Consider the following 115,343-nt stretch of genomic DNA (forward strand, 5'->3'; position numbering starts at 1 on the left):
AGGTGAATAAATGAGATAGAATGATAATAATTGGAAATTATTAAGCTAAGGAGATGCAATTTGTTTACTTTGTATAATTCACGGGATTTTAGCCAAAGCGCCAGATTAGAAGACTTCGAAAAAATAATTTCACCTAAAGAAGGTATTAGGTTAGCAAGGATATATTATGAACTTGATGATGATAAAAATCAGCGCTCAACTATATTTGGCCTGCCACAGAGAAAATGGAATGTAAACCGATATTCTTCTGGTGCGTATGAAAGGCCCTCTATTGGTAGATGTAATCGCATTTATGATGAGATACAACACAAATTAAGCGTGGGCTGGATAATAGCGATAGATTATGATGAGCATTGGTCCTGGGACAGAAATCCTTTTTATTTTGATCAGGACGGGGAGTTAGTTTATGAACCATTTATGCCTGATGTATTCGACAGTATCTTCGCAGAGAGAGTAAGGAGAGCTTATCAGGAAACCCTCGACAGGGGACTGGGAAGAAAAACCAGACCCACTCAAAAGATTGAGTATGGCGCACCAGGTTATCTTGAACCCACACTAAAACCTCTTGCCGTAGTACCAAGGCATTCATGTCCGGTTGAAGAGGATAAACCGTCTCGCGAACCTGTAGATGCAGGATTTTGTGTACTGCCCTATGAGGCCACACCGTCATCTTTCGAATCCAGCTTTTTTATTAATCCTCCGGATGGTACACGTGAGTTATATCACAAGCTCAATCCAGATATAAAAAAACAACCGGGTTCAATTCTGCTTGTCGTTGATCCTGAAAAGCAAGATCAGCAACAGATTGAAATATTGCAAAAAGCGCGTGATCGAATTGATAACGCGCTTGCACCATTAACACTGCCAGAAGCCCGTGTGTTACACAAAAATAGAGCTTCCGTGGATATTTTTTCTTCACAATTATACAGCGATGCTTTAGGACAAAGCGGGGATATCTTAGGTTACATAAAAGATACCGGTGGGGGGTATTATGAAGAAATAAATAAAACACTCAATGAAATACAGTCGCTTTATAAGAAAACATATAGTAGTAATTCTGGTCGTATTTCTGGAGAGGAGTTTTTTGGTCAACGAGAACGACTATTTAAAAAATTAGACGGTATTTTGAATAAATTCTCAAAAGAACGGCTAAATTTAAAACAATATGAAGATATAAAGCAGGCATTAGGTTTATCAACCAAATCGATTATGCATAAGTGGGATCAAACAGGAGTAAAGGATATTGAGGGATATGCAAGCTACATAGAAAAGTCAGCCAAACTGATAAAAATAATGAGAACAACAGGCTATGTAGGTGTTGGTCTTGATTTTGCGAGTTATACAACTAACGTTTATGAAGCTTGCGCAAAAGGACGTGAAAGCGAATGTAGAAAAGCAGCGATAACGGAGTACAGCAAATTCGGCTTCAAACAAACTGCAAGTTTTGCTGGCGGAGCTGCCGGGGGAATTATGGGGAGAGCCGCGTGTACATGGGTTCTGGGATTGATTACATCAGAAGCAGGAGGTATTGGCGCAAGTGTATGTTTGGTAAGTGGCATTGCTTCAAGTATTGCAGGAGGTAAATTTTTGGAAAAAATGGGTGAGAAACTAGGTGATAGGTTTGGTGGATTAGTGAATGACGATATTGATAATCCAGAACTTAAACTGTATGACCCAGATTCATTTAATGAAGCAGCAGGTATTCTAATATATGAAAAGATTTTTAACAGATAATCTAGATGTCATTAATATGAGCCTTGGCATAATGCTGGTTATTATAACTTTGATTTTAATACTTATTTCTTATGTGATAAATGATGAGAAGTATAAAAAAATAGTAATATTATACGAGGAGGAGTTTGGTCGTCTTCCTATCACTGCAAGTTTGGCGAGAACAGCAAGCTTAATTGGTACTCCCGGTATCTACTTTGCAAAAATAGATTTCATTATGTCTAGTCTGATTTTTCCCTATAACAGGGTTTTTAATAATGATATGAGTATTGAAGCATATCATTTTATTCGTTCCTTACCCAAAGAATTAACCACCGGGTTTAAAGTTGAAGCGGCGTTCTGGTTTGTTGAGTTTATTGTTCTGGCTTTTTTGGTGATCCTTTATTATTTTTTCTGAAAAATCGAATGTTAATAGGGACTCCAATAAACTAGAGTCCCTTTTTTATTTTTATTTTTATTTTTATTTTTATTTTTATTTTTATTTCAATGTCCCATATTCCTGATCAACAATCTCACCATAATTAGCGGCAGGTAATAACCCCACTAAAAAACAATTGAGTCACGTTAGGAGTTGGTGCGCAATCTAAGAGATCAGCTTCCTAAACTGTTAGTCGTCATAAGTAGTAGCGCCTTAAACCCAGATGGGCACCGCTGGTTAGATGTTGCCGCTACCCGGCAACAAATCGCCCACCAAACGCCAATTTCGTGAAGCATCTTCCATTCCCTTAGGCTTATGCCATAAACAACCTCATTCACCTCCCGCAATGTTGTGTTTTTGCACGGTGAGGGTAAGAGGCACTCCTTCATATACTTTTCCCGTCAGTTCCCGAAAAGGCAGCGAGTCAGAATAAAACGGCCCTGAGCTGTACCAAAACTGCCACACACTAACCTCTCATTCTGATCACCCTACAGGTGCTGTACAGAATGAACTGGCGAAAGCCAAGATTCAGGAGTGCAACAATGAGTTCATTAAGTCAGGCGGCGAGCAGCGCGGAAAAACGCACTAACGCTCGCTACTGGATAGTGGTGATGCTGTTTATCGTCACATCCTTCAACTACGGCGATCGCGCCACCTTATCCATCGCCGGCTCGGAGATGGCCAAAGATATTGGTCTGGATGCGGTAGGGATGGGGTATGTATTCTCCGCTTTTTCATGGGCCTATGTTATCGGTCAGATCCCCGGCGGCTGGCTGCTCGACCGCTTCGGTTCAAAACGTGTTTACTTCTGGTCCATTTTTATCTGGTCCATGTTTACCCTGCTGCAGGGCTTCGTCGATATCTTCAGCGGCTTCGGCATTATCGTTGCGCTGTTTACCCTGCGCTTCCTCGTAGGGTTAGCCGAAGCGCCATCCTTCCCTGGCAACAGTCGTATTGTGGCGGCGTGGTTCCCGGCGCAGGAAAGGGGCACGGCGGTCGCTATTTTTAACTCGGCGCAGTACTTTGCCACCGTGATCTTCGCGCCAATCATGGGCTGGTTGACCCACGAAGTGGGCTGGTCGCATGTGTTCTTCTTTATGGGCGGTCTCGGGATTGTTATCAGCTTTATCTGGCTGAAGGTGATTCATGAACCGAACCAGCATCCGGGCGTAAACCAAAAAGAGCTGGACTACATTGCCGAAGGCGGAGCGCTGATCAATATGGATCAGGCGGCAGCCAAAGCCAAAGTGCCGTTCAGCGTGAAGTGGGGGCAGATCAAGCAACTGCTGGGCTCACGAATGATGATCGGTATTTATATCGGCCAATACTGCATAAATGCACTGACCTACTTCTTTATCACCTGGTTCCCGGTTTATCTGGTACAGGCACGCGGTATGTCGATTTTGAAAGCCGGTTTTGTTGCCTCTGTCCCGGCCATTTGCGGATTCGCAGGCGGCGTGCTCGGCGGCATTATTTCCGACTGGCTGATGCGCCGTACCGGTTCGCTGAATATCGCCCGTAAAACGCCAATCGTACTGGGTATGCTGTTGTCGATGGTGATGGTGTTCTGTAACTACGTCAACGTAGAGTGGATGATCATCGGCTTTATGGCGCTGGCCTTCTTCGGCAAAGGTATCGGTGCGTTGGGATGGGCGGTGATGGCCGATACTGCGCCAAAAGAGATCAGCGGTTTGAGCGGCGGTCTGTTCAATATGTTTGGCAACATCTCCGGTATCGTTACGCCAATTGCTATCGGCTACATCGTAGGTACTACAGGCTCGTTTAACGGTGCGTTGATTTACGTCGGGGTGCATGCGCTGATTGCTGTAGTGAGCTATCTGGTGTTGGTGGGTGATATTAAACGTATCGAACTGAAACCTGTCGCAGGGCAATGATGATGACAACACAATCGAGTCCTATTATTACCGATATGAAGGTCATTCCGGTGGCCGGTCATGACAGCATGCTGCTCAATATTGGCGGGGCGCATAACGCATACTTTACCCGCAATATCGTCGTGCTCACCGATAACGCCGGAAATACCGGCGTCGGTGAAGCGCCGGGCGGCGAAGTGATTTATCAGACGCTGGTGGACGCGATTCCACAAGTGTTGGGCCAGGAAGTCGCGCGCCTGAATAAGGTGGTTCAGCAGGTGCATAAAGGCAACCAGGCCGCTGATTTTGACACCTTTGGTAAAGGTGCCTGGACCTTTGAACTGCGGGTAAATGCGGTGGCCGCGCTGGAAGCCGCACTGCTCGACCTGCTGGGCAAGGCGCTGAACGTACCGGTCTGCGAACTGTTAGGGCCAGGCAAGCAGCGCGATGCGGTCACCGTGCTCGGCTATCTGTTCTACGTGGGAGATCGCAGCAAAACCGATCTGCCGTATCTGGACAGCACGCCGGGTAACCATGAGTGGTATCACCTGCGTCACCAGCAGGCGATGAACAGTGAGGCGGTGGTGCGTCTGGCTCAGGCTTCGCAGGATCGCTACGGCTTTAAAGATTTCAAACTCAAAGGCGGTGTGCTGCCTGGCGAGCAGGAAATCGACACCGCTCGCGCGTTGAAACAATGTTTCCCGGATGCGCGTATTACGGTCGACCCTAACGGTGCCTGGCTGCTGGATGAAGCTATCTCCTTGTGTAAAGGGCTGAACGATGTTCTGACCTACGCCGAAGATCCGTGCGGCGCAGAACAGGGTTTTTCTGGTCGCGAAGTGATGGCCGAGTTCCGCCGTGCAACCGGTCTGCCGGTAGCAACGAATATGATAGCTACCAACTGGCGTGAGATGGGCCATGCGGTGATGCTCAACTCGGTAGATATTCCACTGGCCGATCCGCACTTCTGGACCCTTTCCGGTGCGGTACGCGTGGCACAGTTATGCGATGACTGGGGACTGACCTGGGGCTGCCACTCTAACAATCATTTTGATATTTCCCTGGCGATGTTCACCCACGTCGGTGCCGCTGCGCCGGGCAACCCAACGGCGATCGACACCCACTGGATCTGGCAGGAGGGCGATTGCCGCCTGACCAAAAATCCGCTGGAGATTAAACACGGAAAAATTGCGGTACCCGACGCGCCCGGCCTGGGCGTGGAACTGGACTGGGATCAGGTACAGAAAGCGCATGAAGCCTATAAGGCGCTGCCCGGCGGCGCGCGTAATGACGCAGGCCCGATGCAGTATCTGATCCCTGGATGGACTTTTGACCGTAAACGTCCCGTTTTCGGCCGCCACTAATTTTGAATAAGGACTTAATTATGAGCGCACAATTTACTACCCCAGTCGTAACCGCGATGCAGGTGATCCCGGTTGCGGGCCATGACAGCATGCTGATGAATCTGAGCGGCGCACATGCCCCGTTCTTCACGCGTAATATTGTGATTATCAAAGATAACTCCGGTCATACCGGCGTGGGTGAGATTCCCGGCGGCGAAAAAATTCGTCAGACCCTGGAAGATGCCATTCCGCTGGTGGTGGGCAAAACGTTAGGTGAATACAAAAACGTACTGAATGCGGTCCGCAATACCTTTGCCGATCGTGATGCCGGTGGCCGTGGTTTGCAGACCTTCGATTTACGTACCACTATTCATGTGGTTACCGGGATCGAAGCGGCCATGTTGGATCTGCTGGGTCAGCATCTGGGCGTTAACGTCGCATCTCTGCTGGGCGACGGTCAACAGCGTAGCGAAGTTGAAATGCTGGGTTATCTGTTCTTCGTCGGTGACCGTAACGCGACGCCGCTGCCGTATCAGAGCCAGCCGGATGAGAAATGCGACTGGTATCGCCTGCGTCATGAAGAGGCGATGACCCCGGATGCAGTGGTGCGCCTGGCGGAAGCCGCATATGAGAAATATGGTTTCAACGATTTCAAACTGAAAGGCGGGGTGTTGGCCGGGGAAGAAGAAGCGGAATCTATTGTGGCGCTGGCGAAACGCTTTCCACAGGCACGCGTCACGCTCGATCCCAATGGTGCGTGGTCGCTGAATGAAGCGATTAAAATTGGTAAGTACCTGAAAGGATCGCTGGCTTATGCGGAAGATCCGTGCGGCGCCGAGCAGGGGTTCTCAGGCCGTGAAGTCATGGCGGAATTCCGTCGTGCTACCGGCCTGCCGACCGCCACCAACATGATTGCCACCGACTGGCGTCAGATGGGACATACGCTGTCGTTGCAGTCCGTGGATATCCCGCTGGCGGATCCGCACTTCTGGACTATGCAGGGTTCTGTCCGCGTTGCGCAGATGTGTCATGAGTTTGGGCTGACCTGGGGCTCGCACTCTAACAACCACTTTGATATTTCGCTGGCGATGTTTACTCATGTTGCGGCGGCGGCGCCGGGCAAAATTACCGCTATCGATACCCACTGGATTTGGCAGGAAGGCAATCAACGCCTGACCAAAGAGCCGTTTGAAATCAAAGGTGGCATGGTGCAGGTACCGGCGAAGCCGGGTCTGGGCGTGGAGCTGGATATGGATCAGGTTATGAAAGCTCATGAGCTGTATCAGCAACATGGACTGGGAGCGCGCGATGATGCCATGGGAATGCAGTATCTGATCCCGAACTGGACGTTTGATAATAAGCGTCCGTGCATGGTACGCTAAGCGAACTGGGACCGCTCCCACAAAGGGGCGGTTTTTCTCCTGGTGTATGCTTAACACAGTCAACATGCGTAAGGATGCTTTATGAAAATAGTAATCGCACCGGATTCCTATAAGGAAAGTTTGAGTGCGCTTGAAGTGGCAACGGCTATTGAGCTGGGATTTCGTGAGATCTGGCCTGAGGCGAATTACGTGAAGATCCCGGTCGCGGATGGCGGTGAGGGAACGGTCGAAGCGATGGTTGCCGCAACGCAAGGCCACCTTGTGCATGTTGATGTTACCGGCCCTCTGGGTAAAACGATTCAGGCATTTTATGGTTTATCCGGGGATGAGCGTTCGGCGTTTATCGAAATGGCGGCCGCCAGCGGACTGGAGCAGGTTCCCGCAGGTTTACGCGATCCGCTGAAAACGACCTCCTGGGGAACCGGGGAGCTAATCCGTCATGCGCTGGACGCGGGCGTTGAACATATCATTATCGGCATTGGCGGCAGCGCCACCAATGATGGCGGTGCCGGGATGGTGCAAGCGCTGGGAGCAAAATTACTGGATGCGCAAAATAACGATATTGCTCATGGCGGGACTGGCCTTGAATCACTCGCCCGGATTGATATTTCTCAGCTAGACCCGCGTCTTGCCGCGTGCCGTATTGAAGTGGCCTGCGATGTGACTAATCCGTTGACCGGTGAAGAGGGGGCCTCTGCGGTCTTCGGTCCGCAAAAGGGGGCGACGCCGGAGATGATTCTTCGTCTTGATCGGGCGCTCACGCATTATGCGCAACTCATTGCCCGCGATCTGGACGTCAACGTGCTGGAATTGGCGGGTGGTGGCGCGGCTGGCGGTATGGGGGCGGCACTGTATGCGTTTTGCGGTGCGCAGTTACGCTGCGGTATTGAGGTCGTGACGGATGCGTTACACCTCGACGACTGCGTTGCGGATGCGGATTTAGTGGTCACGGGTGAAGGACGTATCGACAGCCAGACCATTCACGGTAAGGTTCCGGTTGGCGTGGCGAAGGTGGCAAAGCGTTACAACAAACCGGTTATTGGCATTGCCGGCAGCCTGACGGCTGATGTCGGTGTTGTACATGAGCATGGGCTGGATGCGGTTTTTAGCGTTATCTATACCGTTTGCACACTGGATGAGGCGCTGAAGAACGCGAGTGAGAACGTGCGAATGACGGCGCGAAACGTGGCCGCGACCCTGAAAGCGGGTCAGCAATTACGTTGAATGATGTGGCATGAAAGCCGGATAAGACGCGTGAGCGTCGTCATCCGGCAATCAGATCTTTACCCTAACAACTTCTTCGCTTCGCGCGCAACGTTATCCATTTCATCCAGAAGCTCTAAAAACTCAGGCTCCAGCTCTTCTTCTTTGCTCCCGCTACGTAATTGCTGCTCAATCAGCTGACACAGGTTTTTCATGCGGGGAACGCCGCTATAACCGCAACTGCCATGCAGTTTATGGATCATATCCACCAGTCCTTCAGGGTTTTCACCGACCAGCTGTTCTTCAATTTTGTTACGCACTTCGGGCAGAAAATCGAGCAGCATTTGCAGCATATCCCGCGCCAGATCGTTTTTACCGGCGGCTTGCCTTAACGCCAGTTGCCAGTCGAGTGTGGTATTCGGATTGACGACCGGTTCAACAGCGAGCGCCCTCAGCGATGTGCTCGCGCCGGGTTTGTAGCGTAACAGCAGATTATGCAGCTTATCTTCTTCGATAGGCTTCGCCAGGTAATCATTCATCCCGGCGCTGAGCAGCTTCTCTTTTTGCCCGGCCATGGCATGCGCGGTGACCGCAATGACCGGCGTCTGTTGTTGATGAGGAAGCTGGTGGATCAGTTCGCAGGCGCGAATACCGTCCATGTCTGGCATCTGAATATCCATCAGGATGAGATCAAACTGCATCTGTTTGGCGCGATCTACAGCCTGATGTCCGCTGTCGCAGAGCACGACGTGCTGCACTTTATCTTCCAGCAGTGCGCCAATCAGCTTGAGGTTCGCCGGGTTGTCGTCCACCGCCATGACGGTCATCGCAATTTTGCTCTCGTCTAACAGTAGCGGAGCCGCGCTGTGGTTCAGTTGACAATACTCTGTCAACGCTGGCAGTAAGCGGGTTGAGGTAAGAGGTTTCAACAGGCACGCCGCCGCGCCGCCCTGCTTTAATTTCTCGGCGTTGATCTGCGCATGGCAAGGCAGAGCCAGTAACAAAAAGTCGGTCATCGCCGCTGCGCTTGCCAGCCGCTCATGCTGCATGGTGAGCGGTTCGCGTAAAGTGACCGGTATGCCAAGCAGCAGAATATCGTAGTGATCCTTCGGCAGCCCGGAGAATGAAGGGCTGTAAATCACTTCCAGCGGTGTTTCACTCAAGATATCTAACGTGCATTGCGCGGCAGTGGCGTTAGGTTCAACGTAGGCCAGCCGCTTTCCGGCCAGACAGTGCGTGGTTGAGCGATCCACGAGAACGTTAGGGTTGAGATCGAGGCTGATATGGAACCAGAACGTGGAGCCCCGGTTCGGCTGGCTGTGGAAGGAGATATCTCCGCCCATTTCATTGACCAGCTTTTGCGTAATGACCAGACCCAGTCCGGTCCCGCCGTGGCGGCGGGAAATACTGGCATCGGCCTGGCGGAAGGCCTGGAACAGGCGTGACTGATCGCGCTCAGGGATGCCAATTCCGGTATCGCGGATTTGCACTTCAATTTGCACTTTCGTGTTACTGAGGGCGCGTTTCTCGACCAGAATGTCGATATTGCCGCCTTCGGTAAATTTGATGGCATTGCCAACCAGATTAGTGATTACCTGCTGTAAGCGCAGCGGGTCCCCGATGACGTTGTCCGGCACGTCATTCTTAATATTTAGCGTCAGTTCAAGCCCTTTATCATGGGATGAGTGCGCTAACAGCGTGACGACGTCATCCAGCGTGCTACGCAGCGGGAATGGGATGCTTTCCAGAATCAGTTTGCCCGCCTCAAGTTTGGAGAAGTCGAGCACATCATTGATGATGGCCAACAGATTGTTGGCCGAGCGTTCAATCGTATTCAGGTGATCGCGCTGCGTCGTGTTGAGCTCGGTTTTAAGCGTCAGGCGGGTGAAGCCAATCACGCCATTCAGCGGCGTACGCAGCTCATGCGACATGTTAGCCAGAAACTCAGACTTAATACGCGCCGCTTCCTGGGCGCGTTTCTTCGCCAGATCCAGTTCGACGTTCTGGATTTCCATCTGCTCCAACGTTTCGCGCAGGTCAGAGGTGGCCTGGTCGATGTTGTGCTGCATCTCTTCATGGTAGGCCGCAAGTGACATCGCCATCGAGTTGATGCCATTTTTGAGCATATCCAGCTCGCCCAACATGAAACCTTCGACGCGGCTGTCGAGCTGTCCTCTACGTATTCGGTCAACGGTATTTACCATATTGCGAATCGGGCCAGTCACGTCGCGCATCAGACGCCAGCCAAAAATTAACGCAATACCGATACAAAACAGCATCATTACGCTGGAGATAAAGATCTCTTTATACTGCTGCAATCTTACTGACTTAAGGTCCAGTTCAAGCGCCACATACCCCAGCATATTTTCCGTATTTTTGGCGTCGCTGACGGCAGATTCATCCGGCGAATAGCTTTCCGATATAATTGGCGTTCGCAGGATCATAATATCCCCGAGCCGGGTGACGCTCAGCTTTCGGGGAAATGGTGAACCGGTTGCCAGCTGCATTTCAGACGGATCGAGATGAAAATTGGATGTGACAAACAGCCGATTATTCTCGTCATAGACAGAAATTGCCCGCACGATATCGGAATGGCGACGATGCAGCACGCTGATAAGTTGGCCGATGGATTCTCTGTTTTGCAGATTCATGCCATATTCGCTGGAGACCGCGAGTGGCTCAATGATGCTGGCGCCAGCATCTTCCAGTTGACGCTGCAAGTCGTTATAGCGATGCACAACAAAAAAGATACTGAGCAGCAAACCAATCAGGACGGTCGGTGCCAGGATCAGAATCATCATGCGTGCGCGCAGGCTGTAGTTGGTCATGGAGTTCCGTTATGGGACAATTAGGGTCACACTGTTAAATAGAGAAATATCTCGTCGATGGCGCAATTCTACTCTGCAAAACGACGCGTGACGACGCGTCAGATCATAACCGTTACCGTCAATGACCTTGATCCTTTCGGCCAGGGCGTTGCTCGCCATAACGGAAAGGCGTTGTTTATACCGGAATTGCTACCTCAGGAAAGCGCCGAGGTGGTGATTACCGAAGATAAAAAACAGTTCGCCCGCGCGCAAGTAAAACGACGTTTAAACGACAGTCCGCAGCGTGAAGTGCCACGTTGCCCGCATTTTGGCGTGTGCGGCGGCTGCCAGCAGCAGCATGCCAGCATCTTGTTGCAGCAGCGTAGCAAAAGCGCGGCGTTGTCGCGTTTAATGAAATGTGAAGTGTCGGATGTTATAGCTGATACCCCGTGGGGCTATCGTCGTCGCGCCAGGTTGAGCCTGAACTATCGGCCAAAAGAACAAAAATTGCAGATGGGGTTTCGCAAATCCGCATCCAGCGACATTATCGATGTCAAACAATGCCCTATTTTGGTGCCCCAGCTTGAAGCGCTCTTGCCCCACATCCGGGCGTGTCTGGAAAGTCTGCAAGGGTTACGCCATCTTGGTCATGTCGAGCTGGTGCAGGCGGGGAGCGGAACCCTGATGATTTTGCGCCACACGGCGCCATTAAGTGTTCAGGACAAAGAAAAACTGGAATGCTTTTCGCATTCTCAGGGGCTGTCTTTGTTTCTGGCCCCGCAAAGCGAGATACTGGAATCAATATCAGAAGAGTCGCCCTGGTATGACTCAAATGGACTACGGTTAACCTTCAGCCCGCGTGATTTTATTCAGGTCAATGAAGGGGTAAACCAACAAATGGTGGCCCGTGCGCTCGAATGGCTTGATGTGCAACCTGAAGATCGCGTACTCGATCTGTTCTGTGGAATGGGTAATTTTACCCTGCCGCTGGCAACCCGGGCTGCAAACGTGGTGGGGGTGGAAGGGGTACCGGCGCTGGTGGAAAAAGGCCGGGAAAACGCGCTGAATAACGGATTACACAATGTGACATTCTTTCATGAAAACCTTGAGGAAGATGTTACCCGGCAGCCGTGGGCGAAAAACGGATTCGACAAAGTATTGCTCGATCCTGCGCGTGCGGGGGCTGCAGGTGTGATGCAACATATTATAAAATTAGAACCTATACGCGTTGTTTATGTATCCTGTAACCCGGCAACGCTGGCTCGTGACAGCGACGCTTTGCTCAACGCGGGATATGTCATACGGCGACTGGCGATGCTCGATATGTTCCCGCACACTGGACACCTGGAATCAATGGTCCTGTTTGAGCGTATGTAATAAATTTTGTACCCATTGGATTTCGGGTGGTAATGCAGCGTGAAAGACGAAAGACAATGGGTATGGCTTGTCGACTTCGACAGGCCAGGCCCCTTAAGGAGAGGACAATGGTTGCGGTAAGAAGTGCACATATAAATAAAGCTGGTGAGTTTGATCCAAAGAAATGGATCGCGAGTCTGGGGATCTCCAGCCAGCAGTCGTGTGAACGCTTAGCCGAAACCTGGGCGTACTGCCAGCAGCAGACACAGGGGCATCCGGATGCGGAACTGCTGCTGTGGCGTGGCGTAGAGATGGTAGAAATACTCTCCATGTTGAGCATGGATATCGACACGCTGCGCGCAGCAATGCTGTTCCCTCTGGCAGATGCCAACGTGGTCAGTGAAGACATCCTGCGCGAGAGCGTGGGCAAATCCATTGTTCATCTTATCCACGGCGTGCGGGATATGGCGGCAATACGCCAGCTTAAGGCCACTCATACCGATTCAGTCTCATCCGAACAGGTCGATAACGTTCGCCGCATGCTGCTGGCTATGGTGGATGATTTCCGCTGTGTGGTCATCAAGCTGGCGGAGCGGATTGCACATCTGCGTGAAGTGAAGGACGCTCCAGAAGATGAACGCGTTCTGGCGGCAAAAGAGTGCACCAATATCTATGCGCCGCTGGCCAACCGTTTGGGTATCGGGCAATTAAAATGGGAACTGGAAGATTACTGCTTCCGTTACCTGCACCCGGCTGAATACAAACGTATTGCCAAGCTGCTGCACGAACGTCGCATCGATCGCGAGCATTACATTGATGAGTTCGTCGGTCATTTGCGCTCAGAGATGAAAACGGAAGGCGTCAAAGCCGAAGTGTACGGACGTCCGAAACACATCTACAGCATCTGGCGCAAAATGCAGAAAAAGCAGCTGGCCTTCGATGAACTTTTCGACGTGCGCGCGGTGCGTATCGTGGCGGAGCGTTTACAGGACTGCTATGCCGCGCTCGGGATAGTGCATACTCACTATCGCCATCTGCCGGATGAGTTCGATGACTATGTCGCTAACCCGAAACCCAACGGCTATCAGTCAATTCATACGGTTGTGCTGGGACCGGGCGGCAAAACCATTGAAATTCAGATCCGTACGAAACAGATGCACGAAGATGCCGAACTGGGCGTTGCGGCACACTGGAAGTACAAAGAGGGCACCGCTTCAGGCGTAGCGCGCTCTGGTCATGAAGATCGTATTGCATGGCTGCGTAAGCTGATCGCCTGGCAGGAAGAGATGGCGGACTCTGGTGAAATGCTGGATGAAGTCCGTAGCCAGGTCTTTGATGACCGAGTGTACGTCTTTACGCCAAAAGGCGACGTTGTGGACTTACCTGCGGGCTCCACACCGCTCGATTTTGCTTATCATATTCACAGTGATGTGGGGCATCGTTGCATTGGCGCGAAAATTGGCGGGCGCATCGTACCGTTTACCTACCAGCTGCAGATGGGCGATCAAATTGAAATTATCACCCAGAAACAGCCTAACCCAAGCCGCGACTGGCTGAACCCTAACCTCGGTTACGTAACCACCAGTCGGGGGCGTTCGAAGATCCACGCCTGGTTCCGTAAACAGGACCGCGACAAAAACATCCTTGCTGGCCGCCAGATCCTCGACGATGAGCTGGCGCATTTAGGCATTAGCCTGAAAGAAGCGGAAAAGCACCTGCTGCCGCGCTACAGCTTCAATGAGCTGGATGAGCTGCTGGCGGCGATTGGTGGGGGGGACATTCGCCTCAACCAGATGGTGAACTTCCTGCAGGCGCAGTTTAATAAGCCAAGCGCAGCCGAACAGGATGCCGCCGCGCTGAAACAGCTTCAGCAGAAAACGCAGGCGCCGCAGAGTCGCCGTAAAGACGACGGTCGCGTGGTGGTGGAAGGGGTGGGTAACCTGATGCACCACATCGCGCGCTGCTGCCAGCCGATTCCAGGCGATGAAATTGTCGGGTTTATCACTCAGGGCCGCGGTATTTCCGTGCACCGGGCGGATTGCGAACAGTTGACCGAGCTGCGCTCCCATGCGCCGGAACGTATTGTTGATGCGGTTTGGGGCGAAAGCTACTCGGCAGGATATTCGCTGGTGGTTCGCGTCCAGGCTAACGATCGCAGCGGCTTATTACGTGATATCACCACGATTCTTGCCAACGAGAAGGTGAACGTGCTGGGGGTTGCCAGCCGGAGTGATACCAAACAGCAGCTGGCTACCATCGATATGACCATCGAAATCTATAACCTGCAGGTGCTCGGGCGCGTGCTTGGCAAGCTGAACCAGGTGCCGGATGTGATCGACGCACGTCGTCTGCACGGTAATTAATTATTTTATAGGCCAGATAAGTTTGCATGCCTGGTGAGGCGCGTTAGCGTTGCCATCAGGCATTGCCATGTTGCCGGATATCGGCTGTCGTCTTATCTGGCCTCGCGTATTGAAATTTCAGGATATTCCAATGAATCAAATCGACCGACTGCTCGGTATTATGCAGCGCCTGCGCGACCCGGAAAACGGTTGTCCCTGGGACAAAGAGCAGACATTCGCCACTATTGCCCCTTACACCCTCGAAGAAACCTATGAAGTGCTGGACGCAATTGCGCGGGAAGACTTCGACGACCTGCGTGGAGAGCTGGGTGACTTGCTGTTCCAGGTGGTGTTTTACGCCCAGATGGCGCAGGAAGAAGGACGTTTCGATTTCAATGATATTTGCGCCGCCATCAGCGATAAGCTTGAGCGTCGCCACCCACATGTTTTTGCTGATGTTTCTGCCAGTAACAGCACTGAGGTGTTGACCCGCTGGGAGCAAATCAAAAGCGAAGAACGCGCCCAGAAGGCGCAGCATTCCGCGCTCGACGATATTCCCCGAAGTTTACCGGCGTTAATGCGCGCCCAAAAAATCCAGAAACGCTGCTCTAATGTTGGCTTTGACTGGAAAACATTAGGACCGGTTGTCGACAAGGTTTACGAAGAGATTGATGAAGTCATGTTTGAGGCGAAGCAGGCTGTTGTCGACCAGGCTAAACTGGAGGAGGAAATGGGCGACCTGCTGTTTGCGACGGTCAATATGGCTCGGCATTTAGGCACTAAAGCTGAGATCGCATTGCAAAAAGCGAACGAGAAATTTGAGCGCCGTTTTCGTGAGGTTGAGCGAATTGTAGCGGCTCGGGGTCTGGAAATGACTGGTGTTGATCTGGAAACTATGGAAGAAGTCTGGCAACAGGTAAAACGGCAGGAAATTGATCTCTAAGGGATTTCGTCGGTCAAGGGCGATTTGTGTGATTTTTTAAATAACAAGCGCTTGATTTACGTCAAAAACATTTACCCCAAAGGGGCTATTTTCTCACTCCCGATGTTTATGTGAGCCTGGTGAAGAGGAGGAATAATGAAAGTTTGTGGCGCTCGTCATGTTCGGGTATACTACTTTCCCGTCTTGGTAATTCCATCGTTTCACCCTAACTTCTCAGGTCCAGCATGACAACGAACTATATTTTTGTGACCGGCGGGGTCGTATCCTCTCTGGGTAAAGGCATTGCCGCAGCCTCCCTGGCAGCCATTCTTGAGGCTCGTGGCCTCAACGTGACCATGATGAAACTGGATCCGTATATCAACGTCGATCCAGGTACTATGAGTCCAATCCAACACGGGGAAGTGTTCGTTACTGAAGACGGCGCTGAAACCGACCTGGACCTGGGTCACTATGAGCGTTTCATTCGTACCAAAATGACTCGCCGCAATAACTTCACTACCGGTCGAATTTACTCCGATGTCCTGCGCAAAGAGCGCCGTGGCGACTATCTGGGTGCAACCGTACAGGTTATCCCGCACATCACCAACGCGATTAAAGAGCGTGTCCTTGCCGGTGGCGAAGGTCATGACGTCGTTCTGGTTGAAATCGGCGGTACGGTCGGTGATATCGAATCCCTGCCATTCCTGGAAGCGATTCGCCAATTAGCGGTAGATATCGGTCGTGAACACGCGCTGTTCATGCACCTGACTCTGGTTCCTTACCTGGCCGCTGCCGGTGAAGTCAAAACTAAACCGACTCAGCACTCGGTAAAAGAGTTGCTGTCTATCGGTATCCAGCCTGACATTCTGATCTGTCGTTCCGATCGCGCGGTTCCGGCCAACGAACGTGCAAAAATTGCATTGTTCTGTAACGTGCCAGAAAAAGCCGTTATTTCAATGAAAGATGTCGATTCCATCTATAAAATTCCAGGCCTGTTGAAATCCCAGGGCCTTGACGATTATATTTGTAAACGATTCAGCTTGAACTGTCCGGAAGCTAATCTGTCAGAATGGGAACAGGTTATCTACGAAGAAGCGAATCCGGCAGGCGAAGTGACTATCGGTATGGTCGGCAAGTATATTGAACTGCCGGATGCCTATAAGTCAGTTATCGAAGCATTGAAGCACGGTGGTCTGAAGAATCGTGTCACCGTCAACATTAAGCTGATCGATTCGCAAGATGTCGAAACGCGCGGCGTTGAGATCCTGAAAGGTCTTGATGCAATCCTGATCCCTGGCGGCTTCGGCTACCGTGGTGTTGAAGGTAAGATCGCGACAGCGCGCTTTGCGCGTGAAAACAATGTTCCTTATCTGGGTATTTGCCTGGGTATGCAGGTTGCGTTGATTGAGTTTGCACGTAACGTAGTGGGTATGGATAACGCCAACTCCACGGAATTTGTGCCAGACTGTAAGTACCCGGTGGTGGCCCTGATTACCGAATGGCGCGATGAAGACGGCAACGTTGAAGTCCGTACCGAGAAGAGCGATCTGGGCGGCACAATGCGCCTTGGCGCCCAGCAGTGTCAGTTGAGCGACGATAGCCTGGTTCGTCAGCTGTACGGCGCGCCGACAATTGTTGAACGCCATCGCCACCGTTACGAAGTCAACAATATGCTGTTGAAACAGATTGAAGCTGCGGGTCTGCGTATTGCAGGCCGTTCCGGTGATGATCAGTTGGTCGAGATCATTGAGGTACCGAATCATCCGTGGTTCGTGGCCTGTCAGTTCCACCCGGAATTTACTTCCACGCCACGTGATGGGCACCCGCTGTTTGCCGGCTTTGTGAAAGCCGCCAGTGAACATCAGAAGCGTCAGGCGAAGTAAGAAGTAAAAAAGTTAGAACGGCAATGCACCCATCCGGGTGCATTGTTTGTCTGGAGTTTTAGTTTAACTTGTACTGAGGAAAATCTAATGTCCAAAATCGTTAAAATCATCGGTCGTGAAATCATCGACTCCCGTGGTAACCCGACTGTTGAAGCCGAAGTACACCTGGAAGGTGGTTTCGTTGGTATGGCAGCAGCTCCGTCAGGTGCTTCTACTGGTTCCCGCGAAGCACTGGAACTGCGCGACGGCGACAAATCCCGTTTCATGGGTAAAGGCGTACTGAAAGCTGTTGCAGCTGTTAACGGCCCAATTGCTCAGGCTCTGCTGGGTAAAGATGCTAAAGATCAGGCTGGCATCGACAAGATCATGATCGATCTGGACGGTACTGAAAACAAATCCAACTTCGGTGCAAACGCCATCCTGGCTGTGTCCCTGGCGAACGCCAAAGCAGCAGCTGCTGCTAAAGGCCTGCCGCTGTATGCACACATCGCTGAACTGAACGGTACTCCGGGCAAATACTCCATGCCGGTTCCGATGATGAACATCATCAACGGTGGTGAGCACGCTGACAACAACGTTGACATCCAGGAGTTCATGATTCAGCCGGTTGGCGCTAAAACCCTGAAAGAAGCCGTACGTATGGGTTCTGAAGTGTTCCACAACCTGGCTAAAGTTCTGAAAGCTAAAGGTATGAACACTGCAGTGGGTGACGAAGGCGGCTACGCGCCGAACCTGGGTTCCAACGCTGAAGCTCTGGCTGTAATCGCTGAAGCGGTTAAAGCAGCTGGCTACGAGCTGGGCAAAGACATCACCCTGGCGATGGACTGTGCAGCTTCTGAATTCTACAAAGACGGTAAATACGTTCTGGCTGGCGAAGGCAACAAAGCATTCACCTCCGAAGAATTCACTCACTTCCTGGAAGAACTGACCAAACAGTACCCGATCGTGTCCATCGAAGATGGTCTGGACGAGTCTGACTGGGACGGTTTCGCATACCAGACTAAAGTTCTGGGCGACAAAATCCAGCTGGTTGGTGACGATCTGTTCGTAACCAACACCAAGATCCTGAAAGAAGGCATCGAAAAAGGCATCGTTAACTCCATCCTGATCAAATTCAACCAGATCGGTTCTCTGACCGAAACTCTGGCTGCGATCAAAATGGCGAAAGACGCTGGCTACACCGCTGTCATCTCTCACCGTTCTGGCGAAACTGAAGACGCTACCATCGCTGACCTGGCTGTGGGTACCGCTGCAGGCCAGATCAAAACCGGTTCTATGAGCCGTTCTGACCGCGTTGCTAAGTACAACCAGCTGATTCGTATCGAAGAAGCTCTGGGTGAACAAGCGCCGTACAACGGTCGTAAAGAGATCAAAGGTCAGGCGTAATCCTGTTCTTTAACTCTTAACGTAAAAACCCGCTGCGGCGGGTTTTTTTATGCGTTCAGCGGAACTTGAAGCAGATAAATCTGCTGGCTGTTTTTATCGGCAAGTTTCTGAAGGAAGCAAAATAGCGCATGATTCGTTCGCAGATTAAACTTTTTGCGGATGATGTATTTATGCACATAGAGCGTTTTCTCTGAGATTGACATGTTGTGGGCAATCTCAGATGTCGTTATCCCCTGATAGATAAAGGACATAATACGCCTTTGCTGCCTGGTCAGGACTTTATGTGGACAATGAAGACATAATGTTTTCCCCGGCTGTATTTGCTTTTTTCTTGATTCCCGCCAGGCGGTTAATACTTTCTCTTTGACTGTCGACAGTGAGTCCTGTCGGTGAATAAAAATGATCCGGGCAATGCAAAAGGGCAGATCGGAAGGGGAGTCAATCACCTCATCGGTTAAGCCAATAATAATGCCTGTTGTCCTGTTTTGCAGTTCAGGAAAACACATGAGATGCTCTCCTGGAGCCAGAGAAATAACGACGATATCTGCCTTATCAAAGTTTTGTTGGGAGTAAGATGTTAAAAAAATGATGTTATTGGCGGTTCTTCCAAAGAATATCTCTATAAAAAAATGTTTCAATCCATCGCAATAAAATTCGTAAGGGTCCTGTATAAGTATTTTCATATTTAATATACCAGAAGCCAGCAGAGGCATTTATTAATAATAAGGGTATTTTTTATTAATTAAAATTCATTTGTACCAAAGAGTTAAACGTATTGGGAAGGGGGCAGATACCTGCCAGTAAAAAGGTCGCTGGACACAGGGGACAAAGTGCCAGGATAGAATAATTCATTTGTTGCACCATGATAAATATCCTTTACACAGAAATAGTTCGGTTTACTGATGAGTCATTGTGAATTGCAAAAGGGTCACTTAATTGTAGGTAAAGTTGGCCTGAACGATACCAGAGATCGTCCCCGGCATCACATTACCTTTGGAATAGGTCCGGGCACGTAAATTGTATGTAACGGTACGATCGGCGAGGACTGATTGAGTAATATTTGTATTATTTCCTTTCAGGTAACCGGTGCTGACCTGGATCAGTTCTATCGCAACGTTCGCCGTTCCGGTATTTTTATAGCGTACCGGAAAGTCGGGATCTTCCGTTCCGGTAAACGTCACGACTACGCTGGTGGTTCCCACCGGGCAACTGGCAAGGTTAATGGTAAAATTAACCGGGGTAGATGTTGTACCTGCCACTGCAATATCTGCAGCCGGGATGTCTCCTAAATTAACATTGATATTGCTGCCACTGGCTACGACACACGGGGACGCAATAACTTTCCCGGTAATATTAATATTGGTGGGTTCGGCCCCGGCAATACTGATTGTCGTCCCCAGATACAGTCCTGCCAGCGCCAGATGAATGTACTTTTTATGAATATTCATTTTAATTCTCTCCTTGTATAACTCTGATGGCGAAGTTGCCTACTGATAAGTAATATTGAGCGTCGCAGTGGCGTTAGCGCTGCCTGCGGTCACGTTGTTTTTCGTCTGAAAATAGCGTGCGGTAAAGGCTCCCGGAGGAAATTCCTGCCCGCCTGCTGAGGTTTTCAGCACGATGTTGTTATCCAGCTTCAGGGGCGTATTGCCATACAGCAGTTGGATCCCGATTCCGCTCGCAACTCCTGACATTCCTGCTCCCGATAACGCCAGGATACTGTCATTGGCGGTCTCTGCACTTTGCGTCCCACTTAACGATGCGTTAATGCGGGCGCCCGCATCACAGTTCAGGTCTATCGTGAAGGTCCGATCGCCTTTGGTGGTTCCTGCTCCGGTAAAACTATCCGCTAATACCGGATCCAGGGGAACAGCGATACTCGAGTTATTTATTGCACAGGCCTGGACCGTTACCACCACTGACCCCGCACCTGACCAGATGGGATTTAAATCCCACTGCCCGCTTTGATTATTTAACGAATAGCTTGAGGTTACAGACGGTATTGTCGTTATTGCTCCTGAGGCGACATTGGGCTTTGTTTTCACAAATTGCAGTGATGCTCCCATGGATAAACCCTGCGTGTCCTTGTTAAGTATATGGCAGGTGTAAGTCCGGGTTGAGTTTGAAATATGATCGTCAAACTGCACCGGGCAAAAAGACAATGAGCCTGTATTCAGGGCAAAATTATAACGAACGCCAATTCCGTCGATATTCGTGGGATAGACATCGGTATAACCTGCAACAGGGGCTGAATTAACCTGTAAACGCAAGTACACATCTCTGTCGGCGTCAGGATCCCCAAAGCAACCCAACCCCCATACTTCGCTGCCAATAGATCCAAATTTATCACTGAAAACATTCATGGTGGCGTCATCACGTTGATAATTTAGCGCTCCTGAGAACGTATAATATCCGCCGGAATTAACACAGCTGGCCGCTTCAACAGGGGCAGTAAACGCACTGGTTAACCCAAATACCAAAGTGAATATATAATTCTTCTTTTTCTGTAACATAACGCATACTCTCACCGCTATTTCAGGTGACTATTCTCAGTAACCCATTTAGAGCAGGGTAGTTTTGTTTATCGGTAAGTAAAATTCATTTGTACCAGGGAATTAAACGTACCGGGGAGGGTAGTGTCAGAGACGATCACCCGACCAGCCAGTAAAAAGGTTGCCTTGCGCTGAGCGTCAACGGGGACGCTCATGCTGCTGCCGTTGCCCTGCACCTGCGCCTTGTTCGTGTCCCGGGCCATTTGCACGGCGGCGTTGGCGGCGGTCCCCGTATTGGCATACAACGTGGGATCTTCTGCTGCCGGTTGTCCGTTGAACGTCACGTCCACCGATGTCGTTCCTGCCGGGCATTTGAAAAGCCTTACCTCAAACGATTTCCACGCGGAAGCATTTCCGTCGGCGCGCATTTCATTTAAGCGGAGCTGGCCGAAATTAACGCTCTGGTTTTGCGAGGCGATATCGACTACGCAGGGAGAAGCCACAACATGACCACCGATATTGATCTCCGCAGCATATGCAGGGCATGCCAGACAAAGCGCCGGGAGAACATATTTCATTTGTTGCTGCATGATAAACACCCGTTGAGCAGAGAAGTCAGGTTTACTGATAGGTGAAGGTGACTTGTGAAACAGTCACTATCGTGCCGGGCATAACGTCTGCCGCTGCAGCAATGGCGCGTGCGCCTATCGGGAAGGAGACAGTGCGGTCGGTTGCAACATTACGCTTTAATGTGGTTCCCGGACCTAAAAACTTACCGTTACCGGAACCCAGACTCTCTTTAAGCTGTACGTTAACATTGGTTGCCGTCCCGGTATTGGCATAATCCTCGGGGTTGTTCGCTGCTGGCGTTCCGGAAAAGGCCGCCGTTACCGATGTTGTGCCAAAAGGACAATCTTTTAAGATTAAATAAAAGATTTTGAATGCCGTGACGTTACCTGGCTGTCCCAGGGCGGTGGCCTGAATATTATCACCCAAATTAACATTGAGCTGTGATTGGGTGGTGTCAACGGTACAAGGTGAGGCGACGACTTTGCCGGTAATATTAATATTGACCGGTTCTGCTTCGGCAATATTTACTGCCGCTCCCAGATATAGCCCCGCCAGCGCCAGATGAATGAATCTTTTATGAATATTCATTTAGTCCCCTCCTTTTTATAACTCAGATGGCGGAGCCGTCTACTGATAAGTAATATTGAGCGTCGCTGTGGCGTTAGCGCTGCCCGCGGTCACGTTGTCTTTCGTCTGAAAATAGCGTGCGGTGAAGGTTCCCGGAGGGAATTCCTGACCGCCTGCTGAGGTTTTCAGCACGATGTTGTTATTCAGCTTCAGGGGCGTGCCGTCATAAAGCAGCTGGATCCCGATCCCTTTCGCAACCCCTGACGTTCCGGCCCCTGATAACGCCAGGATACTGTCATTGGAGGTCTCTGCACTTTGTGTCCCGCTTAACGATGCGTTAATGCGGGCACCTGCATCGCAGTTAAGATCTATCGTGAAGGTTCGCTCGCCTTTGGTTGTACCTCTTGCGGTGAACTCACTGCCTAAAGCATCAGGCAACGGTACGGTAATAGTTGAACTGTTTAGCGAACACGCTAACTGAATAACCTGACCTGCGACGATACTTCCCCTGACAACCTCAAGGTCACCGTAGGTTTTTTGAAAATACAATCCGCTATCAATATTTTTTGATGTTATCGGTCCCGTCTTATATAGCTCCACCGTTACGCCCTGACCCAGCCCGGAGCCATCGACAGGGATTGCACCCTGTCCCATTGTTCCTGTCCTGGGTGGGTTATCAAATGTATCTTGCGTGAACGCCGTATAATAGACCTTTATCCCGACGCCGGGGATCCCCGTACTATAGATATGGGGAAAACCGCTAATTGCATCGCGAAACATGGATACTGAAATTAATTCTCCCCCCTGACAACCGAACCATGGGCCAGTAAAGGGCGCAGGTAATTTTATCGTACCGATCTTCTGACCGACGGGAATATCACGTTGTACATAGATTGTACCAATATCTATATTATCCCATGCCATAACCCCCTGTTGTTGTTCGATTCTGCAGGTGGCAAGCGCAGAAAATGAACTGCACATTAGAGAAGCAGCGATCCAGATAATTTTCTGAAATTTCATTTTGCTCATTGGTATACCTCAATACGCAACAGGTATCAGATAAAAATTTAGTTTCTTTGAACGGCTAAGTTATTTACTTAATGACACCGCTGGCTAATGATCTGAATATCGCTATTTTCCGGCTTCGATTTCACCAGGGAATAGTTCACCTGACACTGCTGCTCTGCGCCTTTCCCCCATTTCACACTTAGCGCGCCGCTGTCGGCCAGACCGGTCAGATACACCTGTCCGCCATCGCCAACGATAAACGCCTGGGCGCTTTTCTGCGCGGTATCGCTGACCATCGCGCCAAATGGCACCGGCATTCCACCCTGCAGCAATAGCGTCATCATCACGCGCTGGCCCACGCTGGCGTTAAAGCTGGCCTGCACCACGGCTCCCCGCGTCGGTACCACGTTGCGGGTGGTCTGCGTCAGCTCCACGTTATCGGGCAGCGTCAGCGTATTCAGCTGCACCTGGTTTTTACGGTAGGGCGAGGTATAAGGCACGATGGTATAGCCGCGCCAGTCGGTTTTCACCCCGCTCTGGTTGCTCACGCCAACCCCAGAGGCACCTGGTGCCTGAACCAGCACGATGGTTTCACCCAGCGGTTGGCCGAAGGTGACGCCGCTGGCGTGCGCAACGATGCCGCCCTGTAGACCGTAGTTCAGCCGCTGGCTGTTTTTGTCGTAAGCATATCCTGTGGTGGCTTCAGCATAGGTCCCGCGATAGTCGGCGTTCAGATTACCGCTGTTGCCCGTCCCCTGGCTGCCGTAACCCTGCTGTATACTCCAGCTCAGGTTATTGCCCTCAAGCGTCGTACCATTGAGACCCACGGTGTGATTGGTGCTTCCTTTCTGGCTGCTGCTGACGTTCCACGACGCGTGGGCATTACTCAACCAGCGGCTCAGCGGAATGCTAACGTTCAGTGAGAACACCTGGTCGCGGTCATAGACCTTTTCTTTGCCGGAGCGCCCGCTGCGCGACGTCGAGTTGATGTTATAGCTGTAATTAAGCCCGTAGCTGATGCCGTTCCAGCTATTGTTGTAACCGGCGCTCATCGACCGCAGGGTCCGGCCGCTGTTCCAGTAGTCTTCGTTTATCAGGCTCAGCGACAGCGAACCCGCTCTTTCCCACAAATTCTGGCTCAGCGACAGTTCAGTACGGTTACGCCTGCGCTCGAAAAACGGCGGGGTGCTCCCGCCGCGCCAGGTATCCATGACTTCTGCCAGCGTGTAATAGCCGTCGGTCGAGTAGCGATAACCGGCAATGGCGAAGTTGGTCCCGGTTTCGACAATATTTTTGCTGTAGCGGATCCGCCATGACTGGCCTTTCTCCTTCGGCTGGCTCTGTATCTTCGACCAGCCCTGGGTGACATCCAGCGAAATCGCGCCAATTTCCCCCAGATTTTTACCGACTCCCAGAGCCAGCGACTGATAGTGGTCCGCGAACTGGCCGCCGCCGTAGAGGGTAAAACCCCGGGGCAGACCGTAGATCAGCGTCGCCTGGCTAAACGGCGTCTTTTCCACGCTGCGGTCATACGAACGATACAGGCCGCTGGTCAGCGAATATTTCAGCCGCTGTTCACGCTGGAGCACCGGCAGCGAGGCAAACGGTACGATGAGATTCTGTTCGCTGCCGTTATCTTCTTTAATCGTCACATAGAGATCCCCGCTGCCGCCGGTGGCGTACATGTCGTTGATTTCAAATGCGCCCGGCGCCACATAGCTCTGATAAATAACATACCCGTTCTGGCGGATAATCACCTGCGCATTGGTTCGCGCGATGCCTGTGATCGCCGGTGCATAGCCCTTCATGCTGTCGGGGATCATCTCCTCGTCGGACGCCAGCTGCGCGCCGCGAAAGGGAACGCTGTCGAAGATATCGGACGGGGAGGCGCTGTCTCCCAGCATCAGCTGGCTCTTCAGGACGCGAATATCACGGGACAAATAGGTATAGACGGTGTCCCAGCTGTCGCGACCGTTATTATCCCGCTGAAAAGTCGTGTAATTACGCAGCCGCCAGGGACCGATGTTCATGCCGGGACGCAGGTTGGCGTACTGGGTCGTACTGTCTGTGCCGCGACGATCCCGCGCCAGGGTAGTGGCGCCGTTCACGCTGTAATTAAGCAGCAGGGCGGTGATCCCATCATCCCACTGCGTTTCAGGAACGTAATCGCGTGGATTCATCGCAATGGCGGCCTGCGGAATGCTCAACAGCAGTTGCTGCGCGCTAAAGCGAAACTCAGCGCTGGCCTGCGGGATCGCGTCCAGCCTGGCGCACGGCGCGGCGGCATCGCCCAGATCCGGGAACAGGGCGGTTTTGACTCCCATCGCGCTAAGCTGGCTCACGCTCAGGCATGGCGACAGAAGCGCTTTCCCGTCCGGGCCGGGCTGCATGCTGAACTCCACTTCCCGGGTTTCCTGAAACTGGTTGTTGACAGAGATATCGACCCGGTAAACGCCCGGCGCCTGGCCGTTTTCCTCTTCAAATACGCTAAGATCGGTCTTTTCCTGATGCGGGTTGTCAATTTCCAGCATCAGCGGATTAAAATATTCCCTGGCGTGTGAGGCAAAAGTCGTTAAATTTAATAGTAAAAAGGGTGTCGAAAAAAGATAAATCAGCCTGCGGATATTATTGGTTTGTGGATATTCGCGCAGGTTTTTTGGGCTCCCCATCTGTGTAGTCCTTCCCTGAAGGGTAAATAATTAACGCCGGATTCCTGTGCTGTTATTTATCAGAACGAAGCACGATGAAGCTCGCCGATTCCGCCGTAATCATTAATAATTTTCCAGCTCACGCTATTACCCGCACCGCTGGGTAATTCAAAAATGGCGCTACTCTGCGGCGCAATATACCGGGCATCTTCCAGCTCTTTACCTGCAACGGTAACGCTCTGGAAATTCATATAAAATGAGGTCGGGTTACTCACCTCCAGCCGGTTGCCGCGGCGCTGCCAGGAAAGCTTATGGGTTAACACTTCCGCGGAGCCTGTTAAACCTTCAGGGCGATAGATCAGTTTGATGCGCGTCTTGACCGCGATCTGCAGCAGGTTTTTACCCTGATCTTTTTCTATCGAGGGGATACTCTTAATATTCAGCCAGTACAGCGATTCCCTATCCTGCGGTAGATTCCCGCCCGCCCGCACGACGCGCAAGACATTTTCCTGCCCGCCGTCCAGACGAAATAACGGCGGGGTGATCACAAACGGCGTTTTCTCTGCGCGATTAATTTCGGGCTCGACCCAGCTTTGTACCAGATAAGGTGCATGGTCCGGGTTGCTCACATTAATTGAAGACTCTTTCTTACTCCCATCGTAAATTAAGCGGGTGCCACCCACAATCAGGCCAGCCTGGGCTAACCCGGAGGTTATTATTAGTGCAGTCAGCAAGGTGAGAGGAATAAGTTTCATCATTAGTCATTCATTAAAAGAGTGAGGACGGACCGACAATAATCCATCGGTCCGAATAACAATTTCGTTATGCAGGTATGACGGGCTATTAATTATAAACAATGGTGAAACTTGCCATTGAATTAGCCTTGCCTGCAGTCACCGTTGTCGATGTGGCGATATAGCGCGCAATAAAATCCAGATTATTCACCACGCCGGTACCTGACGTCAGAGGGTATTGTTTGGATGCGTTATACAGCGGAATCGCGGTATTGGCATCGTCGTATAATTGAATCCCCACGCCGCCTGCCACGCCAGTTTCTGCGGTCAGGGCCAGCACGCCAGGACTCCCTGTCACCGGGGAGCCGTCAAACTTCACGGCCGCCTTGGTTGCGCTTACCGGGCAATCCGTGAGCTGCAACGTGAATTTGGTCGGTGCAGCAGTAGAGCCTGCGTTGGTAAAGGCGCTCTTACTGACCTGACCTAATGTCACCGTCAGCGGACTGGCCGGACTATTGGTGACTTTACAGGCGGCATCAATAATCTCGCCGTTAAAATTCACCTCCCCATCAGCTGCCATCGCTGAAACTCCAGCCAGAGACGAAATCAGCGCTCCCAGAGGCAGTAATTTGCTTTTCATGATCTATTCCTTGAGTATATTCAATTTATTAGTATTAATGTATTGCCAGGCAAACGGCAGCTTTTTGAAATTTATCAATAGAATATCGTCCCGTTTCCAGGCTCACAGATCTCTAATGATAATATTAATAAGAATGACAGTTCCCTGCTTTTATATTTAAAACGGGTTTGTCAAACGTTATAATTTGTATGAGATTATTCTTGTACATTTCAAAATATCCGGCAACACTTTTTTGGGTGTAATTTTACACCCTGTGTGTTTTCCGCGATAAAAGGGTTATGCCAGAGGGGTGGTAAGTCTTGGGAAAATAGCGACTGTCAGTTAACAAAACAAGAACATATTATAAGGGTAAACATTTCATCGAAGAGAGTACGTTATTTTTCTTCGTTGATACAATAGGTTAGTACTTTAACGGAAGATGCTCGATTGTCAAAAGGATGCCGTTTTCAATGCTGATATAGCCCCCCTTTTTAAGCTGGGCGAGGATTTTCATAATGCTGCTACGTGAAAGGCTGGTTTTCTGCTGGATATACTGCGCGGCAGAAACATCATGTCTGTATTCCGCTGGTTCACTCATCAACTCCTGTAACTGAACGCGGACAATTTCATAGGCACAGGTGGCCATGAGCCTGGTATTTATCGTATACAGTCGTGAGGTGACTCTGAGGCTATGGCAGGCCAGCAGCCTCCAGAGATTGTGCTCGGTGACGAACTGGTTGACCTTATCGGTACGGGTAATGGCGATCTCAGAGGTACTGTGGGTCTGAATAAACATCCCCGCCTCGGCGTAAAGTGTTCCACTGAGACCCATGATCCCTGGCACATACAGCGTGCCCAGCAGAATTTCACTCGTCTGATGATAGACGTTGCACACGCCGCTTCGTACCAGATAGCAGTACGCAACGCCATTATTATAAAGATATAACCGGGTGTTGGGAGGATACATAGCAAAAGTCGCCAGAGGAGCCAGGCTTTCCAGCAGTTCGGCGGTAGCGGAGAGGATCAGACTGCGATCCGGATGTTCGGTATCCATAACATACTCCTCATGTTGATTGACGCTCACTTAAAATTTGACTCAGAATTATCCGATAGATCTTAATCTTATTTCTTTTTAAATCAATATCTTCAAAGTAATATTTAATCTTGTTTATATAACAAAATAATTCTGATAAGTAATTTATGGTTTTATTACTTATTTCCTTTTACTAAAATGGCTGTAATATCAAATTGGATGATTTTTAAGAAGAATGAATTCAGTACCCATAATAGTATTATGGATATTTATGCAAGTTGTTTATGGGTGTAATTTTACACCCATAAACAACTTTTAAAAATCTAAAACAATTATCATAATTATCGTTTATGTGAGGGGAGTGCGTTAGGGGGATGTTCATAAGCCTATGGAGGGATTTATTTGTGAATAATAAAAAAAGAGCTACCTCAATAAGTTACAGCATCAGACACAAAAAGCCTCTGGCTGATATCAATCAACTGATAAGCATCCTTACACCTTCAGCCAATAAGTTGACGCTCGCCAATAAGCAGTCACTTAACTTTAGAGTGGAAGGGGAACATAAATGTTTTTTACTTCATCACGGTAACATTACGCTTTATCGCCATGCCGACGGTATTGCCTTAAATTCAGAATCAGCTCCCTACATATTTGGCTTAAGTACGCAGTTGCTGGAGCATGATTATTTCTATATCAGAACGAATGAGACTTCTGATATTAGCGTGCTTTCTATTGCCGATGCTAACCGGATTATCGACAGGAGTAACCTGTGGAAAGGCGTAGCCGCGCTATTAATTTATAGTGCGACAAGAATGTTCGATCACTGCACGAAGATCTCGGCATTATCTTCTTATGAGATTATATGCTATCAGCTCTATGAACTGATGGATGAAACAGAAGAAGTGAGAAATAATGTCAGCATTGTTTCTTATATTTTAAGCCGTACCTTTCTGTCACGCAGCAGCATCATGAAGATACTGGCTCAGCTGAAGACTGGAAATTATATCGAGACTGAAAAAGGCCTGCTCAGAGCGATAAACAACATACCTTCAAAATATTAAATCATCACCGCTGGCGACAGCACCTGAAGCCACAGAGGCGCGGCGGCTCCCGTACATGACCTGATGACCGAAATCTGCGATACTTATGCTTTATCCCCCTCACAGAGATGACTATGCAGTACCCGATTAACGAGATGTTCCAGACCCTGCAAGGTGAGGGTTACTTTACCGGCGTCCCCGCCATTTTTATTCGTTTACAGGGATGCCCGGTTGGCTGTGCCTGGTGCGATACCAAACACACCTGGGATAAGCTTGAGGATCGGGAAGTCTCCCTGTACAGCATCCTGGCTAAGACCAAAGAGAGCGATAAATGGGGCGCGGCAAGCAGCGAGGATCTGCTGGCGGTCATTGTGCGTCAGGGCTATACCGCCCGTCACGTGGTGATAACCGGTGGCGAGCCCTGCATTCATGACCTGATGCCGCTGACAGACCTGCTGGAAAAGAACGGCTTTAGCTGCCAGATTGAAACCAGCGGTACCCACGAAGTGCGCTGTACGCCGAATACCTGGGTGACCGTATCGCCGAAGGTGAATATGCGCGGCGGTTATGATGTGCTGTCGCAGGCGCTGGAGCGTGCGAATGAAATCAAACATCCGGTTGGTCGCGTTCGCGATATTGAAGCGCTGGATGAATTGCTGGCTACGTTGAGCGACGACAAACCGCGTATCATCGCCTTACAGCCAATCAGCCAGAAAGAAGATGCCACGCGTTTGTGTATTGATACCTGTATTGCGCGTAACTGGCGTCTGTCGATGCAGACCCATAAATATCTGAATATTGCCTGATGATAATGGGTTTATCGGCCTGCATTGAGTGCTACATGCAGGCCGGACAACCTTATGCGTTAGACCAGCTCTGAATCGAATTAACGTTATCCAGGCCGCCATGCAACACTTCATACGACTTTTTCAGGATCACATCGGTGTGCTGGGTTAAATCACGGAAAATCCCTTTGTTCAGCGCGTCATAGCGTCTGGCGTTGCTTTCTATTGGTGTGAATACATCTTTCACCCGCACCATTTTTTCTATCGCGGTCTCATAGTTCGGATAGAGACCAAGCCCTACCGCCGTATTAATTGCCGCGCCCAGGCTGGCGCAACCGTTAATGGCATTCCGTCTTGCTGGAAGATTGAACACGTCGGCAAAGATTTGCATGAATAGATCGCTGTTTGAACCACCGCCCGTAATGATCACTTGTTTAGCGAAGTGATTCATTTCGTTACACATATTGTCGTAATTGTTTTTCAGCGTCAGCGCAACGCTTTCCAGAATAGAGCGGTAAATCCATGCGTAGTCCATGCTGGAGTCAAAGCCAATCATGATCCCACGCTTGAACGGTTCCCACGGGTTGGTCAGCCAGTCCAGGACGGTCATCAGGCCATTGCAACCGGGTGGTACGCTGGCCGCTTTCTTGTTCAGCAAATCTTCCGGCGACAGATCCTGCGCTTTCGCATCCTGGATTAGTGATTCCCCCAACATGTCCCGCAGCCAACTGACCGTCCACATCCCTTTGCGAATGCCATAGCCTTCGTAGAGCAGCGTTTGCGGAATCGAAGACATAATTGGCCAATAAGCGACGGGATCTTTGGGCAGCGCTTTGCCGTTCATCATCAGGGCGATATAGGTGCCTAATGAGATAACCGCGGTTTCGTCGTCCAGCAATCCTGCGCCCAGGGCCTCTACCGGTTTGTCGCTGGTGGTGCAAACCACCGGTAATCCGGCAGGGAAGCTGGTCGCCTTCGCGGCAGCGTCGGTCAAGTGCCCGATCACGGTTCCCGGCATCTGCACCTCGAACAGCATCCTGCGCGGGATATTGAATTTCTTCACCACCTCCGGGTCGTCGCTCCATGTCCAGGTTTTGTAATCCACCGGCCACTGACCAAAGTAGTTGGCGATATTGTCTTTAAATTCACCGGTTAAGCGATGTGACAAATAACCTGAAAATGAGGTGACGTAAGCCACATCAGGATTGGCGTGCTCATAGGGGCGGGTGACGCGCGCGTCCTGCCAGCTGATCAATGGCGCAGCGGGCGTGCCGTCTGCTTTGAGCAATGCGCGACAGCAGCGAATGGAGCCCAGACCAATCCCGACAATGTCTTTTGGATCTCCCGCGAACTGGCTCATTAAGTCTTTGCCAGCAAAACACAATGAAGCCCATAAATCGTCGTCCGGATGCTCTGCCGTATCGGCGTCGGGAGTAAACATCGGTTGCAGGAGACCTTTTCCTTCACACACCACGTTACCTTCCAGATCGTACATCACTACCTTGGTACTCTGACTTCCGCCATCAATTCCAATGATGTATTTCTTTGACATTGTCATTCTCCTTTAATTTTCCATCTTCACTCGCCGGAGGTTTCTGCGGCCAGTGAGGTTATCTTTTCCGGTGCGGCATTGTTGGTGCGAATTTTGCGAAACAATAAGAATGTGAAGAGGATGACCATGCACAGCGCCGCCAGTCCCATCAGCCACATATTGCGATAGGCTTGTGCCGCCGGGAGCGTATCCTGCCAGTGGCCGACAATCGGATAGACGAACACGTCGGGCAGAAAACCGATCACCGAGCAGATCCCTACGGTGGTTCCCATGATGTAAGAAGGGGTTCTGGCCTCGCCGGGACAAGCCCAGTAAAGCCCGCGCGAGGCGTAGCAGGTGAAGCCCAGCAGCAGAATCAGGCCGATCCCCATAACTACGGACTGCGGATTTGAGTTCGTCACCAGCAGGGCAATCAGCGCAGCGGCGCCGACAATTGAAAGCAGTTGTACCACGCGCGTTGGCGACTTAATTTTGCTGTAGGTGGTGATGATGCCGCCCAGCGGCCCACAGATAGCCCGGAAGATCTTGTTGATGACGATCCCCATGTAGCTCGCCGCGACCAGCGACATGCCGTACATTTCAGTCAGATAGTTGGTGGAGTAGCTGAGAATGGCGTAGATCGTAAAGACGCCAAAAATAACCATGCTGCAATACCAGGTGGTGCTGATACGCAGCACGGCGATGATATCTTTGAGCTGAAACGCCTGCTTATCTTCCTTCGCACCGTGGTTGCGGCTGTTGCCATCGTTCACGAAGAACCAGCACAAAATTCCCAACAGGATGTAAACCACGCTATAAATCAGGATCACGGCCTTCAGGCTGTTGCTGTCGTCCGGTGCGAAGCGAGAAAAGACCCACATGGTAAATACCGCCAGCGACATGACGCCGACGCCGCGCAGGCCTTCCATCCAGCCCATGATTTTCCCTTGTTCACTGTGATCCCCCAGCAGCGAGGCGGCTTTAATTGATACCGACCACAGCATCAGGATTGTCGTGATGGCAAAGGCGACCTGAATACAGAGCATGACCCACAGCGGTGGATAGGTCATCATCAGCAGACCGAGCAAGCCGGTAATTATCATGGCTGAGGTGATCATTTTGCGATGGGAGAATTTATCGGCAATAACGCCGCTGGGCGCATACAGAATAATAGCGGCAACGCCAAAGGTACTCATTATTAATCCAATTTCGGTATTGCTAAATCCCATGAATTTTGCCATGGGAATTTGATAGATATAACGTAAATAGGCTAAATCAAAACTAACGCCACCGCTGAAACTAATAATGGCGAGTGTTATCCAACGGCGATATGAGGATTGTTGCATATCGGACTCTCATTTTATGCAGACAAAAAAAAGAGAAAAGTAAACCGCCCTTTCAGGTGGATTACTTTTCTCAGGTCTCTAGTAATTGCGCTTAGAAATAACATGGAAGTGTGGGTTATAGTGTGAGAATAATCACGCTTCTTGTTTTTAGTCATCAATACAAAATGAACAAAACATCTGTGATTTTGATCACGTTAGATATTTTCTCGTTATGCTAAAAATTCATTCCAGTTACCAGAGATAATGAGAAAGGTGACTTCCCTCTAGCGGGGGAAGTTGCCTTTCTTTTTTTTTGCCTAAAGGAATTTGGAGCCAGCTATGTCAATCGAATCTCTCAATGCATTCTCAATGAATTTTTTCTCCCTGAAAGGGAAAACGGCGATCGTAACGGGTGGCAACAGCGGTCTGGGTCAGGCTTTTGCGATGGCGCTGGCGAAAGCCGGGGCGAATCTGTTTATCCCAAGTTTTGTAAAAGATAACGGTGAAACGAAAGAAATCATTGAGAAACAGGGTGTTGAAGTTGAATTCATGCAGGTGGATCTCACCGAGAAAGGTGCCCCGCAGAAGATTATTGCCGCCTGCTGCGAGCGTTTTGGCACCGTTGATATTCTGGTGAACAACGCCGGAATTTGTAAGCTGAATAAGGTACTGGACTTTGGTCGTGCGGACTGGGATCCGATGATTGACGTCAACCTGACGGCTGCGTTTGAACTGAGCTACGAAGCGGCAAAAATTATGATTCCGCAAAACAGCGGTAAAATTATAAATATCTGTTCTTTGTTCTCTTATCTTGGCGGACAGTGGTCTCCGGCTTATTCAGCGACAAAACATGCGCTTGCCGGTTTTACCAAGGCGTATTGCGATGAACTGGGACAATATAATATTCAGGTTAACGGTATCGCACCGGGATATTATGCAACGGATATTACGCTGGCTACGCGCAGCAATCCGGAAACGAATCAGCGCGTATTGGATCATATCCCGGCTAATCGTTGGGGCGATACCCAGGATTTAATGGGGGCTGCGATATTCCTTGCCAGTCAGGCTTCTAATTATGTTAACGGTCATTTACTGGTCGTCGATGGCGGTTATTTAGTTCGCTAATCTCTACCTATAGTTTCTGTATTATTAATTGTTCTGCTAATTATCAGGAAGGAATAGTTATGCCTTTATCTCGCGAAGCGATTGTTGACCAGTTAAAAGAAATTGTTGGGTCCGAACGCGTAATTACCGATGAAACGGTATTAAAGAAAAACAGTATTGACCGCTTTCGTAAATATGCCGATATTCACGGTATTTATACACTACCCATTCCGGCGGCAGTGGTAAAACTCGGTTCGACAGAGCAGGTTTCCCGCGTTCTGGCGTTTATGAACCAACATAAAATCAATGGGGTTCCGCGTACCGGCGCATCCGCGACGGAAGGGGGGCTGGAAACGGTGGTTAAAGACTCCGTGGTGCTGGACGGGGCTGGGATGAACCAGATCCTGAGCATTGATATTGAAAATATGCAGGCGACCGCTCAATGCGGCGTTCCGCTTGAGATTCTGGAAAATGCATTGCGCGAAAAAGGATATACCACCGGGCATTCGCCGCAGTCTAAGCCGCTGGCGCAGATGGGCGGCCTGGTTGCAACCCGCAGCATCGGGCAGTTCTCCACTCTTTACGGTGCCATTGAAGATATGGTCGTGGGGCTGGAGGCGGTGCTGCCGGACGGCACGGTAACCCGCATCAAGAACGTGCCACGCCGGGCTGCCGGGCCGGACATTCGCCACATCATCATTGGGAACGAAGGCGCGCTGTGCTATATCACTGAAGTGACGGTGAAAATCTTCAAGTTCACGCCGGAAAATAACCTTTTTTACGGCTACATTCTGGACGATATGAATATCGGTTTCGACATCCTGCGTGAAGTGATGGTGGAAGGCTACCGTCCTTCGATTGCACGCCTGTATGACGCCGAGGATGGCACCCAGCACTTCACTCATTTTGCTGACGGGAAATGCGTGTTGATCTTCATGGCTGAGGGCAATCCGCGAATGGCGCAAGCCACTGGCGAGGGCATTGCGGAGATCGTCGCGCGTTATCCACAGTGTAAGCGTGTGGACAGCAAGCTGATTGAGAACTGGTTTAACCATCTGAACTGGGGCCCGGAAAAAGTGGCTGCTGAACGCGTGCAGATCCTGAAAACCGGCAATATGGGCTTTACGACGGAAGTTTCCGGCAGTTGGAGCTGCATCTATCAAATTTACGAAAACGTGATCCATCGTATCCGCACTGAGTTCCCACACGCGGATGACATCACCATGCTGGGCGGTCACTCTTCCCATAGTTATATCAACGGTACCAACATGTACTTTGTGTATGACTACAACGTGGTGGACTGCAAGCCGGAAGAGGAGATTGATAAGTACCACAACCCGCTTAACAAGATTATTTGCGAAGAGACGATCCGTCTTGGCGGCTCAATGGTGCATCACCACGGCATCGGCAAGCATCGTGTTCACTGGAGCAAGTTGGAACATGGCAGCGCGTGGCCGCTGCTGGAAGGTCTGAAACGTCAGTTTGATCCAAACGGCATGATGAACACGGGAACGATCTACCCGATTGAGAAATAAACATCAGCTGGCTTCCTGATCGGGAAGCCACAATTTTACCGGACAGGGGTAGAAATGAACACTTCACCGGTGCGAATGGACGATTTACCGCTTAACGGTTTTCACTGTCGTATTGCCGCCTTGACCTTTGGTGCTCACCTTACCGACGGCTATGTTCTTGGCGTTGTCGGCTATGCCATTATTCAGTTAACACCTGCCATGCAGCTCACACCGTTTATGGCCGGGATGATTGGCGGCTCGGCGCTGCTCGGGTTGTTTCTCGGTAGTCTGGTGTTGGGCTGGATTTCAGACCACATTGGTCGACAGAAGATCTTCACTTTCAGCTTTGTGCTGATCACTATCGCCTCTTTTTTACAGCTTTTCGCCACTTCGCCAGAGCAGCTCATTGTGTTACGTATTCTGATTGGGATTGGGCTGGGAGGCGATTATTCCGTAGGGCACACTCTGTTGGCCGAATTTTCTCCACGACGACATCGGGGAGTGTTACTGGGGGCGTTCAGCGTGGTATGGACCATCGGCTATGTGCTGGCAAGCCTGGCGGGACACTATTTTATTACCGAAAGCCCGGATGCCTGGCGCTGGCTGCTGGCGTCGGCGGCGCTGCCCGCACTATTGATTACCCTGCTACGCTGGGGGACGCCGGAATCTCCCCGCTGGCTGCTGCGCCAGGGGCGTTTCGCCGAAGCCCATGCCATTGTTCACCGCTATCTTGGGCCGCACGTATTGCTCGGCGACGAGGTTTCTGCGGCGTCCGGGAAACATATCAAAACGCTCTTTTCCCCCCTCTACTGGCGGCGAACCGCGTTTAACAGCGTGTTTTTTGTTTGTCTGGTGATCCCGTGGTTTGTTATCTACACCTGGCTGCCCACTATTGCCGGGACCCTCGGCCTGGAGGATGCGCTCACCGCCAGCCTGCTGCTGAATGCGTTGTTAATCGTTGGCGCATTGCTGGGGTTGGTATTGACACATCTGCTGGCGCACCGCCGGTTTCTGCTTGGGAGTTTTTTTCTGTTGGCTGCCACGCTGGTGGTGATGGCTTTTCTGCCATCTGGTAGCTCGTTGACGCTGCTGCTTTTTGTCCTGTTCAGCACCACAATTTCTGCGGTCAGTAATCTGGTAGGGATCCTGCCTGCTGAAAGCTTCCCGACGGATATCCGCTCGCTGGGCGTGGGTTTTGCGACGTCGATGAGCAGGCTGGGCGCGGCAATCAGCACCGGCCTTCTGCCCTGGACGCTGGCGCAATGGGGGATGCAGGTCACGTTGCTGCTGCTGGCTGGCGTGCTCCTCATTGGATTTATGGTGACATGGCTATGGGCACCGGAAACGAAGGCATTGCCGCTGGTGGTGGCCGGAAGTGTGGAGAAAAGACAGGGAGGAGCACATGAACATTCTGTTCGCGTTTAAGGCCGAACCAGACTCCGGCATGTTGGCGGAAAAAGACTGGCTGGCGGCGACGGAAGATACCCGTGGCCCGGACACCGCGCTGCTGCGCTGTTCTCCTAGTGCCGATGAGCAGGCGGCTGCAGCATTACTGCTGGCGCAACGTCGTGAAGGTTGTGATATGACGTTAACCGCGCTAAGCATTAGCGATGAGCGTGCGATTCATTGGTTGCGCTATTTTGCCGCGCTGGGTTTTGATAAGCCGGTGTTGCTGGAAACGACGGCGGATCTGCGCTTTGCGCCGGAATTCATTGCCCGGCAAATAACTGACTGGCAGCGTCATCACGGCGCGGATTTGATTATCACTGGTTGTCAGAGTAGCGAAGGGCAGAACGGGCAAACGCCATTTCTGATGGCTGAAATGTTGGCCTGGCCCTGCTTTACCCAGGTGGAGCGTTTTACGCTGACGCCGCCTTTTGTTGTTGTCGAGCAACGAACGGCGACCGGATTACGCCGCTGCCGGGTGCGGCTTCCGGCGGTGATTGCCGTCAGGCAGTGTGGTGAAGTGGCGCTTCCCGTCCCCGGAATGCGTCAGCGTCTGGCGGCGGCAAAAGCGGAGATTGTGCGCCAGCCAGCCTCTCATGATGTCCCCCCGAACGTGCAATGTCAGAAGCTGGTGCGACCGGCGCAGCGGCGCAGCGCCACGAATATCGACGGCGTGACGGCGCAGGAAAAAGCCCGGATATTGTGGAATGATTATTTGCGCCAGAGGATGCAGCCATGAAGATCGTTGTGATTACGGAATCGGGTGAATGCGCTGCACTGGCAGGCTGGATTGCAGAAAACGCGCTTAACGCAGCAGAACTGGAACGCTGGACTCTCGACCCGATGCCGGACGTGGCGGAGCAGGTGCTGGACGCGCTGGCGGCGCAGTGGTTGCTGACGCCAGCCGACATCCTGATTTTCCCGGCGGGTGCGCTAGGGGATGAGCTTGCGACGCGGCAGGCCTGGCGTCTGCATGGCGGCAGCGTTTGCCAGGTGCAGACGCTGGATGCACAACAGGGGCTGGTGACGAAATCCCACTGGGGGAATGCGCTGACGGCTACGTTGCAAATCACCGCGCGCCCCTGGTGCCTGTCACTGGCACGACAACCGGAAACGAGCGCGTCGGGCAACGTTCTTCCCGTGATGGTGGAACGCCGAATTGCCCCCACCACACCTCCGGGCTGGCTGGATAGCGTAGAAAGCATCGACCGTGTTACAGCTCATCCTTTGTTGCAGGCCGGGCGTGTGCTGGTGGTGGGGCAGGGAAGAGGTGACGCCGATGCCGAAAAAATTACCGCTCTCGGTAAGGTGCTTGGTGCCGAAGTGGGCTACAGCCGTGCACGGGTGATGAATGGCGGCTTTGATGCTGAGCGCGTGATTGGCATCTCAGGTCATCTGCTTGCGCCGGATGTCTGCATTGTGGCGGGAGCGTCCGGCGCGGCGGCGCTAATGGCCGGGGTTCGTCAGAGCCGGTTTGTGGTGGCGATAAACAGTGACGCCAGAGCGCCGGTCTTTTCACAGGCGGATGTCGGCATTGTGGATGACTGGCTGCCGGTGTTGGAGGCGTTGGCAGCTATCACAGAAAATTAATTCAGGGGCAGGCCGGATCAGGTGTTTACACCGCTATCCGGCACCTCGGGTTAATGCAGCTTTTTCGCTAACGTCCAGACGTCGGTGTTGGTAGTTGAAAGCGCCGCCACACCGGCTTTCATCGCATTGCGGGCGTCTTCTTCATCGCAAACCAGACCACCGGCAATCAACGGCTGGCGTATTTTTTCCGTCACCCATCCCAGCACTTTCGGCATACAGCCCGGTAGTATCTCAATACAGTCCGGGTTCGACTGTGCGACCTGCTTATCAATGTTGTGAAAAGAGATAGAGTCGACGATAAACAGGCGATGAATACAGAAAAAGCCCTCCGCCCGCGCGGCTTTCAGCATCGACGCTTTGGTACTGATGATGCCGTCGGCCTCGGTGACCAGCTTCAGAAACTGGATCACCACCTCTTTATTGGACGCGCCCTCCAGCAGATCAACGTGGATAAATGCGTACTTACCGGCAGTTTTAATTTTCTTCACGATATGGCTGATGGTGCAGATATTGCCGTACAAAACAGAGATGAACTGGCATTCGGAATCGATGGCTAATTGCAGACTGGCGTTGTCTTTCACCGCGGCAATGACCGGATTCTGGCGGAGCAGGTGTAACAGGGGCATAAATTATCCTATTAAATTATCCAAATCGGTAAGTGATGCCAAAGCCGGACGCGGGGTAGCGCCACTGTTGCAGCGTTTTTTCATCACACAGCAGTCGACAGGTGCCGCACTCCAGGCAGCCGCGAAAGTTGACCCGTAGCTCACCTTCCGCCGTAAGAGAAAACAGTCCGGCGGGGCAGGATGCGATCAGCCGTTGTGCCGTTTCGCTGTCAACAACGGTCGCAGGAACAATATGTGAAATGTCGGCGGGACGCCAGACGTTACGGGCTACAGACATCGTAAGCTCTTGATGATATCGCCTGCCAGATGACGCAGGCCGTGACGACGAAACTGACGCCAGACAATCTGGCGCAGCGGGGCTACCGGATGATTACCCTGATGCCAGATTTCGCGCGAGACCGACTCCATCAGCATGGGCCATTGGCGATACCATCCGGGGCGCTGGAGCAACGCTGGAACATCCCGGTAACGTTGTAGAACGTCCCACAGCAGGCTGTGCTGGATGTCGTGGTGATAAGCCGGAAACAGGTTTTGCGGCTCGCGTTTCCGGCAGGCGTTAATCAATGTTTGCGCCGCCGCCTGAGCGCCAATGAGCGCCATATCCATGCCGCGAACGGAGAAACCGGTATTCACACAACTGCGCAGCGCATCGCCCACCAGCAGCCAGCCGTCTCCGGCGTACTGTACGGGCAGGCTGTGCAGGCCGCCTTCTGGTACCAGATGTGCGCCATATTCCAGCGTTTCACTGCCCCTGAGCAGCGGATGTAACGCCGGATGCGTCTTGAGCCGCTCCAGCAGTTCAGTCGCCGGGACATCGCTCTGTGCCAAAGAGGAGAGCGGACAAACCACGCCCAGAGAGAGCGTATCTTGATTGGTATAGAGAAACGCGCCGCCGGGAAGCTCGCCACAAATATTGCCACTAAACAGCATTGCCGCGCCTTCGTCATTGGATAAGCGGAAACGTTCCTCAAGTAACGATTTATCCAGCGCCAAAGTCTCTTTAATGCCTAATGCCATTGCGGCTGTCGAGGGACGCGGCAGGAATCCGTAGCGCTCGGCCAGTACGCTGTTTGCCCCTTCCGCCAGTACCACATAACGGGCGCGCAGCGTCTCGTTATCGGCAATGACGCCGCAGACTCTGCCCTCTTCGATATGGAGCGCCTCGACCGTCACACCGCTGATAAACTGTACGCCTTCGTCCTCGGCCTGGGCGACAAACCACGGGTCGAAGCGGGCGCGCAGCAGGCTCCATGAGTCTCCATCCGGTTGCAGGCTGGAGTACGTCGTTGCGCCATCGCGAGTTAACAGCGAGAGATTTTCCTGGGTAATTCGGCGTTCAAGTGGGGCTGAATGTTGGAAGTGGGGAAGAAGTTCACCGAGCGCGTGAGTATACAGACGCCCGCCGGAAAGGTTTTTACTGCCGGGACGCTCGCCGCGTTCAATAAGCAAAACTGACAGTCCTGCTCGCACGCAGCGTAAAGCACAAGCGGTGCCCGCTATCCCTGCACCGATAATAATAATATCGAAATCGTCAGACATGTTGTGCTCCAGATATCCAGAGCACATAACCCTAACAGAGTGTTAGTTAAGGAAAATTGACCGTCGCCACAGACGATACAATCATTCCCCGCGATACACGCAGCCTGCTGTGCAGGTCTCTTTCACCATTACGGCACTCAGCAGAGGGACAACTGGTTTAACCTGATCCCAAATCCATTTGGCCAGAACTTCACTGGTTGGGTTTTCTAAGCCAGGAATATCGTTCAGATAGTAGTGATCGAGTCTGTTGTAAGTTGGCTTAAACGCGGCTTTTAACTCAGAAAAATCCATGATCCAACCGGTATGCGGATCCACTTCACCGGTAATTTCAAGACGCACCATAAATGAGTGACCATGCAGGCGGCCACACTTATGCCCTTCCGGTACATGCGGCAGGCGGTGAGCGGCTTCGAAGGTGAAATCTTTAAACAAGGTGGTGGACATTTTTTACTCTCAAGAATGCGAAAAACCGCCGTAGGGTACCGTAAAGAGCGAATTTTATCATTAGTTAAAAGGGCGCTGAGTATCAGAACGACCGATTCATGATGGTAATATTTAATAATTATTGATATATCATATAGTTATCCAATCTGTTTTGCTGTTAATAACTATAACTAAAACAGGTTAGTTCATTTGGTTATTTGTTATTTCTATCCCTTCTTTAATTGTTACTATCCCCGCCGTTAACCTTATCTTCAGTTTGGGTTTTATTGCTGAAATCCGCTTTGCTTACTGGAACATGACAACGCATGACGACACAGGCCCCACCTTCCGCTCTGCTACCGCTAAACCCGGAGCAACTGGCACGCCTTCAGGCGGCCACGACCGATTTCACTCCCGCACAGCTTGCGTGGGTTTCTGGCTATTTTTGGGGCGTGCTGAATCAGCAGCCAGGCAGCAATGCGGCGACTCCTGCGCCTGCTGCTGAAATGCCTGGCATTACGCTTATCTCCGCCTCGCAAACCGGTAATGCGCGTCGTGTGGCGGAAGCCCTGCGCGATGATCTGATCGCTGCAAAGCTCAACGTCACTCTCATCAATGCTGGCGACTATAAATTCAAACAAATCGCCAATGAGAAATTGCTGATCGTAGTGGCGTCGACGCAAGGGGAAGGTGAACCGGCGGAAGAAGCCGTAGCGTTGCATAAATTCCTGTTCTCGAAAAAAGCGCCGAAGCTTGATAACACCGCTTTTGCCGTGTTTGGTCTTGGTGACACTTCTTACGAGTTTTTCTGTCAGTCAGGAAAAGACTTCGATGCAAAACTGGCTGAGCTGGGCGGTGAACGTTTGCTTGACCGCGTGGATGCCGACGTCGAATACCAGGGCGCAGCAGCCGAATGGCGTGCCCGTCTGGTTGATGTCCTGAAAGCGCGTGCCCCTGCGGCATCGTCTGTGCAAGTTGCTGCGAGCGGTGCGGTAAACGAAGTACACACCAGTCCGTACACCAAAGAAGCGCCGCTGACGGCGTCGCTTGCGGTGAATCAGAAAATCACCGGTCGCGACTCGGAAAAAGATGTGCGCCATATCGAAATCGATCTCGGCGATTCCGGCCTGCGCTACCAGCCGGGCGATGCCTTAGGAGTCTGGTATCAGAACGATCCTGAGCTGGTCAAAGAGCTGGTTGAATTGCTGTGGCTGAAAGGAGATGAGTCGGTCACGGTTGACGGCAAAACCCTGTCGCTCACCGAAGCGCTGCAGTGGCATTTCGAGCTGACGGTTAACACCGGCAATATCGTCGAGAACTATGCCACTTTAACCCGTAGCGACTCTCTGCTGCCGCTGGTGGGCGACAAAGCGCAATTGCAGCATTACGCCGCAACCACGCCAATCGTCGATATGGTGCGCTTCTCTCCGGCGCAACTGGACGCCCAAACGTTGGTTGATCTTCTGCGCCCGCTGACGCCGCGTTTGTATTCTATTGCCTCTTCCCAGGCGGAAGTGGAAAGCGAAGTGCACGTCACCGTGGGCGTGGTGCGTTATGACATTGAAGGTCGGGCCCGTGCTGGTGGTGCGTCCAGTTTCCTCGCCGATCGCGTGGAAGAAGAGGGCGAAGTGCGCGTGTTCATCGAACACAACGATAACTTCCGCCTGCCGGCTAACCCGCAGACACCGGTGATTATGATTGGACCGGGCACGGGGATTGCGCCGTTCCGTGCATTCATGCAGCAGCGTGCGGCTGACGGAGCCGAAGGCAAAAACTGGCTGTTTTTTGGCAACCCACACTTTACCGAAGATTTCCTGTACCAGGTGGAATGGCAGCGTTACGTCAAAGAGGGCGTACTGAGCCGCATCGATCTCGCCTGGTCGCGCGATCAAAAAGAAAAAGTCTACGTACAAGATAAACTGCGCCAACAAGGTGCGGAACTGTGGCGCTGGATAAACGACGGTGCCCACATTTATGTCTGCGGCGACGCCAATCGCATGGCGAAAGACGTTGAGCAGGCTTTGTTGGAAGTGATTGCCGAATTCGGTGCTATGGATATCGAAGCGGCGGATGAATTTTTAAGTGAGCTGCGCATTGAGCGCCGTTATCAGCGAGATGTCTACTAATGAGCGAAAAATACCCAGGACCATTGGTGGTCGAAGGCAAGCTGTCCGACGCTGAGCGTATGAAGCTGGAAAGCAACTATCTGCGCGGTACTATTGCCGAAGATTTAAACGACGGCCTGACCGGCGGCTTCAAAGGCGACAACTTCCTGCTGATCCGTTTTCACGGTATGTACCAGCAGGATGACCGCGATATCCGCGCCGAACGAGCCGAGCAAAAGCTGGAACCGCGTCACGCGATGCTGCTGCGCTGCCGTCTGCCGGGTGGGGTGATCACCACCAAACAGTGGCAGGCGATCGACACGTTCGCCCATGACAACACGATTTACGGCAGCATTCGTCTGACCAACCGTCAGACCTTCCAGTTTCACGGCATTCTGAAGAAGAACGTTAAGCCGGTACACCAGATGCTGCATTCGGTCGGGCTGGACGCGCTGGCGACCGCCAACGACATGAACCGTAACGTTCTGTGTACCTCTAACCCGTACGAGTCCGAGCTGCACGCCCAAGCCTATGAATGGGCGAAGAAGATCTCCGAACATCTGCTGCCGCGTACTCGCGCCTATGCAGAAATTTGGCTGGATCAGGAGAAGGTAGCGACCACCGACGAAGAGCCGATCCTCGGCCAGACCTATCTGCCGCGTAAGTTTAAAACCACGGTCGTAATTCCGCCGCAGAACGACATCGATCTGCACGCCAACGACATGAACTTCGTGGCGATTGCCGAAAATGGCAAGCTGGTGGGCTTTAACCTGCTGGTCGGCGGTGGTTTGTCGATTGAGCACGGCAATAAGAAAACCTATGCCCGTACGGCGAGCGAATTCGGCTTCCTGCCGCTGGAGCACACGCTGGCGGTAGCGGAAGCTGTGGTGACAACGCAGCGCGACTGGGGTAATCGTACCGATCGTAAAAACGCCAAAACCAAATACACGCTTGAACGCGTTGGTATCGACACGTTCAAAGAGGAAGTGGAGCGTCGCGCGGGTATTAAATTTGAGCCGATCCGCCCGTACGAGTTCACCGGTCGCGGCGATCGTATTGGTTGGGTAAAAGGGATCGACAATAACTGGCACCTGACGCTGTTTATTGAAAACGGCCGTATCCTGGATTATCCGGGCCGTCCGCTGAAAACCGGCCTGCTGGAGATCGCGAAGATCCACAAAGGGGATTTCCGCATCACCGCCAACCAGAACCTGATCATTGCTGGTGTGCCGGAAAGCCAAAAAGCGAAGATCGAGAAGCTGGTGCGCGATCACGGATTGATGAATGCGGTGAAGCCGCAGCGTGAAAACTCGATGGCCTGCGTGTCGTTCCCGACCTGTCCGCTGGCTATGGCGGAGGCCGAACGTTTCCTGCCATCGTTCACTGATAAAGTGGAAGCTATTCTCGAAAAACACGGCATTCCTGACGAGCATATCGTGATGCGCGTTACAGGCTGCCCGAACGGCTGCGGCCGCGCGATGCTGGCGGAACTGGGCCTGGTGGGTAAAGCGCCGGGGCGCTACAACGTACACCTTGGCGGTAACCGCATGGGCACGCGCATTCCGCGTATGTATCGCGAAAATATTACGGAATCGGAAATTCTCGACTCCGTTGACGAACTGGTTGGGCGCTGGGCGAAAGAGCGCGAAGCGGGTGAAGGCTTCGGTGATTTTACGGTGCGTGCGGGCATCATTCGCCCGGTGCTCGATCCCGCCCGGGATTTCTGGGAATAAGGTGAAATTGACTTATCGGGTCTGCTGAATCTGTAGGCCTGATAAGCGCAGCGCCATCAGGCAAGGCAAACAGCGAGGAATTTATGTCCAAACTCGATCTCAACGCGTTGAACGCGCTGCCGAAAGTTGAACGCGTTATGGCGTTGGCGCAAACCAACGACCAACTGGAAAAATTGAGCGCAGAGGATCGCGTGGCGTGGGCGCTGGAAAACCTGCCAGGTGAATATGTACTGTCATCAAGCTTTGGTATCCAGGCGGCAGTAAGCCTGCACCTGGTGAATCAGGTTCACTCAGATATCCCGGTGATCCTCACCGATACCGGCTATTTGTTCCCGGAAACCTACCAGTTTATTGATGAGTTAACGGACAAACTCAAGCTTAATCTGCAAGTCTACCGGGCGAAGGAGAGCGCGGCCTGGCAGGAAGCGCGCTACGGCAAACTGTGGGAGCAGGGCGTTGAAGGCATTGAGAAATACAATGAGATCAACAAAGTCGAGCCGATGAACCGCGCGCTTAAAGAACTCAATGCGCAAACCTGGTTTGCCGGTCTGCGCCGCGAGCAGTCGGGCAGCCGGGCGCATTTGCCGGTGCTGGCTATCCAGCGCGGCGTGTTTAAAGTGCTGCCGATCATCGACTGGGACAACCGTACCGTTTACCAGTACCTGCAAAAGCACGGCCTGAAATACCATCCACTGTGGGATCAGGGCTATCTGTCAGTGGGTGATACCCATACCACCCGCAAATGGGAGCCGGGTATGGCGGAAGAAGAGACGCGGTTCTTCGGATTGAAGCGCGAGTGCGGATTGCACGAAGGGTAAAAGATAAAAGCCCGGTAATGTTTACATATTACCGGGCTTCTTCGTCAGGATTTTCCCGCCTTTGCCAGTTCTTTTACCAGCGGGAGCATAATGCGTACCACGTCGCGGCTACGGTGCTCTATCCTGCCCGGTAAGGCTTTATCGATATGCTGCTGGTTATCCAGTCGCACATCGTGCCAGCTGTTGCCTGCCGGGAACGAGGCGCTTTTGGCGCGCTGTTGATAGCCATCTTTCTTGCCCAGACTCCAGTTGGTTGCTTCAACGGAGAGCACGGCAATGCCCGCATCGTCGAAGACCTCTGCGTCGTTACAACATCCAGTACCTTTCGGATAGTTTTTGTTCAGTCCCGGATTGGTGCTGGCTACGATACCGCGGCTGTGCGCGATGGCCAGCGCCCGGTCGCGCGTCAATTTTCGCACCGCTTCCGGGGTTTTCTTACCGCTATTGAAATAGAGCTTATCGCCGACGATCAGGTTATCGAGGTTGATAACCAGCAGCGTATTTTTCTTCTCGGCGGCGCTCATTCGCTTCAGGATGTTCTCCGCGCCCAGTTTGCCTTCTTCCTCGCCGCTGGTGGCGATAAATCGAATGCCGTACTGCGTCGGCACGTCTTTGAGTTTTTCTGCCAGTTCCAGCATCACGCCAAGTCCTGCGGCGTTGTCATCAATACCTTGCAGGGTCAATCCACCCAGATTGGCATCGGAATCGGCGTCGCTCTGTGCGGCGTAGGTGTCGAGGTGCGCCATGATAATAATCTGCTGTGGCGCTTTACCCTCATGTGCGGCAATAACGGTACTTCCCGTGACGTTATGCCAGTTTTTACGGTTATTTTTGGCGGTATAAACATAACGGCTATTAAACGTTCGAATATCACTGCTGTAGCCCATCTGCTGAAATTGCTGACGAATATAATCAGCAGACAACATTTCTGCCGGAGAGCCCGTTACGCGGCCTGGGAAAAACGTTGCGATATATCGAGCCTGGGTATTTGCGATATCTCCAGGTTTGGAAGATGTTGCCTGTGCGGGAAGGATAAAGCACGCGCCGAGCGCCAGGATTGCAAGAAGGGGGCGCGTTGCGGAAAACATAATGAGTCCTTAAATACCAAGCAGAAATTTTTAGCCGCTAGTATGAAACCGTGATCGAGGTAAAACAATTTCATTTGCTCCTAAATGCCCTAAATTCGGTAGCTTAAGCACTTTTTGATATTTGCTTTTCCGGATCGTTATTCCTTTGAGGAACTACTCATTCCAATTCGTAATTTCATTCGCCCTCTTGCCCTCCCTATAGTCAGGTTATCTGAGCATCGTTAGCAAAATAACGGCATTACATAGGAACGGTTATGGATCAAAAACGACTTACCCACCTGCGGCAACTGGAAGCGGAAAGCATCCATATTATTCGTGAGGTGGCCGCCGAGTTTTCGAATCCGGTGATGATGTATTCCATCGGCAAAGATTCCAGCGTAATGCTGCATCTGGCGCGCAAAGCGTTTTATCCTGGCACGTTGCCGTTCCCTCTGCTGCACGTTGATACCGGCTGGAAATTCAGCGAGATGTACGAGTTTCGTGACCGCACGGCGAAAGCCTACGGTTGTGAACTGCTGGTGCATAAAAACCCGGAAGGGGTGGCGATGGGCATTAACCCGTTTGTTCACGGTAGCGCCAAGCATACCGATATTATGAAAACCGAAGGGTTGAAGCAGGCGTTGAACAAATACGGTTTCGACGCCGCGTTCGGTGGCGCTCGTCGTGACGAAGAGAAATCGCGTGCCAAGGAGCGCATTTATTCTTTCCGCGATCGTTTTCATCGCTGGGACCCTAAAAATCAGCGTCCGGAACTGTGGCATAACTACAACGGACAGATTAACAAAGGCGAAAGCATTCGCGTATTCCCGCTCTCCAACTGGACTGAACAGGATATCTGGCAGTACATCTGGCTGGAAAATATCGACATCGTGCCGCTGTACCTGGCGGCGGAGCGTCCGGTGCTGGAACGCGACGGCATGCTGATGATGATTGATGACGACAGAATCGATCTGCAACCGGGCGAAGTGATTAAAAAACGTATGGTGCGTTTCCGTACGCTCGGCTGCTGGCCGTTAACAGGCGCGGTGGAGTCGAATGCGCAGACTCTGCCGGAAATTATCGAAGAGATGCTGGTCTCAACCACCAGTGAACGTCAGGGCCGCGTGATTGACCGCGACCAGGCGGGCTCCATGGAGCTGAAGAAACGTCAGGGGTATTTCTAAGGAGCCGCCATGAACACGACACTTGCACAACAAATTGCTAATGAAGGCGGCGTTGAAGCCTGGATGGTCGCCCAGCAACACAAAAGCCTGCTGCGTTTTTTAACCTGCGGTAGCGTGGATGATGGGAAAAGCACCCTGATTGGTCGCCTGCTGCACGACACGCGTCAGATTTATGAAGACCAGCTTTCATCGCTGCACAACGACAGTAAACGTCACGGTACTCAGGGCGAAAAGCTCGATCTGGCGTTATTGGTTGACGGCTTGCAAGCCGAGCGCGAGCAGGGCATCACCATCGACGTGGCTTACCGTTATTTCTCTACCGAGAAGCGTAAATTTATTATTGCGGATACTCCCGGCCATGAGCAGTACACTCGCAACATGGCGACCGGTGCGTCGACCTGCGACCTGGCGATCCTGCTGATCGATGCGCGTAAAGGCGTGCTGGATCAGACCCGTCGTCACAGCTTTATCTCCACGCTACTTGGGATCAAACACCTGGTGGTGGCGATCAACAAAATGGATCTGGTGAACTTTAGCGAAGAGACATTTAACCGCATTCGCGAAGACTATCTTACTTTTGCTGAACAGTTGCCGGGCAACCTGGATATCCGGTTTGTGCCGCTCTCTGCGCTGGAAGGCGACAACGTGGCTTCACAAAGCGCCAGCATGTCGTGGTACAGCGGTCCGACGCTACTGGAAGTGCTGGAAACCGTTGAGATCCAACGCATAGTTGATACTCAGCCGATGCGCTTCCCGGTGCAGTATGTGAACCGACCGAATCTGGATTTTCGTGGTTATGCCGGGACGCTGGCCTCCGGTAGTGTGAAGGTAGGGCAACGCGTCAAAGTGCTGCCATCCGGCGTTGAGTCGAGCGTGGCACGGATCGTAACCTTTGATGGCGATTTACAGGAAGCACATGCGGGTGAAGCGATCACCCTGGTATTGAAAGATGAGATCGATATCAGCCGGGGCGACCTGCTACTTGATGCCGGTGAAGCGTTACCTGCGGTACAAAGCGCTGCCGTTGATGTGGTGTGGATGGCGGAACAACCGTTGTCGCCTGGGCAGAGCTACGACATCAAAGTCGCCGGTAAGAAGACCCGCGCACGCGTTGATAACGTGCAGTACCAGATTGATATTAATAACCTGACCCAACGTGATGTTGAAGCGTTGCCGCTAAACGGCATCGGTCTGGTTAATCTGACCTTTGATGAGCCGCTGGTGCTGGATACCTATCAGCAGAACCCGGTTACGGGCGGGCTGATTATCATTGACCGCCTGACCAACGTTACCGTTGGCGCGGGGCTGGTACGTGAGCCAATCGTCCAGGAGCACACCGCGGCTTCTCAGTTCAGCGCGTTTGAGCTGGAGCTTAATGCGTTAGTGCGTCGCCATTTCCCGCACTGGGGCGCGCGCGATCTGCTGGGAGGAAAATAATGGCGCTGCATGACGAAAACGTCGTCTGGCATGCCCATCCTGTTACACCGCAACAGCGGGAACAACGCCACGGTCATCGTGGTGTTGTGCTGTGGTTTACCGGGCTGTCTGGTTCCGGTAAATCCACGGTAGCAGGGGCGCTGGAAGAGGCGTTGCACAAGCTGGGAGTGAGTACCTATTTGTTGGATGGCGATAACGTGCGCCACGGCCTGTGCAGCGATCTTGGGTTTAGCGATGCCGATCGTAAGGAGAATATTCGTCGGGTTGGCGAGGTGGCTAACCTGATGGTGGACGCGGGCCTTGTGGTGTTGACCGCCTTTATCTCTCCGCATCGCGCCGAACGCAAAATGGTCCGTGAACGCGTTGGCGAAGGGCGTTTTATTGAGGTTTTTGTCGATACGCCGCTGGCAACGTGCGAATTACGCGATCCAAAAGGGCTGTATAAAAAAGCGCGGGCGGGTGAGTTGCGCAATTTCACCGGAATTGATTCGGTATACGAAGCGCCTGAATCGCCAGAGATTCACCTTGATGGTGAACAATTGGTAACAAATTTGGTACCCCAATTATTAGACCTGCTGAGGCAGGAAGATATTATCAGATCCTGAGACACCCGAGCTTGTATGCCCGGTCAGTCACGGTCACAGGATTAGATATGCGTAACAGCCATAACATTACTATTACAGAGTCAGATACCTTCGCCGCCGACGATGAAACCACCTGGTCACTACCGGGTGCCGTGGTCGGTTTTATCGCGTGGCTGTTGGCGCTGGGGATTCCGTTTCTGATTTATGGCCCTAACACACTCTTTTTCTTCATTTATACCTGGCCCTTTTTCCTCGCATTGCTGCCCGTGGCGATTGTCGCGGGTATTGCGCTGCACTCCCTATTGAAGGGGCTGTTGCTGCTGAGCATTACCTGCACCCTACTGGTGGTTGGGGCGATGTTTGGCGCGCTATTTCTGTGGTTGTTGGGTTAGGCAAACGCCTTTTTTAACAATCGCTGATGTTGTTCACTCTCTGGTCATAATTCAAACCGTAACCAACAATGAGATTATGTTCTCCTTACACGGGGTATACGTAACAACGGGCAAATGTGGTACATTTGCCCGCGTTGTCGCGGCATTCCCGACCGTTGATGTAAAGTTGTCTGCGGAAGTTATGGGATGTTAATGCCGTTTTTCAGGGGGCAGGATGGGTAAACTAACGCTGCTGTTGCTGGCTTTATTGGTCTGGCTGCAGTATTCGCTGTGGTTCGGTAAGAACGGCATACATGACTATAGTCGCGTCAACGATGATGTTGCTGCGCAGCAAGCTACGAACGCGAAACTTAAAGCACGTAACGATCAGCTCTTTGCCGAAATTGACGATCTCAATGGCGGACAAGAGGCTATTGAGGAGCGCGCGCGCAACGAACTCAGTATGACTAAGCCGGGCGAAACTTTTTATCGTCTGGTGCCTGACGCGTCTAAACGCGCTCAGACTGCAGGGCAAAATAATCGATAAACCGTCCAGGGATTTAACATGGCAGCCACTTTATTGGACGTTTGCGCCGTGGTGCCGGCTGCCGGGTTTGGCCGCCGAATGCAAACAGAGTGTCCTAAGCAGTACCTCTCTATTGGCAATAAAACCATTCTTGAACACTCGGTTGATGCGCTGCTGGCTCATCCCCGGGTGACGCGAGTCGTTATCGCTATCAGCCCAGGCGACAGCCGCTTTGCCCAACTTCCACTCGCCGCGCATCCGCAAATTACCGTAGTGGATGGCGGCAACGAGCGTGCCGATTCTGTCCTTGCCGGTTTGCAAGCCGCAGGTGAGGCCAGTTGGGTACTGGTGCATGACGCCGCGCGTCCGTGTCTGCACCAGGATGATTTAGCCCGTTTGCTGGCAATCAGTGAGACCAGCCGCACCGGCGGGATCCTGGCGGCACCAGTACGCGACACGATGAAGCGCGCGGAGCCGGGCCGAACAGACATTGCCCATACGGTCGATCGCACCGATTTATGGCACGCGTTGACGCCGCAGTTTTTCCCTCGCGAGCTGTTGCACGATTGCCTGACCCGTGCGCTCCACGAAGGCGCAACCATTACGGATGAGGCCTCGGCGCTGGAATATTGCGGCTTACATCCTCAGCTCGTTGAAGGACGGGCTGATAATATTAAAGTAACGCGTCCAGAGGATTTGGCGTTGGCCGAATTTTATCTGACCCGGACTACCCACCAGGAGAAGACATAATGCGAATTGGACACGGTTTCGACGTACACGCTTTTGGCGGAGAAGGCCCAATTATCATTGGTGGTGTGCGCATCCCGTATGAAAAAGGATTGCTGGCGCATTCTGATGGCGATGTGGCGTTACACGCGCTAACCGATGCTCTGCTGGGCGCGGCTGCGCTGGGGGATATCGGTAAACTCTTCCCTGACACCGACCCGACCTTTAAAGGTGCCGATAGTCGTGAATTATTGCGAGAAGCCTGGCGGCGTATTCAGGCCAAAGGCTATACGCTTGGTAATGTGGATGTGACAATTATTGCTCAGGCGCCGAAGATGCTGCCGCACATTCCGCAAATGCGCGTGTTTATTGCCGAAGATCTCGGCTGCCATATGGATGATGTTAACGTGAAAGCGACCACCACGGAAAAACTCGGTTTTACCGGGCGTGGGGAAGGGATTGCCTGTGAAGCGGTGGCGTTACTCATTAAGGCACCGAAATGACTGTGTTTGACGATCTGACGTATCTCCATGGCAAACCACTGGGCCATGGCGTCCTGAAAGCGAATCCGGAAGACTTTGTTGTCGTCGAAGATTTAGGCTTCGAACCGGATGGCGAAGGCGAGCATGTTTTGGTGCGCATCCTGAAAAACGGTTGTAACACCCGTTTTGTGGCTGACGCGCTGGCGAAATTCCTGAAAATTCACGCCCGTGAAGTGAGCTTTGCCGGGCAGAAAGATAAGCATGCGGTCACGGAACAGTGGCTGTGCGCGCGTGTACCGGGCAATGCAATGCCTGATCTAAGCAAATTTGAGCTCGAAGGCTGTAAAGTTCTGGAGTACGCGCGCCACAAGCGTAAGCTGCGTTTAGGGGCGCTGAAAGGCAACGAATTTACGCTGGTGTTGCGTGAAGTGAGCGAGCGAAATGACGTTGAAGCGCGTTTGCAGGCGATTAGCGAACGCGGCGTACCGAACTATTTTGGCGCTCAGCGTTTTGGTATCGGCGGTAGCAACCTGCAAGGGGCGCTGCGCTGGGCACAAAGCGATGCGCCGGTGCGCGATCGCAATAAACGCAGTTTTTGGTTGTCGGCGGCCCGTAGCGCGTTGTTTAATCAGATAGTCAGTGAACGCTTGAAAAAAACAGACTTTAATCAAGTTGTTGACGGCGATGCGCTACAATTATCCGGACGCGGAAGCTGGTTTGTCGCCACACAGGAAGAACACACAGAATTACAGCGTCGCGTCGATGAGAAAGAATTGATGATCACAGCGGCATTACCGGGCAGCGGTGAGTGGGGAACTCAGCGCGACGCACTGGCGTTTGAAAAAGCCGCTGTTGCTGATGAAACCGCGCTGCAGTCTCTGTTATTGCGCGAGAAAGTCGACGCGTCGCGTCGCGCTATGTTGCTGTATCCACAACAATTAAGCTGGAACTGGTGGGATGACGTAACCGTCGAGTTACGCTTCTGGCTACCGGCAGGTAGCTTCGCCACCAGTGTTGTAAGGGAACTTATTAACACAATGGGTGATTATGCGTATATTGCTGAGTAACGATGATGGGGTCCACGCACCCGGTATACAAACGCTGGCGAAAGCGCTGCGTGAGTTTGCTGACGTACAGGTGGTTGCCCCGGATCGTAACCGCAGTGGCGCGTCTAACTCGCTGACGCTGGAATCCTCACTTCGCACCTTTACCTATGATAACGGCGATATCGCCGTACAAATGGGTACGCCCACCGACTGCGTCTATCTGGGCGTGAACGCATTAATGCGTCCGCGTCCGGACATTGTCGTTTCTGGTATCAACGCGGGTCCTAATCTGGGTGATGATGTTATCTATTCCGGTACCGTTGCGGCGGCAATGGAAGGCCGTCATCTGGGATTCCCGGCGCTGGCTGTTTCACTCGATGGCCATAAACACTACGAGACTGCTGCCGCAGTAACCTGTCGTATCTTACGGGCGCTGAGTCGTGAACCGCTGCGCACCGGTCGCATTTTGAATATCAACGTGCCGGATTTACCGCTGGATCAGATTAAAGGTATTCGCGTCACGCGCTGCGGCAGTCGCCATCCGGCGGATCAGGTTATTCCACAGCAGGACCCACGCGGTAATACGCTGTACTGGATCGGGCCACCGGGCGAAAAGTGCGACGCCGGGCCGGATACGGATTTTGCCGCCGTCGATGAAGGCTATGTTTCTATCACGCCGCTGCATGTCGATTTAACCGCATACGGCGCGCATGAAGTGGTTTCTGACTGGTTAGACAGCGTGGGAGTCGACACGCAATGGTAAGCAGACGCGTACACACTCTTCTTGAACAATTACGTGCGCAGGGCATCAGAGATGAGCTTGTCCTCGATGCGCTCGCCGCCGTGCCGCGTGAAAAATTCATTGATGAGGCGTTTGAACATAAGGCCTGGGACAATATTGCCCTGCCGATTGGTCAGGGGCAGACGATTTCGCAGCCCTATATGGTTGCGCGAATGACCGAACTGCTTGAGCTAACGCCGCAGTCTCGAGTGCTGGAAATTGGTACTGGCTCTGGCTACCAGACGGCGATTCTGGCGCACCTGGTGCATCATGTGTGCTCCGTTGAGCGCATTAAAGGTTTGCAATGGCAGGCGCGTCGCCGCCTGAAGCAGCTTGATTTACATAATGTTTCGACCCGTCATGGTGATGGATGGCAAGGCTGGCAGGCGCGAGCTCCGTTTGACGCTATCATTGTAACGGCAGCGCCGCCCGAGATCCCGACCGCATTGATGATGCAACTGGATGAGGGCGGCATTCTCGTCTTACCCGTGGGCGATGAGCACCAGTTTCTGAAGCGGGTGCGTCGTCGGGGAGGCGAATTTATTATCGATACCGTGGAGGCCGTACGTTTCGTTCCCTTAGTAAAAGGGGAGCTTGCGTAGATAGCGCTGCTGAATACCTGGAGTTTTCCTGGTTATTCTCGAAAGAGTAAGCGTATTGTGACGGGGCCTTGCACGGTGATTACGTCACTGGTTTTAACCAATTTTCCTGGGGGATAAATGAGCGCGGGAAGCCACAAATTTACCGTTCGCCGCATTGCGGCATTGTCACTGGTTTCACTATGGCTGGCAGGTTGTTCAAACACCTCGAATCCACCAGCGCCGGTCAGCTCGGTTAACGGTAGTGCATCAACGAACACCAGTTCTGGCATGCTGATTACGCCTCCACCTAAAATGGGCTCGACGTCGACAGTACAGCAGACGCCACAGATCCAGTCGGTGCAGCAACCAACCACACAGCCAACGCAAATCCAGCCTGTTGCTCAACAGCCTGTGCAGATGGAAAACGGTCGTATTGTATACAATCGTAAGTATGGGAATATTCCGAAAGGTAGCTACACGGGCGGCAGTACCTATACTGTTAAGAAAGGCGATACCCTTTTCTATATTGCCTGGATCACCGGGAACGATTTCCGTGACCTCGCACAACGCAATAACGTTCCGGCCCCGTATGGCCTGAATGTCGGTCAAACTCTGCAAGTGGGCAACGCGTCTGGTGCACCGATTACCGGTGGCAATGCCATCACCCAGGCGGATGCAGCACAGCAAGGAGTTGTGACCAACCCTGCACAAAATTCCACCGTTGCTGTTGCTTCGAAACCAACAATTACGTATTCTGAGGATTCAGGTGAACAAAGTGCTAACAAAATGTTGCCGAACAACAAGCCTGCTGGGACTGTGGTCACAGCGCCTGTAACGGCTCCAGCAGTTAGCACAACCGAATCAACTGCAAGCTCAACGTCGACTAGCTCGCCAATCTCTACCTGGCGCTGGCCGACTGACGGCAAAGTGATCGAAAACTTTGCGGCTACCGAAGGTGGCAATAAAGGGATCGACATTGCAGGCAGCAAAGGACAGGCTATTGTCGCGACCGCAGATGGACGCGTCGTCTATGCCGGTAACGCGCTGCGTGGTTACGGTAATCTTATTATCATCAAACACAACGATGATTACCTGAGCGCCTACGCCCATAACGATACAATGCTGGTCCGGGAACAACAAGAAATCAAGGCGGGGCAGAAAATAGCTACCATGGGTAGCACCGGAACCAGTTCAACACGCTTGCATTTTGAAATTCGTTACAAGGGGAAATCCGTAAACCCGCTGCGCTATTTACCGCAGCGATAATTAGGCGGAACCAGGCTTTCACGTGCTAGTTCCGTTAGGGATCACGGGTAGGAGCCACCTTTATGAGTCAGAATACGCTGAAAGTTCATGATTTAAATGAAGATGCGGAATTTGATGAGAACGGAGTAGAGGCTTTTGATGAAAAAGCCTTGAGTGAAGAGGAACCCAGTGATAACGACCTGGCTGAAGAAGAGCTGTTATCGCAGGGGGCCACACAGCGTGTGTTGGACGCGACTCAGCTTTACCTTGGTGAGATTGGTTATTCACCACTGTTAACAGCCGAAGAAGAAGTTTATTTTGCGCGTCGCGCACTGCGTGGAGATGTCGCATCTCGCCGTCGCATGATTGAAAGTAACCTGCGTCTGGTGGTGAAAATTGCTCGTCGTTATGGCAATCGTGGTCTGGCATTGCTGGACCTGATTGAAGAGGGCAATTTAGGGCTTATCCGTGCCGTCGAGAAGTTTGACCCGGAACGTGGGTTCCGCTTCTCAACATACGCAACCTGGTGGATCCGCCAGACGATCGAACGGGCGATTATGAACCAAACCCGTACGATACGACTGCCGATTCACATTGTAAAAGAGCTGAACGTCTATCTGCGTACCGCGCGTGAGTTGTCGCATAAACTGGACCACGAACCGAGTGCAGAAGAGATTGCTGAACAACTGGATAAACCGGTTGATGACGTCAGCCGTATGCTCCGACTCAACGAGCGTATTACCTCGGTAGACACCCCGCTGGGTGGCGATTCCGAAAAAGCGTTGCTGGATATTCTGGCCGATGAAAAGGAAAACGGTCCGGAAGACACCACGCAAGACGATGATATGAAACAGAGCATCGTCAAATGGCTGTTCGAACTGAACGCCAAACAGCGTGAAGTGCTGGCACGTCGTTTTGGTCTGCTGGGGTACGAAGCTGCGACACTGGAAGATGTGGGCCGTGAAATTGGTCTCACTCGTGAACGTGTTCGCCAGATTCAGGTTGAAGGTCTGCGTCGTCTGCGTGAAATTCTGCAGACTCAGGGACTGAATATCGAAGCGCTTTTCCGCGAGTAAGCACAAGTTCTATCAAGAAAGGCCAGTCTCATTGAGACTGGCCTTTTTCTTTAGGGCTAACGCTATCGGGCTCTTTTTACTACACCAGACTTTTCAACCGGTAGATCCACTCCAGCGCCTGGCGAGGCGTTAGCGAATCCGGATCGAGGTTTTCCAGCGCATCAACGGCGGGTGACGTTTCTTCCGGTACTGACAGCAGCGACATCTGCGTACCGTCGACCTGGGTTGCGGCAACATTTGGCGCGATGCTTTCCAGTTCGCGCAGTTTTTGCCGCGCGCGTTTGATCACCTCTTTCGGTACGCCAGCCAGGGCAGCGACTGCCAGACCATAGCTCTTGCTCGCCGCGCCATCCTGCACGCTGTGCATGAAGGCGATGGTATCGCCGTGCTCTAACGCATCCAGATGCACATTAGCGACGCCCTCCATCTTCTCCGGTAACTGCGTCAGTTCGAAGTAGTGGGTCGCAAATAAAGTTAATGCTTTGATTTTATTCGCCAGATTTTCTGCGCATGCCCATGCCAGCGACAGGCCGTCGTAGGTGGAGGTGCCGCGTCCAATCTCATCCATCAGCACCAGACTGTTCTCGGTGGCGTTATGCAGAATGTTGGCGGTTTCGGTCATTTCTACCATGAAGGTGGAACGACCTGATGCCAGATCATCCGCCGCGCCCACGCGGGTAAAGATACGATCGATAGGCCCGATCTCGACTTTCTGTGCCGGAACGTAGCTGCCGATATAGGCCAGTAGCGCAATCAACGCAGTCTGGCGCATATAGGTACTTTTACCCCCCATGTTTGGGCCGGTGATGATCAGCATCCGTCGCTGAGGCGAGAGGTTAAGCGGGTTGGCGATAAACGGCTCGGTCAGCACCTGTTCAACCACCGGATGGCGTCCCTCAGTAATACGAATACCGGGTTTATCGGTGAAGATCGGACAGGTGTAATTCAGGGTATAAGCACGCTCCGCGAGGTTGACCAGCACGTCCAACTCCGCCAGCGCGCTGGCGCTCTGTTGCAAATCAGCCAGGTGTGGCAGCAGCATGTCGAACAGTTCGTCATACAGCTGTTTTTCCAGCGCCAGCGCTTTGCCTTTTGAGGTCAGAACTTTGTCTTCGTACTCTTTCAGTTCCGGAATAATGTAGCGTTCGGCGTTTTTCAATGTCTGGCGGCGTACGTAGTTAATTGGCGCCAGATGACTTTGCCCACGGCTGATCTGAATGTAGTAGCCGTGCACGGCGTTAAATCCTACTTTCAGCGTGTCCAGACCGGTGCGTTCGCGTTCGCGGATTTCCAGTCTGTCGAGGTAGTCCGTGGCGCCATCAGCCAGCGCTCGCCACTCATCAAGCTCTTCATTGTAGCCTGGGGCAATGACGCCGCCGTCACGTACGAGCACTGGCGGAGCTTCCACGACGGCACGTTCCAACAGTTCACGCAGCTCAGTAAACTCACCCATTTTCTCGCGCAGCATCTGCACGGGGGCACTGTCTACGTTTTCCAGCTGCGCGCGCAGTTCGGGTAATTGCTGGAAGGCATGACGCATACGGGCCAGATCGCGCGGGCGCGCAGTACGCAGGGCCAGACGCGCCAGAATACGTTCCAGATCGCCTACCTGGCGCAGCACGGGTTGTAATTCGCTGGTGGTATCCTGCAGCGCGCCGATGGTCTGTTGGCGCTCGATGAGGATTTTGGTGTCGCGGACCGGCATATGCAGCCAGCGCTTGAGCATACGGCTACCCATCGGTGTCACGGTGCAGTCGAGTACTGAAGCCAGCGTGTTTTCCACCCCGCCCGCCAGGTTCTGGGTGATTTCCAGATTGCGGCGTGTGGCGGCGTCCATAATGATGCTGTCCTGCTGACGCTCCATGGTGATGGAACGAATATGCGGCAGCGAGGTGCGTTGGGTATCTTTTACGTATTGCAGCAGACAGCCGGCAGCGCATAATCCGCGTGGGGCGTTTTCCACGCCAAAGCCAATCAGATCCCGCGTGCCGAACTGCAGATTTAACTGCTGACGGGCGGTATCAATTTCAAATTCCCACAGCGGACGACGACGCAGGCCGCGACGTCCCTCTATCAGCGAGGTTTCGGCAAAATCCTCGGCATACAGCAATTCAGCGGGGTTGGTGCGCTGCAATTCCGCGGCCATGGTTTCGCGGTCAGCGGGTTCACTGACACGAAAACGCCCGGAGCTGATATCCAGCGTAGCGTAGCCGTACCCTTTACTGTCTTGCCAGATGGCGGCCAGCAGGTTGTCCTGGCGTTCCTGCAACAACGCTTCATCACTGATGGTGCCTGGTGTGACAATTCGTACCACTTTGCGCTCAACCGGGCCTTTGCTGGTCGCCGGATCGCCGATCTGTTCACAAATAGCAACGGACTCACCCTGATTGACCAGCTTGGCGAGGTAGTTTTCTACCGCATGATGAGGAATGCCTGCCATCGGGATTGGCTCGCCCGCAGATGCGCCGCGTTTGGTCAGGGAGATATCAAGCAGTTGAGAGGCGCGTTTCGCATCGTCATAAAACAGTTCGTAAAAGTCGCCCATGCGGTAAAACAGCAGTATTTCCGGGTGCTGAGCCTTCAGCTTGAGATACTGCTGCATCATTGGGGTGTGCGAGTCTAAATTTTCTATTGTGCTCATCAGTTTGTGATATCCATTTTCTTAATTTTTAATGAGTTAGTGATTTTTGTGATTATCATTAAGTTTCACGTTGTCTCATCGAATATCATGAAATCCTACATTTAAATGTAGGCTAAAGTGTAGCTTGCCAGCCTATGGCCTGGTAAAATATGGGCACATACAGTGCAACCTACATTTATGTTCATGACTGCATAAGATGCATGATAACGGAGTCTTTATGGCAGGAAAACAAGAGGGAAGGCCACTTTCGTTTAAAGCGGTAGAAATGATGAAGCCAGGCGACAAAGATAAGGCTGATGTAGGCGAAAATCGTGGCTTACGTGTCTCTTGTGGTGCAACTGGGGTTAAGTCTTTTTTCTATCGTTACACAAGTCCTCTGACTGGCAAGCTAGCTCAGGTTAAAATTGGTAACTTCCCGCAGACTTCTCTCGCCGCTGCACGTCTTAAACTCCACGAATTAAAGCTCCTCCGACAGGAAGGTCGGTGCCCTGCGACTGAACTCAAAAAAGATAAGCTCCAGCGTGCGATTGAAGCTGAACAAGCTAAGACCCCTGAATTGACCGTACAGGGATTAGTTGAACTGTATCTTACTGAACGTATTGAGGATCGTAAAACGAAGGATGGGAAGGTCATTCCCGGTGCCAGAAAGCCGAAAGGGCAGGCTGAGGTTCGTCGTACTCTCTATGGTGACGCTGTTAAAAGCTTAGGAACCCGAAATGCTGCTGAGATTACGCGTCAGGATGTCATCAATTTAATTAATGGCATTGTAGCCCGAGGTGCAACCGTACAGGCTGGAAATGTTCTGAGGGAGCTTTCACTCGCATATGAATTTGCAATTGGCCTTGGACGTTTTAATGATAATTTTGCGAATCCGGCGCTGTTAGCAAAATCCAGCTTACGACAGACCAGAATTAAGCTCACAAACGGACGAGGAACACGAGTACTGAGCGAGGACGAGCTTGCTAAATTCCTTAAATGGCTTCCGGGTTCGGCTTACACACCAACGATCAAAAACGTGTTACGTCTGACTCTCTGGACTGGGTGTCGTACTGGTGAAGTCTGCAATATGGCATGGAAGGATGTTGATCTTGAAAAAGGCACTATTCATCTGCGAGAAACTAAAACAGGGATAGAGCGCTACGTACAGTTATCTGATCAGGCAATCGACTTTCTCAAAGTACTACGGCTTACCTCTGACAAATATCTATTCCCTTCGCAAGCCACAAAGAAGCCAATTCAGCAGAAGTATCTAACTGAAAACTCATGGCGTTTACGTGAAAGCGGTCAAATGCTTGATATACCTCATTGGACGCCGCACGATCTGCGTCGTACAGTACGAACGGGGTTATCTCGTTTGCAGTGTCCAAATGAGATAGCAGAGGCCGTATTGGGGCATACACGTGGCGGCGTTGAAGGTATTTATAATCTGTATAAGTATGATGCTGAGTGCCGGAAGTGGTTGCAGGTGTGGGCGGATTATTTGGATGACCTGATAAAATAACAAATACAGATGTATTATTAATTTATGTTGCTGCAACAGAAGGGATTATTCATGCTTAGCGATTTCAACACCGAACAGCAAACTCTAATTGAGAAATTATCATTAGTTGATGATCTAGAAGCTTGGGCAACTTATACCAGACATCTTGAAAAAGAAGAGAAGAAAAAATTTTACGAGTGTGCCAGACGTTTGTGGATAAAACGTAAATTACTTGATGGTAGTTTGCTTTTACATCCTAATGTTCGAATTGATTTAATTGAGCGGGAGTATAGGCCACTATCTATTCACAAGAAAATGATCTGGGCTAGTGTATTAGTCTCTTATAAGGGTGAAGATAGTAAGGAGTATTTTAAAAGAGTAAAGGGGAAGATAATTAGAAAGTATGGTCTCAAATGGTGGAAAGATGTTGATAGTAGAATAAAGCCAGCTTATGCAGCGCGGCAACGTATTTTAAAGCGTGTTGGTGCTCTTGGCCCGGGAGTAAAATACTTTGCCTCACAAAGTTTGTTTGTAGGCAGCATGTTAAATGATGAACTTGATGCAGCATTAAGAATGATTCCAGAGGATTAAGAGAAAACGCAATGAAGTTACCTTAAGACGTTGAACCGTGACCTTTATTGTATTATATTGATATTTATTGTTTTAATTTCTACTTATCTTTCATTATACTCATGCTTGTACTCATTTTGGAATTGGCTCGCTTTCGAAATGGACAGTTCGTATGTTCGACTCCATAATCGGCACCATTTCAAACTTTTGCCAAGTCTACCGAAACCAACTCAAAGCCCGTATACGACTAGTTTCTAGCCCGTACCTTATCTTTTGGTATCAACTGGATTCATATCACAGTTGGGGGCATAAGTGGGGGGCAATCTGTGTTCAGTCCAGGGATATGCCCCTAATGAAGTGTAAGCATCCCGGTAAGCCGTGGTGCGACAGAGAAACCAAGAAGGTTCGCCATTGCTCCGGTGAAGTCTTTCATTACGCCATAGTTACCAGCCGTACGGAATACAATCCCGCAGCGGATCTAACCAGCGCGATGTCAGGACATGAATCAAAACATTATCCCTTCCTTATTGTTGTGGAGTCAGAGAGTAAATGGCATTTATTAGTCATTAAAAAAATAATCAGTTGAATTGGTTATCCATGACTTCCCCGACACACTTAAATGTGTCGGGGAATTGAGTTTGTTATGATGTGAATATTTTTATATCTACACCCATCTCATCAGCACTACTTAACCAATCTTCGATTAGTTGAAAAGCTTGTATTGTTTCAGATTGCTGGTCAATATCTTTTGACATCTCTTCAATGAAATGTTTTTTCGAAAAAGAGTTGCCCATTACTATCCATATTTCTTTATTGCACAGTGGTGATTTTCTTCTATTAGATATTAACTCCCAGGTTTTTTCCTTAAGTTTATTTTCTTTATTAGGGATCTTTCCAATTTCGTTAAAGGCTAATCTAAAACGAGACTCAAGTTTATGTTTGGCTTTATGGGACGGCCATGCTTTATCCCAAATAGAGTAGTTTCCTGGGATATTAGCATCTGAGTGTGAAATCAGATAGGTTAAGTTTTTAATTGCTTGACTTCCGACCTCTGCTATCGCTCCTGCTGAGGATTTTGGAGAGCTGAATGATTTCCCACATTTTACATGAATGAAACATAATTTATCCGGTGATGATACGATAAAATCACATGGTTCTGTATCCATGTCAGTACAAAGAACGAGATCGCAATTTGGAATATAAGGATGAAAGGGGCCCAATTGTGGAAGAGTAGCATTTCTATTTGAGTGGTTTTTTAATTGATCAATTAAATAAAATATAGAATTCTTATCAAAGCTTGTGCTTGTAGTATTAATATACATATCTTTTTCATCATACTTTCCTTTTTCTTTAAGACCCTTTGAAAGCAGTGCTGGAAGGCTTATGAGTGAACGTCCCGCCCAACTTTCCTCAGCAGTAATACCTTTTTCAAAAGGAAGTGAAAATTTATAAAATTTCGACGCACTGTATGTTGTTCCGTCTAAGAAAAGAATTCTAAAATTGTCATTATTTAAATAAGAAATTATTTTGTTGAAATCATCATAATTGTTAGTGGTTGTCAAAAGGTAACTATGTTTCTCTTCTTCATACTGAATGTGTATTTTAAATGGTTTTGAACCAACAAATAACTCCGCACCTTCACTTTCTGAATATTGAAGGTAATAATAGTCCGGTAGAAAATTCTTTTCGGAAATTACTTCGGTATCGAAATCTGATAAATCTAGAATAATTGAAACTATATCGGAGTTGGGTTTTTCATTAATGGGTTGCGAGAATGACTTTATTAATCGGCCATTATTAGTTGCTTCTTTTGCTGTTCCTAAATCAATTTTCTCAATCCATTCAGATAGTTCTTCTATACTAAAATTCCTTTCCATTTGATCAGAGACACGACCAGACCTAGCCCCTATATAGAAACTACTGTCATTTTTCCCTTGTTCATCCTTATTAACTACTTTCAATGTTGTTAGTGTGTACATGGCATTGCGCTGAGTGCTATTTATATTTTCTAGGTTTTTACCTTTTAAGGACATCGCTTCCGGTCTATTTTTTGCAGTACCTATAGCCCTTGAGTGAGCTTCTTTTATTTCACGGACCTTAGTGGCTGCAGCTAATGCTGTTAATCTATTAATATTTATAGGTTTTGCAAGATTTAAGTCGATTCTATTTGCATACTTGGCACCAGCGCTGTCAAAGATAGCTATGCTATTAGATAACTCTTTAATTATTATTATTTCTAGCTTTGGTTCAAAAAATAATTTATCAGAAAGATACCTAGAGCTATTGAATGATATGTATAGATACATGAATACATTATGGTCATTTTTTATTTCTTTAACGAGTGAACCTTGTGTATGCAGTTCCCAATATATTTTATCCAAAAGAAGGGGAGTTGAGTAATTAGGCCCTTTTTCTATAAAGCAAACGGATGCCAATGGTATTGAAATATCATTGGCGTTTATGGATTGCAAGTCCAATCGTTCTCTGAAACGACTAGAGAAGTAGCTGTATTCAGGGAAGTTATCAAGAAATCCTTTTATTAGGTTAGTTGTGCTTAGCGATTTTATAAATCCTTTTGAACCGCTAGGTGTGGATATGTAGTCATCAAATACGCGGTAACTTTGCCACATTCTTTCATTGGATGAACTAGCTAGATCTATTATCATCGGTTCTATTGAATTGTAATTCCTAACAACTCTCCCAATAGTTTGAACCAATTCTCTACCACTTCCAACTTGATAGGTTAAAACTAGTAATTTTGCTTCAGGCAAATCTACACCTTCATCAAGTTTATGTTGATGAATTAGAACTCTTATGTTGTCAGATTTTAATGCGGAATTTACTGATTTAAATTTACCGCTAACTTCATCATTTCTAAATGTCTCATGTATACTTACTGTTTTGAATTTTTTAGAAATTGATTCGTGGTATCGAGATATATCATAGGCATCTTTACATTTTATTATGCATTTTATATTTTCATTTTTTTCTAGAAAAACCTGTACTTCTTGAAGCATTTTCTCCATTGAATTCACTTGAATGAAATTTGGCTCAGTAATTATTTTATCAGAAATAGCCTGTTTAAATGTAAAGATAAAATAATCATCTAAGTCAACGTTTAATTCGAAAAGATCATTCCTATATGGTGTTGCCGTTATTACAACTTTTATTGCATCTGATTGTCGTACGATTTCTCGCCATACAGGAGATGGTTCAGAATGACCTTCATCAATAATAATAAGATCGAAGAAACTTTGTGTCTCATCTAGGTCTTCTGGTGATAACATTGATAGTTTTTGAAATGTTGATATATATATACCTTCTTCATTTAAATTATTAATGTTTTTAAATGTATTCTTTAATTTTATATCTGGATCGTTTAACGTCACTCTAAAAAACCTACTTGATACTTCTCTATAGAGCTGTTCCTTAACTGCTCTCCTATGACAGATAATTAAAATATTTCGCTCTTTACTTAGATGTGATATTAAACTTATGACACCTGTTTTACCCGCTCCCGTTGGCAAGTTAATTAAGCATGCCTTATCACGAATATTTCTTTTCTTAAATTTAAAAAATTTCCCCACAGCTTCTTCTTGACATTTCCTTATTTTGCCTGTAGAGACTTTTAAGTATTTTAATAAATTTCTTTGCATGTAATCTCCTTTGCATATTTAAAAAACTCAATAAATACAATTATGATAAAAGGGTTTATAACCAATCACCTTGGTCCGCACTGTGATCTTCTCTAATTGCATCTTGTTGATAGCTTATAGCAATGCGGTCTAAGCAAGCTGCGGTTCGAGGCCATTCAAATCTAAGATCATCAGCATCTTGTTTATAGCGTTCTACTAATATTCGTTCTTGCCCCCCACCATCATGTGGCATGCGTACAGTTACGCCACGGCGGTTGTAAACACCAACTTCAAAACCACTCTCCATTGCTCGACTTCTAGCAAACTCAAGAACTTCGCGAATTGCTTCTGGCGGCCACGTTTCATTTTTTTTTCTTTTTGCGGCAGAGAGAATCATGCCAATCGTGTCATCACCTATTTCACCACGACCTGCAGACTTCAGTAATTGACGAGCTTGCTTGACCCACGACATCAATACATAAGAGTCAATAGTCCCGTTCTCATCGGTCCCGGGTACAATTGCCCATTCATGCAAAACTTGATATGCCTGGCTTGCTAGATCACGGGCCTGCTTAGGATTTGCTGGTTCAGATTCAACTACACCACTATCTTCTTCAGGTAGATAGAGTAATTTCATTAGTGAGGTAAAAAATATAGGGTCTTTAGCAAGAGCCTGATGTAAGTTTCTGGCTGGATGTCGTGAATGCCGTAAAACTTGAAAATAAATCCATTCGAGCCTCACAAGTTCTTCTTTTGAAGTCTTTACATCACTCTCCAGGTAATCTAGGAGAATACCAATATAATAGCTCGACATCGTATTATCATTATTGGGAGAGTCTTTAGTGCTTGCAGCGGTATGCATTACTCTAATAATAACTGAGCCCTCTGGTTCTATTTTTATATTATTAGCAAGCCACGCAAGAGCATCGTGACTTCGGTCTGCCAGAAGTAAATGATTAATGACATACTCAAGCTCTAAATCTGCAGAAAGCCTAAATGTAGGGATCGTCTGCCAATATATTGTACTAATATTAACTGGTCTCGATTCTATTTTCAGCCAAAGCGACATTACAGGTGGTAATACTTGGGCAATGCGTACTTCCGCTAATTCCCCCCAATTATCAGTTATAGCTTGTTCCCATATTTCTTGAACCCAAGTTTCGCTTTCTGAGCCTTTCGTGGCTTTGAGTCCATAAAGAATCCCCAAACCAATATTTGCTATATCTGAATCACCAGACATTAGAGCTTTTTTCATTAGAAAATGTTTATGCCGACACTTTGTTGAGGATCGCGCTAAAGCAAGACCAAAATCGTAGTGCAGCGTAATTGTTGAAGAGAAATGAAATATTTGTTCAAATTCAAGTTCTGCAAGTAAGAACTCTACTGCTTCCAATTGTCTCTCTTCGAGCCTATTTCGTTGTGTTTGCCAATCATAATTTTCGCCTAACTCATTGGCCCCTGCACAAAATAGCCAGCGAAAACGCTCCTCGACATTTTCTGGTGTTAGTGAAAGAAATATAGCATCCAACGGTGCCAATTCTTCTTCAGACAGAGCCCATGGAGCATCTTTGAAGCCACGGTTTCTCTGTAAAAAATGCCGTAACTCATTCCACAACCTTTCTTTTTCATCAGAAGATGTGAGGTTAAGGGAGTAATCAGCTAATTGCTTAGCTGCTGAAAATTTCCAGTTTGAATCAAAATTCCCCCAAAGGTGGAAAAGTTCAAACCACCGTTCGCACCTCCCATTTATATGCATTAATAATCTTTCACCGATTTCACATGCTGCTGTTGCAACAGAGGACCAGGTAATCGACTCCGGCTCATTAGGAGTGAAATCACGCCAATTTGGCATAGAAGAAGGTTCTGAAGTATCGTGTGAACGAGGTGCTAATGCGAGCAATAACTTCCAACCAGCAATTGGATGCAGCGATATGATCCGATCAATGACCTTAATACGTTGTGATGAATTAGCATAAGTTTGTGGTGACCAACTAACAAAAATCCGCCTTAAAGAAACTGCTGGACGGTTTCCCCATCGACCTCCGGGATCAACATCATCTAACCAAGCCAGTAAAAGTGCAGATTGCATTAGATAACGCGGGCTACGCGCTAACATCTCTAATGCCCATAACAAATTTGAAAGATACTCTGTGGGTTGCATTATCCCTTCATCACTTCGGAATAATGACAAAATCTGAGGTGAATCGCCTTCCAACCCAGCTTCTACGGCGTCTAGAAATACCGTTGGGGCTGCTTCTGCAAGATTATGGAAATCCTGAGACAAAGACCACCAAAGTGGCTCAGTTGCATTATTAAGCAACTTATACACCGCACTATTCACATGAGAAGATACATCCGTAATAAGCGTTGCTACCTCTGGGAAAACAGCCAAGGCAATCATCGATTCTGTTAAGCCACGTCTGATGCTACCTGATGGTTTCCCTACGCTATTATCTTCATAGAAGGTATCGGCATTAGGTTGAGTCTCAAAATGGGGATCAATGGCGCTCACCACCGAATGGAATGTATTCTCAAAGCGCTTTAGTTGGTGGGAACTTAGCTGATTACCTACTTGAGTCCAAAGATCTCGTAATGAAACTACTTTCCAAAGATTACCAGAGCGAATTAATGGACCACCAAAAGTGGATGCTAACGGTGCCAAGATTTCTTCTACCTGCTCATAAGAGCAACCAGCTAAATCACTAATAATTTTTTGATCTTGAGATGAGGTTTCATCCCAGCTCCCCGCGAACATTGCGGCAATAAGCTCAGATGAAACATGTTCAGCCCATTGTGGTTTATAGTTTGGGGCTATGGGCATTAAGCGCCTTAATACCGTAATACTGCGGCCTGATGCGTGGGCATAACGATGAGCATCCTCCTCATTTAATCCAGCATGAGTTAATGCTATTTTTAGCTCAAATCTCCATGGGCGGGGGAGGCGTATTGAATGACCGGATAGATGAGACACATCTGAGCCATAGATAGCGTAGACATGGTGACCATTATTAACAAGAGATTGTGCAATCCCCGGTTCTGAAATAGTGAGAACAATGATTAATGGCGTGCCTAAATCAGCTAATTGCCGGGCTGTTGTTGCGTTGTCAACTACGACACATTTGCTCCAATAGAAGAGCTTATGCTCTTCAGGCAGAGGACTTATAGATGCATAAAGAAAAGCTAGTGCTTCATCGGGAGCTTCGGCTTGCACCGAGAGTTGTTGCGGTGAATCTCTTAACCACCTAAGGACTTTTGTTTGTTCTTCATCACGTCCGGCCAAGATAACATCGGGAGTGAGAGGTGTTCTCGTTGCGTGAATCCACTCGCTCCATGACTCTTCAATATTACGTAATCCCTGTGGCCGATGACCTATTTTTACTGACAACCACTGAGCGACCGCAGGATAAATTTCTAACCAATGGACAAGATCATCAGCATCAATGGCACAGACATTCAGCCAAATATTGAGAGCTTTTTTCTCCTCTACCCACTTATTTTTACCAGGAAAGCGTTGTGGAGTAACGAATACATACGTTGTTTTATCTGGACTATACCCGAGTGGATTCCCAGATCTTTTATTAAAATCTTCTTCTGCCTTAGCGCGGATAGAGGTACGTTGAGCACCAATTTCCCAAACAGAATCACCCTCAGGAACGAAGCCCAAACCCAAACTCGTTTTACACTCACCATCCCAACCAGGATATTGCACACTCTCATCTGATGGGAAATGAACTTTTGCGGCAGGACCTACTGTTGCAAAAATTAAACGTCGTAATAATTCAGGAATACCACTCTGACCATCTCTCCGTTCACCCCACTGTGAAAGGTGAGTTGCATTAATCCAGCGCATCAAAGAACCAGGTTTTACATTTTCAGGTGGCTGCAGCATACCCCTTTCAACTACCCCACCAGCTATAAACTGCAAGCCTTCAGCTTCTAAGGCATCACGGATAGCTTGGGCATTATTTGCTACTGGAGTACGAAAGCCACGCTCAAAATCCGCAAGTGTAGATGTTGCCACATTTGCTTTGGAGGCCAGTTCTTGTTGAGACCAAGCGAGAAGAGCTCTTGCAGCTTTAACTTGCTCTGGTAAAAGGAGCTCATTCATTACAAAACCTCATATTTTTAATATGACATCACAATATCTGTCTAAAAGATGAGCGTCAATGCACAATCGGGTGGATGTATGCCAGACCTGTTACAACTTGGATTTGGGGCCATCTAAACATGACGAAGACCACGTGGGTGGACTCCAACTATAGGGCAGGATCGTCTACCGGGGCGGGGTCAGTCCAACTCTAGGGCTGATTTGCCTACAAGCTCATGGGCACTCCACATCCTGCGTATAGCAGCTAGCGTAGCAATGGTCGCCAGCTCAAGAAAACGGGGCATGCTTATCGAACTTTATCACGATCGTGGAAATGTTTAAGCCGATCTTAGATTTCCGGATTCCGTGGCATGGAATGCCAAGGTTCAGCTAGTAAGATTGCTATATGGTCGTGTATACGAGTGTCTATCGCTATCGGTGCTCCTTGAGCACGAGACCATTTTCGATATTACAAGAGCCAAGATTTGGAGAGCTGGTTAGCAAGATCATTAAGGATGTTTGAATCTTTGTTTGGAAGAGAATTTAGTGCACATCGATTGGGTAAAAAAATATAATGTCGATAGGTATGCCAATAGTTAAAGGCTGGGTCAGCGCAAGATAAACAATGGGCGACAGCTTCGAAAGGAAGAAGCATGAGAGAACAGCACACGTTACCTGAGGATAAAAGCCCAGGGACAAGCACGCTTGCCAGTGGGCCTGCAGGTACTCATTTTGAGGCCCAAGTTGCGGCGTCGTACATGCTAGCCATGCTCGCTGGTGCCCCTGCACGTGGCCTTCCCGGTGCGTCAATAGATCGAGTAGCCTTGCAACAGGCCAACGCGGGGTATCCGCTTGATGACGTGATCATTCACGGGCATGACAACATTTCCGGGAAAGTGGCTGTTCTCGAAGTTCAGGTTAAGCGGTCTATCACCTTCGCCGCTTCCGATCCGGTCTTTCGTAAAGTCGTGGGCCAAATCGTCAAAGCTTCTCAACGACCTGATTTTTCAACCCAGCGATACGAGTTAGCGATCGCGACGACTAAAGGGTCTCGCAAGATAGATGGAGCATATCAAGACGTACTCACACTAGCCCGCCAAATTAGCGACGCAACTACGTTCGCCGCACAAATTGATCTGGCTGGTGTAGCGAACGACGATATGCGCTCATTCGTCAAGACGTTCAAAACCCATTTACTTGATGAAGGTTCGCCTGACGACAATGAAACTGTTTGGTTTTTGCTGCGTCGGATCCAAATTTTGACCTTCGATTTTACGGCACCCGGCTCTGCATCGCATGACTTGGCACTGGAACGGGCCCTTCGTATCCTCCATGCTGATGACGGATCGCGTGTTGGGGCCTTTTGGGGCAGTCTTATTGAACTTTCAATCGATGTGGCAAAAAGCGGTGGAGACAAAACCCGCGACACGGCACTAGTGACACTTGCACAATTTGGCTATCGGTTCTTAGGTGAGCGACGCCACATGGCGGCCCGTGCTGCATTGACTGAGTCTTCACGTTTGGCTCTTGCTGATATTCGTAATCGAGTTGGTAAAGCAGTCCTTGCTAGGCAGGAGCGTGTTGCCGCTATACATGCAGCACTGGGGCTTGGGCGCTATGTAGAGATCCGTGGAGATGCAGGGGTCGGAAAATCAGGGATCCTACGGCAGATGGCCGAAGCCATGCAAACTGAGGGGCCGGTCATTGTACTCAGCCCAGGGCGATGCGTTCCCCGTGGGTGGGTGGCATGGCGTGCACAGCTAGGCTTCGACGGTACGCTACGTGAGTTACTTGCCGAGCTTGCAAACGACGGTGGAGCCACGATATATATCGATAACCTCGATTTTTTCAATGCAGAAGAGAGGCTCACCGTTGTAGATATTGTCAGCGAAGCATCTATCGTTCCAGGCTTGGTCATTGTAGCGACAGCGCGGCTTGAGTCTGGGCTCGATGAGCCCAATTGGCTACCAAACGATGCACTAGCGCGTTTGGGACTAACTGAACCAATCATTATCGATGAGCTGAGTAAGGCAGAGGTCGAACAGCTAAAAGCGATTGATCCTTCTCTTGCGCCCCTTCTCACCGAAGGTCATCCCGCACGTCAGGTCGCGAGGAACTTATTTCGCCTCTCACGTCTAGCAAGCCAGACCGCATCTGAGCCGATGCCCCGTACCGAAGTAGATATGGCCGAGCAATGGTGGATTAATGCGGATGGTACACGTGATGCCGGTTGGCGTGATCGCTCTCGGCTACTGCAGGACTTGGCTTTTCAGATTTTGTCTGGTGCCGACTTTCTCGATATAAAATGTCACAGTGCTATCCCGATCGATGCCTTAGTGTCCAGTGGCACGCTGCGAAATCTAAGCACCGACCTCGTCGCATTTCGCCATGATGTACTGCGAGAGTGGGCGATCGCGAATGCCATTCACTCTGACCCAAGGCTTATTGACTGTTTACAACTAGATCGGCCGGCAACTGCGATGTTTGCTCGTGGAATTGAGTTGGCAGCTCGTATGGCGGTCGAGCGGGCGGTTGATGGTGTGAAGTGGCTCGCGATTGTTGAGCGTTTAAGCCAAGTGGGAGTGCATCGGTCTTGGCGCCGAGCTGCGTTGCTTGCATTAGCTCGGTCAGAGGCTGCGGAAACACTTCTCAGTCGTGCATCACCTGAGCTTCTTGCCAATAGGGCCGCATTGTTGCGGGAACTCATCCGAATCGTCATGGCTGTCGATGTACTTCCGGCTGCAAAAGTCTTTGCTGCTGCGGGAGTGGACCCAGCACTGATACCCCCATCAGTCAATATCCCACGTGGTCCAGCATGGATAGCGTTGATTACCTGGCTGTTGGAGACTGCGGAAAGAGCTCCCATTGAAGCTATTCCCGACATCGTCCAGCTATACACAGCATTTTCCATTGGTACACTTGGGATTACCGATATCACGGCCCTTACAACACGACAGATATACGGTTGGCTACGGCTGTTAGAGCCAAGAAACGAGATGCTTTTGCCGGGTGAAGAGCCTCTGTTCAGGGGGCACCTTGATCGGAATGGTACTCAGTCCCTGAAATCTGACCTTCGCGATGCGTTCATCATTTTTGCACGTACAACACCGGAATTGGCTGCCGAATACCTGACAGCAGTGGGAAGTAGCGAACACAACGAATATATTGTGCGCAGTATCTTGAAGATGCGCGGCACGTTGGCACAAGCAGCCCCAGCTGAACTGGCCAATTTAACCGCACAGGCGTTGATCTCGGGGCCCCGGCGACGCAAGCGCCACTTCGGCACGGAACGCGAAGAGGCGTTTACCTATTTCGATCACGTGTTCCTTCCGGTATCCCCGGCCCAAGGCCCATTTCTCGATTTATTGATTAACTCACCCAAGAACGGCCTGGCCCTGATCCATCGCTTGGTTACACATGCAGTCGCACTTGAGAGCCAAGGAGCCGATTCTGGGATAAATGGATTCAAGCTGGTCTTGCCGAAGGGTGTGCGCACGTTCCCGTGGAGTCAGACTTACTTCTGGTCACGCAACAGTAATTTCTACGCCGTTACATCCTCACTTATGGCACTTGAAGCGTGGGCTCATCGCCGCGTAGATGCAGGTGAAGCATTTGAAGATGTACTAACAGATGTTCTTGGTCCGCCAGGCTCATGCGCTGCGTACTTATTGGTGGGAGTTGATCTTATCATCTCGCATTGGCCTAAATCGCTTAGGATAGCCACGGCCTTTCTCGGCTGTCCCGAACTGCTGTGCTTAGATCGCATGCGTCAGGTGCATGATAGAGTCGAAATACCCGAATTCTTCGGTCCCAACACTTCGCGTAGCGAGTCGAAAGGTAATATGATTGCGGCTGATCTTCAGCGTCGCTCATCCAGACGGACTTCTCTTGACGAACTGATCGGTTCCTTCACGTTCCAAGCATCTTTGGATCAACGTACCGCGCTGAGGACGCTGCTGGTGAGCGAGGCGGCTCGTTTAGGCGAACCCGTCGCGAGCTCTAATCTGAGAAGTCCGGAATTTATGGTTCGGTATGCGCTGAATCTATCAGATGCCGCAAATTGGCAAGAAGTTAAAGTGACGCTCAGGGACGGATCATCCACCACCGCGCGCGAGTACGTATCACCTCCGGCAGAGCAAACCCATCTACAGGCTTTGCGCGATGCCGCAACCGAACGAGAGTTAGGTTTCGCCACATGCTCTGTGTTGACACTCGCGATCGACGATCCATCTCAGTTACTGCCGGAAGGTCGAACAGTGGCAGTGGCTTGGGCACGACGTTTGGCGATGGCTACGACAGACATTGAATTCGACGCCGATGACGACGAGCGTTGGATGCAAGAGGAAGCGTTTGTGGCGGCCGCCATGATCGTGATGCGGGATGGTAATGATGCCTTGTATGCTGAACATGGAGAATGGGCTCGGTCGCAACTGGGCAAGACGCTTGTGGCGCTTGACGACCATCCTGTGCGTCAGATGCGAGGGGGCCTTCGCTTCAATCCGACTGCAATCGCCTATGCTGGATTGATTCACGCCTTGCGACATCGATCAACAACAGAAGATGTGCGGTCACTTCTTGAGGTAGCTGCTAGGGGAAATCACGCTGCCGCGCACGGCTTAGGGACGTCCGTCGCAGTCCTCGCGGCCGTCGATAGTCGTCTTCCGAGATCTATTCTCCGATGTGCATTCAGCGCTTGTGTTGTTGAGGAGCGGGTTTGGGATGCGTCGGAGGAAGAAGTAGAAGCTCGTAAAGCGCGCAGCCACGAACGAGCACGGGCAGCCGTTGCCGCCGAGATCTCATGGCTAAACAGCGATGGGACGGAGCCATTGTGGCCAGTTTTTCCAGAAGAGCCCGCACGGCCGGGAAGGCGACTACGCTTGCGAGAAGTTAGCATGGCTGCATCAAAGCAGCCAGAAGTGTCAATTACCTCACCAAAAGTGCATGCAGATCATCAGAGTGCGGCACTCTGGCTACGCCAAGTGAATATTGTCTCCGAGGATGCTGCGCTGTCCTGGCTCAGCGAAGTCGTGAAATCCTACATGCCGTGGACGACCGTCGCAAATGGAGCAAACCTAGACGACGGAGATGAAACGGATCAGCCTCCATCTGAATGGAACAATACATTCTTTGATTTGGCTGCGCGTTGCGTTGTCGGGCTATCGTCGTCTGAAGTCATTGAGTTAGTCGTACAGCACATAATTACTCTTCCAGACCAGAATTTCTACGACGTACTCGTCGATTTTTTGCGCAGCTTCGATGTGGTTTACTTTGGTGGCAATAGTATTCCGACGCAGATTGCCATAGATGTTCGCAAAGTACTTGTTGACCATATGCTCACCACGCGTGGATGGGGGCGTCTCAACCGGAGCAGGGACTTGTCAATCGAAATGCACCTTGGCCCGGCAATCGCAGTGTTGTTCTTCAACGACCAAATGTTTGGGAAGGGATCGAAATGCTATCTACTTGAGAAGGGAATGGATCGAATTGGTCCGTTTTTACCTATTCTGGATAAATTAGTCAGCAAAGGGCCGTCACCGTTCGTCGCATTGTTGTTACTCAACTTACTTGAGGTTGCGCCCCGGGCTGAACAACTGAATATGCTCGTCGGGGCTGTAAGTGTATGGCTTGAGGTCTATCCTGATTTCCAACAACTATGGATTGACTACGGCGTGGGCCGCCGATGGTGCTTGGTGATGGAGGCTATACTGGGACGTAGCCCTTGTAGTTTCAGTAACAGCGCGCCGCTGCGGCCTGCCATCGACAACTTCGTCGCATCACTTGTCGCGCTCGGTGTACCCGAGGCCGCACGGCTGGAGGAGGAACTTGGCAAGCTTTGAATTACTAATGGTCAATCGGTGTGCTCTTGACCGCTTGCTGTGATGCAGAAGCGCTCCAGTTTCCATGATGAGATAAATCGAAATTTCATACATTGCTTGAATAATTTGATATTCCAATTTCTATAGAAAATTTTAAAGCCCGCGCCATATTAAATAATGGTGCGAGCAGGTTATACAAGTCTTTTGATTATAAGCCTGATACGTTTATATAGAACTGACCTTTACCTTCATCAGTTTTCTGAATCCGATAGGTGATTGGTAGGGAATTTTGCAGGTCAGGTTTTGTGAACGTTAAATCAGCCGCGCAGTGATAAACATCCAGACCTGATTCATAGCTAATTGTTCTGACATTTTCTACAGAAATACGCACATCCTTATCCAGCGTCATACCTTTCTCGATTGTCTTTCTGGCAATATCTACGACAAGATTTTTTGCATCGTCACTACTACATTTTTGGGTTTTCTCGCCGCAACCAGCCAGCAAACCAGCTGCTATTAATACCAGAAGCATTGTTCTTTTCATCTATAGTTCCTTCGTTAATTAACTATACTTTTATTTCTTATTAAACAGACCATCCATTGCACCTGTTGCGGGGGCTCCGCAGTAACCTTCGCAACCACGAGTCATAACGCTGGCCTTACCGTTTTTCAGTTCACTAATTACTGCAACACACTGGCTGGCATTGTCATTCCAGACCCAGCGACGTTTCTGGCTTTCTCCAGCAGCTATTTGCTGTGCCGTACCATCCACATTGCATACGCCCAAGCCATCTCCTTTTGAGGCATTAATGTTGAATTCAGCATTGCCCTTTCCAGGATGCAGGGATAGAACCGCTCCGGGTTTTACGTACTGCGCTGCCGCAGCTGGAAGTGCTATGGCTACCATTAATAAGACCAACAGTTTTCTGTTCATTATTTAAATCCCTGTTAAGTAATACGGATGTTTTTGGTGATTTTCCTAAGTGCCAACGGTCTGCGTTTTTCCACAAAGAAATAAACGACGTTGAATGCGGACTTGCGGTGATTCCCTCGACCAAGAGTGGGCCAGTTACGGAAGGACTCAATCTGTTCTTCTGAGTAGGGCGTGTCAGAGAAGTCAAACAGCACAAGCAAGGCTTTGCCCTCGTGCTTCATCAATTTCTTTACTTCTGTACTGTTGACGGTTGCGGAGACATTGGAACGTGCCGCAGTTGGTTTACGTACTGCAAACTCAACGGCTACATCATCAATGACAAAATCAATGTAACCGTGCCCGGATACAGTTCCTGGCAGTTTGCTTTTTACTTCCGGTGAGACATTATCTGCAAACCAACCCAGCAAATAGCAACGTACCAAAGGCAGTAATTCCCGCTCGCTACATTCATTCAGACGCAGTGTTTTGACAAATTCTCGCCGGTAAAGAGAGCTGAAAAAGTACTCAAAGCAATCCGTTATCTCAGTAATGGTGGTTGCCACAATGTTCTCCTTTTTGTCCACCTTTGCTCTGCTGCTCAACAGATGGGGCTTTCAATCCAGCCTGGTTGATCGGCTGTAGTTGTTTTTGTCTATAAAAGACGTAAATATCAATTTTATGTCCATTAGTGATGTTCATGCAAGAGTAAAAAAGCCCCAGAATTCCTCTTATGGACGTTCTGGAGATAAAATGATGGTTAAACTGATGGCAGATTCAGCTGATAAGCTGGTAGGACAGCGTATTCAGGCCAGACGTAAAGAAGCAGGGCTAACTGCTGCCGATCTTGCAGAGACTATCGATATCTCTCAACAACAACTTTCCCGCTATGAACGCGGAACGAATAAGATCAATATTGCTCATTTAGTCAAAATTGCCGTTGCTTTAAAAACTCCAATCAGCTGGTTCTTTATTGATTGTATGGAGGATTTAAATGTTTCTGATATCCCGATTAACTATGCCACTGGGCTTGACGTTGAATTAAAACAACGTCTCGAGCAAGTCTGGAATAAGCTCGATAATACTAAGAGAAAAAGCTTAATTATGTTTTTAGATGAGTTTATAAAATAACAACCAAATTAGTTCCTGAGTGAAACTATTTGCTTTAAAAGCATAGCCCTGGTAAAATAACATTGCTGGATAGTGTCATATTGTCCAGTGGCTGATACAAACTAATTGCCAACTTAGCATTTCATTTTATTATCCCATTCTGATGGGAGGACGTCTATCGTCTAAACAGTCAGTATGGGCAATGGTCAATTATTGGTTTGTATCATCAATCCAAATGCATATTTTTCGGAATGAAAACGATGAGTGTTATCCATCAGGAAGGGCTGGCTATGCCCGTCGATCAGGAATTGATAAATATCATAATAAATGAAGCGGGAAATCCACCGCCGCATAAAGCCAAAATTACAGCCGTCAGTCTGTTATTTAAAGACCTGAGTTACAGCGCTGAAAAGGGCGGTTACCATCCCGTCGAAATACGGATTATTTCACGCAATGATGAATGGTATTTCGATTACATTACCGACTTCAGTTATATGGGGACGGTATACCCTGAACTGGAAAAGGAAATTGATATCAGCTGGAGTCAGCAATATGTCTTTCTTGCTCATGTGGGTGACCTGCCTGTTCACGTCGGAAAGGAGCTGTTTGAACTCTGGCAATCCAACTTTATTCAGTATCACGCCATGAACGTCTACACCATCACTGTTCTCTGGGAAAGCTAATCCCACCACACTAATCATCACTACTTTATGGAGAATTATCTGTGATTGATAGCAGAGGGATACGTGCGTCTCAACAGGGCGAACTGGACTGTCTTTGCGGTGCTTATTGCGTGGTTAACATGCTGAGCTGGCTGTATGACGGCAGGGTGAAACGACGCCCGTTAATGAATCGGCTTATTCAGGTTTATCAGCAGCGCTGGCCTTTGCATGAATGGCTGACTGAAGGGATTGAAGAGGACCGCCTGGACTGGCTGATAGCGCAGGTGTTGCAGAAAGGGTATTACAGCCACCAGTACCCGGTTCAAATCACCAGACCCTTTGCCGGGAAGCGGGGATTAACAGATGGGCGGCTTTTTAGGGAAATGCAGCGGTTTCTAGACGTCACTGACCACTCCCGCCTGATTATGCTCAGCGACCAGTTTCACTGGTCTCTTCTGGTCAAAATGGATGAGGAAACGCTCTGCTTCTTCGACAGCAACGGGCGAACCACCATGCCCCGTAAAGCCTTCTCCCTGCGTACTGGTGTAACCCGCCGCCAGCTGTTTCCCAGTGCCATTTACTTTATTGAACGGGAGTTCTGACATGACCATGTTTACCCAGCGTGAAACCCGTATCCTTGACCAGGCGCGTGACATTATCAGCCGGTACTACCAGCGTGGCGTTCAGCTCTGTTCCCCTGATGATGTTCGACGGTGCGTAATGGTTGAGCTGGCACCGCTTGAACATGAAGAGTTTGGCATCATCCTGCTCGATAATCAGAATCAGCTGCTGCACCGCGAAATCCTCTTCAGGGGGACGTTAAACTCGGTCAGCGTTCATCCTCGCGAAGTTATAAAGCTTGTACTGAAACATAACGCTGCCGCAATCATTCTTGTCCACAACCACCCCAGCGGTGAGCCTGAACCCAGCCGTTGCGATATCCGGTTGACCAAAAAGCTTCAGGAGCTGCTAGAAATGCTGGATGTGCGGTTGCTTGATCACTTTATCGTGGCAAGAGCTGAAACGGTGTCGATGGCTGAACGGGGGCTGGTGTGATGCTGAAAGTTACCTGGTTTAATGTACGTTATTGCGGGTTAGGCGCATGAGCCGGGTTGCGTTGCGTCAGGTCGTGCCTATGGTACAAACCACCGTGTTCGATGCGTATATTGGCGGTCTGGCCCCCTCGGGACGGCGGGGCATCATCAGCCTGTTAAACCGCAGCGCTGGCATACTTAAATGCGGTGTGGATGCAGCAGGTTATCCATGGGAACAACTTAACTACGCCGCCGTCGCTAAAGTACGTGCGGCACTGCTGGATGACGGTTACGCCGTGTCATCAGTCAACATGGCGCTGTCAGCACTCCGGGGTGTGGCGCAGACGGCCTTTAACCTCAATTGCATGGATGCCGAAATGCTGGCGCGTATCCGGTCAGTTAAGCGCGTGAGCGGCGATGTCCAGCGCAAGGGAAGGGCGCTGGGCAGGCAGGAAATCCGGGCACTGATTCAGGCTGCAAAACAGCATCCGCAACCGGTACGGCGCTACCGTGATGCCGCTATTGTGCTGATGCTTTGTGGAGCGGGCCTACGGGCCGGGGAACTGGTTAAACTTGAGCGCCGGGACTACGACAGCGGTATCCTGACCGTCAGGCAAGGGAAGGGGCGCAAATACCGCGAAATTCACGTGGCGGATGTGGTGGATAAGGCTATACGCGCATGGCTAAAGGTCAGCGCAGACGAGACTGACAACGCACTGTTCAGCCGTATTCAGCGCAACGGTAAGGTCGCCAGCCAGCCGCTGACAACGACCGGGTTAACGGGGATTCTGGAACAGTTACAGCAAGCATCAGGCATAGCGCGGTTTACCCCGCATGACATGCGGCGGACCTTCATTACCCGCTTACTGGAGCAGGGTGTGGATATCAACACCGTACGCCAATTGGCAGGCCACAGCGACATATCCACGACGACGCGCTATGACTGTCGTGGCGAGAGCATGAAAATCAGTGCCAGCAAGCGGATTAGATGCTGGTAAACATGATGGTGTCTGTTGGTGATTGAGCCTGAAAATATTGAACCTACTTAGCTTTTTTTTTGACCTTTTTCTCGTTTGACTCAATCATTTTTATAACGAGAGCTGAGTCAGAAAATGTATCTATATCGACTTTTTTCCACTTTCCTGACTCAACAACAATTTTACCGCTTTGGTTGTCAAAATACGGTATATCTATACCAGCATTATTAAGCTCCCTGGCTATCATGTCAGTGGGTTTGCCGTCAAAGTTCGCTTGCCATATTTGGTTATAAACGTTGTATACAAGTTCTGAGTTTTTATGCTTGCGAGACAAGATATTATCTATGTAGTACTGGTTAACCAGTTCCGCTATCACAGCACTTCGTTTCTCAGCTGCATTTTGTTCCTTACGACTTATAGCTGTTTTTTCAGCGATCATCTCCAGCCGGGCTTTGGTCTCTTCCTGCATATGGATGGGTACGATCTTTCCAAACCTCGCTGCAACTAACCCCTTTCTTTTTTGTTGTCTCGCCCTGTTGAGGCTTCTTTCCCTTTCTGCCTTCTGCTGCATTAGTGGCTGCAAAATCGTATCGCCATTTGGCATGAGTACATTTCCTTGCATCGAACAATCAACCTACGGGCTAGGTACTCCCATCATTTCCGTGATTATCACGGTGGACGAATTTTACGCGTGATAATCACGATTGCCAATGCACAAAATCTAATCTTTTGCCGTGATTATCACGATAAACGGTCTAATTTTCGTGAAAAGAGGCGGTTTGCGTGGTTGTAAATAGCAGCGCTCCTGAAACAGCTCAAAGGAGCACAAGCATGAACACCAACCGTATTCTCCGCAAAAAAGAAGTTCTTCACCTGACCGGGATCTCGTCCGCGACGTTGTACCGACTTATAGCTAAAGGAGACTTTCCAAAATCTAAGAAACTGACTGGTGATAGCGGTCGGGCTGTGGGCTGGGGATCAAATGAAATTCAAAACTGGATTCAGTCGCGTGGGATTAGCAATACGCAGTGATCTGTAAGCCTTATCCAACCCCTGACATACAACCATATAACCAGTAACAGTGATGATACCTGCATATGAAAGAGGGGATCACTGTTGCTGCTATGCGCTATCGGAACAGAATATGACGCAACAATTTAATCGTGAACGAGTGACATCCTTACGTGACAAAACCTCACTTGGAGTTAATGGTGCAGGCCAGTCTACGCATGGAAGTATAGACAAAATAGCATGGGTAACGGACATGCATGTCCGGGAAGAAAATCAGATACTCAGACAGCGTTTGTTTGGCCTCGCTTCAGGTGGGCGCTACCTGATCAAAGTTCGACCAGCTGGTAAGTATGAGTGTGGCGGGCACTATCGTCATGTAGTCGAGATCCGACTGAAAGCTAAATCGCGCAAACACCCCATATTACTGGCAATCCATTTTGACCCAACCAGTAGTCAGCGTGGATTTCAGCGAATGGAACTTAGTCCCCAGCACTATTCTGCGAAACAGATAACGGATTTGTTTGTGTGGCTGGGGCGGAAGGGACGCATCGGCAAGTATCTATATCGGGGATTACGTAATGCCTGGATAACAACTATCCATTACGCGCTGGACGTGGTGGGAATGAAGCTCCACGACTATTTAATCAGGCTGGTTGGTGCAAGGAGCGGCGACTTTAACGATTTGCATGGAGAGCAGGAAGGGTTACGGCTGGGGTCTACGACTATCGTCGCGTCAATATATGAAAAGGCCGATGTTCCGGGTCTGGCAACTGAAAGAAGGTATGAACAAGCTGTCCTTCTGCTTGATGAGCAACAGTTCCGGCGTTTTTTGCGACTGGAACTTCGTTTATCACCCGGCAAGAAAAAGCTCATGCTGAACAACATGCTAAACATGGAGAATCTGGTATCTAAACTTGCATTTTATGACCGTAACGTGCTGGTAGATTCTGAGCTTGAACCTGATTTTTCTCGCCTGCTACGTGAGTATGTTCCTTATCCGGTTGCCAGAGCGGATTACCAGCCGTCAGCAACCCTGAATGGTAAGCAGGTCAGCTCAGCGAAAAAAGCTGCTAATAAGCGCGTTGATAAACTCATGGAGCGCTACCGTGTAGAATTGTTCGATTCAGAGGCTGTATGGGCTATGTTACCGCTTGTGGTGGAAAAACTTGGGATTCTCGCGCAACCGCAATACTGGCAGTTTAAACATCGCCAGAAGTGGCTTCAGTTGCGACTGACACATGGGTAATGGTGGTAGGGCAGGGATGCCGTTTGCTTCAAAGCATGAAAATGGAGGACATGTTAAATCAGAGACCTGAAAGATGACGGTTTTAAACCGCCCAACGTTGCCGGATTTTGGCGTGGTAGACCGGCGAACTACCGCTGCTGTTTAGTGTCCGATTCGCATCTCGTACAATGGTAGGGGGAAATCGGCGATAGTTTCCCCTTATTCTGACAGTTGCAAGGAGCGGCGGTTTTGAGCAAATTCGAGGTTTCAAAAGAATAAAACCAGAGAATAACATGTGTCTACAACCGCTATTGAATATCACTGGGAGGAAGTTGCACCGCTTAATAACCGGTAACGTTTTACGTATCCGCTAATCCCATTCTGACCAAGCTGATATTTAATCGCTATTTACGTCTACAAGGTATATAGATGTATCTATTATACTCTGTATACACTCTATCTCTATATTGTTGTATATATGTCATTACATACTATAGCCATTATCCAGTATCAGCTATCATGAGGCTCCAGCCTCCAATATTATGATCATTATCCAGCATCTGAACCTTGTTGGGTTCACATATGATTTGCGTAATTCAGTTGTAAATAAATGGGGTCAGGGCATGGTGCTTTGATCTCTATATACAGGTGGATTATGGAACCATACATTACGCATAACAATATCCTTGTGACAGATTCAACGCTGGCCTATTTCAAGTCGGTCGTTTTCAGTATTCCTTATAATGGTGTGCCAAGTCTTCGGCGTCCATTTTATCGTAATATAGCAGTATTTCTTCAGCATGTTATTTGTGTGTCGACCTGTAGTCGTAAAAACAAGAAAAAAGCAAAGATTAAGGCGAGTAAAAAATGGTCTTATTCTGTGCCAGTACCATTTGAATTAGGCCGAGAGAAACTTCCCGGTGTATTTAAGAAAAGTGGGCCAGCCTATGAACGTGCAATGGAGGCACTGGCAAGCGCGGGAATCATTAAACTAACCGGGTATTCAAATGCTCAACGCTCATGCCGGGAATATGCGGTTTCTCAACGTGTTCTGCGTAAGTTGTTTGGCAACGACCGCGAGGCATACCTTAGCCGTAAGGATCGCTACCATTATCTGACTGACATTTTCACCAAACGTAAAAGCTACTCATTTGATGAATTGATCGGCGTTGCGATCGACCGAGGGCAGAATGCTAAACATCAGCAGTCTAAACGCGATATCCCTAACGTAGCCTTCAGGGAACTGGTTGTAAGAGTTTGGGACAACCTTGAGCCGCTTGAAATCAATCTGGATGCATTGCTGGATTACTATAACGAGAATTCCACGAAGAAGAACAAAATATTCATTTTCAACTTCCTGTCGCGACTGGCTGAAACAGGTGTGGATTTGGTGAAGGAATCACCGCTAACGGTTTCTTACAGGCAGTCGTATAAAACAGCGTGCATCGGCGGGAGATCCTTTGAGGTTGGTACAGGCTTCCAGACTCTACCGTCTAAAATGAAGTGGGCGTGTCTGGCACGTGGTGTGAACTATGACATCAAGGGATGCCAGCTTGAGATACTGCGACATGAGCTGTTGAGTATTGGCATTTCGGCCAAGTCGCTGGAGGTGCTGGAAACTCAATATATCTGCCGGGTATTGCGTATTGCTGAAGAACTGGTGAAACAATTCAGGTTTTCTAGCGTATTCAACGCCGGGTTCGTTACGCTATCGCTAAAATCCAGTACCAGACGCTTATTGAACCATGAGTTAGGTAAGGTAGAAGCAAAGCGAGTACTGAAACGCTGGAAGCACTTTCTTAAACCCTTGAGGCGGGATTTGGCTTTACTACTGGATCATTACGAAGGCACAGCATTGACCAACCGTTATGGTAAATGCGTTACTAACGCGGTAGGGCAATCTTTCAACATTACCTACAAAGATGTGGCAGCGCGTAAACGCAGGAAGTCAGATGTGATGCGCCGAAAGCTGTTGTCGCACATATTACAGGGTCTGGAAAGTCAGGCTGTATACGTTTATGTTGCCAGCCATAATGGGGTTTGTGCACTGGAACACGATGGGTTTGTTTCTTATGAAGAGGTAACTGACTGGTCCCATCCATATCTTTTGATAGAGAAAAAGCATTAAAGGGCCATTTGTAGTGGTTTATTGAATTTGGCCACCTGAACAGAGGTGATATGCTCACCTCAGAACATTACAGGTGCCTCAATGAAACAAAGAAATTTCAGCGCAGAGTTTAAACGCGAATCCGCTCAACTGGTCCTTGATCAGAACTACGCCGTTGCAGCTGCGGCCAGTGCTATGGATGTGGGTCTTTCTACCATGACGCGATGGGTAAAGCAGTTGCGGGATGAACGACAGGGCAAAATACCTAAAGCCTCCCCTATAACCCCGGAACAGATTGAAATACGTGAGCTGATGTGGGGAAGCCAACGTGGCCCCAAAGCATAAAGTACAATAAGGCTCTCGTTCCATTAAGCGCTTAGCGGCAAACGAAAAATTCTCCTTTGCCCATTTTTCCCGGATAACCACTTGTATCATAAAAATGTCCCTCATCTTATGCCATGATATTTTCCATGTGAGATTATAAAGCGCGAGCATTTCTGCGCAGGGAGAAAGTAGATGGCAGTGATCCGGCATATCAGTATCGAAAATTTCAGGTCAATAAGACAGGCAGAGTGGTATCCCGGCCCGGGCTTTAATTGTCTTATCGGCCCGGGGGATTCTGGGAAATCCACATTTCTTGATGCTATTGACCTGGTGCTGGGGGCCAGACGTTCCTGTTCATTTAGCGATGCTGATTTCCATCTGATGAACACCGGTGATCCCATCTCTATCAGCGCCACTCTCGGCAAGCTTGATGATGGCATACTCAATCTGGAGCATTATGGCCGGTTTCTTCGCGGGTTTGATCTAAACACTCGCGAAATTCATGACGAGCCTGAGCAAAATGATGAGATGGTCATTACGCTGAAGCTGATGGTCAACGAAGATCTTGAACCTGACTGGTTTCTGTTTTCTGAACGGGCGGCGGAAGAGGGGATAGAGAAAAGACTTCAGTGGAAGCACAGAGAATGCCTTCATCCTACACTCCTAGGAACCGTTGCCCATCATCATCTGGCCTGGGGTAACCGCTCGGTGCTTCATAAACTTTCTGAAGAGACCTTCAATGTCAGCTCAACCCTGGCCGAACTCTCTCGTCAGACCCGGCAAAACTTTGCTGCACAGGAGATGCCGCAGCTTGAGGGCATTCTGGGTGAGGTGCAGACCATAGCGAATGAGCTCGGTGTTCCACTCGGTGAATTAAAGGCGCTTCTCGATGTGAATGGTGTTTCACTGTCCAATAGCGCCATCAGCCTGCATAACAGTGACAGCACGCCATTACGAATGCTGGGGACCGGATCATCCCGGCTGCTTGTTGCCGGCCTGCAAAAAGCGGTGGGTAACCCCGGGATAATACTGGTTGATGAAGCTGAATATGGGCTTGAGCCATACAGGATCAGTCGGCTCCTGCATAAATTAGGGTCCCGTGACGCTGAGCCTCTGTCACAAGTCTTTATTACCACGCACTCTCCCTACGTGCTTCGTGAGCTGAAGGCAACACAACTTTGCGTTATGCGTAAATCTGACGCCGGTTTTCCGGCCCCATCACATGCATTTCTGACGTTAACTGGCGACGATCAGGAACAGGCCACGCTACGTGCCTGCGCAGAAGCCTTTTTCAGTAAAGCGGTCATCGTGGGGGAAGGGAGTACAGAGGTCGGGTTCATTCGTGGAATTGATCTCATCTGGCAGCGTAACAGACACCCTGGATTTCAGGAACGGGGGGTTTTTGCCGTAGATGGCAGTGGGGGTGACAATTATTTTAAGCGGGCCCGCGTATTTGCTCAGTTGGGTTACAGAACCGCGTTACTTAAAGATTCTGATATTACGGAAGAGGCGCACAGGCAGCAGACTGAAGCCTGCCGCCGTAGTGGAGTCACTGTTTTCGAGTGGGGGGAGGAACTTTCAACAGAAGGAGCTCTCCTGAGATGGTGTCCGGTCGAAATGATACGCGATATTGTTATGCTTGCCGCTGAGCTTAATGGTGAAGAAAGAGTTGACCAAAATATTAAGAACTATTCTCAGAATGCTTATGGTTTTGAGAACTGTACCCATGCACCTGAAGATGGAATGAGAATTCCGGTGGCGAAAGCCGCAGGTAAATATGGCTGGTTTAAATCCATTGGAAAAGCTGAGATCCTTGCTGAAAACATTATCGCACCCCATATCCGCTTATTCGATGAGGCGTTCCGTGCCAAGATAAGGGGATTGCGTAACTGGGCGGCTAATCATGGAGATCAGGGATGAGCATTGAGGCCGTGCTGGGTGCCCGCAGAGGTCTGGTTGTTGCCCCGGCCGGATGTGGGAAAACACATCTGATAACCGAAGTGCTCAGTGTTGCCCAGCATAAGCCTTATCTTGTGCTAACACACACCACTGCCGGGGTTACCGCGCTGAAGAAACGGCTTAAACGCTTCTCTGTCCCCTCACAGAACTATGTTGTGACAACCATTGACGGGTGGGCGCTAAGAATTGCAGGCAGTTTTCCAGGCCTGTGTCCTGTGGATGTTGGGCCGGAAGTGCCTAACCAGTTCTACCCCTCGCTTCGGCGATCAGTGCTTGCGCTGCTCCGGGGGGGTAATATCAATGAAGCCGTCAGAGCTTCCTACTCACGTCTGCTGGTCGATGAATACCAGGACTGTAATGTTCTGCAACATGAGATGACCGTTGCCTTATCTCATCTTCTGCCCACCGTCGTGTTTGGCGATCCCATGCAGTGTATATTCAGCTTCAGTGGCCCGATGCCTCACTGGAGAGATACGGTTCAGGTGAGCTTCCCGGTTCTGACAACCTTAGATACCCCATGGCGCTGGAATAATGTGAATGCTCCTGCGCTGGGTGAATGGATTCTGGATGTAAGGGAAAAACTGCTCAACGATGAGAGTATTGACCTGGCGTCCTGTCCTGATTTTGTCCGTTTCCATTCACTGACGCGCGATCAGAATGCAAACCTTGTACGCCAGCAACAGGAATATTACGCGCTGTTGCGGCAATATCCTGATGACTCACTTCTGGTGCTGGGTGATTCCCGCAGAGTCACGTCCAGACACCAGTTTGCGCAGCGCATAAATGGAATTGATGTGGTTGAACCCGTCGATCTGAGTGATGTGATGAGAATGGCGCAGGGGCTGGATAGCGAAGATACTGGCTCCGGTATGCTGGATAGAATACTGCGTATTGCGACTGAAATGATGACGAATGTGGAAGTAAACCTGACGTTACGTCGCGTCAGTCGCATTTTGGCGGGCAGAAATCGCACCGCTGCCTCCTTGCTTGAAAATGCGCTGGTTACGCTTGTCAGAGAGCCTTCCCGGCATAATACTCGCTCTGCACTACAGCATCTGGAGGAAAAAGAGGGAACACGTGTTTTCCGCTCCGGAGCCTGTCAGGCCCTGAAGGATGCGCTAAGTTTGTCTGTCAGTTCCCCTGAGATGAGTATTTATGAGGCTGCCTCGGTGGTTCGGGAGCAGCGAAGGTACCAGGGAGACAGACGAATTACTCACAGATCTATTGGCTCGACACTCCTTCTGAAAGGGCTGGAGTGTGATCATGCCCTGATACTGGATGCCGGCAGCATGAGTGCCAGCAATCTTTATGTGGCTCTCTCAAGAGGGGCTAAATCTGTCGTACTGTTTTCGGGGAGCCGTGAATTCAGGTCTGGGCGGTAAGTTAATTGACTGGCCCGGTTGTGCCGGGGGTTACAGAAATATATGAGGAGTCTGTTGTGAAGTACAAATGTTCATTCGAATATACGTGCGTGAGAAAGGATGACTGCTTTATCGATATTGGCTTGCTGGGAGATATGCAGCCCACAATTATTAAAGGTACAGCAGTGATTGCGTTTGTGGACACGGCATGGTTAGCGGAGCATGCGTCAAACGCAATAGGCGAGCCTGTTCCGGATAAGTGTTTAGTGAAACAGAGTGAATGGAGGGGCAGATACCAGGCGGGGGCGCGATTTGACTTTCCCCAGATATCAAGTCTGGCGAAACACACCGTTCAGTTTTACCAGGGGCGAAACAGATCCCTCATTGCACATGAAATGGGTATTAAAACTATTCCGGTTATGATGCCAGCATTCTGTCTGGATAACATTCATGAACATATATCAGATGATCAGGGGTATCAGCGTTTTGATTTGACAGAGGTAAAATCAAAATTTCCGGATATCACTGTTTATATTAAAAAGAATGGCGCCTTGCAGAAGGTCTGATAGCCATTGTGGAGTGCCATCTCCATCAACTGGTTATAGTGATGCCGATGGGTTGATACCATCGGCATCATATTGAATGAATTTCACTGGAGTTTTAGTGTATTTTGTTTTTGTTGTACAATGAGCGGCGTGTTTATCAGCAGTGATGTTTTTATCATATCAATGGCTTCCTGACGCTCCAGATTGATGTATGGGTCGATATTGAGAAAGGCATTCATTCTGAGCTCTTTCATAAATTCATAGATGATATACAGGTGTTTTCTGGATTTCTCCCCTTTTATAATATGACTGTTTGTAAAGAAAAGAACTTTTCTTTCTTCTTTGTCATACTGGTCTTTTTTGTCTTCGTCACAAAGAACCCTCAATGTCTTGTATATTTCTTCAACGGCAATGTGTGATGAAAATGCAATAACTTTCCTGGTATCTTTAAAAGGGTGAGCAAATATTTTATTGCGTAAAGTTTGAATGCTGCTGTCTTTTATTTTTTTCAGTAGTCGTAATAACGGTGAGTAAACTTCTTCAAGATTATTTCTGGTAATTAAATCACGATATTTGTCGTGGTGTGAAGCCGGGTCCTTGCCATCGTCAGGGATATCATCGATTAATGCTTCAGCAAGTTTGGCATATTGAATGAAAAGCTGTTGAACAAAACTTTCGTGCATCGCTCTGGAAAATCTGTCCAGTTGTTCTTCTCTGACGGTGATTTGTTTCCTGAGATACAATCTCACGTTCATATCAAAAAGCGATGAGCAGTTTATTAAAGAGTGATAAATATGTGATAAGGCGACATACCGGTGAACGTATCTTTTGTAGTTTGATTGATAATTGCTCAATGCACTATTATAGCAGTCATTGCCAAAATGGTTCTTCAGAACAGGAAAACAATCTTCTTCAAACAGGCAAAACTTTATCATCAATGAAAGAGCGTGGTCTGCTTTATTTTCCATTTATGGGCTCATCCCTATCTCATTTTTTAGTCATATTATCAGCAATTGTCAGTCAGCGAAAAGGACTACCGTTAATGTAAGGTAATTTTTGATCTCATAATAAACGTTGATCTACTATCCCTGTGTAACACCGTTGTTCATGGGACAACTGCCAATGCTTCAGTACCAGTGTGTACCGAGTGATCTGAGAGAAGCGCCTTCGGGTGATCACGTGCCAATGCCATCGAAGCCTGAGAGGTGGCGTCTTCGGACGATATGTCTGTTACTCTTGGGAACAGATGCTGGTTCTGTACTGAAAGATCCAGTGGAGGTGGAGTCTACCTATTTCTGAATCATTTAATGCATTCAGTGCCATCTACATAGCGCGTTCTCATTCATGATGATTTGAGACATGCGTCCTCAGTTTGAACGGTTTATGACTGTTTTTTTCTATGACTTCTTAAGCCTTCGTGCTCAGACAACCTTTGCATGTACGGGTATGCCAACCATCTGGCGCGACGAACGTCGCAACATTTGGGGCAGGTCAGGGGGTTCTTATAGGGCTCGTAAGTATCTGGCGATGCGCCATGAATAAAGATCCCGAAAACTATGGGCATCTCGTATGCACTGTTTGCATATACTATAGGTTGAATTGTAGGTTTTAATTAAATTTCAATAAATATCTATGTTAATCAATAATAAAACACCAATGCATCATGGGGGTGTGGGAGTCTAAGTTTTCTATTGTACTCATTGGTTTATGATGTCCATTTTCTTAATTTTTAATGAGTTAGTGATTTTTTGGTTATCATTAAGTTTCACGTTGTCTCATCGAATATCATGAAATCCTACATTTAAAGGTGGGTTAAAGTGTGCCTTGCCAACCTATACCTGGGTAAAATATGGGCATATACAGAGTAACCTACCTTGATGTTCATGACTGCATAAGGTGCATGATAACGGAGTCTTTATGGCAGGAAAACAAGAGGGAAAGCTACTTTCGTTTAAAGCGGTAGAAATGATGAAGCCTGGCGACAAAGATAAGTCCATAAATGACTCTGAGGTGTTTGTTAAATCCGTAGTGATTCAACCTGTACGACAACCGGGGCGATACCTCAGTCGGGAGGCCATTAGACAGGCCTCGTCGTGAGGATCGAATCTGCTTACAGATGTGGGGTCGATCCATTATTCTGGAATACACCGGTATCAGGACGATGTTTCATGCAATTTATCTGCTGGAGTTCCTCAATGGTATATTCGCGGTACAAGAAATACTGGATTTGGGTACCGTATCTGAGGTTCATTTTCTGAGCCAAGGCTGATACCCGCTGATACACTGCTTTCGTTGAGCAGTGCAGAAGTTGGGATGTGGCAGTAATATTTATTTGTCGGCGTAACGCACAGGCTACGGAAATCTCGGTATGGGTAAGGTTACGTAGCTCCCGCAAAGAATCAATTATGGTGAGTATATGATAGACAGTATATCTTCGGCCTTCATTAATATACTGGATAAACTCCGTTACAGAGGCGGTTCTGGAGATACCCTCCAGTGATGAAAGCACCTTTGATAACATTCCACGGCCTTTTACAAAAATGATAGAATAGCTGTCGGTCAGTTCATTGCAAATACGATGTTTAATATCATGTAAGCTGAAGAAAGATTCAATATCAATAATACATAAGTTCTCTTCGCGCAGGCTATCTATTGGCATCAGCCCTCCCGCAGACCGGGTAAAAAAAATATCATCAGAGAATACGACAAACGACATTGGGAAAAACCTTAACTCTTTGTTTTTAAGAAAAATGAGTCCGGTGCTTTCCTCAAAGGGATACACTGGACAATAAATGATTTACTGATTTTTTGAGATGAAACTAAGAAATTACAAGAAGATCCTCATTCAGACGCTATTTTTTGTCTGACATCATTAGCGTTATCTCTTTTTTATTTAGCATGGAAATAATCCCCTGATCCTTCAGGCTATCCAGGGCACGCGACAAGGTGGATATCGAAATGCCCAGAACCTGGGCCAGTTCTTTCTTACTGATCGGTAACTCAAGGTTGAGATGCTCAAAGCCATACTCTTTATAAGTGCGAGACAACAGTTGCAGGAAATATTGAACCTTCTGCAAGGTATCACTTTTGGTCAATACTGAAATAAATTGCTGTTTTTCCTGCGCCGAACGTGACAGGATCCTGACAATAAAATCTGTAAATCCTGGCATCAGCTGGCTCATTTCGTAGAAATGATCGCTTCTCAGTACGCAAACTTCTATTTCCGTTGCGGCTTGAATATCCTGCTGACTGTAACCGATGTGCAGCTCCTCCACGCCCATCACCTGTCCTGGCAAAACGATCCCCATCAGCTGCCCGCGCGTATCGTAAACCTTAGCGGCCCCGCTACGTAGGGCATATAGCGCGTCTATTTTCTCTCCCCGACGATAAATATATTCACCTCTGGCAATCTTCTTTTTTGTCTCCAGATTGCGGATAAACAATGGATCTTTCTGCCTGAACAGATAGGCGGAGCACAGTTCTGCAAAACCGCACTCTTCACAATTGACACAATTATTTCTTTTCATAGTGAATGTATAACACTATCCCTGTTATTGAATCACACAGTTCATTAAGGGTGATAAGGTATTTGCAATCGTAATATAGTTATTGTCTTTTTTGTCTAAGGAGATAACGTATTCCCCTTCCATCCCAAATATTTTTGTTGTCAGCAGGGTAATGTCTTCCGGCACATTATCGTGAGCCATGATATCTTTTGTCGTCGTATTCATACGATACTGGTTGCCACTGACGTTATGATAGGTAAATGTTATATAACGCGACAATCGATATTGACGCCCCTGATAGTCAATGTTGCCGGAAAGATTAAATACGCCCGTTTCGTTCTTGTTAAATTCAAACGTGATATTTCCTTTGAATAAGAGAGCGTGATCTGAAGCGTCAACATAGGTGATATTCGCAAAGCAGCGTTTGTCAAAATAAACACCCGATCGCAGGCTTAGTTGCCATGTTAACAGACAAATCAACGCGACCACTGCCAGCACTAAGGTTGTCATCAGCTTCATTTTAATTTCCAGTTAAAAGCATAATAGTTCTCACAATAGACAATTTTTGCTGTTGCCTTATCTGTTGGACAATAAGAGTAGAAAAACCGACCATGACTACCGTAAAGAACACTGGGTTGAAAATAAACCATAATCTGCGCGGGTTTCTGGGCGCACTTTAGCTCAAGTTCAGGCTGTAGCTGACGGATAATATTCATGACCTGAGGGTCAACTTCCTCCGATAAATCTTCATAGGCAGTAAATTTGCAGTTCCCGATTTCACCAATACGGTATTCGGCTGCAAAACGCGGTGAACCCTGTTTCTGGCTGAGTATCCAAAGGTTGGCCAGCAGCAAAAACGCGATAGCCGCAATCAGCCAGAGGTTTTTTTTATCCTTCGTTGCCGCCTTACGCAGGGATACCGGAAGAGGTGTGGTACTCACCATTTCTTCATCATTCTGCAGTTCAACGGCGATTTCCGGTGAGAAGTAAAAGCCCACCTTGGGTACGGCTACAATAATTTCCTCAATGAATATTAAGGATGTTAATGTTTTTCTGAGGATACTAATGTACTGGCTCAGCGATGAACTGGAACCCGGATGGCCCGCTTCCTCCCAGACTTTATCCAGAAGATAATCACGTTCAAGTACCCGGCCTGGCGACGCAATCAGTAACGAAAGAATACGGTTAGCGGTATTTGTTAGCCTTTTACTTTGCTCGTTTCCGGGTTCCTTGACCACAAGTTCCCCGCTCTCGCTATCGTAAATGACTCTATTGGCTATCAAATATTTCATTCGCGTTTTCTTTCGGTAAATTTATACAATATGCATTCTGCGCGGCTGCGATTTCGGGTTATGCCTGGCTTAGTACATCGCAACCAAAGGTCTGAGCACTGCAATATTATGGCTTAGCAGATCGACAATGTCCCGATCCAGACGAAAATTTGACGCCTCTTCCTCGAGAATAATCAATGCTTTTTCGCTGGACATCCCCTGACGATAGGGGCGGTTCTCGGTCATCGCGGTGAAAACATCAGCCACAGCAATAATACGCGAAGGGATATCCAGCGCAGCCGCACCCAGACGAAAAGGGTAGCCGCTGCCGTCGAGGCGTTCATGATGTCTTGCCGCCCAGTGTACGATTTCACCCAGCTCTTCAATAGGGTGTAGCATCTCCAGCGTCTTATAGCTATGGCGCTTCATTTGCGCATACTCGTCCGGCTCCAGCTTTCCCTGCTTCTCGAGGATTTCCAGTGGAATACCCAGCTTGCCAATATCGTGCAGGTACCCCGCGATGCGGATTTTATCCTGGGTGTAGCGATCGCAGCCGTACAGCTCCGCAAGCTTCGCCGCCACGTGAGCCACGCTGGTACTGTGAGTCTGCGTAAAGCTGCTGTATTTATCGACGATATTCGAAATCAGCAGGCAGACCTCCAGAAAATCATGGTGATCCAGCACCACATCATTGAGCGGGCTGATAACACGCAGCACCTGTTGTAATGAGGGCGAACTCAGGCGAAACCAGAAGCCATCCTCATGGCTGGCATCCTGTAGCGCCTCGACCAGGCACGATGGCCATAGTGGGCTACTGGCCAGAAAACCGGAAACAATATTATGCCGTTGGGCCACATAGTCACCTTCAATCCCGCGCAGCCACAGCTCAAACTCATCGGCCAGATGCACCAGATGCCAGGTATTCAGCATTGTATTCTGCGTGTAACCCAAGGCATCCGCGTGGCGCGTTTCAAGAATTGCGGTCACTGGCTGTAAAAAACGTACGCCGGACATCATTGAGGCGCCAAGCCGTCCATGCTCTTCAATAAAGGCTTTACCATGGGCGCCACTGAAGGGATGCACTTTGCTCAGCGCCCCGATATTGTGCAACATACCCGCAAGCCAGGCGTTATTGATGGCTGCACTGTCAAAACCGGCTCGATTCCCGAGATACCAGCAAATGAGACCCGTGCGTTGCAAATGATGCACCAGTTCAGGAGAAAGCGGGTGCATAATGCTGTGCAGAAGATCAAGCACGGTTTGAACAGATATTTTCATAAAATCCTTTAAGAGAATTAAATTAAAAACTTACTGTAGCCCGTCTGGGCCACAGTAAAATAGGGGGGTTAATCGTAGCCAAACATTATCTGCGCAGTCGCCACCACGCTACCGGTTGATAATGCTGATGCGTTATAAACTTTGTAATAAGCATGAAGATAAATGTATTGCGTATTGCTTATATCATCATCTTTAGCGATATCTAATATTTGTGAGGCATGTTCCATATTATTGCTACTGGATATTTGCACCTCATCATAGTCACCCATAAACATCCGGCTACGAATGGCAATACCTACCCCTCCCGCCGTGGTTTCATCGTTGACCATTATCTGGTAGCTGGTATCCGAACTGACTAAATCATTGCTGGATAACCAGGCCTTAACATTGCGGGTAGACGTTTTAATTCCGGCCAGGTTGCCGCACTTCAGCGGGATCGTGAAATCGGCACCAGCTGCCTTTCCATTTTTTTTCAGGACGCTAAACGGAGCGGGGGGTAATTTCACGCTCATGTCCCGCGTCATATTGCAGGTTGTTTCTTTTGGCTCAAACTGAACCGTCAGCTTCTCATAAGCAATAAAATAATCGGTATTCCAGCTTTTGCGTGCGGTTTCAGACATCATATTGGACCAGGCGCGATAAGCATATGTTTTGCTGGAAAGGAACGGTGAGCTGGAGCCGCTTCCGGTACCGCTCATCACCGCAGGTATGACCGACAGTGCGCCGCTGGTTGTGGTTTTGGTATAGCTTTCCATGCCCACAGGCGGAGCCGACATTAATTCTGCTCGCAGCGTATATTGTGTCTGATATGACAGAGAGTGAATGCCCACGATACCGCTGACAGTCACTTTGGTATCGCCACTAATGGTGGACGTTAATTTTATCCAGTAGCTACTTTCACCATCCGCACTGTTGAAATTCAAATAAACAGGAGAACCGTTGAAACCGGTAAAATAATATAAGTGGTCTTGCGCCAGACCACCGATCCCAATATTCCCGTAAGTACAGGTCATACTACCCGACCAACTGGTGGTATAGGAATATTCAACGACGTTTGAATTCACGAAAGCCGATGAAAGATTTAGCGACTTATCCGATTCTGCGACGCTGGTAAAAAGTATACCGGAATTACGGCAGGTATCGCCTGTTACACCGCGAGACTGAGCCTGCGACTGTGCTTGTGCAGATAATATTGGGATTGCGGTCAGTATTATGGCCGTAACCATAAAATAAAATAATTTTTTCATGATTGATTCTGTTAGCTGAGTAAACTGAGTTAGCGACAAATATTTTCAGCATGCTCTGCAGGCTGGGAAATAGTGCAGAATTTTTTAGTCTTACCTTTGCTGATATTCACCTTCAGGCTGGCGGGAAGCGTCTCTGACTTAATAAAAATCTGACTCCCCTGTGCGACATAGCCGACTTCTTCATTCCCGGCACCGCTGACAACCGCGCCAAACGGCAACTGACCCCCTTCAGCGGTTTGCACATCAAAAGTGAAGAGTCTGCGCGTGTCAGTTTTGTACTTCAGCCAGCTGATACTGCCTTCGTACGGCGCCACATTGAGTAAATTACCTTCAAGGTCGACGTCGCTTTTTTGGGTTCCATCCTGCTCCAGATGGAAATTATTCTGTCGGTACGGTGTCGCGCTGGTGATGAGGGCGATACCTTTGCTGTTGGTGTGTGCGGAGGTATCGCCGTTAACGACCGCGTTCACCACTCCTGGCGCTTCAATAATGACAAAATTACGTCCGTTATGAGGAGACGCCAGCAGCCCACCCTTCCATGCCAGCAGATTGCCGCTGGCACCCAGGCTTAGCTGGCGATATTCACGGGCCAGCGTCGCGCCGCTGTTCATGCTGGTATAGTCATTTTTCCAGCTGGTGTAGAGATCGGCTGCTCGCGAATCGTTGTCACTGTCGTGGCTAAGCATCAGGCTGTAGTCAACATCATGCATATTCCCGCTCATGCTGACGTCAGAAGAGGAATATTTGCCGTTCTGCACGCTGGCATGAGAAGACAGGCTGCCGCCGCTGCCGAATATCGACATCGGTATCGTGACAGAAAAATAGAGGTTGTTTTCCGTCTTACCGCGTGAACGCAACGCGCTCACCAGGTCGCCTTCATAATTGGTTTCATAGTCGTAATAGGACTGCGTAACCTCCGAGCGGCGCAGCGAAACCGAGTAGTTGACGCCGTGACTGGCATTGCTCCAGGTCAGGTTGTACTGACGGCTACTTTTCTGACCGCGCCAGTAATCGCGCCAGTAGGCTGAAAGCGACAGTCTTCCAAATTGTTCCCCCAGCGGCTGATTAATATTGGCGCTAAAGGCTTGTTTGCTGTTGATCGTTGAGGTGCCCGTTCCGCCATAATCCTTAATATTGGATTTGGTCAGGATATAATCGCTAAAAGAAGCGTAATCCTGAGTACGGTAATAATACGAAGCCAGCGAAATATTGGTGCGGGTCGGGAAGTATTTACTCCAGGACAGCGCGTATTTTTCTCCGTGGCGACGGCTATCGCCAGGCAGACGATACTGCGACTCCTCCACGGAAGCCGAGAGTGACCCAGCGTAGGGGATGGAAACCGCTCCTCCCAGAAGCAGAGACTGATAATTCTGGCTCCAGATCCCGCCCGCTGACGCGGTGAGGTAGTTATTCACCCCACGTGAATAGCTCACCTGGGTAAAATGGCTGCTATCGTCGACGTTGCGCATGTCCACCGCCCCGACGTTAATCTGATAGTCGCTGCTGCCGGGGCGCTGCATATCCGGGATCGAGGAGAATGGCACAATGAAGCGCTCAATGTTGCCGCCGGTGTTTTTTACCTCGACGGATAAATCGCTGCGTGAGCCGGTAGGCATCAGATCGCGGATGGCAAAGGGGCCTGGTGGGACATTGATCTGGTGGATGATATGACCATCCTGGGAGATACTGACCACCGCTGAACTGGTTGCAACACCTTCGATCACTGGCATATAAACGTTTTCGCTGTCCGGTAACATCTGACGACTTTTATTCAGTGTCACCCCACGAAAACGGACCGTGTCAAAATAATCAGACGTCGTATAGCTTCGACCAATGCGCAGTACCGAATCGATTGCCGCAATTGGTTTTTCAACAAAACGCGTGGTATTTATCCAGCTACCTTTGTTCATTGCGCTGTAGCGCATCCACGATGAGCTATCGAGAAAATGCCAGCCATACATGTTTAGTCCGCTGTTCAGCGATAAATACAGATTATCGCTGTCACTATAGCCATTCTGCAGGCCGTGAAAATTGTAATAGTTGAAATTGTAATTGGTATACAGGCCATTAATTCCCTGATCCCATTTTTGCGGTGACACCCAGTTACGGCTATATTCTTTTACGAAAGCCTGAGGTACTTCTAAATCCAGACGCAGTGTGCCGGGTATCAGGGCGCTTTTCCCTCCGTGTAGCAGGGTATTAACGTCGAGCTTTTCAGCGGTGCTTTTATTTACAATATCATCCAGCCCCTGAATATCCAGTAGAGATGCGTCGTCTTTATTAATAAGCAGAGTACCTTTATCGTCATTAGCGACGGAAATATTAAATTTCCCGCGCCAGACGTTATTCACATAAACATCCAAATCATAAGCCCCCGGCGTCATAACCAGCCGAGAATTACTCCAGTCCATATCTGCTGAATTACCTACCAGCAGGCTGCTATTAAAATCCTCCGCCAACGCGCCGTATGAAAATATCGCGAGGCTGACAGAGTGAACTAGCAAACTTATACGAAACAGAGAACTGTTTTTCATCAGAATTGAACCTGGAGTCATTTATCTGGGATATCAGTGGATAGTGCTGAATCTCTTTGCGCCATAATCATCAAGCCAGGTAAGGCGATATTGCCCACCGGACTGAATTTTGCTGGATACCAGCGCGCAGCCAAACGGCGGTATAAACGCAGTCTCAGCCAGTAAATTATCTTTTCGGCTTTGCTTTAGCTCGCCCCCCTGCCAGGTCACGACCTGAGGGATGGTCATGTAATATGGCGAATTATTCTTCAGGCAGGTTTGACCGCCAGAAGTCGAAACGGTAATTTTCTCCGCCACGCTGCTGTCGAGATCGCTCAGTTGATCCGGACGATAGAACAATTTTATACGATTGCGAATGGCCACTTGTAGGTAGCTATCTCCACTCCCTTCAGGGACAGGAGGGACATCCAGAACGTTAAGCCAGAACACACTTTCACGGTCTTTTGGCAGCGAATGGGTGTTCATCGCCGAGATTTTCAGAGCCTGTCCGGCGTGTCCGCTCATTTTTACGACCGGAGGCAGCAGAGAAAACGGCACTTTGACTTTCTCCGGCGCGGCGGAAGCATCGCCCTCGTCAATCCAGGACTGCACCAGATGGGTTTGTTCGCTGTCGTTTACCAGTTGCACCGACACAAATTTGGCGCTGGCCGGATAAATAACACGCGTTTCGTTGATCACAACGCTTGCGCTGGCATTCATGGAAATGAACGTAGCCGCAAGAAAAAATATCAGAGTTTTCATAATGTCGTAGAGGAGAGCCGGGGAGACCCCGGCTGAATGAGTTAGTCGTAGCTGAAGGAATAAGTTGCGTCAGTAACTACTTTACCGGTTGTTACGGCCGCGCCACCGTAGTTGTAGTAGTTGGCATACATGGTCAGTGTGACGCCATCTTCGGTGGCAGCGTCAGCGGAACTCAGACCAGTATCGAAAGCGGTATCAAACGGTACGGCAGTGTTACCGTCTTTGGTTAGCGCAATACCCACACCCTCGGCGCCATTGTCGCTGTAGTTTTTCAGGTATTTAGCGTCATCCGACAGGTTGCTGCTGCTGAAAGTGATTTTAAGCGTTTTAGCTTCGTCCGATGCCGCAGAGCAGTTTTTCAGATTCATGGTGAAGTCTTTGGCGTTGGTTTTAACAACACCGGCGGTGGTGCCCATATCACCCACAGCAATAGGGGAAAGGTTTACCGTGAAGTCTGAACCGTTATTGGTCACCACGTTACAGGTGGTATCGGACACTGAACCGTTAAAGGTAATAGTGCCACCCGCTACGCCGGTTGATTCAGCTGCAAATGCAGAGCCGGAAACCATCAATGCCGCTACGATGAATGTTTTGTTAAACATTTGTGTATATCCCATTTTCATAATCAAATTTACTTTTGTCAGTAGCGTGAAACTTTTTCCCTGCTCCCTGGTTCGCGCTACATCATCCCTGGCATCTGAACAGATGTTGATGATTCATTTCACCTTCTCTGGAGTGGCGCATTAGGTTGCAGAACAACATTTCGCGTCACGCTGTAAGGTTGGAATATAAGACCATTGTTTGAATATTCGGTAAATGTAAATATCGATTAAATTTTTTTTTTAAGATTAAAACGCTATTTTTAATGTTGTTTATAAATTTATATCATGAGCGAGGGGGTGAAGAGGCTAGCGTTAAGAAAGTAATTACTGGTTAGATGATGGACAAAAGCTGCAAATGACGTTTTTGCAGAACAGCGGAATAGGCGAATGAATAAATTAATTAACTAATTGTTATCAAAAACTTAATAAAATAAACGTGTTAGATACAATTACTGTGTCGGCCCTGGGCTAAAGTGGACTCCCGGGCAGGGCAATCAAGCGGGTTATGAACATGCTCAATACCTGTCTGACCGGATGATTGTGCCGCATTGCAGAATATCAGCTTGGCACACCGTCAAATTTCACCACTAACTCTGCGCCTGAAAAGTCGCCCGAGCTATAAAATCATCGTTGCATCAATATACAACTGTCGGTGACATTTATTACTGGCGGTCAGAGAGGGAAGGGATTATTGGAAAACCAGAAAGTTATAACGCTGGACGAGCAGGGTAACAATGTTCGCATAATCAGCGAGTTATGGTAGTGTAGGTTAGAATAGGGTTTTTATATTATGAGAGAAAATAATCTTTATGAATCAGCATTAACACACCAAGGCATCTTGGGCGTGTAGTTCGTGATGCCCGTATCAAGTGACTCTTTCAAATCGTTTTTGCTCTTTTTTAATCTTCGCTTATTGATTATTCATTTTCCGGCAACGCATAATTCTGGCAGTACAGATAGGGGATCCCCTCTTTGGTAATCAAATACGTCTCTCTATTCAGCGCAAAAAAATCGACATTGGATACGCTGGTGTTGGTCAGGAAGAAGTCAGGGAGGAGTTCCTGAATGAGACTGGCGGGTGCTGTTTCGCGATTGGATATTTGGATTTTCTGCGAAATCCAAACCGGGCTTGAGCCGTAGCTGGATTGTGTAAAAAGTACCATGCGTTGCACGGTCTGCTCATTATTTTCGGCATCTTTGATAATGCCATCAATATTCACAATACCTTTGCTGCCGCCGGTTTTGATATCAATGATCCCTCGGAATGAGCTTGTATTGCGTACAATCTCGATGGCAGACCGACAGGTCAGATTATGTAACTGACCATTGTTTTTACTGTACCGGTAGACGGCGGTAACAATTAGCGCAGCAAAACAAAGCAGCAGGATAATACCTGTCTGGATGCGGGGCGTTCGGGAATAAAAACTCATTAGCTATCATACCGTGGGTAATAAACCGACTGACAGGCGTTTTCCTGCCTGTTTTTCATCGGTGAGCGACATACAAGCACGGATAATTTCTTGGATTCAGGGTAGGTGGTGATATAGATAAATTTATGGCTCTGACACAGCCCAGGATTTTTGTTGATAAATGCCGTATGTCGGGAGAAATTACTGGCATCATTATTAAAGTAATACTGACAGTCAGTGGGGGCGTTGTCTGCGGTGATATAGCCGGAGAAATAGTTATCACTGGTTTGCCACGGATACATTATAAGCACACAAATTATCAGGGTAATGGCAAGTATTACCATTTCAGCAGTGGTGAGCAAAGGTTGGCGCGCTGTGTCATCTGACAGTTCTTCGATGGCGACATCCGGCACTAAGGGTTCTGCTGTAAAAGATACGCTCTCCTCCGGAGTTTCAATCACCTGAATATTGAACTCTTCCTGGATGATCAGCCCTTTGCGGGGGAGCGTGGTGATAAGCGGTTGCTCCAGTTCCAGCTGCAGCAAACTTTTGCGCAAAGAGAGAATGCTTTGATAAAAGGCGTTGAAGCTCACCTGGCGGTGATTTTTACCCCAGCCGAATTCCAGTAGTTCGTTTTGGGAAACCACTTGCCCACGATGTTGAATAAGTAATAAAAGACATAATGACGCCGAGTGTTTGAGTTTTATCCGCTGATTGGGTTGATCTATCCGCGCCAGCGATTGTGTAGCTGGCGTAAATATTATTATTTTTTCAATCAGATAACTGACATTGCCAGTCTCAGACATGATGTTTCTACTCTTGCTGGTGCGCCAGGCGGTTGGCGAGTCATGATACCACTTAGCCCATAAAGACCACCAGTATGGACCCGACCCTACAGCGAGAACCGCTAAGTGTTTCAATTTCTTATCATAATATAACAACAAGGATAACTTTTTAATGAAAATAAACTATATGTAAATCAATGCATTGTATCTTTTTGGCTACATTGAAAAGAACAGAAAGATGAAATAACAACGACAAAGATGATTGCCATTAATTCTTTATGGACAGCGTCATATACTGCCTGGCGCCACCACGCGAAAACAGCATGAGTCTGAACGCGTCAACGGCACCAGGGAATGCCGGTGGTAGATGTAGATGGGAATAAATGTCAGCTTGTTGGTGAGCTGACATTTATTTTTCGTGTTGAGTAAAATTCCACCCTCGTTTTGACAAAGCCATAATTTGCGGTAGAGAGTCCCATGTTCCAGAAAGATATTGAAAATGCTGTAGTGCTTGTTGGTGATGAAATGAAAAAGTCAGATAATGCCTGGCTGTCCTTACGCAAAAAACGCCAGCGTATTGATCTGAAGAGTGATGGAAATATCTTGTTTCTGGAGAAAGGGGCCGTCTCTGTTCATCGTGTGGAAAATGATTTGGTGATGGTAAGTATATCTGCACCGGCCATCCTCGGCTTGCCACAAATGCGTACGGAAGTTGCCGGACACTATTTACGTTGTGATACCGATTGTGAAATGTGGGCGATGAGTGCACCCAATGCCGAACTTTTGTTCACTGCAAAGAATCTTTGGAAACATGCATTTGATATTTTAACGCTACATCTGCAACGCTATTTTCAGCGAGAAAAATTGCAATCGCATCGCACTATCCGTGAATTGATTATTGAACACCTGAAGTATATTTGGTCGATGGAGCCTGAGATGCGTGAAAACACATCTGTGTATACATTCATTCTCGCTCGAAATCATATCTCACGCAGTGCTATCCACAAAGTATTGCAGGAGTTAGTGAGTGACGGAAAAATAATTATGAAGCGAGGGAAACTCTCTTTTTTTGTATGTTAAAGTTAACATTAAAAGCATCTGACGTGTTTTTTTTGCACTCAGCTGGAATGATAATGCAAAAACTGAGTTTGTGATTTTTGTTAATTATCAGTATGTTGGTTTTTGTCTTTTTCTTCACCGCTGATGCCAGCTACGCGGAATGTCCATTTTTATCTATAAATTAGTATTTATTTATTAATTTGATATGAATATGATGTTCCCTCCAATAATAACAAAAGTCATATCGCCAATGACCAACGGCAGGCCGGAAAACCTTGAGGCACAGCATAGCCGACTGTTTGGCAACCCTACTACCGATACAACGGATGTTCGCGCTGCACTGCAACACGCGTTAGATCACAATACCTTTGTCCTGCTGGCCCAGCCTATCGTCAGTACTCGTGGTGATGAATCCTATCATGAGATATTGATCCGCATGCTCAATGAGCACGGGGAGTTTATTTCCCCTGACTATTTTCTGTCGGTTGCACGCGACACAGGGTTAGCACCCGATATCGATCTTTGGGTTATTGAGAACACCCTGAAGTACATGCGCTACCATCCGCTGAGTTGTTTTTCCATTAACCTTGCGCCAGTGACGCTATGTCGTTCAGGTATCGTTGCAAAGATAACTGCGTTGTTGCAGGAATATGTGGTGATACCGCAACGGATTATTTTTGAGATAACCGAGGCTGATACCCTGTCAGATAAAGAACACGCGGCAGATACACTACGCTTACTACGTCAATTGGGATGCCGGATCGCGATTGATGACTTCGGTGCCGGGTTTGCAAGCTATGAACGCCTGATGAACATTGAAGCAGATATTTTGAAGATTGATGGGTCTTTCGTTCGTGGGATTATAAAATGTGAGGTTAGTCGCTATATCATCGAATCTTTCTGCCGGGTTGCGGCAATGAAAGGTATGCAGGTTGTCGCCGAGTTTGTTGAAAGTGCCGAAATCCAGATGCACCTGGAACACATGAATGTCGGGTGGTTACAGGGATACCACATTGGCAAGCCACAACCGTTGTTTACGTTAGAGTAATCTATAATCCGTTTATTTAAACGTATCATCACGATGCTGTAATCTGCCGATAATATAACCTCCTGGCGGAGGCTATATTAATATCAAGAACATTAGCTGACCAATAATTTACGGATCCTGTAGCTGAAGCTGATTCTCTAAACGCCTATCGCGCAGGGTTGCATAAATAAAGGTAATCACAAACAGCAGGGAAAATAGTACGACGATGGTGGGAGCCGGCGCGCTGTCGATGAAAAATGACACGTACACGCCCATAAATGAGGTAATGACCGACATCGCCACCGCCAGCCATAAGGCGTGGGAAAATTTCCGCGTCATTAAAATCGCGATGGCGCCAGGTGCAATCAGTAATGAAATTGACAAAATAATCCCTACCGATTTTAGCGTGGCGACAATCGTCAGGGCGATCATGCACAACAGGCCGTAATGCAGCAGTGCGGTGTTAAGCCCACTGGCCTTTGCCTGATGTGGGTCGAACGCATGCAGTAGCAAATCTTTCCATTTAAGTCCGATGATAAGCGCGATCCCCAGAGTAATAACCGCGGTTTGCATGATATCGCTTAACGATACGCCCAGCATGTCGCCGAACAGAATATGATCGAGATGGACTTCTGACTGGATAGAGACGTACAGCACCAGACCCGCACCAAACATCCCGGAGAAAACAATACCCATGATGGTGTCGCGCTTGATGCGGCTGTTATCGTCGAGGTATCCGGTCGCCACCGCGCAGAACAGACCGGCGATAAACGCGCCAATTGCCAGCGGGATGCCCGCAATCCACGCCAGTACAATCCCTGGGAAAACCGCATGACTCATGGCATCGCCCATCAACGCCCAGCCTTTGAGTACTAAAAATACCGACAGCAGCGCGCAGGGCACGGCGACGATGGTAGAGATGACCAGCGCATTAACCATAAAGCTAAACTGAAAAGGTTCCAGCAGCGTTGTTAAGATCATACTTGCTCCTTGTTCACCAGACGGGCGCGGCGGCGATTCGCCAGCAGACCGTGTTTTGGTGCGAAGACAAATGCCAGCAGGAACAGCAGCGTTTGCAGAACGACGATAATTCCGCCGGTTGCCCCGTCCAGCCAGTAGCTTAGCCAGGCGCCGAAAAAGCTGGTCAGGCTGCCGAGTGCCACGGCGATGGTGAGCAGGCGAGGAAAACGATCGGTCAGCAGCCAGGCCGTCGCACCGGGCGTAACCACCAGGCAAATCACCAGAAAGGCGCCGACGGTTTGCAGTGCGGCGATCGTGGAAACGGAGAGCAACGTAAAAAACAACAGTTTCAGCCGACCCGGATTCAGCCCGATAGACCGCGCGTGGTTTTCATCAAAAAAGACCACCATCAGATCTTTCCACTTCAAAAACAGAATGGTCAGCGAAACCACGCCGATGATCGCCAGTTGCAGGATATCTTCCGGCGCAATCGCCAGGATGTTACCCAGAATAATGGTCTGGATGTTCACCGACATCGGATTAAGCGACACCATAAACAGCCCGATACCGAAAAAGGACGAAAAAATCAGCCCGATAATGGCATCTTCCTTCAGGCGTGAACGCTGATTGAGAAACAGCATGCTGCCCGCCGCCAGTCCACCGGAAAGAAATGCGCCCAGCGCAAAGGGAAGCCCTAACATATAGGCTCCGGCCACGCCTGGAACGATCGAGTGCGACAGCGCATCGCCAATCAGCGACCAGCCTTTGAGCATCAGATAGCAGGAGAGAAATGCGCACAGGCCGCCGACCATCGCCGAAACCCACATGGCGTTGAGCATGTACTGGTAGCCAAACGGCTCCGTTAGCCAGTTCATGATTACTCCCCCTCGCTTGCCGCGCGTCGCGAAATAAACGGACGTTCATCATCGGTAATCACGTGTTGTTCACCGCCGCTTAGCGCGACGTGACGCAGAACGCCGCTGAATGCCAGTTCGAGATTCTCGTGGGTAAAGGTGGTTTCGGTTGGCCCACTTGCCAGCACCGTGCCCTTAATCATCACCGTGTAATCGCAAAATTCGGTGACGGATCCCAGATTATGGGTAGAGACCAGCATAGTCCGGCCTTCATCACGCAGTTCACGCAGCAGATCGATGATCCGGGCCTCGGTTTTCACATCCACGCCGGTGAAGGGTTCATCCAGTAAAATAACCTGCCCGTCCTGTGCGATGGCTCTTGCCAGAAAAACGCGTTTTTTCTGCCCGCCGGACAGTTCACCTATCTGGCGATGGCGATAGTCCAGCATATCTACCCGCGCCAGCGCCGCATCCACGCAGTCGTGGTCGATCTGTTTTGGTCGACGCAGCCACCCCATATGGCCAAAGCGGCCCATCATCACTACATCTTCCACCAGTACCGGAAACGACCAGTCCACCTCTTCTGACTGGGGGACATAGGCGATCAGATTTTGTTTGAGCGCCTTATTAACCGGTTGTTGCAGAATCGATATTTCCCCTTTCGCCAACCGGACAAAGCCCATCAGCGCTTTAAAAAGCGTTGATTTTCCCGAACCGTTTACGCCGACCAGAGCGGCAATTGAGCCGCCCGGAACCTGAAAAGTGGCATCCCGCAGCGCGGTGTGGCCGTTGCGATACGTCACCGTAACCTGATTCACGGTAATCGCAGATTGACTCATTTTTGGCTCCTTAACCCGTCGTTGATGCCGCTGACGATGGTTTCTGTCGTCACGCGCAGTAAATCCAGATAGGTCGGTACCGGACCATCGGCAGCGCTGAGCGAATCGACATACAGCACGCCGCCGTAATACGCGCCAGACTCGCGGGCGACCTGACGCGCAGGTTTGTCGGACACGGTGCTTTCGCTAAATACGGTAGGGATTTGATGTTTTCTGATCGCATCGATCACTTTGCGTACCTGCTTGGGCGTGCCTTGCTGATCGGCATTGATCGGCCACAGATACAGCTCTTTCAGGCCGTTATCACGCGCGAGGTAAGAGAATGCGCCTTCGCTGGTGACCAGCCAGCGTTTATCAGCAGGGAGCTTCGCCAGTTCTGCATGCAGTGGCGCCAGAGTCTGCTGGATTTTCGCTTTATAATTCTCCGCATTTTTCTGGTAGGTTGCGGCATGGTCGGGATCGTATTTCATCAGCGCATCGCGAATGTTATCCACGTAGATAAGCGCGTTCTCCGCTGACATCCAGGCATGCGGATTCGGTTTGCCGTTGTACGGCCCTTCGCTGATACCCATTGGCTGCACGCCATTTGAGACCATGACCTCCGGTACGCCGGACAAATTTTGGTAGAAGCGGGCAAACCATAGTTCGAGATTAAGGCCGTTGGAGAGAATAAGCTGTGCGCCTTGCGCCCGTTTAATATCCCCCGGTGTGGGTTGATATTCGTGAATTTCTGCCCCGGGTTTGGTGATGGAACTGACGTCCGCCGCGTCACCTGCCACGTTGCTTGCCATATCGGCAATCACCGTAAAGGTGGTTATCACTTTGAACTTTTCTTTCGCCCAGGCAGGTGACAGCGTAAGCGCCGTTAACACGCTGGCAAGGAGAAATGACTTCAGATGGGGCAGATGCGGCATAGTATCCCTCACAACAAAGTGGTTAATTTATCATCGAATATAGCCTTTGCTATGTTATATAGCACATGGCATAAACAAATGAAAATAATTCTTATTTGCGTAGGGTGCTAAGGAATGTATCACCGCCAGGTAATAGTCCTGCGCTTAGTTAAGGTGTATTATTTATGCAACTTAATTGTGGAGGCATCATGTCCGGCAAACGTATTGCACGTGAGAAAATGACGATCCAGAGAATGATCTCGCTGTATGAGAGCCAGTGTCCGCAGGCTTCAGATGAACCGGGGCATTACGATGCGTTGTTTGCCTATGCGCAAAAGCGCCTGGATAAGTGCGTATTTGGTGAGGAAAAACCGGCCTGCAAACAGTGTCCGGTGCACTGTTACCAGCCCGCTAAACGCGAAGAGATGAAGCAAATTATGCGTTGGGCTGGACCCAGAATGCTCTGGCGTCATCCGATTCTGACCGTGCGTCATCTGATTGATGACAAACGTCCGGTGCCGGAGTTACCCGAGAAATACCAGCGGAAGAAGTGATTTAGCAATTCTATGCCGGATGGCGGCTGCGCCTTATCCGGCCGACAAAGACAAACGCACCAGTGGCGTAGGCCCGATAAGCGTAACGCTATCGGGCAATAATCCGTTAAACCAGTGCATCCTTATCAATGCCCAGGCGCTTCATGCGCGAGAGTAACGTTGTGCGTTTCAACCCCAGTCTTTGTGCCGCGCCTTTAGGACCGGCGACGACGCCATTGGTTTCTTTCAGAACGCGCATTATCAACTGGTATTCATCTTCGCCATCCTGCGCGACTTCGGTCGCCACCGGCGGCGTAGACGGCGCCATAGCGATTACATCCGGCAGGGACAGTTGCAGCACGTTGCCCCGGGTGAGCAGAACCGCGCGTTCTACGACGTTTTCCAGTTCGCGCACGTTACCCGGCCATTCCATGCTGCTCAGCGTACGCAGGGCTTCGGCGGGAATGCTGTCGATATTGCGCCCCATCCGGCGGGCAATTTTGAAGGTGAAGGCTTTCACCAGCAGCGGAATATCTTCCGGGCGCTCGCGCAGCGGCGGCAGATGGATCGGGAAGACGTTCAGTCGATAGTAGAGATCGTTACGAAACTCGCGATCGGCGACCATCTTTTTCAGATCGCGGTTAGTGGCAGCGATCAAGCGAACGTCGGTCTGGATCAGTTTATTGCTGCCCAGACGTTCAAACTCCTGCTCCTGCAGAACGCGCAGCAGCTTGGGCTGAAGCTCCAGAGGCATGTCGCCAACTTCATCGAGAAATAACGAACTTTTGTCCGCCAGTTCAAAGCGTCCAATCCGCTGCGTGCTGGCCCCGGTAAATGCGCCACGTTCATGGCCAAACAGATCGCTTTCCAGCAATCCGGCAGGCATTGCCGCGCAGTTCATTTTCACCATCCGACGGGCGTTACGTCCGCTCAGGTTGTGAATTGCTCGTGCAATCAGCTCCTTACCCGTCCCGGTTTCACCAAGAATCAGGACAGTGCTGTCGCTTTGCGCCACCATTTCGACCTGTTTGAGTACGCTGTACATCGCTTCGCTGCGGCCAATGATTTCTCCGAACTCACTCTCCACGTTGTTGAGTTGTTCAGTCAGCGCCAGGTTTTCATCGACCAGCCGCTCCTTCAGGCGGTGGATCTCCTGGTAGGCGAGGGCGTTATCCACGGCGATCGCCACGCGTTCTGCGATTTGGCGCAGCAGTTTGAGATTGGCGGTGGTGAATACTTTCTCTTCACATTGCGCCAGCTTAAGTACGCCGAGCATATTATTGCCGGACATCAGCGGCAGCAGGCACAGAGTCTGTAGCTGGTTACCCCATGTTTCGAACAACATTCTTTCGTAAGGGGCCAGGGTATCGCGTTCGCTCAGGTTAATCAGCAGCATCTCTTTGCTTTTGAAGACCCGTTCAGAGAGCGTGCCGGCTTCGTCCACTTCACTTTGTTCGTGTGCCGGATGATGTTCATCCAGATAGTGAGTGGAATAAATGCTGAGCTTGTTTTTGCGATCGCTGCGTAACACGATGCTGATGGCATCAATGTCGAAGTAGTGATGGATCTCTTTGGCGACTTCGCTGACCAGCTCATCAATATCCAGGCGGGAGAGCACAGCATTGGTGATGGCGACCAGGATGCGAAAGTTATCACGCTCACGGCACAGGAGATCGTAATCGACATTGTTGCTGACCCGGCTTTGAATTTGTTCAGCAACGACGCCGACTATTTGGGTGAAGGTCTGCAGCCGGTTGTACTCTTTTTCACTCCACGGTTGGTCTTCGTTACGGATAAATTCGCAACCGCCAAAGATTCGTCCATCTGCCGCCAGCGGCAGCAGGCAGTAGTGACCAAATTTAGAATACAGCCCGCCAGAGGCCAGCTGTGGCCAGGTTTCGTTAAACTCGTGATAGTTGCAGTGCAGCGCATCGGGGCGAGACAAAATACGGCGTACCGGGCCATGCGCCAGCACCGTTTCGTCTTCATAATCGATGGGGTTACCATTTTCACGCGTCGCAAAATAACGCGCACGCTGCGTTTGTGCCTGCCATAAGACAATAGCCGCGCAGTCGGCCAGCGCTGAACGCTTGACCAGTTGCGAAAGCGCCTCGCTGAGAGACGGCAGGTCGGGCTGCTGTAATAATGTACGAGTAATATCGAACAGGCCTTGCTGTCCGAGGTCACTCATCGGTGTATACGACATATTGCTTTTCCAGGAAAAGCACCGCAGAACGGTGCGAAAACGGTAAATGAATTATAGGTATAAGTCGTAAATTATTGCCGGACTGGTCCAGCTACTCGAACCGTAGACCCGATCGGCAAAACGCCATCAGGTGATAATGCAGCGTAAAGGCCGGATGTCGACGCAAATGCGTCTTACCCGGCCTACAGCTTGCTGCCAACCGGCTGTTAGCATATACGAGGTAATGGTTCGGCGTGTGGTAAATCGAGAGTGCGTTTCACGCCGTAGAGTCCGGCAAGACGCACACCTTTGCGTTCTACCACTTCACCAATCATTGCGGCATCGCGTCCTAACGGATGTGCGCGCAGCGCGGCAAGCGCCGTTTCAGCAGCCTGACGCTCAACGGCAATCACCAGCTTGCCTTCGTTAGCAAAGTTAAGCGCATCCAGACCCAGCAGTTCGCAAACGCCACGCACCGCGGGCTTCACGGGCAGGGCCGCTTCAGACAGCTCAATACCAAACCCGCATGAGGCGGCAAATTCATGCGTTACCGCATTTACGCCGCCACGGGTCGCGTCACGCAGCGCCTTCACGCCGGGAATATCACGCAGCGTCTGGATAAGCGGTGTCAATACCGCGCAGTCGCTGACCAGTTCGCCATCAAGACCCAGCTGTTCGCGCAGGTTAAGGATAGTTGCGCCGTGATCGCCAAGCGTACCGCTGACCAGCAGCACATCGCCTGGGCCGAGGGTCTGTGCGCCCCAGTGAATGTTGGCGGGGATCGCCCCCATTCCGGCCGTGTTGATGAACAGCTTGTCTGCAGCGCCGCGCTGCACGACTTTGGTATCGCCGGTCACGATGGCGATGCCTGCTTCACGCGCGGTCGCCGCCATACTGTTGACGACGGTTTTCAACGTCTCCATCGGCAAACCCTCTTCGAGGATAAAACCGCAGGAGAGGTAGCGAGGGATCGCGCCGCTGACCGCCACGTCGTTAGCCGTACCGCAGATGGCCAGCTTGCCGATATTGCCACCCGGGAAGAACAACGGATCGATAACATAGCTGTCGGTTGAAAACGCCAGACGATCGCCTTCTGCAACCAGTTGCGCCAGGTCCAGACGGGCCTGATCTTCTTGTTCCGCCAGCCACGGATTAGCAAAAGCCTCCATAAACAGACTGTTGATCAACTGCTGCATAGCCTGACCGCCGCTACCGTGGGCGAGTTGTACGCTGTTCATGCTTCACACTCCTGCTGACGATACTGATACCAGGCGGCACATGCGCCTTCTGAGGAGACCATCAGGGCGCCAAATGCGGTCTCCGGGTTACAGGTTTTGCCAAATAGCGGGCACTGATGCGGTTTGCATCTGCCGGTCAATACCTCGCCGCAACGCGCGCGCGGATCGTCATACACCTGCTGCGGCGCTGGCTGGAAATGCGCTTCGGCATCAAAGCGCTGATAGTCTGGCGTCAGGTGAACGCCAGAGGATTCAATGACGCCCAGACCGCGCCATTCGCTATCGCCATTGACGCAGAACACTTCGGCGATGGCCTGTTGCGCTAACAGGTTACCGGCGTCCGGCACCACCCGGCGATACTGGTTTTCAACCTGGCTATGCGCGGCAATCTTCTGTTCAATCAACATCACCACGCCCTGCAACAGATCGAGCGGTTCGAAACCGGCGACCACCAACGGACGATGGAAATCTGAAGCAATGAAATTATAGGCATCGGTGCCAATCACCATGCTGACATGGCCCGGCGCTAAGAAGGCGTCGATGCCGTTGTCCGGCTGTTCCAGCAGGCTGCGCAGCGTAGGGATAAGCGTGATGTGCTGGCAGAAAAAGTAAAAGTTCTGCACGTCACGCTGTTTTGCCTGCTGAAGGGTGATGGCGGTGGTTGGCATTGTGGTTTCAAAACCCAGGCCAAAGAACACAACCTTACGCGTTGGGTTTTCCTGCGCCAGCTTCAGCGCATCCATCGGTGAATAGACGATGCGGATATCCGCGCCGCGCGCTTTGGCTTGTAGCAAAGAACCTTGTTTACCCGGAACGCGCATCGCATCGCCAAAGGTGCAAAAAATCACTTCAGGATGGCTGGCGATTTCCACACAGCTGTCGATTCTGCCCATCGGCAGAACGCAAACCGGGCAGCCCGGGCCATGAATAAACTCGACGTTGTCGGGCAACAATTGGTCGAGACCGAACTTGAAGATAGCGTGGGTATGACCACCACACACTTCCATGATGCGCAGCGGGCGTTCAGCAGTGTAGGGGAGGTGTGCGGCACGTTCACACAGGTGCTCTATCAACTGCATCACCTGTTCTGGTGCGCGGTATTCGTCAACAAAACGCATTATTTTTCCTCGCCATACAACAACGCGCCGACATCCGGCTCAACGTCAAACATGTTTTGTAGCGCGTCGAGCGTGTCGCGCGCTTCAGCTTCATTAATGATGCTCATGGCAAAGCCGACGTGGACCAGTACCCACTGACCCAGACGGGGTTGGCCGTGTTCATCGCAGCTTCCGACCAGCGTCAGGTCGACGTCGCGCTGAATACCGCAAACGTCGACTTTGGCCTGGTTGCCATCAATGGTGCGGATTTGACCCGGAACACCTATGCACATCGCTGCGTCTCCAGCCAGGAGAGCCATTGGTCCATGCCTTCGCCACTGGTGGCGGAAATCAGGATGATCTCAATTTCCGGGTTCACTTCCCGGGCGCTGGCGATGCACTTTTCTACGTCAAAATTGAGGTACGGCAGTAGGTCTACTTTGTTGAGCAGCATCAGCGACGCGGCGGCAAACATATGCGGGTATTTCAGCGGCTTGTCTTCGCCTTCGGTGACGGAAAGCACCGCCACTTTATGGCGTTCGCCGAGGTCGAAGCTGGCCGGGCAAACCAGGTTCCCGACGTTTTCAATGAACAGGATGCCGTTGTCTTCAAGCGGCAAACGTGGCGCGGCGTCAGCAATCATTTGTGCGTCAAGGTGGCAACCTTTACCGGTGTTGACCTGGATGGCGGGCGTACCTGTGGCGCGAATACGGGCGGCATCGTTAACCGTCTGCTGGTCGCCTTCAATGACGGCGCAAGGCACGCTGTCTTTGAGCTTCATCAGCGTTTCGGTCAGCAGCGTGGTTTTACCGGAGCCTGGGCTTGAGACAAGGTTTAATACCAGATGTTGACGGGCAGCAAAGCGGGCGCGGTTGCGCTCAGCCAGACGGTTGTTTTTATCCAGCACGTCAATTTCCACTTCCAGCATCCGGCGTTGACTCATGCCTGGTGCGTGGGTGCCTGCTTCACCGTGACCGTAATGCAAATCGCCTTCTTCAGTCTGGCTCGGTGTGAAATTGGAGGTCTTCACCCCGGTAATATTCAGCGCCGGACGAGCCGCTGGGGCAAATGGCGCGCTGCGAAACGCCGAGTGGGGATTATGCTCATCACCCTCTATATAAAGGTTGCCTTCAGCGCAACCACATGTCGTACACATCGCTCACTCCTGATTTATTACTTGCGATACTTCAGTTGCCGGATGATGACGCTTAGGCGTCGGCATCCGGCGCTGGAGTTTCATCTATTTCAATACGTCGAATCTGTAAGCCGTCATCGGCCACAATTCTCAGCATATCGCTGTTGCATTGCGGACATCTGCGCACGCGTTGCGTCAGTAAGGTGACGTATTGCTGACAAGATTCGCACCAACATTCGGCTTCTTGTTCTTCGAGGTGGAGTTTACAACCTTCTGCAAGGGTCCCGCGGCATACCAGATCAAAACAAAAGGCGAGAGCGCTGGTTTCTACGCAAGAAAATGCGCCAATTTTGAGCCAGACCCCAGTTACTCGTTGAGCACCGTATTGCGTGGCCTGTTGTTCAATCAATTCCAGTGCCCGTTGGCAGAGGGTTATTTCGTGCATACCGCCTCCTGTGAAGTTGCCGTATTAAAAGCAATAAACATGCCAGCTTGAATTTTTTCGATCGTGACAATGACGACGATGACGAAATGACATGTCGTCACCGCTCTTTGATTTTTTATCTATATGAAAATCAAGGTTTTTAATTTTGGCATGAAATGTGCTTAAAGCTGTTCATCTCTGCTAAACGGGTAACCTGACATGACTATTTGGGAAATAAGCGAAAAAGCCGATTACATCGCTGAACGGCATCGTCGCCTACAGGACCAGTGGCGTATTTACTGCAACTCGCTGGTTCAGGGGATCACCCTGTCAAAAGCGCGTTTGCATCATGCAATGAGCTGCGCACCGGACAAGGATCTCTGCTTCGTCCTTTTTGAACACTTCACTATCTACGTCACGCTGGCGGACGGCTTTAACAGCCACACCATCGAGTACTACGTTGAAACGAAAGACGGTGATGATAAGCAACTGATTGCACAGGCTGAGTTGACCATCGACGGTAAGGTTGATGAGCGTATCAGCAACCGCGATCGCGAGCAGGTGCTGGAGCACTATCTCGAAAAAATCGCCACCGTCTACGACAGCCTCTATACCGCGGTTGAAAACAATATGCCGGTGAATTTAAGCCAACTGATTGAGGGACATAGCCCGGCTTAAGCCTTGGGTGTGCCCACTTTTGTCATGATGCACTTTCATACTGCGTCACGACGTTTAGGGAATGGGCATGTCGAAAAATGTCGAAATGACATTTTCCAGACATGTTTTCGTCAAAAATGACTATCACCTGAGGAATGCCTGGTGAATCGTTTTGTAATTGCTGACTCCACTCTTTGCATCGGCTGCCACACCTGTGAAGCCGCCTGCTCAGAGACACATCGCCAGCATGGCCTGCAGTCAATGCCGCGCCTGAAAGTGATGTTAAATGAAAAAGAATCCGCCCCGCAGCTTTGCCACCATTGCGAAGATGCGCCTTGCGCCACCGTTTGTCCGGTTAATGCGATTAATCGCGTTGATGGTGCCGTGCAGCTGAATGAAAGCCTGTGTGTAAGCTGCAAACTGTGCGGGATCGCCTGTCCGTTTGGCGCGATTGAGTTTTCCGGTAGCCGTCCGCTGCATATCCCGGCAAACGCCAATACGCCAAAAGCGCCTCCGGCTCCGCCAGCGCCTGCCCGCGTGAGCACGTTGCTGGACTGGGTTCCGGGTATTCGTGCCATCGCGGTGAAATGCGATCTGTGTAGTTTTGACGAG

The 115,343-nt window shown here is 49.8% G+C and carries 99 protein-coding genes and 3 pseudogenes (1 of these 102 only partly in view); 54 read left to right on the forward strand and 48 right to left on the reverse strand.

Annotation, left to right across the window (positions count from 1 at the left end):
- The first annotated feature begins 60 nt into the window (after positions 1–60).
- The 6 genes from GFC06_RS23370 (at position 61) to GFC06_RS09185 (ending at position 7,972) form a co-directional block, all read left to right on the forward strand.
- Positions 61–1,734: a hypothetical protein gene (locus GFC06_RS23370; RefSeq protein ID WP_228522549.1), complete on the forward strand. Its 1,674-nt coding sequence runs from the start codon at positions 61–63 to the stop codon at positions 1,732–1,734.
- Positions 1,712–2,128, forward strand: coding sequence for a hypothetical protein (locus GFC06_RS09165; RefSeq protein ID WP_137352542.1), 417 nt, complete (start codon positions 1,712–1,714; stop codon positions 2,126–2,128). Before GFC06_RS23370 ends, GFC06_RS09165 begins: the two co-directional genes overlap by 23 nt.
- Before the next feature lie 563 nt (positions 2,129–2,691).
- Entirely contained in the window at positions 2,692–4,044 is a 1,353-nt protein-coding gene (gene gudP / locus GFC06_RS09170) for a galactarate/glucarate/glycerate transporter GudP (protein WP_016154241.1), read from the forward strand.
- A gap of 2 nt (positions 4,045–4,046) precedes the next feature.
- A complete protein-coding gene (locus tag GFC06_RS09175) occupies positions 4,047–5,387 on the forward strand; it encodes an enolase C-terminal domain-like protein (RefSeq protein ID WP_029139643.1) in 1,341 nt (446 codons plus the stop codon).
- Between the two features lie 20 nt (positions 5,388–5,407).
- Positions 5,408–6,748 (forward strand): glucarate dehydratase, encoded by a 1,341-nt coding sequence (gudD, locus tag GFC06_RS09180; RefSeq protein ID WP_065554334.1) that lies wholly within the window; start codon positions 5,408–5,410, stop codon positions 6,746–6,748.
- An 81-nt stretch (positions 6,749–6,829) separates the two neighbouring features.
- Positions 6,830–7,972, forward strand: a complete 1,143-nt coding sequence (locus GFC06_RS09185) for a glycerate kinase (protein WP_016154238.1) — start codon at positions 6,830–6,832, stop codon at positions 7,970–7,972.
- 59 nt (positions 7,973–8,031) lie between these two features.
- Here the strand turns inward: GFC06_RS09185 and barA are convergent, their stop codons facing one another.
- A complete protein-coding gene (barA, locus tag GFC06_RS09190; RefSeq protein WP_016154237.1) occupies positions 8,032–10,779 on the reverse strand; it encodes a two-component sensor histidine kinase BarA in 2,748 nt (915 codons plus the stop codon).
- Positions 10,780–10,836: 57 nt separating this feature from the next.
- On the opposite strand from barA, the gene rlmD reads away from it, so the two are divergent.
- The 5 genes from rlmD to eno all read left to right on the forward strand — a co-directional run bounded on the left by rlmD (position 10,837) and on the right by eno (position 18,647).
- Entirely contained in the window at positions 10,837–12,135 is a 1,299-nt protein-coding gene (rlmD, locus tag GFC06_RS09195) for a 23S rRNA (uracil(1939)-C(5))-methyltransferase RlmD (protein ID WP_153690059.1), read from the forward strand.
- A 107-nt stretch (positions 12,136–12,242) separates the two neighbouring features.
- The gene (gene relA / locus GFC06_RS09200) at positions 12,243–14,477 is read left to right on the forward strand and encodes a GTP diphosphokinase (protein ID WP_047357898.1); all 2,235 of its coding nucleotides are present in this window, start codon (positions 12,243–12,245) and stop codon (positions 14,475–14,477) included.
- A 130-nt stretch (positions 14,478–14,607) separates the two neighbouring features.
- Positions 14,608–15,399, forward strand: coding sequence for a nucleoside triphosphate pyrophosphohydrolase (gene mazG, locus GFC06_RS09205; RefSeq protein ID WP_049040397.1), 792 nt, complete (start codon positions 14,608–14,610; stop codon positions 15,397–15,399).
- 224 nt (positions 15,400–15,623) lie between these two features.
- Positions 15,624–17,261 carry a glutamine hydrolyzing CTP synthase gene (gene pyrG, locus GFC06_RS09210; RefSeq protein WP_016154233.1) on the forward strand — a complete coding sequence of 546 codons (1,638 nt, stop codon included), beginning with the start codon at positions 15,624–15,626 and terminating at the stop codon, positions 17,259–17,261.
- A gap of 87 nt (positions 17,262–17,348) precedes the next feature.
- Positions 17,349–18,647, forward strand: a complete 1,299-nt coding sequence (eno, locus tag GFC06_RS09215) for a phosphopyruvate hydratase (RefSeq protein WP_003034129.1) — start codon at positions 17,349–17,351, stop codon at positions 18,645–18,647.
- A gap of 47 nt (positions 18,648–18,694) precedes the next feature.
- Here the strand turns inward: eno and GFC06_RS09220 are convergent, their stop codons facing one another.
- From GFC06_RS09220 to GFC06_RS09265, 10 genes are all read right to left on the reverse strand, one after another.
- Positions 18,695–19,330, reverse strand: coding sequence for a helix-turn-helix transcriptional regulator (locus GFC06_RS09220; RefSeq protein WP_194831214.1), 636 nt, complete (start codon positions 19,328–19,330; stop codon positions 18,695–18,697).
- A 249-nt stretch (positions 19,331–19,579) separates the two neighbouring features.
- Complete coding sequence (locus GFC06_RS09225) at positions 19,580–20,095, reverse strand: fimbrial protein (RefSeq protein ID WP_153690061.1); 516 nt, start codon at positions 20,093–20,095, stop codon at positions 19,580–19,582.
- A gap of 39 nt (positions 20,096–20,134) precedes the next feature.
- Positions 20,135–21,160: a fimbrial protein gene (locus GFC06_RS09230; RefSeq protein WP_153690062.1), complete on the reverse strand. Its 1,026-nt coding sequence runs from the start codon at positions 21,158–21,160 to the stop codon at positions 20,135–20,137.
- 68 nt (positions 21,161–21,228) lie between these two features.
- Positions 21,229–21,729, reverse strand: coding sequence for a fimbrial protein (locus tag GFC06_RS09235; RefSeq protein ID WP_052138005.1), 501 nt, complete (start codon positions 21,727–21,729; stop codon positions 21,229–21,231).
- A 31-nt stretch (positions 21,730–21,760) separates the two neighbouring features.
- Entirely contained in the window at positions 21,761–22,297 is a 537-nt protein-coding gene (locus GFC06_RS09240; protein ID WP_153690063.1) for a fimbrial protein, read from the reverse strand.
- Between the two features lie 39 nt (positions 22,298–22,336).
- Positions 22,337–23,200 (reverse strand): fimbrial protein, encoded by an 864-nt coding sequence (locus GFC06_RS09245; protein ID WP_194831215.1) that lies wholly within the window; start codon positions 23,198–23,200, stop codon positions 22,337–22,339.
- Between the two features lie 173 nt (positions 23,201–23,373).
- Positions 23,374–25,953: a fimbria/pilus outer membrane usher protein gene (locus GFC06_RS09250; RefSeq protein WP_153690065.1), complete on the reverse strand. Its 2,580-nt coding sequence runs from the start codon at positions 25,951–25,953 to the stop codon at positions 23,374–23,376.
- A gap of 59 nt (positions 25,954–26,012) precedes the next feature.
- Positions 26,013–26,687, reverse strand: coding sequence for a fimbrial biogenesis chaperone (locus GFC06_RS09255; protein WP_219816052.1), 675 nt, complete (start codon positions 26,685–26,687; stop codon positions 26,013–26,015).
- A gap of 88 nt (positions 26,688–26,775) precedes the next feature.
- Complete coding sequence (locus tag GFC06_RS09260) at positions 26,776–27,306, reverse strand: fimbrial protein (protein ID WP_153690066.1); 531 nt, start codon at positions 27,304–27,306, stop codon at positions 26,776–26,778.
- A gap of 400 nt (positions 27,307–27,706) precedes the next feature.
- Complete coding sequence (locus GFC06_RS09265) at positions 27,707–28,339, reverse strand: winged helix-turn-helix transcriptional regulator (protein ID WP_047499398.1); 633 nt, start codon at positions 28,337–28,339, stop codon at positions 27,707–27,709.
- A gap of 383 nt (positions 28,340–28,722) precedes the next feature.
- Here GFC06_RS09265 and GFC06_RS09270 point away from each other — a divergent pair, with 383 nt between their 5' ends.
- Together GFC06_RS09270 and queE are read left to right on the forward strand one after the other, a co-directional pair.
- Positions 28,723–29,379, forward strand: coding sequence for a winged helix-turn-helix transcriptional regulator (locus GFC06_RS09270; protein ID WP_046276166.1), 657 nt, complete (start codon positions 28,723–28,725; stop codon positions 29,377–29,379).
- Positions 29,380–29,492: 113 nt separating this feature from the next.
- Entirely contained in the window at positions 29,493–30,164 is a 672-nt protein-coding gene (queE, locus tag GFC06_RS09275; RefSeq protein ID WP_016154229.1) for a 7-carboxy-7-deazaguanine synthase QueE, read from the forward strand.
- A gap of 52 nt (positions 30,165–30,216) precedes the next feature.
- Here queE and GFC06_RS09280 read toward each other — a convergent pair whose 3' ends face one another.
- Both GFC06_RS09280 and GFC06_RS09285 read right to left on the reverse strand, forming a co-directional pair.
- Positions 30,217–31,695: an FGGY-family carbohydrate kinase gene (locus GFC06_RS09280; RefSeq protein WP_153690067.1), complete on the reverse strand. Its 1,479-nt coding sequence runs from the start codon at positions 31,693–31,695 to the stop codon at positions 30,217–30,219.
- Between the two features lie 26 nt (positions 31,696–31,721).
- Positions 31,722–33,020 carry an MFS transporter gene (locus tag GFC06_RS09285; protein ID WP_016154227.1) on the reverse strand — a complete coding sequence of 433 codons (1,299 nt, stop codon included), beginning with the start codon at positions 33,018–33,020 and terminating at the stop codon, positions 31,722–31,724.
- 318 nt (positions 33,021–33,338) lie between these two features.
- On the opposite strand from GFC06_RS09285, the gene GFC06_RS09290 reads away from it, so the two are divergent.
- The 5 genes and pseudogenes from GFC06_RS09290 to GFC06_RS09310 all read left to right on the forward strand — a co-directional run bounded on the left by GFC06_RS09290 (position 33,339) and on the right by GFC06_RS09310 (position 38,653).
- Complete coding sequence (locus tag GFC06_RS09290) at positions 33,339–34,124, forward strand: SDR family oxidoreductase (protein WP_153690068.1); 786 nt, start codon at positions 33,339–33,341, stop codon at positions 34,122–34,124.
- Between the two features lie 59 nt (positions 34,125–34,183).
- Entirely contained in the window at positions 34,184–35,638 is a 1,455-nt protein-coding gene (locus GFC06_RS09295) for an FAD-binding oxidoreductase (protein ID WP_153690069.1), read from the forward strand.
- Positions 35,639–35,683: 45 nt separating this feature from the next.
- Positions 35,684–37,042 (forward strand): annotated as a pseudogene (locus GFC06_RS09300) (MFS transporter); the annotation flags it as partial.
- Complete coding sequence (locus GFC06_RS09305) at positions 37,020–37,802, forward strand: adenine nucleotide alpha hydrolase family protein (RefSeq protein ID WP_153690071.1); 783 nt, start codon at positions 37,020–37,022, stop codon at positions 37,800–37,802. The pseudogene GFC06_RS09300 and the gene GFC06_RS09305, both read left to right, overlap by 23 nt.
- Positions 37,799–38,653: an electron transfer flavoprotein subunit alpha/FixB family protein gene (locus GFC06_RS09310; protein WP_153690072.1), complete on the forward strand. Its 855-nt coding sequence runs from the start codon at positions 37,799–37,801 to the stop codon at positions 38,651–38,653. Before GFC06_RS09305 ends, GFC06_RS09310 begins: the two co-directional genes overlap by 4 nt.
- Positions 38,654–38,703: 50 nt before the next feature.
- Here the strand turns inward: GFC06_RS09310 and GFC06_RS09315 are convergent, their stop codons facing one another.
- The 4 genes from GFC06_RS09315 to queD all read right to left on the reverse strand — a co-directional run bounded on the left by GFC06_RS09315 (position 38,704) and on the right by queD (position 41,262).
- Positions 38,704–39,279 (reverse strand): glycerol-3-phosphate responsive antiterminator, encoded by a 576-nt coding sequence (locus tag GFC06_RS09315; protein WP_016154221.1) that lies wholly within the window; start codon positions 39,277–39,279, stop codon positions 38,704–38,706.
- 16 nt (positions 39,280–39,295) lie between these two features.
- Positions 39,296–39,556, reverse strand: coding sequence for a ferredoxin family protein (locus GFC06_RS09320; RefSeq protein ID WP_016154220.1), 261 nt, complete (start codon positions 39,554–39,556; stop codon positions 39,296–39,298).
- A complete protein-coding gene (locus tag GFC06_RS09325; RefSeq protein WP_153690073.1) occupies positions 39,547–40,818 on the reverse strand; it encodes an FAD-dependent oxidoreductase in 1,272 nt (423 codons plus the stop codon). Before GFC06_RS09325 ends, GFC06_RS09320 begins: the two co-directional genes overlap by 10 nt.
- A gap of 81 nt (positions 40,819–40,899) precedes the next feature.
- Positions 40,900–41,262 carry a 6-carboxytetrahydropterin synthase QueD gene (gene queD / locus GFC06_RS09330; protein WP_016154218.1) on the reverse strand — a complete coding sequence of 121 codons (363 nt, stop codon included), beginning with the start codon at positions 41,260–41,262 and terminating at the stop codon, positions 40,900–40,902.
- A 305-nt stretch (positions 41,263–41,567) separates the two neighbouring features.
- On the opposite strand from queD, the gene cysJ reads away from it, so the two are divergent.
- From cysJ to cysH, 3 genes are all read left to right on the forward strand, one after another.
- The gene (gene cysJ / locus GFC06_RS09335) at positions 41,568–43,367 is read left to right on the forward strand and encodes an NADPH-dependent assimilatory sulfite reductase flavoprotein subunit (RefSeq protein WP_153690074.1); all 1,800 of its coding nucleotides are present in this window, start codon (positions 41,568–41,570) and stop codon (positions 43,365–43,367) included.
- Complete coding sequence (cysI, locus tag GFC06_RS09340) at positions 43,367–45,079, forward strand: assimilatory sulfite reductase (NADPH) hemoprotein subunit (RefSeq protein WP_153690075.1); 1,713 nt, start codon at positions 43,367–43,369, stop codon at positions 45,077–45,079. The genes cysJ and cysI overlap by 1 nt, the downstream gene beginning before the upstream one ends.
- An 83-nt stretch (positions 45,080–45,162) precedes the next feature.
- Positions 45,163–45,897: a phosphoadenosine phosphosulfate reductase gene (gene cysH / locus GFC06_RS09345; protein WP_153690076.1), complete on the forward strand. Its 735-nt coding sequence runs from the start codon at positions 45,163–45,165 to the stop codon at positions 45,895–45,897.
- 44 nt (positions 45,898–45,941) lie between these two features.
- Here the strand turns inward: cysH and GFC06_RS09350 are convergent, their stop codons facing one another.
- On the reverse strand, positions 45,942–46,985 hold the full coding sequence (locus GFC06_RS09350) for an aminopeptidase (RefSeq protein ID WP_109017645.1): 1,044 nt from the start codon (positions 46,983–46,985) through the stop codon (positions 45,942–45,944).
- Between the two features lie 254 nt (positions 46,986–47,239).
- Here GFC06_RS09350 and cysD point away from each other — a divergent pair, with 254 nt between their 5' ends.
- The 10 genes from cysD (at position 47,240) to GFC06_RS09400 (ending at position 54,703) form a co-directional block, all read left to right on the forward strand.
- Positions 47,240–48,148 (forward strand): sulfate adenylyltransferase subunit CysD, encoded by a 909-nt coding sequence (gene cysD, locus GFC06_RS09355; RefSeq protein WP_003034152.1) that lies wholly within the window; start codon positions 47,240–47,242, stop codon positions 48,146–48,148.
- A 9-nt stretch (positions 48,149–48,157) separates the two neighbouring features.
- Complete coding sequence (gene cysN, locus GFC06_RS09360; RefSeq protein WP_016154213.1) at positions 48,158–49,585, forward strand: sulfate adenylyltransferase subunit CysN; 1,428 nt, start codon at positions 48,158–48,160, stop codon at positions 49,583–49,585.
- Positions 49,585–50,190, forward strand: coding sequence for an adenylyl-sulfate kinase (cysC, locus tag GFC06_RS09365; RefSeq protein WP_019077557.1), 606 nt, complete (start codon positions 49,585–49,587; stop codon positions 50,188–50,190). The genes cysN and cysC overlap by 1 nt, the downstream gene beginning before the upstream one ends.
- A gap of 47 nt (positions 50,191–50,237) precedes the next feature.
- Entirely contained in the window at positions 50,238–50,561 is a 324-nt protein-coding gene (locus tag GFC06_RS09370) for a DUF3561 family protein (RefSeq protein WP_016154211.1), read from the forward strand.
- A 214-nt stretch (positions 50,562–50,775) separates the two neighbouring features.
- Positions 50,776–51,087: a cell division protein FtsB gene (gene ftsB, locus GFC06_RS09375; protein ID WP_003034163.1), complete on the forward strand. Its 312-nt coding sequence runs from the start codon at positions 50,776–50,778 to the stop codon at positions 51,085–51,087.
- An 18-nt stretch (positions 51,088–51,105) separates the two neighbouring features.
- Complete coding sequence (gene ispD / locus GFC06_RS09380) at positions 51,106–51,816, forward strand: 2-C-methyl-D-erythritol 4-phosphate cytidylyltransferase (RefSeq protein WP_016154210.1); 711 nt, start codon at positions 51,106–51,108, stop codon at positions 51,814–51,816.
- Positions 51,816–52,295 carry a 2-C-methyl-D-erythritol 2,4-cyclodiphosphate synthase gene (gene ispF, locus GFC06_RS09385; RefSeq protein ID WP_016154209.1) on the forward strand — a complete coding sequence of 160 codons (480 nt, stop codon included), beginning with the start codon at positions 51,816–51,818 and terminating at the stop codon, positions 52,293–52,295. The genes ispD and ispF overlap by 1 nt, the downstream gene beginning before the upstream one ends.
- Positions 52,292–53,341: a tRNA pseudouridine(13) synthase TruD gene (gene truD, locus GFC06_RS09390; protein WP_016154208.1), complete on the forward strand. Its 1,050-nt coding sequence runs from the start codon at positions 52,292–52,294 to the stop codon at positions 53,339–53,341. Before ispF ends, truD begins: the two co-directional genes overlap by 4 nt.
- Positions 53,322–54,083: a 5'/3'-nucleotidase SurE gene (gene surE, locus GFC06_RS09395; protein ID WP_016157332.1), complete on the forward strand. Its 762-nt coding sequence runs from the start codon at positions 53,322–53,324 to the stop codon at positions 54,081–54,083. Before truD ends, surE begins: the two co-directional genes overlap by 20 nt.
- A complete protein-coding gene (locus GFC06_RS09400) occupies positions 54,077–54,703 on the forward strand; it encodes a protein-L-isoaspartate(D-aspartate) O-methyltransferase (protein ID WP_003034172.1) in 627 nt (208 codons plus the stop codon). The genes surE and GFC06_RS09400 overlap by 7 nt, the downstream gene beginning before the upstream one ends.
- Before the next feature lie 32 nt (positions 54,704–54,735).
- On the opposite strand, the gene GFC06_RS23375 is transcribed toward GFC06_RS09400, so the two are convergent.
- Positions 54,736–54,963 (reverse strand): hypothetical protein, encoded by a 228-nt coding sequence (locus GFC06_RS23375; protein ID WP_223870215.1) that lies wholly within the window; start codon positions 54,961–54,963, stop codon positions 54,736–54,738.
- Here GFC06_RS23375 and nlpD point away from each other — a divergent pair.
- Both nlpD and rpoS read left to right on the forward strand, forming a co-directional pair.
- Positions 54,866–55,948 carry a murein hydrolase activator NlpD gene (gene nlpD / locus GFC06_RS09405; protein ID WP_230330220.1) on the forward strand — a complete coding sequence of 361 codons (1,083 nt, stop codon included), beginning with the start codon at positions 54,866–54,868 and terminating at the stop codon, positions 55,946–55,948. The genes GFC06_RS23375 and nlpD overlap by 98 nt on opposite strands.
- A gap of 62 nt (positions 55,949–56,010) precedes the next feature.
- Entirely contained in the window at positions 56,011–57,003 is a 993-nt protein-coding gene (gene rpoS, locus GFC06_RS09410; RefSeq protein ID WP_000081498.1) for an RNA polymerase sigma factor RpoS, read from the forward strand.
- A 79-nt stretch (positions 57,004–57,082) separates the two neighbouring features.
- Here the strand turns inward: rpoS and mutS are convergent, their stop codons facing one another.
- Positions 57,083–59,644 (reverse strand): DNA mismatch repair protein MutS, encoded by a 2,562-nt coding sequence (gene mutS / locus GFC06_RS09415; protein ID WP_047414286.1) that lies wholly within the window; start codon positions 59,642–59,644, stop codon positions 57,083–57,085.
- Between the two features lie 217 nt (positions 59,645–59,861).
- On the opposite strand from mutS, the gene GFC06_RS09420 reads away from it, so the two are divergent.
- The 3 genes and pseudogenes from GFC06_RS09420 to GFC06_RS23380 all read left to right on the forward strand — a co-directional run.
- Positions 59,862–61,145 carry a tyrosine-type recombinase/integrase gene (locus GFC06_RS09420; protein WP_153690077.1) on the forward strand — a complete coding sequence of 428 codons (1,284 nt, stop codon included), beginning with the start codon at positions 59,862–59,864 and terminating at the stop codon, positions 61,143–61,145.
- A gap of 51 nt (positions 61,146–61,196) precedes the next feature.
- Positions 61,197–61,715, forward strand: a complete 519-nt coding sequence (locus tag GFC06_RS09425) for a hypothetical protein (protein WP_228522550.1) — start codon at positions 61,197–61,199, stop codon at positions 61,713–61,715.
- 353 nt (positions 61,716–62,068) lie between these two features.
- A pseudogene (locus GFC06_RS23380) lies at positions 62,069–62,232 on the forward strand (phage integrase central domain-containing protein); the annotation flags it as partial.
- Between the two features lie 103 nt (positions 62,233–62,335).
- On the opposite strand, the gene GFC06_RS09435 reads toward GFC06_RS23380, so the two are convergent.
- Together GFC06_RS09435 and GFC06_RS09440 are read right to left on the reverse strand one after the other, a co-directional pair.
- Entirely contained in the window at positions 62,336–65,350 is a 3,015-nt protein-coding gene (locus GFC06_RS09435) for a DEAD/DEAH box helicase (protein WP_153690079.1), read from the reverse strand.
- 55 nt (positions 65,351–65,405) lie between these two features.
- On the reverse strand, positions 65,406–69,437 hold the full coding sequence (locus tag GFC06_RS09440) for a helix-turn-helix domain-containing protein (protein WP_153690080.1): 4,032 nt from the start codon (positions 69,435–69,437) through the stop codon (positions 65,406–65,408).
- Positions 69,438–70,069: 632 nt separating this feature from the next.
- Between GFC06_RS09440 and GFC06_RS09445 the strand changes: the two genes are divergently transcribed.
- The gene (locus GFC06_RS09445; RefSeq protein WP_153690081.1) at positions 70,070–75,253 is read left to right on the forward strand and encodes an NACHT domain-containing protein; all 5,184 of its coding nucleotides are present in this window, start codon (positions 70,070–70,072) and stop codon (positions 75,251–75,253) included.
- A 187-nt stretch (positions 75,254–75,440) separates the two neighbouring features.
- On the opposite strand, the gene GFC06_RS09450 is transcribed toward GFC06_RS09445, so the two are convergent.
- Genes GFC06_RS09450 through GFC06_RS09460 form a run of 3 tightly spaced genes read right to left on the reverse strand, consistent with a single transcriptional unit; the run spans position 75,441 to position 76,708 of the window.
- Complete coding sequence (locus GFC06_RS09450; protein ID WP_153690082.1) at positions 75,441–75,776, reverse strand: hypothetical protein; 336 nt, start codon at positions 75,774–75,776, stop codon at positions 75,441–75,443.
- A 30-nt stretch (positions 75,777–75,806) separates the two neighbouring features.
- On the reverse strand, positions 75,807–76,166 hold the full coding sequence (locus GFC06_RS09455; RefSeq protein ID WP_153690083.1) for an acyl-CoA dehydrogenase: 360 nt from the start codon (positions 76,164–76,166) through the stop codon (positions 75,807–75,809).
- A gap of 14 nt (positions 76,167–76,180) precedes the next feature.
- Positions 76,181–76,708, reverse strand: coding sequence for a hypothetical protein (locus GFC06_RS09460; protein ID WP_088883871.1), 528 nt, complete (start codon positions 76,706–76,708; stop codon positions 76,181–76,183).
- A 190-nt stretch (positions 76,709–76,898) separates the two neighbouring features.
- Between GFC06_RS09460 and GFC06_RS09465 the strand changes: the two genes are divergently transcribed.
- The 5 genes from GFC06_RS09465 to GFC06_RS09485 all read left to right on the forward strand — a co-directional run bounded on the left by GFC06_RS09465 (position 76,899) and on the right by GFC06_RS09485 (position 79,946).
- Complete coding sequence (locus GFC06_RS09465) at positions 76,899–77,273, forward strand: helix-turn-helix domain-containing protein (protein ID WP_039695432.1); 375 nt, start codon at positions 76,899–76,901, stop codon at positions 77,271–77,273.
- A gap of 269 nt (positions 77,274–77,542) precedes the next feature.
- Complete coding sequence (locus GFC06_RS09470; RefSeq protein WP_153690736.1) at positions 77,543–77,935, forward strand: DUF2787 family protein; 393 nt, start codon at positions 77,543–77,545, stop codon at positions 77,933–77,935.
- A 119-nt stretch (positions 77,936–78,054) separates the two neighbouring features.
- Positions 78,055–78,516 (forward strand): hypothetical protein, encoded by a 462-nt coding sequence (locus tag GFC06_RS09475; protein WP_049269397.1) that lies wholly within the window; start codon positions 78,055–78,057, stop codon positions 78,514–78,516.
- Position 78,517: 1 nt separating this feature from the next.
- On the forward strand, positions 78,518–78,970 hold the full coding sequence (gene radC / locus GFC06_RS09480; protein ID WP_153690084.1) for a RadC family protein: 453 nt from the start codon (positions 78,518–78,520) through the stop codon (positions 78,968–78,970).
- A gap of 46 nt (positions 78,971–79,016) precedes the next feature.
- Entirely contained in the window at positions 79,017–79,946 is a 930-nt protein-coding gene (locus tag GFC06_RS09485) for a tyrosine-type recombinase/integrase (RefSeq protein WP_153690085.1), read from the forward strand.
- A gap of 43 nt (positions 79,947–79,989) precedes the next feature.
- Here the strand turns inward: GFC06_RS09485 and GFC06_RS09490 are convergent, their stop codons facing one another.
- Positions 79,990–80,529, reverse strand: coding sequence for a hypothetical protein (locus tag GFC06_RS09490; RefSeq protein ID WP_153690086.1), 540 nt, complete (start codon positions 80,527–80,529; stop codon positions 79,990–79,992).
- Positions 80,530–80,756: 227 nt separating this feature from the next.
- Between GFC06_RS09490 and GFC06_RS09495 the strand changes: the two genes are divergently transcribed.
- From GFC06_RS09495 to GFC06_RS09525, 7 genes and pseudogenes are all read left to right on the forward strand, one after another.
- Entirely contained in the window at positions 80,757–80,957 is a 201-nt protein-coding gene (locus GFC06_RS09495) for a helix-turn-helix transcriptional regulator (protein ID WP_053390065.1), read from the forward strand.
- A gap of 112 nt (positions 80,958–81,069) precedes the next feature.
- Positions 81,070–82,182, forward strand: a complete 1,113-nt coding sequence (locus GFC06_RS09500; RefSeq protein WP_080183478.1) for a hypothetical protein — start codon at positions 81,070–81,072, stop codon at positions 82,180–82,182.
- A 634-nt stretch (positions 82,183–82,816) separates the two neighbouring features.
- Positions 82,817–84,289, forward strand: a complete 1,473-nt coding sequence (locus GFC06_RS09505; protein WP_153690087.1) for a hypothetical protein — start codon at positions 82,817–82,819, stop codon at positions 84,287–84,289.
- A gap of 81 nt (positions 84,290–84,370) precedes the next feature.
- A pseudogene (locus GFC06_RS09510) lies at positions 84,371–84,580 on the forward strand (transposase); the annotation flags it as partial.
- A 204-nt stretch (positions 84,581–84,784) separates the two neighbouring features.
- Positions 84,785–86,512, forward strand: coding sequence for an ATP-dependent nuclease (locus GFC06_RS09515; RefSeq protein WP_153690088.1), 1,728 nt, complete (start codon positions 84,785–84,787; stop codon positions 86,510–86,512).
- Positions 86,509–87,933, forward strand: a complete 1,425-nt coding sequence (locus tag GFC06_RS09520) for a UvrD-helicase domain-containing protein (protein ID WP_148374045.1) — start codon at positions 86,509–86,511, stop codon at positions 87,931–87,933. The genes GFC06_RS09515 and GFC06_RS09520 overlap by 4 nt, the downstream gene beginning before the upstream one ends.
- 56 nt (positions 87,934–87,989) lie before the next feature.
- On the forward strand, positions 87,990–88,478 hold the full coding sequence (locus tag GFC06_RS09525; protein ID WP_153690089.1) for a hypothetical protein: 489 nt from the start codon (positions 87,990–87,992) through the stop codon (positions 88,476–88,478).
- 83 nt (positions 88,479–88,561) lie between these two features.
- Here GFC06_RS09525 and GFC06_RS09530 read toward each other — a convergent pair whose 3' ends face one another.
- The 12 genes from GFC06_RS09530 to GFC06_RS09585 all read right to left on the reverse strand — a co-directional run bounded on the left by GFC06_RS09530 (position 88,562) and on the right by GFC06_RS09585 (position 101,965).
- On the reverse strand, positions 88,562–89,425 hold the full coding sequence (locus GFC06_RS09530) for a hypothetical protein (RefSeq protein WP_153690090.1): 864 nt from the start codon (positions 89,423–89,425) through the stop codon (positions 88,562–88,564).
- A gap of 1,142 nt (positions 89,426–90,567) precedes the next feature.
- Positions 90,568–91,173: a hypothetical protein gene (locus GFC06_RS09535; RefSeq protein ID WP_047499418.1), complete on the reverse strand. Its 606-nt coding sequence runs from the start codon at positions 91,171–91,173 to the stop codon at positions 90,568–90,570.
- A gap of 136 nt (positions 91,174–91,309) precedes the next feature.
- Positions 91,310–91,984, reverse strand: coding sequence for a Crp/Fnr family transcriptional regulator (locus GFC06_RS09540; RefSeq protein ID WP_103766741.1), 675 nt, complete (start codon positions 91,982–91,984; stop codon positions 91,310–91,312).
- A gap of 24 nt (positions 91,985–92,008) precedes the next feature.
- Positions 92,009–92,482 (reverse strand): hypothetical protein, encoded by a 474-nt coding sequence (locus GFC06_RS09545; protein WP_047414279.1) that lies wholly within the window; start codon positions 92,480–92,482, stop codon positions 92,009–92,011.
- The gene (locus GFC06_RS09550; protein WP_103766742.1) at positions 92,479–93,255 is read right to left on the reverse strand and encodes a winged helix-turn-helix domain-containing protein; all 777 of its coding nucleotides are present in this window, start codon (positions 93,253–93,255) and stop codon (positions 92,479–92,481) included. The genes GFC06_RS09545 and GFC06_RS09550 overlap by 4 nt, the downstream gene beginning before the upstream one ends.
- Positions 93,256–93,324: 69 nt before the next feature.
- Positions 93,325–94,512: an HD-GYP domain-containing protein gene (locus GFC06_RS09555; protein ID WP_047414275.1), complete on the reverse strand. Its 1,188-nt coding sequence runs from the start codon at positions 94,510–94,512 to the stop codon at positions 93,325–93,327.
- Between the two features lie 68 nt (positions 94,513–94,580).
- Positions 94,581–95,759, reverse strand: a complete 1,179-nt coding sequence (locus GFC06_RS09560; protein ID WP_153690091.1) for a fimbrial protein — start codon at positions 95,757–95,759, stop codon at positions 94,581–94,583.
- 29 nt (positions 95,760–95,788) lie between these two features.
- A complete protein-coding gene (locus GFC06_RS09565; RefSeq protein ID WP_103928523.1) occupies positions 95,789–98,293 on the reverse strand; it encodes a fimbria/pilus outer membrane usher protein in 2,505 nt (834 codons plus the stop codon).
- Between the two features lie 33 nt (positions 98,294–98,326).
- A complete protein-coding gene (locus GFC06_RS09570; RefSeq protein ID WP_153690092.1) occupies positions 98,327–99,034 on the reverse strand; it encodes a fimbrial biogenesis chaperone in 708 nt (235 codons plus the stop codon).
- Positions 99,035–99,075: 41 nt separating this feature from the next.
- Entirely contained in the window at positions 99,076–99,636 is a 561-nt protein-coding gene (locus GFC06_RS09575) for a fimbrial protein (RefSeq protein ID WP_047414269.1), read from the reverse strand.
- Positions 99,637–100,553: 917 nt separating this feature from the next.
- Positions 100,554–101,066, reverse strand: coding sequence for a hypothetical protein (locus GFC06_RS09580; RefSeq protein WP_153690093.1), 513 nt, complete (start codon positions 101,064–101,066; stop codon positions 100,554–100,556).
- Positions 101,066–101,965 (reverse strand): winged helix-turn-helix domain-containing protein, encoded by a 900-nt coding sequence (locus GFC06_RS09585; protein ID WP_228522552.1) that lies wholly within the window; start codon positions 101,963–101,965, stop codon positions 101,066–101,068. The genes GFC06_RS09580 and GFC06_RS09585 overlap by 1 nt, the downstream gene beginning before the upstream one ends.
- 342 nt (positions 101,966–102,307) lie before the next feature.
- Between GFC06_RS09585 and GFC06_RS09590 the strand changes: the two genes are divergently transcribed.
- Together GFC06_RS09590 and GFC06_RS09595 are read left to right on the forward strand one after the other, a co-directional pair.
- On the forward strand, positions 102,308–102,910 hold the full coding sequence (locus tag GFC06_RS09590) for a helix-turn-helix domain-containing protein (protein WP_016154202.1): 603 nt from the start codon (positions 102,308–102,310) through the stop codon (positions 102,908–102,910).
- 229 nt (positions 102,911–103,139) lie between these two features.
- Entirely contained in the window at positions 103,140–103,937 is a 798-nt protein-coding gene (locus GFC06_RS09595) for an EAL domain-containing protein (RefSeq protein WP_153690094.1), read from the forward strand.
- 108 nt (positions 103,938–104,045) lie between these two features.
- On the opposite strand, the gene sitD is transcribed toward GFC06_RS09595, so the two are convergent.
- Genes sitD through GFC06_RS09615 form a run of 4 tightly spaced genes read right to left on the reverse strand, consistent with a single transcriptional unit; the run spans position 104,046 to position 107,483 of the window.
- The gene (sitD, locus tag GFC06_RS09600; protein ID WP_049282629.1) at positions 104,046–104,897 is read right to left on the reverse strand and encodes an iron/manganese ABC transporter permease subunit SitD; all 852 of its coding nucleotides are present in this window, start codon (positions 104,895–104,897) and stop codon (positions 104,046–104,048) included.
- Positions 104,894–105,751, reverse strand: coding sequence for an iron/manganese ABC transporter permease subunit SitC (gene sitC / locus GFC06_RS09605; protein WP_016154199.1), 858 nt, complete (start codon positions 105,749–105,751; stop codon positions 104,894–104,896). Before sitC ends, sitD begins: the two co-directional genes overlap by 4 nt.
- Positions 105,752–105,753: 2 nt before the next feature.
- Entirely contained in the window at positions 105,754–106,569 is an 816-nt protein-coding gene (sitB, locus tag GFC06_RS09610) for an iron/manganese ABC transporter ATP-binding protein SitB (RefSeq protein WP_019077551.1), read from the reverse strand.
- Positions 106,566–107,483: a metal ABC transporter substrate-binding protein gene (locus tag GFC06_RS09615; protein ID WP_019077550.1), complete on the reverse strand. Its 918-nt coding sequence runs from the start codon at positions 107,481–107,483 to the stop codon at positions 106,566–106,568. Before GFC06_RS09615 ends, sitB begins: the two co-directional genes overlap by 4 nt.
- A gap of 188 nt (positions 107,484–107,671) precedes the next feature.
- Between GFC06_RS09615 and GFC06_RS09620 the strand changes: the two genes are divergently transcribed.
- Positions 107,672–108,016, forward strand: coding sequence for a nitrous oxide-stimulated promoter family protein (locus GFC06_RS09620; protein ID WP_003825888.1), 345 nt, complete (start codon positions 107,672–107,674; stop codon positions 108,014–108,016).
- A 106-nt stretch (positions 108,017–108,122) separates the two neighbouring features.
- On the opposite strand, the gene flhA is transcribed toward GFC06_RS09620, so the two are convergent.
- The 6 genes from flhA to hypA form a co-directional block, all read right to left on the reverse strand.
- A complete protein-coding gene (gene flhA, locus GFC06_RS09625; RefSeq protein WP_046274830.1) occupies positions 108,123–110,201 on the reverse strand; it encodes a formate hydrogenlyase transcriptional activator FlhA in 2,079 nt (692 codons plus the stop codon).
- A gap of 206 nt (positions 110,202–110,407) precedes the next feature.
- Entirely contained in the window at positions 110,408–111,418 is a 1,011-nt protein-coding gene (gene hypE, locus GFC06_RS09630; RefSeq protein ID WP_049282630.1) for a hydrogenase maturation carbamoyl dehydratase HypE, read from the reverse strand.
- Positions 111,415–112,536, reverse strand: a complete 1,122-nt coding sequence (hypD, locus tag GFC06_RS09635; RefSeq protein ID WP_019077547.1) for a hydrogenase formation protein HypD — start codon at positions 112,534–112,536, stop codon at positions 111,415–111,417. The genes hypE and hypD overlap by 4 nt, the downstream gene beginning before the upstream one ends.
- Positions 112,536–112,808 (reverse strand): hydrogenase 3 maturation protein HypC, encoded by a 273-nt coding sequence (gene hypC / locus GFC06_RS09640; RefSeq protein ID WP_003037411.1) that lies wholly within the window; start codon positions 112,806–112,808, stop codon positions 112,536–112,538. Before hypC ends, hypD begins: the two co-directional genes overlap by 1 nt.
- Positions 112,799–113,671, reverse strand: a complete 873-nt coding sequence (hypB, locus tag GFC06_RS09645) for a hydrogenase nickel incorporation protein HypB (protein WP_049282632.1) — start codon at positions 113,669–113,671, stop codon at positions 112,799–112,801. The genes hypC and hypB overlap by 10 nt, the downstream gene beginning before the upstream one ends.
- Before the next feature lie 52 nt (positions 113,672–113,723).
- The gene (gene hypA / locus GFC06_RS09650) at positions 113,724–114,095 is read right to left on the reverse strand and encodes a hydrogenase maturation nickel metallochaperone HypA (protein WP_016154191.1); all 372 of its coding nucleotides are present in this window, start codon (positions 114,093–114,095) and stop codon (positions 113,724–113,726) included.
- A 198-nt stretch (positions 114,096–114,293) separates the two neighbouring features.
- Here hypA and hycA point away from each other — a divergent pair, with 198 nt between their 5' ends.
- Both hycA and hycB read left to right on the forward strand, forming a co-directional pair.
- Positions 114,294–114,752, forward strand: coding sequence for a formate hydrogenlyase regulator HycA (gene hycA / locus GFC06_RS09655; protein WP_016154190.1), 459 nt, complete (start codon positions 114,294–114,296; stop codon positions 114,750–114,752).
- Between the two features lie 141 nt (positions 114,753–114,893).
- On the forward strand, positions 114,894–115,343 hold the 5' portion of the coding sequence (gene hycB, locus GFC06_RS09660) for a formate hydrogenlyase subunit HycB (RefSeq protein WP_016154189.1). The gene runs 162 nt beyond the window's last position; the window shows 450 of its 612 coding nt (coding positions 1–450); its start codon is at positions 114,894–114,896; its stop codon lies off the right edge, out of view.

The sequence above is a fragment of the Citrobacter braakii genome (assembly GCF_009648935.1).
GTDB classification, from domain to species: Bacteria; Pseudomonadota; Gammaproteobacteria; order Enterobacterales; family Enterobacteriaceae; genus Citrobacter; species Citrobacter braakii.

Coding starts and splice junctions, on each gene's coding strand:
- GFC06_RS09420 (WP_153690077.1), top strand. CDS start 59,862: ATGGCAGGAAAACAAGAGGGAAGGCCACTTTCGTTTAAAGCGGTAGAA.
- GFC06_RS09175 (WP_029139643.1), top strand. CDS start 4,047: ATGACAACACAATCGAGTCCTATTATTACCGATATGAAGGTCATTCCG.
- ftsB (WP_003034163.1), top strand. CDS start 50,776: ATGGGTAAACTAACGCTGCTGTTGCTGGCTTTATTGGTCTGGCTGCAG.
- radC (WP_153690084.1), top strand. CDS start 78,518: ATGACCATGTTTACCCAGCGTGAAACCCGTATCCTTGACCAGGCGCGT.
- GFC06_RS09595 (WP_153690094.1), top strand. CDS start 103,140: ATGACCAACGGCAGGCCGGAAAACCTTGAGGCACAGCATAGCCGACTG.
- GFC06_RS09505 (WP_153690087.1), top strand. CDS start 82,817: ATGGAACCATACATTACGCATAACAATATCCTTGTGACAGATTCAACG.
- GFC06_RS09295 (WP_153690069.1), top strand. CDS start 34,184: ATGCCTTTATCTCGCGAAGCGATTGTTGACCAGTTAAAAGAAATTGTT.
- sitB (WP_019077551.1), bottom strand. CDS start 106,569: ATGAGTCAATCTGCGATTACCGTGAATCAGGTTACGGTGACGTATCGC.
- pyrG (WP_016154233.1), top strand. CDS start 15,624: ATGACAACGAACTATATTTTTGTGACCGGCGGGGTCGTATCCTCTCTG.
- GFC06_RS09450 (WP_153690082.1), bottom strand. CDS start 75,776: ATGAAAAGAACAATGCTTCTGGTATTAATAGCAGCTGGTTTGCTGGCT.
- GFC06_RS09255 (WP_219816052.1), bottom strand. CDS start 26,687: ATGAAACTTATTCCTCTCACCTTGCTGACTGCACTAATAATAACCTCC.
- hypC (WP_003037411.1), bottom strand. CDS start 112,808: ATGTGCATAGGTGTTCCGGGTCAAATCCGCACCATTGATGGCAACCAG.
- sitC (WP_016154199.1), bottom strand. CDS start 105,751: ATGAACTGGCTAACGGAGCCGTTTGGCTACCAGTACATGCTCAACGCC.
- GFC06_RS09290 (WP_153690068.1), top strand. CDS start 33,339: ATGTCAATCGAATCTCTCAATGCATTCTCAATGAATTTTTTCTCCCTG.
- relA (WP_047357898.1), top strand. CDS start 12,243: ATGGTTGCGGTAAGAAGTGCACATATAAATAAAGCTGGTGAGTTTGAT.
- GFC06_RS09500 (WP_080183478.1), top strand. CDS start 81,070: ATGACGCAACAATTTAATCGTGAACGAGTGACATCCTTACGTGACAAA.
- cysN (WP_016154213.1), top strand. CDS start 48,158: ATGAACACGACACTTGCACAACAAATTGCTAATGAAGGCGGCGTTGAA.
- GFC06_RS09320 (WP_016154220.1), bottom strand. CDS start 39,556: ATGTCTGTAGCCCGTAACGTCTGGCGTCCCGCCGACATTTCACATATT.
- GFC06_RS09310 (WP_153690072.1), top strand. CDS start 37,799: ATGAAGATCGTTGTGATTACGGAATCGGGTGAATGCGCTGCACTGGCA.
- GFC06_RS09350 (WP_109017645.1), bottom strand. CDS start 46,985: ATGTTTTCCGCAACGCGCCCCCTTCTTGCAATCCTGGCGCTCGGCGCG.
- mazG (WP_049040397.1), top strand. CDS start 14,608: ATGAATCAAATCGACCGACTGCTCGGTATTATGCAGCGCCTGCGCGAC.
- cysJ (WP_153690074.1), top strand. CDS start 41,568: ATGACGACACAGGCCCCACCTTCCGCTCTGCTACCGCTAAACCCGGAG.
- GFC06_RS09265 (WP_047499398.1), bottom strand. CDS start 28,339: ATGGATACCGAACATCCGGATCGCAGTCTGATCCTCTCCGCTACCGCC.
- GFC06_RS09250 (WP_153690065.1), bottom strand. CDS start 25,953: ATGGGGAGCCCAAAAAACCTGCGCGAATATCCACAAACCAATAATATC.
- GFC06_RS09470 (WP_153690736.1), top strand. CDS start 77,543: ATGCCCGTCGATCAGGAATTGATAAATATCATAATAAATGAAGCGGGA.
- ispF (WP_016154209.1), top strand. CDS start 51,816: ATGCGAATTGGACACGGTTTCGACGTACACGCTTTTGGCGGAGAAGGC.
- GFC06_RS09240 (WP_153690063.1), bottom strand. CDS start 22,297: ATGAATATTCATAAAAGATTCATTCATCTGGCGCTGGCGGGGCTATAT.
- GFC06_RS09545 (WP_047414279.1), bottom strand. CDS start 92,482: ATGAAGCTGATGACAACCTTAGTGCTGGCAGTGGTCGCGTTGATTTGT.
- GFC06_RS09370 (WP_016154211.1), top strand. CDS start 50,238: ATGCGTAACAGCCATAACATTACTATTACAGAGTCAGATACCTTCGCC.
- GFC06_RS09185 (WP_016154238.1), top strand. CDS start 6,830: ATGAAAATAGTAATCGCACCGGATTCCTATAAGGAAAGTTTGAGTGCG.
- GFC06_RS09615 (WP_019077550.1), bottom strand. CDS start 107,483: ATGCCGCATCTGCCCCATCTGAAGTCATTTCTCCTTGCCAGCGTGTTA.
- GFC06_RS09165 (WP_137352542.1), top strand. CDS start 1,712: ATGAAAAGATTTTTAACAGATAATCTAGATGTCATTAATATGAGCCTT.
- GFC06_RS09400 (WP_003034172.1), top strand. CDS start 54,077: ATGGTAAGCAGACGCGTACACACTCTTCTTGAACAATTACGTGCGCAG.
- cysH (WP_153690076.1), top strand. CDS start 45,163: ATGTCCAAACTCGATCTCAACGCGTTGAACGCGCTGCCGAAAGTTGAA.
- ispD (WP_016154210.1), top strand. CDS start 51,106: ATGGCAGCCACTTTATTGGACGTTTGCGCCGTGGTGCCGGCTGCCGGG.
- GFC06_RS09445 (WP_153690081.1), top strand. CDS start 70,070: ATGAGAGAACAGCACACGTTACCTGAGGATAAAAGCCCAGGGACAAGC.
- rpoS (WP_000081498.1), top strand. CDS start 56,011: ATGAGTCAGAATACGCTGAAAGTTCATGATTTAAATGAAGATGCGGAA.
- gudP (WP_016154241.1), top strand. CDS start 2,692: ATGAGTTCATTAAGTCAGGCGGCGAGCAGCGCGGAAAAACGCACTAAC.
- queE (WP_016154229.1), top strand. CDS start 29,493: ATGCAGTACCCGATTAACGAGATGTTCCAGACCCTGCAAGGTGAGGGT.
- GFC06_RS09570 (WP_153690092.1), bottom strand. CDS start 99,034: ATGAAAACTCTGATATTTTTTCTTGCGGCTACGTTCATTTCCATGAAT.
- truD (WP_016154208.1), top strand. CDS start 52,292: ATGACTGTGTTTGACGATCTGACGTATCTCCATGGCAAACCACTGGGC.
- GFC06_RS09280 (WP_153690067.1), bottom strand. CDS start 31,695: ATGTCAAAGAAATACATCATTGGAATTGATGGCGGAAGTCAGAGTACC.
- GFC06_RS09260 (WP_153690066.1), bottom strand. CDS start 27,306: ATGAAAAGCAAATTACTGCCTCTGGGAGCGCTGATTTCGTCTCTGGCT.
- GFC06_RS09580 (WP_153690093.1), bottom strand. CDS start 101,066: ATGAGTTTTTATTCCCGAACGCCCCGCATCCAGACAGGTATTATCCTG.
- hypA (WP_016154191.1), bottom strand. CDS start 114,095: ATGCACGAAATAACCCTCTGCCAACGGGCACTGGAATTGATTGAACAA.
- sitD (WP_049282629.1), bottom strand. CDS start 104,897: ATGATCTTAACAACGCTGCTGGAACCTTTTCAGTTTAGCTTTATGGTT.
- GFC06_RS09325 (WP_153690073.1), bottom strand. CDS start 40,818: ATGTCTGACGATTTCGATATTATTATTATCGGTGCAGGGATAGCGGGC.
- GFC06_RS09230 (WP_153690062.1), bottom strand. CDS start 21,160: ATGTTACAGAAAAAGAAGAATTATATATTCACTTTGGTATTTGGGTTA.
- GFC06_RS09435 (WP_153690079.1), bottom strand. CDS start 65,350: ATGCAAAGAAATTTATTAAAATACTTAAAAGTCTCTACAGGCAAAATA.
- GFC06_RS09455 (WP_153690083.1), bottom strand. CDS start 76,166: ATGAACAGAAAACTGTTGGTCTTATTAATGGTAGCCATAGCACTTCCA.
- GFC06_RS09515 (WP_153690088.1), top strand. CDS start 84,785: ATGGCAGTGATCCGGCATATCAGTATCGAAAATTTCAGGTCAATAAGA.
- eno (WP_003034129.1), top strand. CDS start 17,349: ATGTCCAAAATCGTTAAAATCATCGGTCGTGAAATCATCGACTCCCGT.
- GFC06_RS09550 (WP_103766742.1), bottom strand. CDS start 93,255: ATGAAATATTTGATAGCCAATAGAGTCATTTACGATAGCGAGAGCGGG.
- GFC06_RS09225 (WP_153690061.1), bottom strand. CDS start 20,095: ATGAATATTCATAAAAAGTACATTCATCTGGCGCTGGCAGGACTGTAT.
- hypB (WP_049282632.1), bottom strand. CDS start 113,671: ATGTGTACGACATGTGGTTGCGCTGAAGGCAACCTTTATATAGAGGGT.
- hypE (WP_049282630.1), bottom strand. CDS start 111,418: ATGAACAGCGTACAACTCGCCCACGGTAGCGGCGGTCAGGCTATGCAG.
- GFC06_RS09590 (WP_016154202.1), top strand. CDS start 102,308: ATGTTCCAGAAAGATATTGAAAATGCTGTAGTGCTTGTTGGTGATGAA.
- GFC06_RS09465 (WP_039695432.1), top strand. CDS start 76,899: ATGGTTAAACTGATGGCAGATTCAGCTGATAAGCTGGTAGGACAGCGT.
- GFC06_RS09220 (WP_194831214.1), bottom strand. CDS start 19,330: ATGAAAATACTTATACAGGACCCTTACGAATTTTATTGCGATGGATTG.
- GFC06_RS09575 (WP_047414269.1), bottom strand. CDS start 99,636: ATGTTTAACAAAACATTCATCGTAGCGGCATTGATGGTTTCCGGCTCT.
- GFC06_RS09520 (WP_148374045.1), top strand. CDS start 86,509: ATGAGCATTGAGGCCGTGCTGGGTGCCCGCAGAGGTCTGGTTGTTGCC.
- GFC06_RS09235 (WP_052138005.1), bottom strand. CDS start 21,729: ATGCAGCAACAAATGAAATATGTTCTCCCGGCGCTTTGTCTGGCATGC.
- cysC (WP_019077557.1), top strand. CDS start 49,585: ATGGCGCTGCATGACGAAAACGTCGTCTGGCATGCCCATCCTGTTACA.
- mutS (WP_047414286.1), bottom strand. CDS start 59,644: ATGAGCACAATAGAAAATTTAGACTCGCACACCCCAATGATGCAGCAG.
- hycA (WP_016154190.1), top strand. CDS start 114,294: ATGACTATTTGGGAAATAAGCGAAAAAGCCGATTACATCGCTGAACGG.
- GFC06_RS09440 (WP_153690080.1), bottom strand. CDS start 69,437: ATGAATGAGCTCCTTTTACCAGAGCAAGTTAAAGCTGCAAGAGCTCTT.
- GFC06_RS09490 (WP_153690086.1), bottom strand. CDS start 80,529: ATGCCAAATGGCGATACGATTTTGCAGCCACTAATGCAGCAGAAGGCA.
- hypD (WP_019077547.1), bottom strand. CDS start 112,536: ATGCGTTTTGTTGACGAATACCGCGCACCAGAACAGGTGATGCAGTTG.
- rlmD (WP_153690059.1), top strand. CDS start 10,837: ATGGCGCAATTCTACTCTGCAAAACGACGCGTGACGACGCGTCAGATC.
- GFC06_RS09620 (WP_003825888.1), top strand. CDS start 107,672: ATGTCCGGCAAACGTATTGCACGTGAGAAAATGACGATCCAGAGAATG.
- GFC06_RS09425 (WP_228522550.1), top strand. CDS start 61,197: ATGCTTAGCGATTTCAACACCGAACAGCAAACTCTAATTGAGAAATTA.
- GFC06_RS09535 (WP_047499418.1), bottom strand. CDS start 91,173: ATGTCGTTTGTCGTATTCTCTGATGATATTTTTTTTACCCGGTCTGCG.
- GFC06_RS09530 (WP_153690090.1), bottom strand. CDS start 89,425: ATGGAAAATAAAGCAGACCACGCTCTTTCATTGATGATAAAGTTTTGC.
- gudD (WP_065554334.1), top strand. CDS start 5,408: ATGAGCGCACAATTTACTACCCCAGTCGTAACCGCGATGCAGGTGATC.
- GFC06_RS09565 (WP_103928523.1), bottom strand. CDS start 98,293: ATGAAAAACAGTTCTCTGTTTCGTATAAGTTTGCTAGTTCACTCTGTC.
- GFC06_RS09485 (WP_153690085.1), top strand. CDS start 79,017: ATGAGCCGGGTTGCGTTGCGTCAGGTCGTGCCTATGGTACAAACCACC.
- GFC06_RS09495 (WP_053390065.1), top strand. CDS start 80,757: ATGAACACCAACCGTATTCTCCGCAAAAAAGAAGTTCTTCACCTGACC.
- GFC06_RS09245 (WP_194831215.1), bottom strand. CDS start 23,200: ATGGCATGGGATAATATAGATATTGGTACAATCTATGTACAACGTGAT.
- flhA (WP_046274830.1), bottom strand. CDS start 110,201: ATGTCGTATACACCGATGAGTGACCTCGGACAGCAAGGCCTGTTCGAT.
- GFC06_RS09305 (WP_153690071.1), top strand. CDS start 37,020: ATGAACATTCTGTTCGCGTTTAAGGCCGAACCAGACTCCGGCATGTTG.
- GFC06_RS09285 (WP_016154227.1), bottom strand. CDS start 33,020: ATGCAACAATCCTCATATCGCCGTTGGATAACACTCGCCATTATTAGT.
- cysD (WP_003034152.1), top strand. CDS start 47,240: ATGGATCAAAAACGACTTACCCACCTGCGGCAACTGGAAGCGGAAAGC.
- GFC06_RS09540 (WP_103766741.1), bottom strand. CDS start 91,984: ATGAAAAGAAATAATTGTGTCAATTGTGAAGAGTGCGGTTTTGCAGAA.
- queD (WP_016154218.1), bottom strand. CDS start 41,262: ATGTCCACCACCTTGTTTAAAGATTTCACCTTCGAAGCCGCTCACCGC.
- barA (WP_016154237.1), bottom strand. CDS start 10,779: ATGACCAACTACAGCCTGCGCGCACGCATGATGATTCTGATCCTGGCA.
- cysI (WP_153690075.1), top strand. CDS start 43,367: ATGAGCGAAAAATACCCAGGACCATTGGTGGTCGAAGGCAAGCTGTCC.
- GFC06_RS09315 (WP_016154221.1), bottom strand. CDS start 39,279: ATGCCCCTGTTACACCTGCTCCGCCAGAATCCGGTCATTGCCGCGGTG.
- GFC06_RS09555 (WP_047414275.1), bottom strand. CDS start 94,512: ATGAAAATATCTGTTCAAACCGTGCTTGATCTTCTGCACAGCATTATG.
- GFC06_RS09560 (WP_153690091.1), bottom strand. CDS start 95,759: ATGAAAAAATTATTTTATTTTATGGTTACGGCCATAATACTGACCGCA.
- GFC06_RS09475 (WP_049269397.1), top strand. CDS start 78,055: ATGCTGAGCTGGCTGTATGACGGCAGGGTGAAACGACGCCCGTTAATG.
- surE (WP_016157332.1), top strand. CDS start 53,322: ATGCGTATATTGCTGAGTAACGATGATGGGGTCCACGCACCCGGTATA.